The sequence below is a fragment of the Nocardia colli genome (genome assembly GCF_008704205.1).
Classification (GTDB): Bacteria; Actinomycetota; Actinomycetes; order Mycobacteriales; family Mycobacteriaceae; genus Nocardia; species Nocardia colli.
In genome coordinates, this window is sequence record NZ_VXLC01000021.1 from 56,702 (window position 1) to 172,044 (window position 115,343).

The 115,343-nt window shown below is 66.7% G+C and carries 87 protein-coding genes and 2 pseudogenes (2 of these 89 running past the window's edge); 46 read left to right on the forward strand and 43 right to left on the reverse strand.

The genetic code is table 11. The features are described 5' to 3' along the window. Positions 1-180, forward strand: partial view of an FAD/NAD(P)-binding protein gene (locus F3087_RS34225; RefSeq protein ID WP_223885579.1) — the 3' portion only. It extends 1,620 nt beyond the left edge of the window; 180 of the gene's 1,800 nt are visible here — the last part of the coding sequence; the start codon falls outside the window, past its left edge; it ends in the stop codon at positions 178-180. 130 nt (positions 181-310) lie between these two features. Next, a complete protein-coding gene (locus F3087_RS34230) occupies positions 311-1,525 on the forward strand; it encodes an FAD-dependent oxidoreductase (protein WP_150406263.1) in 1,215 nt (404 codons plus the stop codon). Positions 1,526-1,728: 203 nt separating this feature from the next. On the opposite strand, the gene F3087_RS34235 is transcribed toward F3087_RS34230, so the two are convergent. Further along, positions 1,729-3,246: an AMP-binding protein gene (locus F3087_RS34235; RefSeq protein ID WP_150406264.1), complete on the reverse strand. Its 1,518-nt coding sequence runs from the start codon at positions 3,244-3,246 to the stop codon at positions 1,729-1,731. A 149-nt stretch (positions 3,247-3,395) separates the two neighbouring features. Continuing rightward, entirely contained in the window at positions 3,396-3,959 is a 564-nt protein-coding gene (locus tag F3087_RS34240) for a GNAT family N-acetyltransferase (protein WP_191094284.1), read from the reverse strand. Between the two features lie 322 nt (positions 3,960-4,281). Here F3087_RS34240 and F3087_RS34245 point away from each other — a divergent pair, with 322 nt between their 5' ends. Together F3087_RS34245 and F3087_RS34250 are read left to right on the forward strand one after the other, a co-directional pair. Then, positions 4,282-5,508 carry a Glu/Leu/Phe/Val dehydrogenase dimerization domain-containing protein gene (locus F3087_RS34245; protein ID WP_150406266.1) on the forward strand — a complete coding sequence of 409 codons (1,227 nt, stop codon included), beginning with the start codon at positions 4,282-4,284 and terminating at the stop codon, positions 5,506-5,508. Between the two features lie 75 nt (positions 5,509-5,583). After that, positions 5,584-6,423, forward strand: a pseudogene (locus F3087_RS34250) (LysR family transcriptional regulator); the annotation flags it as partial. Positions 6,424-6,549: 126 nt separating this feature from the next. Here F3087_RS34250 and F3087_RS34255 read toward each other — a convergent pair. The 3 genes from F3087_RS34255 to F3087_RS34265 are packed head-to-tail and all read right to left on the reverse strand — an operon-like array spanning position 6,550 to position 7,870. Further along, entirely contained in the window at positions 6,550-6,948 is a 399-nt protein-coding gene (locus tag F3087_RS34255; protein ID WP_150406267.1) for a DUF2871 domain-containing protein, read from the reverse strand. Further along, positions 6,945-7,445, reverse strand: a complete 501-nt coding sequence (locus F3087_RS34260; protein WP_223885559.1) for an anthrone oxygenase family protein — start codon at positions 7,443-7,445, stop codon at positions 6,945-6,947. The genes F3087_RS34255 and F3087_RS34260 overlap by 4 nt, the downstream gene beginning before the upstream one ends. Next, the gene (locus tag F3087_RS34265; protein ID WP_150406268.1) at positions 7,442-7,870 is read right to left on the reverse strand and encodes a DUF4267 domain-containing protein; all 429 of its coding nucleotides are present in this window, start codon (positions 7,868-7,870) and stop codon (positions 7,442-7,444) included. The genes F3087_RS34260 and F3087_RS34265 overlap by 4 nt, the downstream gene beginning before the upstream one ends. A 196-nt stretch (positions 7,871-8,066) precedes the next feature. Between F3087_RS34265 and F3087_RS34270 the strand changes: the two genes are divergently transcribed. The 17 genes and pseudogenes from F3087_RS34270 to F3087_RS34350 all read left to right on the forward strand — a co-directional run bounded on the left by F3087_RS34270 (position 8,067) and on the right by F3087_RS34350 (position 32,869). After that, a complete protein-coding gene (locus F3087_RS34270; RefSeq protein WP_150406269.1) occupies positions 8,067-9,035 on the forward strand; it encodes a LysR family transcriptional regulator in 969 nt (322 codons plus the stop codon). 701 nt (positions 9,036-9,736) lie between these two features. Beyond that, positions 9,737-11,449: a non-ribosomal peptide synthetase gene (locus F3087_RS34275; protein WP_223885560.1), complete on the forward strand. Its 1,713-nt coding sequence runs from the start codon at positions 9,737-9,739 to the stop codon at positions 11,447-11,449. Next, positions 11,446-12,717 carry a cytochrome P450 gene (locus F3087_RS34280; RefSeq protein WP_223885561.1) on the forward strand — a complete coding sequence of 424 codons (1,272 nt, stop codon included), beginning with the start codon at positions 11,446-11,448 and terminating at the stop codon, positions 12,715-12,717. The genes F3087_RS34275 and F3087_RS34280 overlap by 4 nt, the downstream gene beginning before the upstream one ends. 4 nt (positions 12,718-12,721) lie before the next feature. Further along, positions 12,722-13,447: pseudogene (locus F3087_RS34285) on the forward strand (thioesterase II family protein); the annotation flags it as partial. Between the two features lie 56 nt (positions 13,448-13,503). Next, positions 13,504-14,709: an MFS transporter gene (locus F3087_RS34290; RefSeq protein ID WP_223885563.1), complete on the forward strand. Its 1,206-nt coding sequence runs from the start codon at positions 13,504-13,506 to the stop codon at positions 14,707-14,709. Then, on the forward strand, positions 14,706-20,780 hold the full coding sequence (locus F3087_RS34295) for a condensation domain-containing protein (RefSeq protein ID WP_150406270.1): 6,075 nt from the start codon (positions 14,706-14,708) through the stop codon (positions 20,778-20,780). The genes F3087_RS34290 and F3087_RS34295 overlap by 4 nt, the downstream gene beginning before the upstream one ends. After that, complete coding sequence (locus tag F3087_RS34300) at positions 20,777-22,249, forward strand: M28 family peptidase (protein WP_150406271.1); 1,473 nt, start codon at positions 20,777-20,779, stop codon at positions 22,247-22,249. Before F3087_RS34295 ends, F3087_RS34300 begins: the two co-directional genes overlap by 4 nt. Positions 22,250-22,269: 20 nt before the next feature. Continuing rightward, complete coding sequence (locus tag F3087_RS34305) at positions 22,270-23,280, forward strand: 3-oxoacyl-ACP synthase III family protein (RefSeq protein ID WP_150406272.1); 1,011 nt, start codon at positions 22,270-22,272, stop codon at positions 23,278-23,280. Positions 23,281-23,304: 24 nt separating this feature from the next. Continuing rightward, a complete protein-coding gene (locus F3087_RS34310; protein ID WP_150406273.1) occupies positions 23,305-25,188 on the forward strand; it encodes an HAD-IIIC family phosphatase in 1,884 nt (627 codons plus the stop codon). Next, complete coding sequence (locus F3087_RS34315; RefSeq protein WP_150406274.1) at positions 25,181-25,432, forward strand: acyl carrier protein; 252 nt, start codon at positions 25,181-25,183, stop codon at positions 25,430-25,432. Before F3087_RS34310 ends, F3087_RS34315 begins: the two co-directional genes overlap by 8 nt. Positions 25,433-25,459: 27 nt before the next feature. Further along, a complete protein-coding gene (locus tag F3087_RS34320; protein WP_150406275.1) occupies positions 25,460-27,265 on the forward strand; it encodes a non-ribosomal peptide synthetase in 1,806 nt (601 codons plus the stop codon). Further along, positions 27,262-28,563, forward strand: coding sequence for an ATP-grasp domain-containing protein (locus tag F3087_RS34325; RefSeq protein ID WP_150406276.1), 1,302 nt, complete (start codon positions 27,262-27,264; stop codon positions 28,561-28,563). The genes F3087_RS34320 and F3087_RS34325 overlap by 4 nt, the downstream gene beginning before the upstream one ends. Before the next feature lie 23 nt (positions 28,564-28,586). Next, entirely contained in the window at positions 28,587-30,119 is a 1,533-nt protein-coding gene (locus F3087_RS34330) for a condensation domain-containing protein (protein ID WP_150406277.1), read from the forward strand. Between the two features lie 25 nt (positions 30,120-30,144). Beyond that, positions 30,145-30,456, forward strand: coding sequence for a WXG100 family type VII secretion target (locus F3087_RS34335; protein WP_150406278.1), 312 nt, complete (start codon positions 30,145-30,147; stop codon positions 30,454-30,456). After that, positions 30,453-30,755, forward strand: coding sequence for a WXG100 family type VII secretion target (locus F3087_RS34340; protein WP_150406279.1), 303 nt, complete (start codon positions 30,453-30,455; stop codon positions 30,753-30,755). Before F3087_RS34335 ends, F3087_RS34340 begins: the two co-directional genes overlap by 4 nt. Further along, the gene (locus F3087_RS34345; RefSeq protein WP_150406280.1) at positions 30,756-32,018 is read left to right on the forward strand and encodes a polymorphic toxin type 34 domain-containing protein; all 1,263 of its coding nucleotides are present in this window, start codon (positions 30,756-30,758) and stop codon (positions 32,016-32,018) included. It begins immediately after the preceding gene. A gap of 26 nt (positions 32,019-32,044) precedes the next feature. After that, positions 32,045-32,869 (forward strand): HEAT repeat domain-containing protein, encoded by an 825-nt coding sequence (locus F3087_RS34350; RefSeq protein ID WP_150406281.1) that lies wholly within the window; start codon positions 32,045-32,047, stop codon positions 32,867-32,869. Positions 32,870-32,976: 107 nt separating this feature from the next. Here F3087_RS34350 and F3087_RS34355 read toward each other — a convergent pair whose 3' ends face one another. From F3087_RS34355 to F3087_RS34395, 9 genes are all read right to left on the reverse strand, one after another. Next, a complete protein-coding gene (locus tag F3087_RS34355) occupies positions 32,977-33,180 on the reverse strand; it encodes a YceI family protein (protein WP_191094285.1) in 204 nt (67 codons plus the stop codon). Between the two features lie 38 nt (positions 33,181-33,218). Next, positions 33,219-35,237 carry a helix-turn-helix domain-containing protein gene (locus F3087_RS34360; RefSeq protein WP_150406282.1) on the reverse strand — a complete coding sequence of 673 codons (2,019 nt, stop codon included), beginning with the start codon at positions 35,235-35,237 and terminating at the stop codon, positions 33,219-33,221. A gap of 214 nt (positions 35,238-35,451) precedes the next feature. Further along, positions 35,452-36,393, reverse strand: a complete 942-nt coding sequence (locus F3087_RS34365; RefSeq protein ID WP_150406283.1) for a beta-ketoacyl-[acyl-carrier-protein] synthase family protein — start codon at positions 36,391-36,393, stop codon at positions 35,452-35,454. Positions 36,394-36,396: 3 nt separating this feature from the next. Further along, on the reverse strand, positions 36,397-37,446 hold the full coding sequence (locus F3087_RS34370) for a 3-oxoacyl-ACP synthase III family protein (RefSeq protein WP_150406284.1): 1,050 nt from the start codon (positions 37,444-37,446) through the stop codon (positions 36,397-36,399). Positions 37,447-37,501: 55 nt separating this feature from the next. Next, positions 37,502-38,332 (reverse strand): SDR family NAD(P)-dependent oxidoreductase, encoded by an 831-nt coding sequence (locus F3087_RS34375; RefSeq protein WP_150406285.1) that lies wholly within the window; start codon positions 38,330-38,332, stop codon positions 37,502-37,504. 473 nt (positions 38,333-38,805) lie between these two features. Then, on the reverse strand, positions 38,806-39,759 hold the full coding sequence (locus F3087_RS34380; protein WP_150406286.1) for an ABC transporter permease: 954 nt from the start codon (positions 39,757-39,759) through the stop codon (positions 38,806-38,808). After that, positions 39,756-40,724 (reverse strand): ABC transporter permease, encoded by a 969-nt coding sequence (locus F3087_RS34385; RefSeq protein WP_150406287.1) that lies wholly within the window; start codon positions 40,722-40,724, stop codon positions 39,756-39,758. Before F3087_RS34385 ends, F3087_RS34380 begins: the two co-directional genes overlap by 4 nt. Next, complete coding sequence (locus F3087_RS34390; protein ID WP_150406288.1) at positions 40,717-42,261, reverse strand: sugar ABC transporter ATP-binding protein; 1,545 nt, start codon at positions 42,259-42,261, stop codon at positions 40,717-40,719. The genes F3087_RS34385 and F3087_RS34390 overlap by 8 nt, the downstream gene beginning before the upstream one ends. A 22-nt stretch (positions 42,262-42,283) precedes the next feature. Then, the gene (locus F3087_RS34395) at positions 42,284-43,360 is read right to left on the reverse strand and encodes an ABC transporter substrate-binding protein (RefSeq protein WP_150406289.1); all 1,077 of its coding nucleotides are present in this window, start codon (positions 43,358-43,360) and stop codon (positions 42,284-42,286) included. A gap of 172 nt (positions 43,361-43,532) precedes the next feature. Between F3087_RS34395 and F3087_RS34400 the strand changes: the two genes are divergently transcribed. Further along, the gene (locus tag F3087_RS34400; protein ID WP_150406290.1) at positions 43,533-44,543 is read left to right on the forward strand and encodes a LacI family DNA-binding transcriptional regulator; all 1,011 of its coding nucleotides are present in this window, start codon (positions 43,533-43,535) and stop codon (positions 44,541-44,543) included. On the opposite strand, the gene F3087_RS34405 is transcribed toward F3087_RS34400, so the two are convergent. The 9 genes from F3087_RS34405 to F3087_RS34445 all read right to left on the reverse strand — a co-directional run bounded on the left by F3087_RS34405 (position 44,528) and on the right by F3087_RS34445 (position 60,444). Continuing rightward, the gene (locus F3087_RS34405; protein WP_150406291.1) at positions 44,528-44,965 is read right to left on the reverse strand and encodes a TIGR03618 family F420-dependent PPOX class oxidoreductase; all 438 of its coding nucleotides are present in this window, start codon (positions 44,963-44,965) and stop codon (positions 44,528-44,530) included. The two genes, F3087_RS34400 and F3087_RS34405, sit on opposite strands and share 16 nt — an antisense overlap. 161 nt (positions 44,966-45,126) lie before the next feature. Beyond that, on the reverse strand, positions 45,127-45,873 hold the full coding sequence (locus tag F3087_RS34410) for a Rid family hydrolase (RefSeq protein ID WP_223885564.1): 747 nt from the start codon (positions 45,871-45,873) through the stop codon (positions 45,127-45,129). 134 nt (positions 45,874-46,007) lie between these two features. Beyond that, complete coding sequence (locus F3087_RS34415) at positions 46,008-48,935, reverse strand: AfsR/SARP family transcriptional regulator (RefSeq protein ID WP_150406292.1); 2,928 nt, start codon at positions 48,933-48,935, stop codon at positions 46,008-46,010. 166 nt (positions 48,936-49,101) lie between these two features. Continuing rightward, positions 49,102-50,406, reverse strand: coding sequence for a hypothetical protein (locus F3087_RS34420; RefSeq protein ID WP_150406293.1), 1,305 nt, complete (start codon positions 50,404-50,406; stop codon positions 49,102-49,104). 15 nt (positions 50,407-50,421) lie between these two features. After that, complete coding sequence (locus F3087_RS34425) at positions 50,422-50,730, reverse strand: hypothetical protein (protein ID WP_150406294.1); 309 nt, start codon at positions 50,728-50,730, stop codon at positions 50,422-50,424. Positions 50,731-50,760: 30 nt separating this feature from the next. Next, positions 50,761-51,570 carry an ESX secretion-associated protein EspG gene (locus F3087_RS34430; protein WP_150406295.1) on the reverse strand — a complete coding sequence of 270 codons (810 nt, stop codon included), beginning with the start codon at positions 51,568-51,570 and terminating at the stop codon, positions 50,761-50,763. Then, the gene (locus F3087_RS34435) at positions 51,567-54,212 is read right to left on the reverse strand and encodes a hypothetical protein (protein ID WP_150406296.1); all 2,646 of its coding nucleotides are present in this window, start codon (positions 54,210-54,212) and stop codon (positions 51,567-51,569) included. The genes F3087_RS34430 and F3087_RS34435 overlap by 4 nt, the downstream gene beginning before the upstream one ends. After that, positions 54,205-59,937 (reverse strand): WXG100-like domain-containing protein, encoded by a 5,733-nt coding sequence (locus F3087_RS34440; RefSeq protein ID WP_150406297.1) that lies wholly within the window; start codon positions 59,935-59,937, stop codon positions 54,205-54,207. Before F3087_RS34440 ends, F3087_RS34435 begins: the two co-directional genes overlap by 8 nt. Positions 59,938-59,949: 12 nt before the next feature. Beyond that, positions 59,950-60,444 (reverse strand): YbaB/EbfC family nucleoid-associated protein, encoded by a 495-nt coding sequence (locus F3087_RS34445; protein ID WP_150406298.1) that lies wholly within the window; start codon positions 60,442-60,444, stop codon positions 59,950-59,952. Between the two features lie 237 nt (positions 60,445-60,681). Between F3087_RS34445 and F3087_RS34450 the strand changes: the two genes are divergently transcribed. From F3087_RS34450 to F3087_RS46165, 3 genes are read left to right on the forward strand one after another with little or no spacing between them, the layout of a single operon-like run. Next, positions 60,682-61,104 (forward strand): YbaB/EbfC family nucleoid-associated protein, encoded by a 423-nt coding sequence (locus tag F3087_RS34450; protein WP_150406299.1) that lies wholly within the window; start codon positions 60,682-60,684, stop codon positions 61,102-61,104. Between the two features lie 19 nt (positions 61,105-61,123). After that, positions 61,124-74,086, forward strand: a complete 12,963-nt coding sequence (locus F3087_RS34455; protein ID WP_150406300.1) for a WXG100-like domain-containing protein — start codon at positions 61,124-61,126, stop codon at positions 74,084-74,086. Between the two features lie 44 nt (positions 74,087-74,130). Next, positions 74,131-75,162: a WD40 repeat domain-containing protein gene (locus F3087_RS46165; protein ID WP_191094286.1), complete on the forward strand. Its 1,032-nt coding sequence runs from the start codon at positions 74,131-74,133 to the stop codon at positions 75,160-75,162. A gap of 26 nt (positions 75,163-75,188) precedes the next feature. Here the strand turns inward: F3087_RS46165 and F3087_RS34465 are convergent, their stop codons facing one another. Further along, a complete protein-coding gene (locus tag F3087_RS34465) occupies positions 75,189-75,728 on the reverse strand; it encodes a hypothetical protein (RefSeq protein WP_150406301.1) in 540 nt (179 codons plus the stop codon). A 35-nt stretch (positions 75,729-75,763) separates the two neighbouring features. Here F3087_RS34465 and F3087_RS34470 point away from each other — a divergent pair, with 35 nt between their 5' ends. Continuing rightward, positions 75,764-76,318, forward strand: a complete 555-nt coding sequence (locus F3087_RS34470; RefSeq protein WP_150406302.1) for a WXG100 family type VII secretion target — start codon at positions 75,764-75,766, stop codon at positions 76,316-76,318. Positions 76,319-76,344: 26 nt separating this feature from the next. Here F3087_RS34470 and F3087_RS34475 read toward each other — a convergent pair whose 3' ends face one another. The 4 genes from F3087_RS34475 to F3087_RS34490 form a co-directional block, all read right to left on the reverse strand. Continuing rightward, complete coding sequence (locus tag F3087_RS34475) at positions 76,345-77,499, reverse strand: LLM class flavin-dependent oxidoreductase (protein WP_150406303.1); 1,155 nt, start codon at positions 77,497-77,499, stop codon at positions 76,345-76,347. After that, positions 77,496-78,383, reverse strand: a complete 888-nt coding sequence (locus tag F3087_RS34480) for a hypothetical protein (RefSeq protein WP_150406304.1) — start codon at positions 78,381-78,383, stop codon at positions 77,496-77,498. Before F3087_RS34480 ends, F3087_RS34475 begins: the two co-directional genes overlap by 4 nt. Positions 78,384-78,387: 4 nt before the next feature. Then, positions 78,388-79,434 (reverse strand): 3-oxoacyl-ACP synthase III family protein, encoded by a 1,047-nt coding sequence (locus tag F3087_RS34485; protein WP_223885565.1) that lies wholly within the window; start codon positions 79,432-79,434, stop codon positions 78,388-78,390. 63 nt (positions 79,435-79,497) lie between these two features. After that, positions 79,498-80,802, reverse strand: a complete 1,305-nt coding sequence (locus F3087_RS34490) for a wax ester/triacylglycerol synthase domain-containing protein (protein WP_150406305.1) — start codon at positions 80,800-80,802, stop codon at positions 79,498-79,500. A 228-nt stretch (positions 80,803-81,030) separates the two neighbouring features. On the opposite strand from F3087_RS34490, the gene F3087_RS34495 reads away from it, so the two are divergent. The 4 genes from F3087_RS34495 to F3087_RS34510 are packed head-to-tail and all read left to right on the forward strand — an operon-like array spanning position 81,031 to position 86,531. Further along, positions 81,031-82,428, forward strand: coding sequence for a class I adenylate-forming enzyme family protein (locus tag F3087_RS34495; protein WP_150406306.1), 1,398 nt, complete (start codon positions 81,031-81,033; stop codon positions 82,426-82,428). A 22-nt stretch (positions 82,429-82,450) separates the two neighbouring features. Next, on the forward strand, positions 82,451-84,019 hold the full coding sequence (locus F3087_RS34500) for an NAD(P)-binding domain-containing protein (protein ID WP_150406307.1): 1,569 nt from the start codon (positions 82,451-82,453) through the stop codon (positions 84,017-84,019). Further along, positions 84,016-85,128, forward strand: coding sequence for an alpha-hydroxy acid oxidase (locus tag F3087_RS34505; RefSeq protein ID WP_150406308.1), 1,113 nt, complete (start codon positions 84,016-84,018; stop codon positions 85,126-85,128). Before F3087_RS34500 ends, F3087_RS34505 begins: the two co-directional genes overlap by 4 nt. Before the next feature lie 8 nt (positions 85,129-85,136). Beyond that, positions 85,137-86,531: a cytochrome P450 gene (locus tag F3087_RS34510; protein ID WP_150406309.1), complete on the forward strand. Its 1,395-nt coding sequence runs from the start codon at positions 85,137-85,139 to the stop codon at positions 86,529-86,531. On the opposite strand, the gene F3087_RS34515 is transcribed toward F3087_RS34510, so the two are convergent. After that, positions 86,501-89,554, reverse strand: a complete 3,054-nt coding sequence (locus F3087_RS34515; RefSeq protein ID WP_150406310.1) for an alpha-mannosidase — start codon at positions 89,552-89,554, stop codon at positions 86,501-86,503. The genes F3087_RS34510 and F3087_RS34515 overlap by 31 nt on opposite strands. A 112-nt stretch (positions 89,555-89,666) precedes the next feature. On the opposite strand from F3087_RS34515, the gene F3087_RS34520 reads away from it, so the two are divergent. From F3087_RS34520 to F3087_RS34535, 4 genes are read left to right on the forward strand one after another with little or no spacing between them, the layout of a single operon-like run. Then, the gene (locus F3087_RS34520) at positions 89,667-91,052 is read left to right on the forward strand and encodes an extracellular solute-binding protein (protein WP_150406311.1); all 1,386 of its coding nucleotides are present in this window, start codon (positions 89,667-89,669) and stop codon (positions 91,050-91,052) included. Then, the gene (locus F3087_RS34525; protein ID WP_223885566.1) at positions 91,045-91,959 is read left to right on the forward strand and encodes a carbohydrate ABC transporter permease; all 915 of its coding nucleotides are present in this window, start codon (positions 91,045-91,047) and stop codon (positions 91,957-91,959) included. Before F3087_RS34520 ends, F3087_RS34525 begins: the two co-directional genes overlap by 8 nt. Further along, positions 91,956-92,780: a carbohydrate ABC transporter permease gene (locus F3087_RS34530; RefSeq protein ID WP_150406312.1), complete on the forward strand. Its 825-nt coding sequence runs from the start codon at positions 91,956-91,958 to the stop codon at positions 92,778-92,780. Before F3087_RS34525 ends, F3087_RS34530 begins: the two co-directional genes overlap by 4 nt. Next, positions 92,781-93,791 carry an ABC transporter ATP-binding protein gene (locus F3087_RS34535; RefSeq protein ID WP_150406313.1) on the forward strand — a complete coding sequence of 337 codons (1,011 nt, stop codon included), beginning with the start codon at positions 92,781-92,783 and terminating at the stop codon, positions 93,789-93,791. Between the two features lie 27 nt (positions 93,792-93,818). Here the strand turns inward: F3087_RS34535 and F3087_RS34540 are convergent, their stop codons facing one another. After that, positions 93,819-94,166: a MerR family transcriptional regulator gene (locus F3087_RS34540; protein ID WP_150406314.1), complete on the reverse strand. Its 348-nt coding sequence runs from the start codon at positions 94,164-94,166 to the stop codon at positions 93,819-93,821. Between the two features lie 306 nt (positions 94,167-94,472). Between F3087_RS34540 and F3087_RS34545 the strand changes: the two genes are divergently transcribed. Next, positions 94,473-94,835: an STAS domain-containing protein gene (locus tag F3087_RS34545; protein ID WP_150406315.1), complete on the forward strand. Its 363-nt coding sequence runs from the start codon at positions 94,473-94,475 to the stop codon at positions 94,833-94,835. 64 nt (positions 94,836-94,899) lie between these two features. Beyond that, the gene (locus tag F3087_RS34550) at positions 94,900-95,646 is read left to right on the forward strand and encodes a HEAT repeat domain-containing protein (protein ID WP_223885581.1); all 747 of its coding nucleotides are present in this window, start codon (positions 94,900-94,902) and stop codon (positions 95,644-95,646) included. Between the two features lie 3 nt (positions 95,647-95,649). On the opposite strand, the gene F3087_RS34555 is transcribed toward F3087_RS34550, so the two are convergent. The 4 genes from F3087_RS34555 to F3087_RS34570 all read right to left on the reverse strand — a co-directional run bounded on the left by F3087_RS34555 (position 95,650) and on the right by F3087_RS34570 (position 98,751). Then, positions 95,650-96,585, reverse strand: coding sequence for an alpha/beta hydrolase family protein (locus F3087_RS34555; RefSeq protein WP_150406317.1), 936 nt, complete (start codon positions 96,583-96,585; stop codon positions 95,650-95,652). A gap of 210 nt (positions 96,586-96,795) precedes the next feature. Next, positions 96,796-97,194 carry a hypothetical protein gene (locus tag F3087_RS34560; protein WP_150406318.1) on the reverse strand — a complete coding sequence of 133 codons (399 nt, stop codon included), beginning with the start codon at positions 97,192-97,194 and terminating at the stop codon, positions 96,796-96,798. A 136-nt stretch (positions 97,195-97,330) separates the two neighbouring features. Continuing rightward, the gene (locus F3087_RS34565) at positions 97,331-98,095 is read right to left on the reverse strand and encodes an SDR family NAD(P)-dependent oxidoreductase (protein WP_150406319.1); all 765 of its coding nucleotides are present in this window, start codon (positions 98,093-98,095) and stop codon (positions 97,331-97,333) included. 2 nt (positions 98,096-98,097) lie between these two features. Continuing rightward, on the reverse strand, positions 98,098-98,751 hold the full coding sequence (locus F3087_RS34570; protein ID WP_150406320.1) for an O-methyltransferase: 654 nt from the start codon (positions 98,749-98,751) through the stop codon (positions 98,098-98,100). A gap of 112 nt (positions 98,752-98,863) precedes the next feature. Here F3087_RS34570 and F3087_RS34575 point away from each other — a divergent pair, with 112 nt between their 5' ends. Next, the gene (locus tag F3087_RS34575; RefSeq protein ID WP_150406321.1) at positions 98,864-99,631 is read left to right on the forward strand and encodes a helix-turn-helix domain-containing protein; all 768 of its coding nucleotides are present in this window, start codon (positions 98,864-98,866) and stop codon (positions 99,629-99,631) included. A gap of 61 nt (positions 99,632-99,692) precedes the next feature. On the opposite strand, the gene F3087_RS34580 is transcribed toward F3087_RS34575, so the two are convergent. Both F3087_RS34580 and F3087_RS34585 read right to left on the reverse strand, forming a co-directional pair. After that, positions 99,693-100,121, reverse strand: coding sequence for a pyridoxamine 5'-phosphate oxidase family protein (locus F3087_RS34580; protein WP_150406322.1), 429 nt, complete (start codon positions 100,119-100,121; stop codon positions 99,693-99,695). Between the two features lie 200 nt (positions 100,122-100,321). After that, the gene (locus tag F3087_RS34585; protein WP_191094288.1) at positions 100,322-100,546 is read right to left on the reverse strand and encodes a Rossmann-fold NAD(P)-binding domain-containing protein; all 225 of its coding nucleotides are present in this window, start codon (positions 100,544-100,546) and stop codon (positions 100,322-100,324) included. Between F3087_RS34585 and F3087_RS34590 the strand changes: the two genes are divergently transcribed. From F3087_RS34590 to F3087_RS34605, 3 genes are all read left to right on the forward strand, one after another. Further along, positions 100,545-101,204 (forward strand): CUE domain-containing protein, encoded by a 660-nt coding sequence (locus F3087_RS34590; RefSeq protein ID WP_223885567.1) that lies wholly within the window; start codon positions 100,545-100,547, stop codon positions 101,202-101,204. The genes F3087_RS34585 and F3087_RS34590 overlap by 2 nt on opposite strands. Before the next feature lie 24 nt (positions 101,205-101,228). Further along, positions 101,229-102,389, forward strand: a complete 1,161-nt coding sequence (locus tag F3087_RS34595; protein ID WP_150406323.1) for an MAB_1171c family putative transporter — start codon at positions 101,229-101,231, stop codon at positions 102,387-102,389. Between the two features lie 204 nt (positions 102,390-102,593). After that, a complete protein-coding gene (locus tag F3087_RS34605) occupies positions 102,594-103,718 on the forward strand; it encodes a serine hydrolase domain-containing protein (RefSeq protein WP_150406324.1) in 1,125 nt (374 codons plus the stop codon). A gap of 45 nt (positions 103,719-103,763) precedes the next feature. Here F3087_RS34605 and F3087_RS34610 read toward each other — a convergent pair whose 3' ends face one another. Continuing rightward, a complete protein-coding gene (locus tag F3087_RS34610) occupies positions 103,764-104,285 on the reverse strand; it encodes a hypothetical protein (RefSeq protein WP_150406325.1) in 522 nt (173 codons plus the stop codon). Positions 104,286-104,537: 252 nt separating this feature from the next. Here F3087_RS34610 and F3087_RS34615 point away from each other — a divergent pair, with 252 nt between their 5' ends. Continuing rightward, positions 104,538-105,317 (forward strand): alpha/beta fold hydrolase, encoded by a 780-nt coding sequence (locus tag F3087_RS34615; protein ID WP_150406326.1) that lies wholly within the window; start codon positions 104,538-104,540, stop codon positions 105,315-105,317. A gap of 43 nt (positions 105,318-105,360) precedes the next feature. Here F3087_RS34615 and F3087_RS34620 read toward each other — a convergent pair whose 3' ends face one another. Beyond that, a complete protein-coding gene (locus F3087_RS34620) occupies positions 105,361-105,798 on the reverse strand; it encodes a hypothetical protein (protein ID WP_150406327.1) in 438 nt (145 codons plus the stop codon). A 276-nt stretch (positions 105,799-106,074) separates the two neighbouring features. Here F3087_RS34620 and F3087_RS34625 point away from each other — a divergent pair, with 276 nt between their 5' ends. Then, complete coding sequence (locus F3087_RS34625; protein WP_150406328.1) at positions 106,075-106,809, forward strand: DUF6193 family natural product biosynthesis protein; 735 nt, start codon at positions 106,075-106,077, stop codon at positions 106,807-106,809. 57 nt (positions 106,810-106,866) lie between these two features. Here the strand turns inward: F3087_RS34625 and F3087_RS34630 are convergent, their stop codons facing one another. Then, the gene (locus F3087_RS34630) at positions 106,867-107,811 is read right to left on the reverse strand and encodes a MerR family transcriptional regulator (RefSeq protein ID WP_223885568.1); all 945 of its coding nucleotides are present in this window, start codon (positions 107,809-107,811) and stop codon (positions 106,867-106,869) included. Positions 107,812-107,906: 95 nt separating this feature from the next. Between F3087_RS34630 and acpM the strand changes: the two genes are divergently transcribed. From acpM to F3087_RS34645, 3 genes are all read left to right on the forward strand, one after another. Then, complete coding sequence (gene acpM / locus F3087_RS34635; protein WP_150406329.1) at positions 107,907-108,212, forward strand: meromycolate extension acyl carrier protein AcpM; 306 nt, start codon at positions 107,907-107,909, stop codon at positions 108,210-108,212. Then, positions 108,133-108,519, forward strand: a complete 387-nt coding sequence (locus tag F3087_RS34640) for an SRPBCC domain-containing protein (RefSeq protein WP_150406330.1) — start codon at positions 108,133-108,135, stop codon at positions 108,517-108,519. The genes acpM and F3087_RS34640 overlap by 80 nt, the downstream gene beginning before the upstream one ends. 65 nt (positions 108,520-108,584) lie before the next feature. Beyond that, complete coding sequence (locus F3087_RS34645) at positions 108,585-109,280, forward strand: LmeA family phospholipid-binding protein (protein WP_150406331.1); 696 nt, start codon at positions 108,585-108,587, stop codon at positions 109,278-109,280. Positions 109,281-109,291: 11 nt separating this feature from the next. On the opposite strand, the gene F3087_RS34650 is transcribed toward F3087_RS34645, so the two are convergent. Next, entirely contained in the window at positions 109,292-110,260 is a 969-nt protein-coding gene (locus F3087_RS34650) for a helix-turn-helix transcriptional regulator (RefSeq protein ID WP_150406332.1), read from the reverse strand. A gap of 85 nt (positions 110,261-110,345) precedes the next feature. Here F3087_RS34650 and F3087_RS34655 point away from each other — a divergent pair, with 85 nt between their 5' ends. Beyond that, on the forward strand, positions 110,346-111,098 hold the full coding sequence (locus F3087_RS34655) for an HAD domain-containing protein (protein ID WP_223885569.1): 753 nt from the start codon (positions 110,346-110,348) through the stop codon (positions 111,096-111,098). A gap of 51 nt (positions 111,099-111,149) precedes the next feature. Here the strand turns inward: F3087_RS34655 and F3087_RS34660 are convergent, their stop codons facing one another. From F3087_RS34660 to F3087_RS34670, 3 genes are all read right to left on the reverse strand, one after another. Beyond that, positions 111,150-111,959, reverse strand: coding sequence for a fumarylacetoacetate hydrolase family protein (locus F3087_RS34660; protein WP_150406333.1), 810 nt, complete (start codon positions 111,957-111,959; stop codon positions 111,150-111,152). Positions 111,960-111,966: 7 nt separating this feature from the next. Continuing rightward, positions 111,967-114,906 (reverse strand): FAD-binding and (Fe-S)-binding domain-containing protein, encoded by a 2,940-nt coding sequence (locus F3087_RS34665; protein ID WP_150406334.1) that lies wholly within the window; start codon positions 114,904-114,906, stop codon positions 111,967-111,969. Positions 114,907-114,981: 75 nt separating this feature from the next. Then, on the reverse strand, positions 114,982-115,343 hold the 3' end of the coding sequence (locus F3087_RS34670; RefSeq protein ID WP_150406335.1) for an MFS transporter. 985 nt of this gene lie beyond the right edge of the window; only the last 362 of its 1,347 coding nucleotides appear in the window; its start codon lies beyond the right edge, outside the window; its stop codon occupies positions 114,982-114,984.

Sequence of the window (115,343 nt, forward strand, 5' to 3'; positions counted from 1 at the left end):
GCGCGGTTGGATACGAAACTCCGCGAGCTCTCGGGACAGTCCGATATCCGCACCTCGTTGTCGGCGATAAACCGAGCGGCCGTGGATCGCCTGACCGAGGTTTCCGTGACGCCGAGAGAACTGCGCTCCCAGCTCAGGCTCGACCGCCGGTCCGCAACCCCCGACCGGACCCCACGATGACGGAGAATCCATTCCGAGCAAGGTAGCCGGATAACGACCGGACGGATGGCATCAGCACACCTTCCAGCCCATCAGCGATATAAGTACGATACCGTAGCTACGACAGCGTACTTAAGCTCGGAAGGTCGCCATGGGGAATCAACCGTCAAACGGTCAGCCCTGCGTAGTCGTCGGCGCAGGCCCGGTCGGTCTGGTCGCCGCGTTGGCGCTGGCCCGGCGCGGTCTACGGGTGCTGGTGGTCGAAGCCGAACCGCGGGATCGCGTACGCCCCGGCAGCCGGGCGATCGCCTTGATGTTCCCGACCTTGCAGCGCCTCAATCGGATCCGGCCCGGGCTCCGCAGGCAGATCGCCGAGGCCGGAATCAGCCCGACCGGCTATGACGCCTTCTATGGTGGTCGCCGAATCTTCAGCCAGCACAACAAGAATCTGACCCGGCTCGCGAGCAGCCTGCCGCAGCGCACCACCGAGCAGATCATCCTCGCCGAGTGCGTCGCGCACGGTGTCGAATTCCGTTGGGACGCAACGGTCGACGGCGTCGACAGCACCCCCGACGACGTCACCGTCACCCTGTCGTCCGGCGAACAGATCACGACGCCCTATGTGATCGGCGCCGACGGCGCGCGGTCGGTTGTGCGCAAAGCGATCGGCGTCTCGATGGACGGCGTCACCGATCCGACGCCGTTCATCATCGTCGACGTCGACGAGCACCCCGACGGATCGACCCCGCTGGCAGGCTATTTCCACTACAACAACCCCGACCTCGGCGGACGCAACGTCATGCACATGCCGTTCGCCACCGGCATGCGAGTCGACCTGCAGTGCCTGCCCGACGACGACGTGGCCGCCTTGGCGAGCTCCGGCGGTGTGCGCGAATGGGTTTCGACAGTCGTCGGCCCCTGGTACGGCGAGCACGTCCAGTGGGTGTCGACCTACCGCTTCCATCAGGTCGTCGCCGACTCCTACACCGACACTCATCGACGGGTCCTACTGGTCGGCGAGGCGGCACACCTGTTCGCGCCATGGGGCGGGCGCGGCCTCAATTCCGGTGTCTTCGACGCGACCGACGCGGCCGACGCCATCGCCGACGCCTCGGCGACCGAGGACCTGATCCGGCGGCGCAAGCTGATCGAACGCTGCGCCGAGGACAGCCGGAACTGGGGCCTGCGCAATCGCGACATCTCCTCGAAAGCCCTTCGGGTGATGCGTGGTTCGGACCCGGCGACCAAGCTGAAACGCGCGATCGCGTCCCGGCTCGCGCCCACGGTCTGGCCCGCCGGCGCCTGGCTCGCCAACGGCCCGCTCCAGATCCCGGTGCCTCGCCCAGGAACACGGGCCTATTACTGAGGACGACCAAATCCTCGACGCCACGTCGCGTGCCTGCTCGGGTACGCGACGCTCGCCAAAGAGGTCGATCTCGCCGAACTCCAGGCCTACGTGGCAGACCCGGGGCTGGTGGCGTCGTTCGAACGCGAACCGTCGACTCGAATGGAAGCCGTTGTGGCGTCGATTATTTGGTTGGAGGGATGCACGCGAGCGGCACCTTCCGGTCAGTGGTCTTCGCCGGTCGCGAATTGCTGACGCAGTTTGAACTTCTGGAGCTTCCCGGTCGCGGTGCGCGCAAGTTCGGTACGGAATTCGATGCGTTTGGGGCACTTGTAGCCGGCCAGGTGCGTGCGGCAGTGGGCGATCAGCTCTTCCGCGGTGACCGGGCTCGCGGTGACGATCAGGGCGGTAACCAGTTCGCCCCACTTCTCGTCCGGGATGCCGATGACCGCGGCCTCACGGACCGCGTCGTGCAGCAGCAACGCGTCTTCGACCTCGATGGAGGACACGTTCTCCCCGCCGGTGATGATCACGTCCTTCTTGCGGTCGGTGATCGTCAGGTACCCGTCGGCGAAGGTCCCGCCGTCGCCGGTGTGGAACCAGTTGCCGGCCTGGGACTCCGCGGTGGCCTGCGGGTTGTCCCAGTAGCCGAGCAGGTTGTGGTTGGACTGGGCCAGGATCTCCCCCGTCGGGTCGATCCGCACCCGCACGCCCAGCGCCGGCGCGCCCGCACGTCCGAGCAGGCGCGCCTGCTGCCCCGGCGGCAGCTCGTCCCATTCACTGCGCATCCGCGACATCGTCAGCAGCGGAGCGGTTTCGGTGAGGCCGTAGATCTGGATGAACTCCCAGCCGAGTTCACTGCGCACCTGTTCGATGACCCGGGTGGGCGGCGGCGCGCCCGCCACGATGGCGCGCACACGATCGCGTCCGGGAATCGGACCGTCCCACTCGCGGGCCGCGTCCAGGACCGCGGTGACCACGGCCGGTGCCGCGCACAGGTAGGTGACGCCGTGCCGATCGATGCGACGCAAGATCTCGGCGCCGTCGATCTGGCGGATGACGACCTGTTCGACGCCCATCGCGGTGGCCGCGAACGGTTGACCCCAGCCGTTGGCATGGAACATCGGCAGGGTGTGCAGATACACGTCACGGTCGTTGACCCCGGACTGCCAGCCGAACACCGTGGCGTTGAGCCAGAGATTGCGGTGCGTCATCTGCACCCCTTTGGGGCGCGAGGTCGTGCCCGAGGTGTAGTTGATCGTCGCCGTCGCAGACTCCGAGGCCTCCGCCCATTCGCGCGGTTGCCCGGCGCCGGACCAGATCCGGTCGTCGTCTTCGCCGAAGACGAACGTCCTCCGACAGTCGACCTGGTCGACCACGACCTTCAACGCCGGATCGACCAGCAGCACCTCGGCCCCGGAATGCTCAACGATATAGGCGATTTCCTCCGCACCCAGCCGAAAGTTGATCGGCACCAGCACCCGTCCCCACCCGCTGACGCCGAAGAAACAACTGAGCAGGCGCGCGGAGTTCTGCGAGACCACCGCGACGCGCGCACCCACCGGCACGCCGAGCTGATCGAGCCCCGCGGCCTGGGCTCGAGCACGCTCGTTCAGCTGGGCATAGGTGATCTCGCCCCAGGAGGCGGCGGGCTGATCCGGCTCATCGACAATCGCCACGCGCTGGGGATACACGGTGACCGCGCGGTCGAGAAAGTCGTTGACGGTGAGGGGAAACTGCATGCCGATCCTCTGGACGATGTGGGCGAGAACGCGATTCGAGACTCCAGTGTGCGACCTATCCTGCCGCAGCAGCCAGAGCCAGGCGCGCGAGTTCCGCACTGCAATCCCGCCGGGGCGCTCATCCCAATCGCCCTGATGGCCCGCCGAGACTAGTTGCTCGTAGCGGGCAGCGGTTTCGCCATCTCGTCCATCAACGGCCAATCAGCAAGAGGTCGGGCTTGTCCGATGGCCTGCCACCCCCACGACACATAGTTCGCCCTCGCCGGGTTCTCGACCCGCACCATCAGGTATGCGAGCCGCTCCGGACGTTCGGCGAGGGCAGCGTCGTGAATGATTCGCCCGTAACCCTGGCGCTGATGGTCCGGATGAACGGAGAACTCTCGGAAGATGTAGACCGGTGCGTCCGCGATTTCCGCAACGAGTTCCGGAAAGACTTGCGCCGCTTTGTCTCTGACTTCCGCCGACCACTGATAGGGGGTGCCGAATGCGTAGCCGACGAGGTGGCCGTCCCGCCATCCGGCGGCGAGCTCGAAACCGGGGATCGGGGCGTACAGGTCTTCGAGTCGTTCCCAGAACTTCGCCGGGCTGTACCACGGGTTGCCCTGCTGACGCTGGTGTGCGGCGAGGTAGATCGCCTTGATCTCGTCCGCGTACCGCAGTGCCTCCGACGAGTTGTACCGAACGACCTTCAAGGTCGTCCCCTCGGTGTTCACGCTTCGATCGCCTTTCGTCCATGCCGTGCTCGACGGGTCAGCTCCAGGTTGCGCCAGAGGACTTCTGGCATTCAAGGTGATCTGAGTCCCTGGGCGGCTCGACATGCGGTCGCATAGCTAGGCATCTTGTCTCGCCGGAGTGCGGTTACGGCAGGCATTCTGTGCAGGTTGTCCCGCAGACACTAGGCAGGTTGCGCGGAAATCATCGGGAATTCACAGTTGCTGACACAACGGGTGCCGTTCGGCCCGGCCCACGCTCGAGTTGGGTTGCCGCCCTGCCCCTTTGATCGACGGCACATTCCGGACGGTGAGGAACACGCAGATGAAGAACCTACTTTCCCAGTTCGAGGAGAAGGCCCCCGAGATCGTCTTCGAGTGGCAGGACTCCGAGACCAGCGCGAAGGGCTGGGTAGTGATCAACTCGTTGCGCGGCGGGGCGGCCGGTGGCGGAACCCGGATGCGCCGCGGACTCGATCGCAATGAGGTCGAGTCGCTGGCCAAGACCATGGAAATCAAGTTCACCGTGTCCGGGCCGGCGATCGGCGGCGCGAAATCGGGGATCGATTTCGACCCGCGCGATCCCCGCAAAGGCGAGGTGCTCAGCCGGTGGTATCGGGCGGTCGCACCATTGCTGAAGGCGTATTACGGCACCGGCGGCGATCTCAATGTCGACGAAATGGCCGAGGTTGTGCCAATCACCGAGAGTTACGGGCTGTGGCATCCGCAGCAAGGTGTGGTCAACGGACACTACGGCGCCGACGATCGTGAACTCGTCCAGCGGGTCGGCCAGCTTCGACTCGGGGTGGCGAAGGTGGTCGAGGATCTGCGCTTCACCCCTGATCCGAATGGCAAATACACTGTCGCGGACTTGATCACGGGCTGGGGCGTCGCCGAATCGGTCCGCCATTTCTACCGGATCTACGGCGGCGACATCGCCGGGAAACGGGTGATCGTCCAGGGCTGGGGAAATGTCGGCGCGGCCGCCGCCTATTACGCGGCGCAAGCAGGAGCCCGGATCGTCGGCATCATCGACCGCGACGGCGGTGTCCTGAATCCGGCCGGCTACACCCTCGAAGAAACCCGAGAGTTGTTCTTGGCCAAGCAAGGTAACGCGCTGCACGCCGACGGCGCCCTGCCGTTCGACGAAATCAACGACCGCATCTGGAATCTCGGTGCGGAAGTATTCCTCCCGTGCGCGGCATCGCGTCTGGTCACCCACGACCAGATCGACCGGCTGACAGCGAACGGTTTGCAGGTGATCGCCAGCGGCGCAAACGTGCCCTTCGCGGACTCCGAGATCTTCTACGGCCCGATCTACGAACACGCCGACAAGAGCGTCGCCGTAGTACCGGACTTCATCGCCAACTGCGGCATGGCCCGCGCCTTCGCACTCCTGATGCAAGGCGACGTCGAAGTCTCGGACGAGGCCATCTTCGGCGACATCTCCACCACCATCGCCACCGCCCTCGACCGCTGCCACTCCCGTTCCGACCTCACCACAAACCTGGCCAGCACCGCCTTCGAAATCGCCCTGGACCAACTCGTCTAGAAACGGCGAGTGCGTTAGCCACAATTTCTCGAAGGATCTCCCTGACGTGCGATGATCGCTTGCTCAAATTTTCCAATGCAGTCGAGGAGCACGGCGATCGAGCGGCACGAAATCGAGACTTTCCTGACCCTGGCGGAGGAACTGCACTTCCGGCGAACCGCCGAACGCCTGGGTTTGTCGCCGGGGCGGGTCAGTCAGACGATCAAGAAGCTGGAGCAGCGGATCGGCGTGCCGTTGTTCGGTCGCACCAGCCGCCATGTCGTACTCACCGCCGCCGGACGGCAACTCCGGGATGAGTTGCGGCCGGCATATGAAAGCGTCCAGTTGGCAATATCCCGGGCGATCGAATTCGGCCGCGGCGTCACGGGCACGCTGCACGTCGGATATTCCACACCGTGGGTGGCCGACCTGCTCGGTCTCGCCGTCGAAACCTTCCAGGAGCGTAATCCGGCCTGTGCGATCGAGGTTCACGAAATACAGCTCGGTGATCCGCTCGGCCGGCTCCGCTCGGGCGAGTTCGATCTGCAGATCAGCGAATTCCCTATCTACGAGCCGGATCTCACGGTCGGCCCGGTGATTTTCGCCGAACCGCGCGCGCTCATGGTGCCGACGCAGCATCCGTTCGCCGGCTTGGAAACCGTGTCATTGGAGGATCTCGCGGACGCTCCATTGGTGTCCCTGCGCGGCGATATCCCCGCGTACTGGCTGGATTTCCATCTCCCCACCCGCACCCCTTCGGGGCGGCCGATCGCCCAGGGACCGACCGCCACGTACTGGTCCGAAATACCTTCCTACGTCGCAACCGGGCGCGGCGTTTCCCCGGTGGCTTTGCGCGGTCTTCGATATCACGCTCGCCCGGGTGTCGCGTTCGTTCCGTTCCGCGACGCTCCGCCCATCGAATACGGCCTGATCTGGCCGAAGAACGGAGATTCCACCAGGGTCTGCGCATTCATTCAGACACTGCTCGAAACTGCTGCGGCGCAACGTCGGTCGGCCGACAGTGCGGACTACCTTCCCCGCGATGCGCCCGCTGTGGACCAGCTAGCTCGGTACTCTTTTGCCGAGACCGACGAAGAACAGAATCAGACCCACGGTCAACACGATGTGCCCGAGTCCGGCAATGCCGGAGATCACGACACTGGTGTCGGCACCGACGACAGTCTGCACACCGTGCACGGTCATCACCGCGACGGTCAGTGCCAGCCCTGCGTTGTACACCCAGAAGAACCAGTCGAAGAGTCTGCCGCCTAGGTCGAATACTTTCGCCAACGCCAGCACGATCAGATGGAACAGCATCCCGAGCGCGAGCAGATGTGTGTGCACGACCCCGAGTTGGGTGTCACCGGTGAAGTCGTACCACTTGGTGAGTTCGCGATATACCAAACCACTGATAACCCCGACGATCATGTAGGCGTGCGCCGCGTAATAGACCTTCTTCACAGCGCCCCACGCCGAAAACGTAACAGCGCCACCGCAAAGCAGCCCAGCGCACCGACACTCGCGACCGCGCGAGCAATGTTCCAAGCCACCCACGGTCCCTCGAACTGCGCCCGCACCGCGGCCAGATCGGCGATCTGCGCGGGGTCGCCCGCGGCCGCCAGCTTGTCGTTGAGCGGAACGCTGATACCGGTCGTTATCGCGAACATCAGCAGATAGCAAAAGAACCCGGCGACCGCCCAATTGCGCACCGCCGCGGATCCGGGCCGCCAATTCGTCAGTACGGCAGCCACCGCGGCCACCAGCCCGCCCATGAACAAGACCATGAACAGCGGGTTCACGATGACCACATTGATGTTCTGCATGACCTCGACGAAAACACCGTCGCTACTACGCCGCAGGGCAGGCATCACGGAGTAGGCGAACCCGGCGAACAACCCCGCCATCAAACCGGCCAGAACCGCGGCCACAACCAGGGTGGCCGCGCGCGCCGCTTTCACTGCGACGCCCCGGCAACCGCCGGCTGACCGGAGATCCGCCGCACACTCTGCTCGCGCAGCAACAGCCCACCGGTGAGCGCGACCAGAACCGCGGTCAGCCCGTGCACGCCGAGCGCGGTCGCCGTCGACCCCGAATAACAGAGCACAGTCACCGTGTCGCCCAACGGGTTCAGCGCGATGACGAGGGTGACGACACCCAGCGCGAATCGCTGCCGAACCGCGAGCAAGGCGAGGATGACCAACCCGCTCGTGATATCGCGAATGCCCTTGAGGTTCAAGAAGGCAACCGCATCCCCCTGCGGCCATTCGGGCAGCCCGAATTGCGGGGCCATGGACGTCGGCGTCAACACGTAACTGATGCCGACATAGATGATGAACGCGGCACCGATCAGCGAAAGTGCGGTGGCCGTGCGGGAGAGATTCAAGCTCGTGCTCCAGATGTCGATCGTTGAACTGCCTGATCAAGGATTCAGAACACGAGTTCCGGGAACAATGACGTATCGATCAACCGGCGTTTACCCCCGCTCAACGATCGACCGGAAGGAACAAATCGCCCGCCCCGGCGGTAGTTAGTGGAGCCCTCGAGACGGCGGGCACCGCAACGAGCGAGACGGAGCAGCGATGGAGCGGTACGAGATCGAGGCCTTCCTGACGCTGGCCGACGAGCTGCATTTCGGCAAATCCGCTGAGCGACTGAAGGTTTCGACCGGACGGGTGAGCCAGACGATCCGGTCGCTCGAACGCCGCATCGGCGCCCCGCTGTTCGAACGCACCAGCCGCCGGGTGACATTGACCCCGGTGGGCCGGCAGTTCCTCAACGACCTGCGCCCCGGCCACGATCTGATCCAACTCGCCGTCGAGCGCGCGACCACCGCGGGCCGGGGCGTGCCCGGCGTACTCGAGATCGGCTTCGTCGGCGCGGGCGCCAGCACCTTCTTGCTGGAGGCGGCCGACCGGTTCGCCGACGACCATCCCGGCGCCGAGGTCCGAATCCGGGAACTGCCGCTGTACGAGGGCACCTCCGCGCTGCGCGCCGACCTGGTCGAGATGGTGTTCCTGTTCCACCCCGTGGACGGGACCGGCCTCGGCGTCGGCCCGGTCCTGCGCCGCCTCCCGCGCCTGCTCGCCATCCCGAACGGTCACCCGCTGGCCGCCCGCGACTCCGTATCTCTGAACGATCTGGCCGGCATCACGCTGATCGGCGCACCCGGCTCGACCCCGCCGGCGGTCGCCGAGGATCGGGTGCCGACGCGCACGCCCGACGGCCGGCCGATCCGGCACGGCAAGACCGCCAACACTTTTCAGGAAGCCACCGCGCTGGTCGGGGCGGGCGAGGGCGGGTTCATCCTCGGCGACGAGGGTTCCTGCTACCGCGCCCACCCGCGCATCACCTACCTGCCCATCGACGACGCACCACCGCTGGACGGGCGGCTTGTCTGGCGCGAATCCCGGGAGAACGCCCGGATCAGAGCCTTCAATCAGGCGGCGCTCGCGACCAGCCGGAACGACTGCCGCAAACCGCGATCGGCGGAACTGCTCGGCGCCACCACTGCCTCGTTACGCTCCCCGAGCGGTCGGCCCTGCCCGTAGGTCTCGCGCGATCGAGGCTTCGGGTGGGCGCCCGGATTCCCGATCAGAACGCTGATCGGTTCGCCGCCCCCGCAATTAATCGGTCGAAATCCTCCGTTTTCACCCGTATAAGATACCGACCAGTCGCCTATGTAGAAGACATGTCAACATTACCCCCGAAAACTACGGTCTTGTAAGAGTTTATTCCGACTTATATGTCCAGGGTGTTATTCCGGCAAAAATGAAGGATCTATTGCCTGTTATCACCATGTGATGCAAGTCACATGTGAATTCGGTTGCCGCAACTTTGTAAGATCGACTGTAATGATTCCACTCGGAATAAGGGGAACACCAAGCACTCACTGGGGGTGAGATATGCACGGACTTTCCGGACGCAACATTCCGGTGCCGGTCGAGGCACCGCGGTTCGGACAGTCCTAAACCTGACTCATTTCGGCTGCGCTACCAGCGCATATGCCGAACTCCACCCGTTCTGACGTCGTCCTACATCGCCCTAGGCTGACGTCGGCAAACCTTGCGGAAGGTCACGGCCGCCATCTTTGGTCGAGCCGTCCGCAAATATCCAGCACCGGGTTTATTAGACTTTCCACACCCGGTGAGATTTCTCTGTGCGAAAGTCTCGGGCGATCCCCGGGATTGTGAGGCTGACTGTGAACGAACACGCTCTTACATCCCCGCCGGTCATCGGCGAACGATTTACATTGCTGGCGAAACAGCACCCGGAACGGGTAGCGGTTATCGGCGACGGCGGCCAGCTCAGCTACGCCGAACTCGACCGGCGATCCGACGCGCTGGCCCGACATCTGCAAGCGTCCGGCGTACACCCGGGCGACATCGTCGCAATTGACGCCTGCCGCCGGATTACCACCGTCGTCGGCCTGCTCGCGATTCTTAAAGCGGGTGCCGGCTACCTCGCACTCGACGAACGCTCGCCGCGCCCGCGCCGCGAACTCGTCCTGCACCGATCGAACGCGAAGATCGTCTTGACCCACGACGGACAGACGCGGGACCTACCTGCGGACCTCACCGCGGTATCGCTGGACACGGACCGGCCGGACGGCCCGCCCGCACCCGTCACCATCACCGGCCTGCACCCGGCCTATCTCGCCTACACCTCCGGCTCCACCGGCACGCCCAAGGGCGTGTGCGTCCCCCATCAGGCGGTAGCACGCCTGGTGGTCGATACCGACTTCATCGCGGTAACACCCGACGACGTCTTCCTCCAGTTCGCCCCGATCGCGTTCGACGCCTCGACTTTGGAGATCTGGGGAGCCCTGCTCAACGGCGCCCAACTCGTCCTCGCACCGGCCGCGGAACTCTCGATCAGCGACCTGACCAAACTCGTCGGCCACTACCGAGTGACCGTCCTGTGGTTGACCGCAGGCCTGTTCCAGCAGGTCACCGACGCCGGTCTGGACGAACTCAGCGGCCTGCGCTATCTGCTCGCCGGCGGCGACGTCCTGTCCCCCGCGCACGTCCGGCGGGCCGTGGCCACCCTCACCGGCACCACGGTGATCAACGGCTACGGACCAACCGAGAACACCACCTTCACTTGTTGTCACGCAATTACCGACGAACCGTCCGGTCCGATTCCGATCGGCCGCCCGATCCGGGGCACCGCGGTCCGGGTGCTCGACACCCACCTCACGCCGGTCTCTAACGGTGAGTTGTACGCGGCGGGAACCGGTCTGGCACAGGGATATTGGCGAGACCCCGCGCTCACGGCGGCGACCTTCGTCGCCGATCCGGCCGCCGAAATCCCCGGCCAGCGCATGTACCGCACCGGCGATCTGGTCCAACGCCGATCGAACGGCGCTCTCGACTACCTGGGCCGAGCCGACCAGCAGGTCAAGATCCGCGGGTTCCGCATCGAACTCGGTGAGGTCGAGGCGGCGATCGCCGCTCTGCCCGGCGTCGCTGAACTCGCGGTCGTACCGCAGGACCAGCGCGGCGGCGGAAAACGCCTGTCCGCGTGGCTGGTCGGCGAACCGGACCACACCCTGTCCACCCTGGACGTCCGCCGCACCCTCACCGAAACGCTCCCGTCGTACGCGGTCCCCACGCTGATCCGGATCGTCGACGCCCTGCCGCTGACCGCCAACGGCAAGATCGATCGGAAAGCCCTGGCCGCCGACCAGCCCACCGAACGCCCCCAGCTGACCACCGCCTATCGCGAGCCGTGCACCGCGATGGAAACGGCCGTAACCACGCTCTGGAGTGACCATTTCGGCATCGCGGGCATCGGCGCGGACGACGACTTCTTCGAGCTCGGCGGCCATTCGCTGCTCGGCGTCCGGATCACCGCCGACCTCGAACGCGAGTACGGCGTCGCCGTCTCCCCGGTCACCTTCTATCTCGATCCGACCCCCGCCGGTCTGGCCACGGCTGTCGAGCAGGGACGGCCTTCCGCGTGAAAATCAGCACCGACGTGCGCGCGGCCGTCGACCTGACGCAGATCAACCTGTTCGACCCTCATTTCTTCGCCACCGGCGATCCGCATCCGGTGTGGGCGGCCATGCGCGCCGACGCACCGCTGCATCGCCAGGTGCTGCCCGATGGACGGTCGTTCCGGTCGGTCACCCGGCATGCGGATGCCTGCCGGGTGCTCGGCGACCATCGCGCCTTCACCTCCGAACGCGGCAGCGTGCTCACCCAACTCGGGCACGGCGACATCTCGGCCGGCAAGATGCTCGTATCCACCGATCCGCCAAGGCATTCCGAGCTACGCAGACCGCTGCAACCGAAGCTCTCGGTGCGCACGATCGCCGCGTGGCAGGACCGGATTCGCGCTGTGGTGCAACGGTTTCTGGCGCCGGCCTCGGCCGGTGAGGCGTGGGATGTCGCGCAGCAGGCGTACGAACTGCCGATGACCGTGGCCGGGGCACTGCTCGGCGTCCCGGAAGCCGACTGGGACAACCTGGTCAAGTGGACCGCGATGGCCGCCGCACCGGAGGACCCGGAGTTCCAGGTCCGCAACGGGTTCGCCACCCTGGCCATCGCCCACCACCAGCTGTTCGAGTATTTCGCGGGGCAGGTCAAGCGGCTCCGCAACAGCGAGCCCACCGCCGATCTGCTCGGGCACATGGTGAGCATGGACGCCGGCGGCGCACCGCTCACCGACGAAGAGGTCATCTACAACTGCTACAGCCTGCTGCTCGGCGCCAACGCCACCACCCCGCACACGGTCAGCGGCACCCTGCTCGCACTCAGCGAGCACCCGGACCAATGGGCGGCCGTGCGCGCCGATCCCGCGCTGATCCCCAGGCTCGTCGAGGAGGGGCTGCGCTGGACCTCGCCCGCCAACAGCTTCCTGCGCTACGCGAGCGCCGACACCGAGCTGAGTGGCGGGCTGGTCGAGGCGGGTGAGGCGGTCGCCGTCTGGATCGGATCGGCGAATCGCGACGAATCGGTGTTCGCCGACCCGTACCGTTTCGACGTCACCCGAACCGACAACCGCCACATCGCCTTCGGCCACGGACCGCACTACTGTCTCGGCGCACCGTTGGCGCGGTTGACCTTTCGAGTGCTGTTCGAAGAGTTGTTCGGGCGGTACACCGGCGTCGAGCCGGTGGCGCCGCCGCAACACCTGGCCTCCGTCTTCATTGCCGGGATGACGCACTTCCTGATCCGGACCCCGATGAACCAGTCCGGCGAAAGCCGGCACTTCAACGAAGGGATGTAACTCAGTGACTTCAGATACCACCCTCCGCGACACCACACCCCTGACCCGCTGGCTGCTCCGCCTACCCGACGACGACGCGACCGCCCGGATCTTCTGCTTCCCGTACTCCGGAGTCGGCGGGTCCATGTTCAACCAGTGGCCGCGCCGCATCGGCGGCATCGAGGTCTGCTCCATCCAACTGCCCGGACGCGAAAACCGGCTCCGGGAACGGCATTACGGCACATATGCGGATCTGGCCGAGATCTTGGTGGACCAGCTGCTGCCGTACCTGGATCGGCCGTTCGCCTTCTTCGGCCACTGCGCCGGCGCGCTGCCCGCCTTCGAAACCGCGCGGCTGCTGGCCGAACGCGGGCTCCCAACGCCGCGGCAGCTGTTCGTCTCCGCGCAGGTCGCGCCGCACGACTGCCCGCACGACCGGTTCCTGGACATGTCCGACGACGAACTGCGCGCGGAACTGGAATTCCTCACCGCCACCCGCGGCGGGCTGGTGCACCCGCAGTTGATCGAGCTGGGCCTGGCCATCCTGCACGAGGATCTGACCGCCAATCGGGTCTATCGCAGGTCCGCGCCGATCGAGGTGCCGTTCCCGATCACCGTGCTGCACTGGTCCGCGGATCCGGAGGTCACCGCGGCGGAACTGCGTGGCTGGCAACACTATTCGGCCGACGTCCGGTTCCCGGTGGTGGAGGGCGGTCACTACGACTTCCTCAGTGCGCCGGAACCCTTGCTGGAACATCTTTCCGAACCGTTCGCGCATGCGCACGGGACGTGCCAATGCTGAAAACCATGGCGCAGGTACCCGGTTTCGGCCGCCTGCTGCTCGGTCGCACGTTGTCCTTCCTGGCCACCGCCCTGGTGCCGATGGCGCTCACCCTCGCGGTGCTCGACGCCACCGGCCGGGGCAGCGACCTGGGCATCGTGCTCGCGGCAGAGATGTTGCCGCAGTTGGTATTACTGCCGATCGGCGGCGTGCTCGCCGATCGATACCCGCCGCAGAAGGTGGCGTTCGCCGCGGACCTGACCCGCGGGCTCGCACAGCTCGGCATCGGCATCGAATTGCTTTGCGGCGTAGTAAGAATCACCGATCTGGTGATCCTCTCGGCGATCACCGGCATCGGCATCGCCTTCGGCATGCCGACAATGTCGCCCCTGGTCTTCGCGACGGTGCCGCAGGCACATCGGTTGCAGGCCAACAGCTATCTCGGCGTGGTCCGCGGCGTCACCCTGGTCGCCGGACCCGGCGTGGCCGGCGTGCTGACCGTAACCGTCGGCGCGGGTTGGACATTCATCGCCACGGCCGTGCTGTTCGCGGTGGCCGCATGCACCCTCGGCGGACTCCGGATCGCACCCAAGCCGGCGATCGAGCATCCGGTGACGTTCTTCCGGCAGCTGGCCGACGGCTGGCTCGAGGTACGCAGCCGAGCGTGGTTCTGGTCCAACCTGATCGGTCACGGCGTCTCGAATCTCGCTGCGGGCGTGCTCATGACGCTCGGCCCGCTGATCGCCGTGCACTCGCTGGGCGGCGAGGTGTCCTGGGTGCTGATCTATCAGGCCGGGATGGCCGGGTTGGTGATCGGCTCGCTGGTCGCGCCCCGGCTGCGGGCGCGGCGTCCGCTGGTGCTGACCTCGTTGTGCGGGACGCTGTTCGCCCTGCCGATGATCAGCTTCGCCGCGCTGCTACCGAATTGGGTAGACGCCCTCGCCTACGGTGCCGCCATGCTCGGCGTCGGGCTGCTGAACACGGTGTGGCAGACCACGATGCAGCGCGAGTTCCCGCCGGAAGCGCTGGCCCGCGCCGATTCCTACGACGTCCTGCTGTCCTTGGCCGCCCGCCCGCTCGGCATGTCCGTGGCCGCCCCGATCGCCGCGGCCGTCGGCAACGCTGTCCCGCTGCTGACCATGGCGGCGCTGGTCGCGGTGGTCAACCTGGCGATCATCGCGCTGCCCGAGGTCCGGGCGATGACCACCGAGAAAGAAACGACACGGCTATGAAAACCCGCGAGGACGCAGCGGCAATCGCCGTGATCGGCGTCGCCTTCGAACTACCCGGCTGTCCCGACTGGGCCGCGCTGACCACGCTGCTGCGCCACGGCCGGGACGCCATGCACCGCTTCCCGGACGAGCGGGCCGAGGCCACCGGCGTGGCCCGGTCCGCGACCGACCGGGACGGCGGCTGGATCGACGACATCACCGGATTCGACTACCGCTACTTCGGCCTGGCCAAGGCCGAAGCCGAGCTGATCGACCCGCGGCAGCGGCGCATGCTGCAACTCGCGTGCCGCACGATCGGGCATGCGGGCTACGCGCCCGCGGAGTTGGCCGGGACGAATACCGCGGTGCTGGTCGGCGGGTACGGCGCTCCGCATCCGAGCCTGTCCGACCTACTGCCTGCCGAGGAACGGCACAGCGGCCAGGCCAAGACCGGCAGCCTGCACGCCTACGCCGCCGGGCGCATCGCGTATCACCTGGATCTGCGCGGCGCGGCGCAGGTGGTGGACACCGCGTGCTCGTCCTTCCTGGTCGCGCTGCACGAGGCGCGCTGGAAACTCGCCCGGGGCGAAAGCGATCTGGCGCTGGTCGGCGGCTACGAGCTGGTCCTCGGTGCACTACCGCAGCGCAGCGCCGACGGCATGGGCGTGCTCTCCCCGGTGGATCGGTGCCGACCGTTCGACGCGAGCGCCGACGGCACCACCTACGGCGAAGGCGGCGGTTTCGTCCTGGTCAAGCCGCTCGACGCCGCCCTGCGCGACGGCGACACGGTGCACGCGATCCTCCGCGGCAGTGCGGTTAATCAGGACGCGCGGCGCGGCGCGGGGCTCACCGCGCCGAGTCCGCAGGCCCAGACCGAGGTCATCACCGCGGCCCTGCGTGACGCGGAAATATCGGCTGCCGCAATCGGATACGTCGAGGCGCACGGCACCGGCACCAAGATCGGCGACCCGATCGAGATCCAGGGACTGCTCGACGCGTACGCCGGTCAGCTCGACAGCGCTGGACCCGCCGTCTCCTCGATCAAGGCGAACGTCGGTCATCTCGGCAGCATGGCCGCGTTCGCCGGACTGGTCCGCATTCTCGCGCAGTTCCGAGCCGGTGAGATCTTCCCGACCGCACACCTTGAACAGCCGAATCCGTTGCTGGACATAGACGGTGCGCCGCTGCACATCGCCGATCGCGCTGAGCAGTGGACCGGCGACACGCGTTACGCCGCCATCAGCAGCTTCGGGCTGAGCGGCACCAACGCACACATGATCGTGCAGGCACCGGAGCCGACAGAATCCGCGAGCGCGACGTCGTCCGGAGCCCACGTCATCGTGCTCTCAGCCCGCAACAGCGCCGGCCTGCGCGCCCAGGCGCAAGCCCTGCACGACCAGATCGCCGCCGATCCGAGTTCGTTCGATCTCACCACCGCCGCGGCCGTATTGTCCGTGGGCCGTGAGCATTTCGCGCACCGACACGCCTGGTTGGTGCACGATGCGAAGGACCTCCTGGAGCAGCTAGCCGACACCTTGACGGCACCGTCCGGCAACCAGCAAGGACCACCGGATCCCACCCCCGTAGTCGTCGCCCTCGGCGATATCACCGATGCACCCGCCGACCAGCTGCAAGCCACCGCCGACGCATTCCCGGCCTTCGCCCGCATCATCGCCAGCGCCAAAGCTCATGTGGCAGAGACAGACTGGACACCTGCACAACGCGGACTGATCTGGCTGATCGGCACACACCAAGTCCTCACCGACGCTGGAGTCAAACCAGACCTACTGCTCACCCATGGAATCGGCGCGACCGCAGCCCGAGTTGCCGGTGGCGACGAAGACCTGCCAACCGCCCTCGCCGCCGAAATCGTCGCGCCCCGCCCACCAAGAGCCGACGCCCTCACCAAGGCCATGTCCAGCCTGCCCGCCAACCCGGTCATCATCGATCCAGCCCCAGGCACCGAGCTATCGACACTGCTGTCCGATCACCCGTCCATCGCAATCGCCTCAACTCCAGCCGACGCACTCCGCCGCCTGTATCTCGCAGGGCACCAGCTGAATTGGCGCGGCGCGCTAGGCCAACCACTACACCGCCGACTCGAACTCCCAGTAGCCCCGATGGCCGAAGTGCACTGCTGGCCTACCGTCGCCACACCCCCGACACCTACAGTCGGCGCAACATCCGCCGGTGCGCCATCCACCGCCACACCCGCGTCCAGCGCCGCATCGCCTGTCATCGGCACAGTGGCTGACGACGCATCGTTCACCGACACCGCCCCCAAGCGTGTACCGACCACCACCGCAGCTCCGTCGACGAACACAGCCACCACTACGGCTTCGGACGCATCACAACACTCGGCACTCTCGGTCGCCGAGGTCGTGATCGCGCTGGCGAGAGAAGTGCTCAAAGAGCCGGGACTACAACCCGAAGACGACTTCTTCGACGTCGGCGGCACCTCCCTCAATGGGGCGCAATGGGTCGCCCGGATCAACGAGCGGTTCGGCACCGATCTCGGCGTGCTGGACCTGTACGACTATCAGGATCTGGGCGAGACCGCTGCGGCAGTAGCGGAGTTGGTAGGTGAAGCCCCTTCCACCACTACCCTCAGCGGCACCGCACTAGTCGCCGATGGCACGACACACATCGACAACCCGCCGCTCGCGGACGGCACATCACGCGCCGCGGCCGCCGATGCATCAACCGCCCTTCCACCCCACCACTCCGTGGTGGAGATAGTGATCGAGCTGGCCAGGCAGGTGCTCAAGGAGCCGGGGCTGCAAGCCGAGGACGACTTCTTCGACGTCGGCGGTACTTCGCTCAACGGGGCACAGTGGGTCGCTCGAATCAACGAGCGGTTCGGCACCGACCTCGGCGTCCTCGACCTGTACGACTATCAGGATCTGGGCGAAACCGCCGCCGCAGTCGCCGAATTGGTCGGTGAAACCCCTTCCGCCACTACGCAGGACGGCGCAAACGCAACGCCGGCCCCGGACGGGTCCACAGCAACCAGCCGCGGGCAGGCTCATGATGAGCCGGACACCACGATCGACCCATTGACCGCAGCGTATGACGGGCGGACTCACGACGGGCCGACAGCTGTCTCGTCGGCGGGCGGCTCGCGGGCTGACGAAGGACCGTTGTCCGGGCAGCAGCTGGCGATTTGGGCTGCCGATCGGCTCGATCCCGACACCGGTGCCTACAACGTGCCTGCTGCTTTGCTGGTCGACGGCGAGGTGGACAGTGCGGCGCTCACCGAGCGCCTGCGGGGCGTTGTTGCGCGGCATCCGATGCTGCGCGCGCGGATTGTCGACACCGTCGACGGCCCCAGGCAGGTGGTCACGCCTGTTGATGAGGCGCAGGTGCTGCTCACCGAGAGGGTGGTCGATCTGACCGGTGTCGCCGCGGCCGAGGGCCGCGCGGAACTGCTGGATCGACTGCGGGAGGTCGTCGCCGAACCACTGTCGCCCTATGGTCCGTCGAGTCGATATCTTCTGGTGCGCGCCAAGTTTCGCGACGGTGAGCAGCAGGTCCTGCTGCCGATCTTTCACCACTTGTTCGTCGACGGCTGGTCGTGGGGTCTGCTGTTCGCTGAATTGGGCGGCGATCCGAGCGCGCTGCCCATGCCGGAGCGCCGCTATGTCGACTACGTCGCCGATCAGCAAGCGCTCCTGGACGGGCCGGCGGGAGCCGACCTGATCGACTTCTGGTCGGGATATCTGTCCGGCGCACCCTATGTGCCCTTGCCGCCTGATCAGGTGACAAGCGAAATGTCCGACGGCACAGGCGAACTTGTGCTGCCGATCGACAGCGATCGCGCCACACGACTGCGCGAACTCTCCCGGCGCGAGCGCTGTTCCCTCAACACCGTGCTCTTGGCGGCCTGGATGACACTGCTCCGCCAGATCACCGGCGAGCAGGACGTTTGTGTGGCATTCCCGGCCGCCGGACGCAAACCCATCGATGAACCGGTGGTCGGCAACTACGCCACCACCTTGGTCGTGCGAACGACGGTGCAGCCCGAGCAGTCGATCACCGCTTTGCTCACCGCGGTCCGCACCGCCTCGCTACGCGCGCTCGACCATCAGGACCTGCCCACCGACCGCCTCCGGCGATTGGCGCGCCCCAACTCCGCGGACCCACTGGCGTCAACCATGTTCACCGTCACCAGCGATGTAGAACCGTTGCAGCGCTTGGGTTCCGACGGCCCGGCGGTAGAACTGCTCGACGTCGGACAGGGTGGCGCCGCGTTCCCGATCGCGGTCACCGTCCTGGAATACGGCAGCCAACTGCGGTGCCGCCTCCAATACGACCCGACGATGTTCCGCGCCAGCACGATTCGCGCCTGGGCCGACGCATACCAAACATTGCTGGACCGCCTGACATCACTGGCACCGGACACACCGGTACACACCCTGTCGATCGGCATCGCGCCAACGCCTCGTCGTCGGCCGGCACAGGCCAACACCACCCAGACGACCGCCGCATTCGCCGCACCGGATACCGCTCTACAGCAACGACTATGCGCGATGTGGTCCCACTATCTGCACCGCGACCGGATCGGGATCGACGACGACTTCTTCGACCTGGGCGGCGACTCGATCTCCGCAATCGCCATCGCCGCCGACGCGGGCACCAACGGAATCGCCTTGCGCCCGCGCTACATCCTCCAACTCCGGACGATCGCCGCTGTCGCCGCTACCATCGCCGAGCGCGAAAGCATCCGAGCCGAAACCGATTCCGGCGCGACTCCCCCGGTCCAGCCGGACGAGCACACCGCGGCCGACCCGACCCCACCACAGCTGGAATTCCTCGCCCGCGGCGTACCTACCCCGGATCACTGGAACCACGGCGTGCGCTACACCTTGCGACACCACACGGATACCGAAATCGTCGAGCGCGGCGTACGAGACCTGGCGCACCGCCACCCCGCCCTACGCGCCCGACTGCGCACCGTCGATGACAAATGGCAGTTGCTACCCGACGGCGCACTACCCGAAGTCACCGAATTCGACCTCACCACAGCAGATCCCGCCGATCTACCGAACCGGGTGCACAACGCGGCAACCGAACTGCACCGCACACTGAGCCTGTCCGATGGCCCCGTCTGCCGAGCCGGCGTCTTCCGCACCCCAGCGAGCCAAGACGACCAACTCGTGCTGGTGATCCACCACACGATGGTCGACCTCTACTCGTGGAACGTTGTGACGGAAGACCTTTCGGCCCTACTCGACGGAACGAACACCGCCGAACTCCCCCCACCGAGCTCCAGCTACTTCGACTGGGCCCGACGACTGGCAAACCTGGTCCGCACCAACCCGGCCACCTTCGACGCCAGCTACTGGCTGGACCGCTCCTGGGGCGACGCCACCCAACTACGTCTCGCCGACCACGAGTCGTTCGGCGTCGAGGGCAACACCGGCGAACTGGTCACCGAATTCCGAGCCCCGGAACAGGTTCCCGGCCTCAGCCGAGCCGAACAACTCCTGGCCACCCTCGGCGCCGCCCTACAGCGGTGGCTCGACGTACGCGGCGGCGAAATAGCCATCCAACTCGTCGGCCACGGCCGCGAGGACCTGTTCGACGACCTGGACCTCGGCCGCACCGTCGGCTACTTCAACACCACCTACCCGTTCGCCCTCGGCCTCCCCGGCCGCCGCACCCCCGCCGACCACGCCGCCTTCGTCGCCTCGCAGCTCCGCTCGATCCCCGGGCGCGGCTTCGACTTCGAGCCTCTCCGCCGATTCCACCCAGACGCAGCCGTACGTGCCGCCCTTGACCAGGTCGGCACCCCGGCTGTGCAGTTCTCCTTCTGGGGCACCCCCGAATTCCTGTCCGCAGAGAAAGACCCGACCAAAGCACTCACCAACGCCGACAACGACCTCGTCGGCCAGGACCGCCCCGACAACATGCCCAGACCCTGCGCGATCGAGGTCTACCCCATGCTCGTCGCCGACCAGGTCCGCGTGCAGTGGCGCTACAGCGGCGAATTGTTCACCCCCGAACGAATTCTCGCGCTCGCAGAAGCCTTCGGCACGGCCTCGGCCACGCCCGCACCAATGATTCACCAGGAAACAGGAGTTACCAGATGAGGATACTGTCAGGCCGAATCCGGCTGCGGCGCAATCACTTCGCCTTGAAAGGCATCGTCGTGCTGACGGCCGCGGCGCTGCTCGGCGCACAGGCCATCTCCGCCGCCGCGGACCCCGGGGATCGCGCACTCGCCGACCGGCTCGCGAACGAGGTCTCCGGCGACGGCGCCTGGCAGCACCTCACCGCGATCTCCGGCCTGACCATGGCCCTCGGCGGGAACCGCCTGTCCGGCTCGCCCGCCTACGAGGCGAGTGCCCAGTATCTCGCCGCGCGGCTCACCGCCGCCGGATACCAGGTGACGCGGCAGCAATTCAGCTTCCCCGACTACGACATTCAGTCCGAGACCGGTTCGGTGACCGCACCGCAGGCCCGCCCGCTGCACCCGGTGATCGCCCGATTCTCCCGCCCCACCCCGAACGGCGGCCTCAACGCCGCGTTGAGCCTGCCCACCGGCAAGGACACCGGTTGCAGCGCAGACGATTACGCGAATACCGATGTGCGCGGCAAGATCGTGCTGGTCCGGGTGGGCGACTGCTTCATAACCCAAAAGCAGCTGGTGGCCGCCGAAGTCGGCGCGGCAGCCATGTTGATGAACGGCGACACCCCGAACCCGACGCTCAATCTGCGCTACCGGATGGTCCCGCCCGCCGATGCCCGCATCCCCACCGCGACCCTGTCCCGCGGTGAAGCCGAGCAGTTGATCGGCGAGGTCACGGCCGGCCCCGTGCAGCTCACCCTCGACCTGCGCGGCGCCGAAATCCAGACCAACACCTTCAATTTGATCGCCGACACCCCAACCGGCCGCGCGGACAACATGATCGTGGTGGGCGCGCACCTGGACTCCGTCGATACCGGACCCGGCATCAACGACAACGGCTCCGTCGCCGCGGTGAACCTGGAGACGGCGCTGCGGCTGGCCCCGTACCGCGATCAGGTCCGCAACAAGGTGCGTTTCGCCTGGTGGGCCGCCGAAGAGAAGGGCCTCGCAGGCTCGCAGTTCTACGTCGATCGGCTCTCCCCCGAGCAGCGCAAGAACACCGCGCTGTATCTGAACGCGGAAATGATCGGCTCACCCAACTTCGCCCGTCAGGTCTACAACGGCAAGACCGCCAACGGTTCGGGACCGGCCGGCTCCGACCAGATCTCGGCCCTGATCAACGGATACTTCGCCGAGCGGAATCTGCCGACCGTCGGACTGATCCTGGACGGCCGCTCCGACCATTCCCCGTTCATCGACGCGGGCATTGCGGCGGGCGGCGTCAACGGCGGCGCCGACACGGTCAAGAAGGCCGATTGGGTGCAGATGTTCGGCGGCGTCGAAGGCGAGATGCTCGACCGCTGCTACCACCAGGCCTGCGACAACCTGGACAACATCAATCGCACCAGCTTCGACCAGTTCGGGCGCGCGCTCGCGTGGGCGACCGGCCGGTTCGCGGTCAGCACCGAGGACATCAACGGCGTGCGCTAGCCGCAGCGGAGGGACGACGAATGTCATTGGGAATCATGGCGATCGGTTATGCGCTGGGCACGCCGGTCCCGCTCGACGAGCTGGCGGCCAACGGCATCACCGACGACGCGAAGGTGCGGCAGTGGGGCTATCGCCGCCTGCATCGCGCACCGGAGGAGGTCGGCCTGACCGACCTGGCCGTCAGGGCCGGAGAGACCGCCTTGCGGCGCGCCGGCGTCGAGGCCGGTGAGGTCGATCTGGTGATCCTGGCGATCACCGATATCGCCGAGTACCTGTACTGGGACGCCGCCGCCGCGGTGACAGGCCGCCTCGACGCCCGGCATGCGGAGGCGATGCTGCTCAGTCAGGCCTGCGGCGGCGGTGTAGCGGCCTTCGACGTCGTCGCCGGCAAGTTCGCCACCCACCCTCGATATCGGACCGCGCTGGTCATCGCCGCCAACCGCATCGCCGAAACCTATTGGGACCGAACTGAAACGAGCACCTCGCTGAGTTCGGACGGCGCTGCGGCGGCGGTCCTGCGGCGCGACCACCCGTCGTGCCGATGGCTGGCGACGGAGGTCGTCACCGACGGCCGCTACGCGGACTTCATGCGGATGGAGGCAGGCGGCGCCGCGCAACCGTTCACCGGTACCGAGCGGCCCACCATCCCCCCACTGATCGACCGTATGGACACCTTCTTCGACGGAAATGGCAGCGCCGCATTGGCGTTCGTCGATCGAATACACACCCGAAATCGTGACGTCGTCGAACGCGCTTGCGCGAGTGCCGATGTCGCGATCGGTTCGATCGAACGGGTGCTGTACCTGCACGACAACGCCGGCGCCTTCGCCGATCTGGCCAAGGCGCTCGGCATCCCGCTCGACCGCACGAACCTCGAAATAGCCAGCGACCACGGCCATTTCGGCCCGGCCGATCAACTCCTGAGCCTGGAGCGGCTGCTGGCCACCGGCGAACTCGTCGCCAGCGACACCGTCGCCCTGCTGAGCATGGGCACCGGCATGCACTGGGCCTGCACCCTGCTCCGCATCTGATCGACAACGAAAGAGAGGACGGTCGTGAACGACCTACTCGACCGCGCCCGGCGGCTGACCGAGCCGGGCGCCGAACCCGATCCCACGCTGGCCGCCGCGCTGGCACACACCCCCGACCTCGGCACCGCACGGGAGGCGGGCCGGCTGCTCGGACGCATCGATCCCACGCTGGTGACCAGTCCCGGCACGAAGCCCTACCCGCTGCGAGTAGCCGTCGCCTCCTCCTTCACCGCCGACAATGTGCTTCCGCTGCTGCGCATTTCGCTGCTCGCGGCGGGCATCGACGGCGAATTCCAGCTGGTCCCACCGGATCAGCTGCTCATGCAGCTCAGCGATCCGAATTCGCAACTGGCGCAGTCTGCACCCGATCTCACGGTGTGCCCGATCCATGAGGAGCTGTTCCTCCCCCGCGAGGCCGACACCGCCGACCTCGACGCCGTTCGCGAACTTCTGGACCAGCGCCTCGACCTGTTCGGAGCGGCACTGTCGGACTTCGCGACCCGCACTGCCGGAACAGTTCTCGTGCACACCGTGCCGCTCCCGCAACCGCGCTGGCGAACCGTCAACGCCTACCGCTCACGCGCACGACTCGGCCGGGCCTGGCGCGAACTCAACAGCGGTCTGCTCGAACTCGCCGACCGCATCGACGGCGTCGGCGTGCTCGACCTGGAAATGCTGCTCACCGACGCCGCCGTCCCGCTGCGCGACGACCGCCTCTACCGCTTCGGCAGCATGGCCTGGTCGCCCGCGGTCGAGCAACTCTTCGCCGGCCAGGTCGCCGCCTACGCGAGCGCACTGACCGGCCGATCGAAGAAGTGCCTGGTCCTCGATTTGGACAACACCCTGTGGGGCGGCGTGCTCGGCGACGACGGGCCGGAGAACATCGAGCTGGGTTCGCTGTATCCGGGCAATGCCTACACCGAGCTGCAACGGGCGGCGCTCGGGCTGCGCGATCAGGGCGTGCTGCTCGCGGTGGCCAGCAAGAACGATCCGGACCTGGTGGCGCAGGTGCTCGCCGAGCATCCCGAAATGCTGGTCCACGCCGAGGATTTCGTCGCGATCAAGGCGAACTGGGAACCCAAGGACGGAAACCTGGCGGCGCTCGCCGCCGAGCTGAACCTCGGACTCGACAGCCTGGTCTTCGCCGACGACTCGCCGTTCGAGTGTCAGCTCGTCGCCCGCTCCCTGCCGCAGGTCACGGTCGTGCCGATGACCGGAGATCCGGCCGGGCACCTCGGCGCGCTGCTGGCCGGCGATCACTTCACCGTGCTGACGACGACCGACACCGATCGGGAGCGCACCGAGCTCTACCGAGCCAGGGTGCACCGGCAGGAGTGGACGCGCGGGCACTCCGCGCTCGACGGCTATCTGAGCGAACTCGGCATCGAGGTCACCGTCCGCCGCGCCGACGAGTATCTGCTGCCGCGCATCGTGCAACTCGGCGGCCGCACAAATCAATTCAATCTGGTCGGGCGCGCCCATTCGGCCCAGCAGTCCGGCCGCATGGCCGACTCCACCGACCATGCGGTGCTCGGGTTCGAGGTCGGCGATCGGTTCGGTCGCGAGGGCATCGTCGGGGCGCTGTGGATCGCCAAGCACACCGACCATTGGCTCATCGAGAACGCGGTGATGAGCTGCCGGGTATTCGCGCGCGGCATCGAGTTCGCGGTGCTACAAACCGTGATCGACGAAGCGGCCGCGACCGGCGTGCCGCGGCTCGAAGCGGCCTTCCGCGACACCGGCCGCAACGGACCGGCCGAGAAATTCCTCGCCGACGCTGGTTTTGTTGCAGCCCAGCAGGATCCCGACGGTACCCAGCGCCTCGTCCTGCACCTCGACCCGCGTCCGGCCCTGTCCCCAGCGTGGATCTCGATCCACACCGACGAATCGATGAAGCCCCATGCCTGATCTGAATACCGAACTCGCCCAGATGATTTCCACGGTCACCGACCTGCCGCCCGAGGCGATCACCGGTGAGCGCCGATTCGACGAGCTGGACAACTGGACCAGCCACACCGCGCTGCGCCTGTTCACCGCGCTGGAAGACCGCTTCGCGGTCCAGCTCTCGCTCAAGACCTACTTCCGCACCCCGACCGTCGCCGCGCTGGCCGAGCTGATCGAGAGCGCTCGCCCGGCTCCCGCGTCGCACTGACTTTCTCCGCAACGAATCGAGTTTCTTATGTCGACAACGTCTGTCGCCTTACGACAGTCCCCGACCGCCGCGCACGCCTTCGTACGCCTCGCCGCCGATCTACCGGATCGTCCCGCCCTGCGGCAGGACGATTTCCAACTCAACTACCGCGAACTCGCCGCCCATGCCGGCGCGGTGGCCGCCTGGCTGCGCCGCGAAGGCATCGGCCGCGGCGATGTTGTTGCCACACTGATGGATCGATCCGTGCGCTGCATGGCCGGCGTACTCGGCGCGTGGGCCGTCGGCGCTGCGTACGTCCACCTCGAGGCGACCGATCCCGAGCCTCGACTGCGCGCGCTGCTCGACACCACCCGGGCGCGGGCCGTGCTCACCGATGCCCGAAACCGGCCCCGGCTCCCTGCGGACGCCCTGCCAGTACACGTTCTGGATGACGAGTATCCGACCGAAATCCTCGACATCGCACCGGGACTCGATCGCGACGACGTCGCCTACCTGGTGTGCACGTCCGGCTCGACCGGAACGCCTAAAGCGGTCCAAGTATCGCATCGCGCGTTGCTCAACTACTGCGCGGCGTTCTGGGAGCGAGTGAGTCTCCCATCGATGGAAAGCTTCGGTCTCGCTACGACTTTCGCCGCCGACCTCGGCAAGGTGTCGGTCTACGGCGCACTGCTGTCCGGCGCCAGGCTCGACGTATATCCCAGGGACACAACACTCGATCCGATCGCGCTTGCCGCGGATCTGGCCGCGCATCCCGTCGATTGCCTCACCTATACCCCGTCCCAGCTCGAGGCTCTGGCCGCCGAGGGTGATCTCGCCGCGCTGCTGCCGAAGCGCGTACTGGTGGTCGCGGGCGAGGCGTTTCCGCCGCGCCTGGCCGCCGCGATCCTGCGGGTGCGCCCAGACCTGGAGGTGCACAACGGATATGGCCCGTCCGAGGCCACCATCCTGGCGACCATGCACCGCGTCTCCGGTGCGGACGCGGATCGCCCCCGGGTCCCGGTCGGCACGCCGCTCAACGGCGTGCGCGGCGTCGTCCTCGACGACGACCTCGGCCCGGTGCCGGACGGCACCCCCGGCACCCTGTACCTCGGTGGCGAGTGCGTGGCCCTGGGCTACCTCGGTGACCCCGCGCGCACCGACGCCAAATTCCTCCGGCTCGATGACTCCGGTGACCGGTTCTACTGCACCGACGACCTGGTGATCCGTGAACCCGACGGCACGCTCGACTACCTGGGTCGCGCCGACCGGCAGATCAAGATCCGCGGCAATCGGGTCGAACCGGGGGAAGTCGAAGTCGCACTGCTGGATTCGCCCGGCGTACGGCAGGCGGTCGTCACCGGCGAACGCGCGCAACCACAGCAGCCGCTCGAACTGGTCGCCTATGTAGTCGGCAATGTGCAACCCGCGGAACTGATTCGAGCGTTGCGCGCCACGCTGCCATCGGCGCTGGTGCCGAGCCGGATCGTGCCGGTGCCACACATTCCCGTCACCCCGAACGGCAAAGCCGACTTCACCGCGCTGCACGCGCTCGCCGATCCAGATCCGATCCGCGCGACGGATCCGCCGCGCACCCCGACCGAGCAGCTGATCGCCCGGCTGTGGAGCGAGGTGCTCGGCCGCGCCGATATCGGGCGGGACGAGCGGTTCATGGAGATCGGCGGGGATTCGTTCAAGGCGCTGACCGTGTTCGCGCGCCTGCGGCGGCACTATCCGGCGCTGGTCATCGCGCAGATCTACGCGCACGCCTGCATCGCCGATCTGGCTGCCGCGCTGGACGGACCCACCGCCGCCGTCCCGGACGCGGGCCGGGCCGTCACGGTCATCGAGCTATGAGCGGCGCGCGTCCGACCCTGGTGGTCGCGTACGACGAGGGCGCCGCGCACCCCGGCGATATCGCCGTCGGGCTGGCGGGGTGGGCGAACTGTGTCTTCGTCGCCGAGCCGAACGAGCACACCCGCACGATGGAACCCCTACTGTCCCAATTCGGTTCGGTGCTGTGGGCGGACTCGGTCGCGCTCGCCGCCGACGCGGTGCGCGCGCACAAGCCGGACGGCGTGGTCACCTACACCGAACGCGGACTCGGTCTCGCGGTCGAACTGGCCGACGCGCTCGGACTGCCGTTCCACGACCGACCGACCTTCGCCGCGCTGACCGACAAGTGGGAGCAGCGAGAAGCGTTGCGGCACGCGGGTGTCGACGCCGTGCGCTGTCACCGCATCGATGCGGAATCCGACTGGCCGGCTGCCGTCGCCGCGACCGGACTCCCCGCCGTGCTCAAACCGGTGCACGGCGGCGGCAGCCGCAACACCTTCTACATCGACGACGCGGACACCGGACTCGAGCTGACCCGGGCGCTGCTGGCGCAGTCCCGGCCCGGCCTGGTCGCCGGGGGCACGCTCGTGCTCGAGGAGTATCTGGTCGGCCGCGACTGCGCACCGTTCGGCGACTACGTCTCGATCGAGAGCGTCGTACAGCACGGCGAGATCCGGGATCTGGCTGTCACCGGCAAGTTTCCGATGGTGCCGCCGTTCCGCGAGACCGGCCGGTTCTGGCCGTCGCCGCTCACCCCGGACGAGGACGAGCAGGTGCGCGCGCTGGCCCGGCAGGCCGTCGAGGCGCTCGGCGTGGTCACCGGCCTCACCCACACCGAGGTCAAGCTCACCCCGCAGGGCCCGCGGCTGATCGAGGTCAACGGCCGGCTCGGCGGCGGCATCAACGAACTCGCCCGGCGCGCACTGGGATTGGATCTGATCGAGCTGGCAGGTCGCGTCGCGATCGGCGAATCGGTCAGCCTGCCACCGGTTTACCGGGGACGGGCCTACTACCAACTGTTCCATCCCGCACCGCGCCAGGCCGCGACCCTGGTCGCCATCGAAGGCGTGGACGACATCAAGGCGCTGTCCGGCGTCACCCTGCACCGGCCGTATGTCCGGCCCGGCACCCCGCTGCCGGGCGGGGTGGAGACCAGGGAGATGGACATCGTGATGGGCGAGGCGCACGACATCGGCGAATTGGCCGTCATCGCAAAGCAAGTCGAGTCGACCCTGCGCTACCGATTCGACTTTCCGGCCACGCCGGACGCACCGGCACGAACCTGCACAGTCACCGCGGCGGAATTGGGGCGGTTGTGACCACGCTACGGAAGGATTCCTCGATGAACGACAGCATTGCGGCACCCGAAGAGGTCTTCGCCACCATCTGGCAGGAGGTGTTGCAGGTCGACCACGTCGGCCCGGACGACGACTTCTTCTCTCTCGGTGGCGATTCCCTGCTCGCGCTCAAAGTGCTCGGCGCGGCGCAGGAGCAGGGGCTGGCGCTGACCCTGATCGACCTGTTCCGCAATCCGACCCCGCGCGGGGCCTGCGCGGCACTCGGCACCGCCGCCGCGGCCCCGGCCGGTGCCGATGATCTGCTGTCGCTGCTGGATCGCGCGCGGCTGCCCGATGATGTCGAACAGGCTTATCCGGCGGCGCGGCTGCAACTCGGGCTCATCCACGAAAGTCTCATGAGTGACGGGGCGTTCTATCTCGACGTCGTCTCTCGCACAGTGCAACGCCCGCTGGATCCCGCGGTGCTGCGGCAAGCGCTGGATCTGCTGTCCGCACGACATCCGGTGCTGCGCATGCGATTCGACCTGGCCAACTTCAGCGAGCCGATGCAGCTGGTGCAGCGGTCCGCGCCGATTCCGCTCACCACCGCTGATCACCAAGAACTCGACGACACGGTGAAAACCCAACGCTACGAACAGATCATGGCCGATCTCGGCCAGCCGTTCGATCCGGAGACCGCGCCGCTGGTCCGCGTGCACGCCGCTGCCACCGGCGCACAGACCTTCGCACTGTCCTACTCGTTCCATCACGCGATCCTGGACGGCTGGAGTGAGGCGGTGTTCTGCAACGAACTCGTCCGCACCTACGCCGGCCTGCTCGACGGCCAACCGCCGGAATTCCCGGAGCCGGTGCCGTATTCGGAGTTCATCCGGCTCGAACGCGAAGCCATCCAGGCAACCGACTCCGCGGACCTGTTCCGGGAACTACTCGGCACCATCCCCGATCCGGAGCCCGGTACCGGAATCCCGGTGCATCGCAAGGTGAGTGCCGCCGTGCCCGCCGACGACGCCCGGCGGCTCGAGGAGTTGTCCGCGCAGTGGGGCCTGCCGCTGAAAAGCCTGCTGCTGGCCGCCAATTGCGCCGCGATCGGCACGGTCTGGCACACCGACACCCCGGTGGTCGGGCTGTTGCTCAACGGTCGCCCGGAACGCGCCGGGTCCGACGTCACCCTCGGCCTGTTCCTCAACCAATTACCGCTGCGCCTCGAACTGTCCGGCCGCGACTGGCAAGACGCGGCCCGCCGGGCGTTCGACGCCGAGAACCGGCTCCTGGCCCACCGCCGCTTCCCGCACTCCGAGGTCCGCAAACTACTCGGCGGCGACCCCTACGACGTCATGTTCAACTACGTCCACTTCCACCCCCGCGACGAACTCCTCGCCGCCGGCCTCATCGCCGCCGAAGAAGACATGCGCGACCACACCAGCCTCCCCGTCCGCGTCGAACTCCTGGACGACCGCCGCGGCCACGGCCTAAGCGTCCACGTCACCGCCGACACCACCCGCTTCGGCGACGACCTCCCCACCCGCCTCCTGAAAGCACTCCTCCACGAAATCCACGACCTCTCCCGGCCGATGTAGGGGGACGCCTGGCTCCGGTCAACCGTTGTCGGTCGTTCCAGATGACGTCCGACAAGTCGGCACTTACGTCTATGCCCTCGCCGATACGCTCAAGGGCGCGCTCGGCAACGTCGCGCGTGATGTCGAGGCCCTGACGACCGGAAGTTGGACTGGTGTCGCATCCACCGGGTTCAGCACCGGCTGGAATGAGATCAACACGGGCGGCGAGCAGATCATCGACGCACTGACGGGACTCGCCGAGAAACTCGGCGTCACGGCTGACACATACCAGCACCGCGACCAGTCCAATGCCGACGCGTTGTCGGCGTCCAGCCTCAACCTGCCACCAGTGCAATGACCGACCAATTCACTGTCGACCTTCAAGAGCTCGAGCAGATCATAGCTCGGCTGTCCGGTCTCGCTGGTTTCATCGCCGAACATCTCGATGAAATCGACGACAAGATAGCAACCCTGCGTGGTACCGGATGGGAAGGAGTTGCCGCACAGGCATATTCGGAGGCCCATGAGCAGTGGATCGAGGGAGCACGGGAATTCACTGACGGCATCCGAGACATGAGTGATGCTGCCAAATCCGCGCACACTGCGTACACCGAGGCCGCGGACACCAACACCAAGATGATGCGGAGTGGGTCCTAGATGGGGATCGACGTCGATCCACAGACTTACTACGACGCCGCCACGAAATGCGCGAAGGTGAACAGCGCACTGCTCACCGCGTTTTCGAAGCTGTGGAATGGCCTGCAAACCACCGGTCAGATGGCAGGCAACTATGACAAGGTCGTTCATTGGTCCTCGAGCTACGACGAAAACACGACGGACCTGCTCAGTACCTGCGCCACACTGTCCAATGCGCTCGCAAACTTCTCGAATATTCTGAACGTCGCGGGAAGCAACTGGGCCCAGTCGAACTGGAACGCCAACCCCGATCCGGCGAAAGGGGCGGCACCCACTCCGCCATTTCATGTTCCGCAGGGCGTGACGTTCCAGAATGACATCGAACCACCGCCATCGTCATTCGGCGGATCTGCCCAAGGCCTCGACACCAGCGTTCCCGGATTGCTAACGCAGATCGGTTACACGGTGCCCAATGGCGACCGTGATCGCTTGAGCTCCGCCGCAGACACGTGGAAGGCGTTCGCCGACTCGGCAGCGGTAAAGAACGCAGCTGCAGATATCAAAGCGATCATTGCAGATTTCCACGGAGCGCAGACCAAAGCACCTGACCTCGCCGATGTCGAAGCACACCTCACCACGCTCTCCAACGGTGCAGCAGCAGTCGCATCGGTATCGCTATCGCTGTCCGGATCGGTGAGCGACCACCACACGAATCTGGTGGCATTTCGGTCGGATCTGGATACACACGTCAACAGCCTGATGAACGACCTGTTCTGGATCGCGCTCGGGACGGTGGCAACGATCGCCCTGACCGAGATCTTGACGGTGGGCCTGGCCACACTCGGCCCCGCCGAAGCCGAGGCCGCTGCGGGCACCGCAGCCGGGGCAGCCGCAGTTACTGCCGCTGCCACCCGGATTCGCAAGCTCTGGGAAGTCTGTCGCCTTTTCCAGGTGCTGGAGGCCGGTGTCGGCGTAGCGGCTGCGGTGAACGCCGCTTCCCCACTGGATATCCAGAAGTCGCTCCAGGAAATTGCGGCATTGGTTGCCACGGGTGTAGCCGGTGTGTTCGTCGCGGAGATGGCGAAAGGCGGCAAACAGCGCGTCGCCGATACTGGGATCGAGAACGAAATGCGTGATCTGATGAGCAAGGAGCGACTGACCGAATGTGAGGCTCTTGCCAAGCTTCATGACGCGGCCAGCGGAGACGGCAAACGGTTGCAACGCATCAAGAAGACGCAGAAGCAGTACGACTGCCGCCATTCGAGCGGCGGCGGAGGCCGATAGCGCGATGATTCTCGTGAGGAGCGGTTGTGGATGGTGACGAACCACAGGAGGTGTCGCTGACTTCGGCGCTGGCGTCCGGTGAGTCCGGGTTGCAGTTCAATGCGTTGATCGAGGCGATCAAGGTGGGCGACGGGGCCCGGATTCCGGAGATTCTGCCGCTGTTGCGGACCGGCGACGAGGGGGTGCGCGGCGAGGCGGTTCGCGCGATCGGATTTCTGGGTGTGGGCCAGGCTTCCACAGTTGGTCCACTGATCGAGTCGATGCTGGCCGATCCAGAGGAAATGGTGCGGTCCGAGGCCGCCGAAGCCTTCTGCACAGTACATTACGAGCCCGCCGCCGATCGGCTCGCCGGGATGTTGCGGACCGACGAATCGTGGCTGGTTCGTGCATCGGTCGCCGAGGCGCTGGGGAACTACCCTGGGCACGGAGTGCAGGAACTACTCGATTGTGTGCGTGACGACGATGAATACGTACCGGTTCGCCGGTATGCCATCGACTCGCTGGTGCGGTCGGATGAGTCCCTTGCACGGGCCAGAACCCCGGCTTTGGTCGAAGATTTCGGCGACGATCCCGATTTCGGCCGCGATGTACGCATGACCGCGTATCGATTCGGCGACCGCGACCAAATCCAAATCGTCGCCGATGAGGTCGGTGCCCTGGATGAGACAGAATGCAGCCTGCTGCTCAACAACCTCGGAAAGCTCGTCGACCCGCCGATCCCAGCGTCCCTACAGGCAGACCTCCCTCTCATCGACGACATCCTGTCGGTCATCGCGCTGCGCTGGCCGCTGCAACGCCCCCACGTCACGAATGTCCGCACCAGACTTCAGCTCACCGACTCCAGCGAGTAGCAGCTAGCACTGCCGCACGAGGCGGGGTCACAACCGCCGTAGCTGACTTCGCCCGCTATCAGCCAGGTGTCGCTGCCGGTTGGCGAAACTGTTGCCGGTGAGGCTGGTCACCAGGAACCGCTCGGTGTGGAGGAAGGCCAGGAGCGCAGGTGGTCGTCACGCACGCCGATATCGGTACTCGCCGCCTTGATCCCGGCGAAACCGGTTGACCGGCTGAATGTCTCGGCGATGTGCAGACGACCGCCGACCTCGGCGAAACGTGCCTTGATACTGGCGGTGCTCAGGTGACGTGCGGTGACGATCACCGTCAATCAACTTTCACCAGGTTTATCGTGTCGAAGCGACCGGACTATCCGGTCGCGGAGACGGATGGGCCGGTGGGGGTGAAGACGAAGGTCAGTTCGGTGCGGCGGGCTATTTCCAGTTTGCGGTAGACGCGGGTGAGGTGTTGTTCGACGGTGCTGGTGGTGATGTCGAGGGTGGCGGCGATGTCGCGGTTGCGTTTGCCGTGGGCGGCTAGTTCGGCTACTCGGCGTTCGGCGGGGCTGAGGGTGTCGAGGGCGTTGGGGTGGGGGCGTAGGCGGGGACTGGGCCGTGGGCGTTGTGCGCGGTCGCCGAGGAGGTCGCGCAGGAGAGTGTCGGCCCCGCAGGACTCGGCTAGCCGGATCGCCTCGCGGATGAGCACCCGAGCCTTGTCGTGATCGCCGACGGCACGGTGAGCGGCGCCGAGTTCGCCTAGAGCCGTGGCCAATTCGAGGTCGCAGCCGCCGGATCGGGCGATCGCGGTGGCCGCGCGGAGTAATCGGACGCGCTGGTAACGGTCGGCGGTGGCGGCGAGCATGCGCAGCGATACGCCGCCGGTGCGATGCTGGCTCGCGGCGCCGAGCAGATCGAGATGACGGTTGGCCACGGCACGCGCGTGCCCGTGCTCGCCGAGCGCGAGATGGGCGGCGGCGACGTCGTTGCGCCACGCGACCAGCCAGGGAAAGTCCATCTGCCAGCGGCGCATCAGGTGCCCGCAGCGGCGGAAGGTGCGCAGCGCCTCGTCGGCGTTGTCGACGGCGAGGTAGTGGTGGCCGCGCGCGTGCAGGTAGGGCAGGCCGAAGCGGGACTCGAACAGGGCGCGGGGCACCGGTCTTCGGAGTTGCGCCTCGGCGCCTGCATGCTTGCCCGCCAGCGTGAGCGCGCGCACCAGCGCCGCGATCGGCGTCCCGATCCAGACCCCGAGCTGTTCGGCCGGAACATGATTCAACGCGAACACCGCGTCCTCGGCCGCGGCCCGCGCATTGCCCTTGCGCAGCATGGTTTCCGCGCGCAAGCCGGTGAAGATCGACTGCCAGGTCGGGGCCCGCCGCGCCTCCGCCTCGGCCAGCAACGAGTCGCACCAGGCCGCCGCGACATCGAGCTGATCGGTGTAGATCAGGCAATGCACCGCTGCCGCAAGCGTTTCCACGGTGCCCGGCGCGAGCCGATGGCCGGTGAGCAAACGCTGTGCCAGAGTGACGGTCTCGGCTTGCGGCCACCCGGTGAACAGGCTGGTCAGCAGCTCCGCGCCGAGCAGATGCGGGGACAGCTGCATCGCCACCGCCGAATGCCGCCGCGCGCGGGCGGTCAGCAGTCGCGGATGCCGTTGCGCGTGCGGCGGATGCGCGGACCGCAGCCACGCACACAGGAAGTCGACCTTCGGCGCGACCTCGTCGAGCGAACCGCAATCCAGTTGTCCGAGCGCCTGATCCGCGTGCTGGGTCTGACCGTGCCAGAGCAGGAACATGACGACGGCGGGCAGGCCCGAGGCAGGCACCCGGCCGGCCCGGACGGCCGCGCGCATCCGCGTGTAGTTCCGGGTCCGATTCGACGGACTGCTCCGCCATTCGGCCCGCACCAGCCGGATCGCGATGGTGGCGCGATCCGCCGGGTCACGCGTCGCCCGATAGGCCAGCTCCAGCCGAGCTACCGCGCGGTCGATCTGATCGTTCGCCAACGCCTCAGCCGCGGCGGTGAGCAGCACCACCGCAGCCCACGAATGGTCGGCGGCCCCGGCCGCAACCAACTGGTCGGCCACCGCGGACGGCGGAAACCCCTTGTCGTGTAACAGATTCGCCGCCCGCGCGTGCAGTTCCCGGCGAACCTGCGCCGGAGTGTCGCGCAGGATCCGTTCGGCGAGGTCGACATCGTCGAAGAGCGCCCGCACGGATGCCCCGGCGGCGAGCTGCCGGACGGCCGCGCGCACCACCGCCTCGTCGGCATCGAGCAGTTCCGCGACCAGGCCGACCGTGCTCGCGCCGCCGAGCACGGCCATCGCCTGGCCGACCCCGGATCGATGGAGCGTCGACCACTTCTCACCCTGTGACGAGATCTGCTGGTGCATAACCTGAGCCCCCTTCATCGACGAGGTGTACCCGACTGTGACGGGCACCATCGAAGGGGTGCGCTGTAGATGCGGCGTCGTCGCAGCAGGGGCGTATCCGGTTGCCCCATTGATCCAGCCGGTGCCCATAGCGTAGGTCGCCGACTGCGGCCTGTCATCGGATCCAGGTAACAAGATCGCCGCGACGATTCCGACACCGACGACGGAATGCGAGTTACATCAACGACTTTCGCACCGCACCACCCGCGCCCACCGTGGCGACCGCCGCCGACTGCGGGTGATAGGCGAGACAGGCGGCCGCGGCATCGTCGGCGGCCAGGAACAGCACCGAGTCGGCGGTCTCGAGCACACCGGATTCGCGCGCGTTCAGATACGCGTGCACCGGCGCGGCCGTGTACGGATCGCCGACCGCGGGTGCGACACCGACCACCGATTCCGTTCGGAACCGCAAGGTTTCGGCCAGCCGGGCCGCGAATCCCACGGTCGGCGCCGGCGCGAGCAACACCGCGTGCCCCTCGGCGAAATCATCCTCGTCCAGGCCCTCGTCCGCCACGCAGGCCCGGACGGCGGCGGCCGCGAGCTCGATCGGATCCTCCGCGCGGTGCTGAACGCGCATGGCCGAGCGGCCGTTCGGGCCCGCCGCACCCAGGTCTACCCAGGCCGAAGGGTCGGCCGGTCCGGCAGTCTCGCGAGTATGCAGCGGGCAGAAGCCCCCAGCCGTGGGCGACCCACCGAGCAGCAACGCGGCCGCCCCAGGCGTGTACGGGAACCCCGCGACGTAGCGCTCGGTGGACGGATGGGTGTCCCCGGCCACGACCAGCGCGTACTCCACGTCACCGGTGGCCAGGAAGCAGTCCGCGGTATTGATGGCGTGCAACAGACCGGTGGCGCCGTGCATCAGGTCGAAGGAGAACGCGGGCACCCGGCCGGGCTGGTATTCCAGGCCGAGACCGATCCGTTTCTGGATCAGCGCGGACACCGCCGGCTCGGAAATGTTGTAATCGCGGAAGACACCGACATTGATCAACATGCCGACCTCGTCCACGGAAACATCCGAACCGGCCAGGCAGCTGCGCACCGCACGCGCGGCCAGCTCGAAATAGCTGCCGGTGTCGAGATCGGTGTTGGTCGCGGCCGCGACAATCGTAGTACCCATAACTCACGCCTCCAGACGCGAAATAGTCGCGGCCAGATGACCGGAGACGAGCCCGGAAGCCGCGGGAATCATCAGGATCTTCGATCCTTGGGGAATCTTCTGCTGCGCGAGATGCTCGTGCAGCACCAGGAAATGCGAGGTCGACGCCGTATTGCCGAAGTCGCGCAACACATTCAAGGCCTGCGGCATCGGGGTGCCGAAATGCTGCTCGGTCAGGTGCCCGAGGTAGTCGATGACCGGCGCGCTGAACTGGTGGTGGATCCAGTAGTCGAATTTCTCGCCCGCCCAGGTGCGCCCGGTCTCCTGCAAGAACGTGTCGATGCGGTGGATCGCCTGCATATACCGGCCCTCGTTCTGCATGGCCCGGTTGTCGGTGTAGAGCGCGATCCCGGACGCCTGGTCGCTCGGCATACCGAGGCAGTGCTCGGCCCCTTCGGCGGCGGTCAGCAATTCGACGTAATGGATTTCGTCGTGGTCGTCGCCGCGATCGTCGAGCACCACGGCCACCGCCGCGTCGCCGACGGTCAGCGCCGCGAATTGCGGATCGTACGGTTTGCTGATCTCCCGCACCGCGGTCTCCGCGATCGGCGTGATCTGTTCGCCGCTCACCACCAGACCGTTGCGCACTACTCCAGCCTTGATCATCCGGTCCAGCACCAGCACCCCGGTCAGCATCCCCGCGCACGCGTTCGACACATCGAAATGCCGGGCCGCGGTCGCGCCGATCGCATTGCCGAGCATCAGCGCGAACGCCGGTGCGTAGCAAAAGATTTCCTTACCCCGGGTGCGGGTGATGGATGCCGAGATGACGATGTCGAGCTCGTCCGCGGCGTAGTCGGAATGGCTCAGGCAATCGTCGATGGCTCGCAGCGCCAATTCGAACGACGATTCATAGCGGTCCGGATGCGCGTCGTAGACCCGCCGATTCCGGATCCCCGTTATCCGTTCCAGATCCAGCGACCTCGGCACCGCCAGACTGTCGATCAATTCCTCGGTGGAACGGATGGTTTCCGGCGTGTACGAGCCGATCGACTCGAAACGCGTGCGCTGCATAACCCCTGCCTCCTGCAGATCAGTCGAGGACGAACATGGTGTACGGCGACCGCGCCTATGGCTCGACCATGGACGCGCTCACCTCGCACAACCGCTGCCCGAGCGCGTCGTCCTGTGCACGACGCGACGGAATCTTGATGCGGTTCTTCTGGAAATAGGTGCCGGTGACCCCGGCGATCTCCGGGTCGGTCGCGAGATAACTCAGCGCCCGCCCGCCTTCCTCGACGGGAATCATGAACAGCCGCTTGGCCAGTGCGATCAGCGGCTGCCCGTACCACGGCAGGGAATCCCAGATCCCGCTTTCCACCGCGCCGGGATGAAAGGCGTTGACCGTCACGCCGGTGCCCTCGACCCGGCGCGCCAATGCCCTGGCGTACAGGATATTTGCCAACTTCGATCGGCTATAGGCCTTTTCGCCCGAGTACCCATGCTCGAAGCCGAGGTCATCGAAGTCCAGGGTGGCGCCGAAATGCAGTACCGACGCCGTGAACAGGATCCGCGAGGGCGCGCTGCGCACCAGCAGGTCGATGAGTAGTTCGGTGAGCAGGAAGCCGCCGAGGTGATTGACGCCGAACGTGGCCTCGATGCCGTCCGCGGTCTCGGTGCGCTGCTTGTGATAACCGCCCGCATTGTTGGCCAGCACATCCAGCCGGTCATATTGCGCCAGCACATTTTTGGCGAGCTGACGGATGGCAACCTGCGAAGCGAAGTCACATTCGAAGGTGTCCACGCCGCCCGCCCCGGCCGCCCGCACCGCGGACGCCGCATCGGCCAGTTTGCGCGGATTCCGTCCGACGAGAACCAGCCGATCACCTCCTGCGGCGCACTGTCGTGCCGCTGCGAGACCGATACCCGACGTCGCCCCCGTGATCAGGATCGTTTTCATAGCCGATCACCCTGCCACACGTTTTCGGCGGGCCGTCGGCATCAATCGGCTGCCATCGCGACCTGAAACATGCTGCGCAGGAACAGCATTTATCGAAAAGCGCAGGTCCGGCCCGGCCGCGCCGGCGCACCACTCCCTACCCGCCGCCACCGCGAGCATCGTCGCGGGGCAACGGGTAGGGGGTTATAGGGGTATCCCCCGCGTGGTCGTCGTCGACCACGCAGAGCCGATCAACCGATTCCGAGCGCCCGGCCGATTCCGCTGATGAGCGCATACGCCCCGCCGATGACGATCAGTGGCGAGAGGATGGCCAGCCAGACGAGCGCGCCTTCGGGATTATTCACGTCCATTGCAGTCTCCTAACAGTGATCCAATCCGGTCAGATGTCTTATCGGATTTAATTTGCTAGATGTTACCCAGCAATCAGGAGAGCAGCTCACGGCCGGTAGCCGCGCGATTTGTGTCCGGCGGTCTCACTCTCGGCGCACGTACCCCAGCAGCCGCTGCAGCACGACCACCACGAGCAGGAAAGCACCGCTGACCACCGACTGATAGTTGCTGTCCAGGGTGCCGATTTCATTGATGATGTCCTGGATGACGTTGCGCAACAGGACGCCGAAGATGGTGCCGATCACCGTGCCGACCCCGCCGGTGAGCAGCGTTCCCCCGATCACCACCGCGGCGATCGCGTCCAGCTCGGTGCCCACGCCGATCACGGTGACCCCGGATTCCAGATAGGCCGCGGTCATCGCGCCGGCGAAGCCGGCAAGTAGCCCGCTGAGCGTATAAACCATGATTTTCGTGCGGATCACCGGCAGGCCCATAAGCACGGCGGACCGTTCGGACCCGCCGGTCGCGAAAACAACCTGACCGAACGCCGTCCGGCGCAACAGCACCGCACCGGCCGCGAACAGGATCAGCGTGAGATAGACCGGGTAACCGATGCCGAACAGCGTCCCCCGGCCGATCTCCAGAAACGCCTGCCCACGCTCGATCTTGTACGTGGTCGCGCCCTCGTCAGTGATGGCAAGCAACAGCCCGCGGGCAAAGAGCAAGGTAGCCAGGGTAACGATGAACGGCGCCATCCCGGTCCGCGCCACCAGCAGGCCGTTGATCATCCCGATCAGGCCGCACACCGCGAGCGGCAACAGCAGCGCAGCCACGAACCCCCACTGCGACCCGTACGCGGCCAGCACCCCGCCGAGCGCATACACCGACCCGGCCGACAGGTCGATACCCCCGGAGATGATCACGAAGGTCATCCCGAGTGCGATCACCGCGAGGAACGAACTCTGCATCGCCAGATCGCGCATATTGGTCACGCTGCCGAAATGCGGCAACGTCACCCAGGCGACTCCGGCCACCACGACGAAAACCACCGCGGCGGGCTGCTTCTGCAAAAATTCGAGCAGCAGCCGCGCGCTCATCGGCTGTTCCGCTCGCGCGCGACATACACGGCCGCGACGATGATGACCGCCTGCACCATCTGCGCGGTCGAGGACGGCAGATCATGCTTGATGAGCGTGGCCAGCACCAATTGCATGAGCAGCGCACCGGCCACGGTGCCGACCACCCGGACCTTGCCGCCGGTCAATGGCGTGCCGCCGACAACGACCGCGGTGATGGCCGAAAGTTCCATGAGCAGGCCGATATCGGCCGGATCGCTGGCGTGCAGCCGGGCGGTGGCCAGCACCCCGGCCAGCCCGGCGAACACGCCGCAGATCGCATAGACGGTGACGAGCACCCGCCGGACCGGCAGCCCCGCCAGCTCGCTCGCGGATCGGTTGCCGCCGATCGCCACCAGCTGGCGGCCGAATGTCGTGCGGCGAATGAGTATTCCGGTGCCGACCGCGAGCACTGCCGCGATCAGCACGCTGATCGGCACGCCGAGGAGATCACCGGAGCCGAGGGTGAGGAAGGACGCGTTCTTGATGTCGACGAGCTGCCCGTTCGCGATCACCAGCGCCAGTCCACGCCCACCGACCAGCAATGCCAACGTGGCAATGATGGGTTGAATACCGATGCGCGCCACCAGAATTCCGTTGAACACCCCTGCCGCCAGGCCGATCAGCAGCGCCACCAGCACCGCCGCCGCGGGCCCGTAGCCGAGGTATTGCGGGATCATGGCGGCGGCCAGCGCCATCACCGCGCCGACGGACAGGTCGATGCCCTCGGTCCCGATCACCAGCGCCATGCCGAGCGCGACGATGATCACCGGGGCGGCCTGCAGCAGCTGGGTGCGTAAGTTGGTGAGCGTCAAGAAGTTCGACGTGGCCACCAGATTGAACAAGATCAGCCCGCCGAGGGCGGCATACACGCCGTAGGCCTGTAACCAAACCGTGGCCCGGCCCCGCCAGGCGGGCGGCCGCCGGACCGCCACCTGCTCAATCATGGGTCGCCCCTTCGTCTTCGACGGTATCCGGCGCCTCGGCGAGCGCGGCCAGCACGTTGGCCTCGGTGAGCTGATCGCCGACGAGTTCGCCGACGGTCGCGCCGTCACGCAGGATGAGCAGCCGGTCGGCGCCGTCGAGCAACTCCTCCAACTCCGAGGAGATGAGCACGACGGCCAGCCCCGCGTCGGCGAGCTCATCGATCAGCGCCTGCACCTCGAGCTTGGCGCCGACATCGATGCCGCGGGTCGGCTCGTCCAGCAGTAACAGCTTGGGCTGCAAGCACAACCAGCGCGCCAGCATCACCTTCTGCTGATTGCCACCCGAGAGTTCGGACACCTTCTGCTCCGGCCCGGCCACCTTGATCCGCAACCGGGTGATGAACGTGTCGACGATCCGATCCTGCTGCGCACGGCTCACCAGTCCGAACCGGGACAGCCGCGGCAACGCCGCCAGCACGATGTTCTCCCGGACCGAGAGTTCCGGGATGATCCCGTCCGCCCGGCGGTCCTCGGCCAGCATGGCGATCCCGGCCGCGATCGCCGCGGGCGTGCTGCCGGATCGAACGGTCTGCCCGCCGACGACGACCGTGCCGCGATCCAACCGCAGCGCACCGAAAACGGCCCGCGCCGTCTCGCTGCGTCCAGAGCCCAAAAGCCCGGCCAGACCGACGATCTCACCCGCCCGCGCGGACACCGACACACCGGCCAGCCGATGCCTGCTGACCAGATCCTCGGCGCGCAGCACCTGCTCGGCCGCGGCATGCCGATCGTCGGCGAAGTTGGTCGCGCCATGCGCCTTGATCTCGCCGATATCGCGGCCGAGCATCATGGCGATCAGCGGCAGCCGCTCGAGTTCGGCCAGCGGCCCGGTGTGCACCAGCTTGCCGTCGCGTAAAACAGTGACCCGGTTGCAGATTCGGTAGAGCTCATCGAGTCGGTGGCTCACGTAGACCACCGCGATCTCGCGTTCGTGCAGGCGCTCGATCACCGCGAACAGCGTCTCCACCTCGCGCGGTTCCAGCGCCGAGGTCGGCTCATCCATGATGACCACCCGCGCGTCGATCGACACCGCGCGGGCCAGCGCGACCATCTGCTGCGCGCCGACCCCGAGGCTGCGCAGCGGCCGGCGGACGTCGTCGGCGATGCCGTATCCGGCGAGCAGCTCGGCCGCCATCCGGTACATCCGCCGTTGGTCGATGAGCCCCAACCGATTTCGCGGTTCGCGCCCCAGGAAGACGTTGTGCGCGATGCTCATCATCGGGATGAGATCGACCTCTTGGTAGATGGTGGAGATGCCCGCTCGTTGCGCGTGCAGCGGGGTCGGGAACACGGCGGGTTCGCCGCGATAGCGCAGCTCGCCGCCGTCGAGCTGATAGACGCCGGTCAACGCCTTGATCAGGGTGGATTTGCCCGCGCCGTTCTCTCCGACCAGCGCATGCACCTCACCCGGGCGCAGGGTGAAGGACACGCCGTCGAGCGCGCGAGTGCCGCCGAACTCTTTGCGCGCCTCGACGACCTCGAGGACCGGTTCGATCATCGGAACCTGCTTGCCGGCGCGATCAATACGAGTTGGCCGCCTTCGCGGCGGCATTCGTCTCGTCGTACTCGTCATCGGAGATGATCACCGTCGCGGGGATGGCGGCGCCGTCCTGGAACTGCTGCAACGTCTGGAACGCCAGCGGCCCGAAGCGCGGATTCGACTCGATGACCGCGTTGTACGAACCGTCGACGATGAGCTGCACCGCATTGTGCGTGCCGTCCACCGAGACGATCTTGATGTCGGTTCCGGGCTTCTTGCCCGCGCCCTTGATCGCGTTGACCGCGCCGATGCCCATCTCGTCGTTCTCGGCGTAGACGGCGGTGATGTCCGGGTGGCTCTGCAACAGCTGCTCCATCACCGACAGGCCCTTGGACCGGTCGAAGTCGCCGGTCTGCTCGGCGACGATGGTCAGGCCGGGCGTGCCGGCCAGCCGGTCCTTGAAACCCTTGGTCCGGTCGGTGGTCACGTTGTTGCCGGACGAGCCGAGCAGGATCGCGATCTTGCCCTGGCCGCCGGTGACCCGGATCATCTGATCGGCCGCGCGCTTGCCCTGCTCGACGAAGTCGGAGCCGATGAAAGTCAGGTAGTCCGTGCAGGGTTGGGAGGTGACCTTGCGGTCCACGGTGATGACCGGCACCCGCTTGGCCTTGGCCGCGTCCAGCGCCGGTTGCAGGCCGTCGGAGTTCAGCGGGGCCACGATCAGCGCCTGCACGCCCTGGTCGAGCAGCGACTTGATATCGCTGATCTGCTTGTTCAGATCGCTCTGGGCGTTGGTGACGAGCAGGTTGCCGGACGGAATGCCCAGCGCGGCAGCCTGTTCCTTGATCGACGCGGTCTCGGTGATCCGGAACGGGTTGGCCTCCTTCTCCGATTGGGAGAAGCCGATTTTCGCCGTCTTCGGGTCGATCTTCGGATAGCCGGTCTGGGCGAGAGTGCAGGTCGACTGCCCGCTCGGCTGGGTCGCGGCCGCGGAGGCCGCGGGACCGGCCCCGGTCGGCGCGGACGAATCCGTCTCGGATTTCGCACATCCGGACAGGGTGAGGCCAACCGCGGTGGTGATCGCGACGACGATCGCATGGGTCTTGGTGACGGGCATCGGTAACTCCTTCAGGGCACCCCGTCGAGGGCCGGAGCGCGACCCGATCCTCGCTGCCGTGCGAGGCGTTAGATGAGTTTTACAACGTTGGAACAACGTTGTAAGTAGTTTGGAGAAATCCGTTGAAGTTCGGTTTCCGCGGATCGGGCCGAGGGCGAGGAGGAGCAGCGCAGTGGCCGCCACGCTCAAAGATGTTGCGACGCTTGCCGGCGTCTCCATCAAGACGGTATCGAACGTGGTCAACGGGTACGACTTCGTCAAACCGGAGAACCGGCGCAAGGTGCTGGCCGCGCTGGAGGCGACCGGCTATCGGCCGCACCGCGGTGCGCGCAATCTGCGGCGCGGGCGGACCGGGTTCATCGCGCTGGTGGTGCCGGAGCTGAGCATCCCGTACTTCGCCGAGCTGACCGGCCTGGTCATCACCGCCGCCCACCAGCACGAGTGGGGTGTGCTGATCGAACAGACCCAGGGCGTCCGGGGGCAGGAACGCGCCGCCCTCTCTTCGATGGGCCCCTACCTGATCGATGGAGCGATCCTCAGCCCGCAGGCGCTCGAGGCCGCGGACTTCGCGGAGCTGTCCCCCGCGGTGCCGCTGGTGCTGCTCGGCGAGCACGCCGTCGACGTGCCGATCGACCACGTAGCGATCGACAACGTGCGCGCCGCCCGCACCGCGGTCGGTCACCTGGCCCGGATCGGTCGCCGCCGCATCGCCGCCATCGGCCACAACCCGCATCGCGGCACCGCCGCCCTGCGCCTCATCGGCTATCGGGAAGCGCTGGCCGAGAACGGGATTCCCGAACGCGGCGAGTTGATCGTGACGGCGCTGGAGTATCACCGGCGCGACGGCGCCGAGGCCATGGACCACCTGCTGGATCTGCCGGACCCACCCGACGCCGTCTTCTGCTTCAACGACCTGCTCGCCCTCGGCGCGATGCGCAGGGTCGCCGAACGCGGCCTGCGGATTCCCGAAGACGTGGCGATCGTCGGTTTCGACAACACCGAGGAGAGCGCGTTCAGCATCCCGTCGCTGACCACCATCGCCCCGGACAAGACCGCCATCGCGCAGACGGCGATCGAGCTACTCCGCCGTCGCGGCACCGAAACCTTTGCCGTCCAAGACATTCAGATCCCGTTCACACTCGAGATCCGCGAGAGCACCGGCGGGTTTCAGCCGGCACTCTGATAGTCGGGTGCGATGCGGGCGACAACTCGGTCGAGGTCGCGCGAGTACGGATTGCCGGTGTACTTCATCGCGAGGCGATCGATGATCGGCCAGGCAGCGTCACCGTCCACCCACTCGACGACCTTGCCGCGGATGATCACCGGCTGAAACAGGTTGTCCGCAGGCGTCATCGAGAGGGCAACGCGCGGGTCGCGACGCAGGTTCCGGGCCTTGCGACTCCCGGGACCGGTGAGGATGACGACATAGTCGCCGTCGGTCCCGACATACACCGGGACGGCATGGGGCGAACCGTCGGGAAGGAGGCTGGCGAGGTGCGCGTGCGGTGCCCCATCGAGCACTCGACGCACTTCGGGATCAAGGGTGCGACGTTCGGCATCGGTCTGGTCGATCGACACCCCGTCGGCGCTGAAGTCCTCGCTCATCGCGGCAAACCTTTCAAAGTTCCTTCAAGAGACTCCATGAACGTAGCACTCTGAGTTCCCTAAGGAAACCCTGTTTGGCGTACCGAGTCCCACACGACGCGAAATCCTTGGTCGGCCAATTCCAGCGCCCGCGTGAAGGTCAAGTGACGGGGTTCAGCCGGTCAATCGAGGACCGCGATGGCATCGACCTCGATCAAGTAGCCCGGCGCGGCAAGGGTTTCGACGCCGAGCAGGACGTCCGTCGGCTTGTGCTCGCCGAAGAGTTCGCGCCTGGCCGCTTCGATCAGGGGCAGATACTCCGGGCGGTGACCGACGACGTAGATCGTGATCTTGGCGACCTGGTCCGGCCGGGCGCCGGCGGCGGCGAGCGCGCGACCGAGATTGCCGAAGACCCGCCGAGCCTGAGCCGCCAGGTCGCCGGAATCGACCAGGTTGCCGTCGCGGTCGTCGGACATCTGCCCGGCGATGAACACCGTGCGGGAGCCGGTCGCCACGATGACGTGGCTATAGGTTTCCGGCCGGTCCAGATCCTCGGGTTGGCGGATATCGATCGGCTTCGCCGGGCTCGGAGACGTCGTCGGCTCGGCGAGCCGATAGGCCAGCTCGAAGTGGTCGACGTGCGCGTCGGGAACCAGTCCGAAGTGCTCGTCGTCGGGATAGCTACGGGCAGCACCCGTCTCGGCACCGGCATATCGCCGGATGGCTTCCGCATCTGCCCAGGTCGTCATCAGCGTGATGTGCACACGGTCGCCGTCCGCCCGGTGCAGCACGGTCGCCTCGCGGAAGCCCTCGATGTCGCGCATCTCGGCGACCGCGTTGGCCAAGAGGTACTCGTGGAAGGGCTCTGCCTGATCGGCCGGCACGTGTCCGCTCCACACCCGGACAATCGGACGTTGGGCACTCGGCATGAGCTTCCTCCCGTTGTAACCGCGCTCACGGTGCAGTAGCGCACCGAGCGCAGCATAGCGATCGGGAGCACCTCCCTCCACTGAGAAATATGTCGTATATCGCTGTGGCGCTGGGTGTTTGCTTGCCCTGCGGTCTACTTGCCTCGCGACAGCGCGAGTAGGGCTGAGGGGGAACCGTTGACCGGGCGGGGCGAGGACATGTCGGGGGCGACCAGTCCGATGCGTTTGCTCAGTTGCGCGACCTTGCGCAGGATCGGTTCGGCCTCTTCGGTGCGGCCGACGGCGGTCAGCGCGCGGCCGTAGACCCGCATTGCGCGTAGGCGGCGCACGGTGGCGGAGACCTCGGTGAGCGCACGCACGGACTCCGCGGCGATCGGGACCGCCGCCTCCGCGTCGCCGCTGTAGAGCGCGACCTCGGCCAATCTGGCCAGCGCCCAACCCTCCTGATGCCGGCGCCCGTCGCGGCGGGCTACCTCGAGCGCCTGCTCGCACAGCTGTCTGGCAGTCACGGGGTCGCCGCGGTGCAGGGTCGCGAAGCCGAGCTCGTGCAGGGCCATCGACTCGAGTCGAAGGCTGCCGACCAGTCGCGCGATGCACAGGGCGTGTTCGGCGGATTCGGCGGCCTCCGGCCAGCGCCGAGCGTCACAGTAGGTGCGGGCGAGGGTCGCCCAGCCCATGCCTTCGCTCCACTGGTTGCCGCCTTCGCGTCCCAGTTCGATGGCCCGCCGGAAGTGTTCGGCGGCGACGTCCACGTTCTCCTGGTAGGCCATGGCGGTGCCGAGCATCTGCTCGGCGAGCACCGCGCCGGCCAGGTCGCCCAGGTCCCGCAGCAGCGCACCCACGTTCCGCAGGACACGCGCGGCGCCCAGATCACCCATGCCGACCAACCTGGCGACCGCGGCGGCCAGTTGCGCACGGCCCATGGTCTGTTGATCGCCGTCCTGCTCGGCGGCCCGGCTCAACTTCTCCAGCACGTTCGCCACCTGCGGCAGGTGCTCGCCCGCGTCACCACCCACGGCGAGGGACAGCGCGAGATCGACTGCGAGCGTGCGGGTTCGGGCGTCGGGAACGTCGGCCACCTGCCGATAGAGGGCAACCAGCCCGAACCGTTCCGCCTTCGCCCACGCGGCACACTGCCGTTCGTCGGTGAACGACTGCCCGGCCACGCAGGTCGCGGCGTAGTAGTCGGTGCCGACGCCCGGATCACGCAGTTCCACAATGTTTTTCGCGCTGGCCAGATAGAAATCGATCAGCCTGCGCAGGGCATCCGACCATTCCTCCTGCTGCTCCGGATCCGCCACGCCGCGCGCGAACAGCCGCAGCAGATCGTGGTACCGATAGCGACTCCGCTCCGGCGTCTGCAACATGCCCAGATCGACCAGAGTTTCACACAGCCGCTCGGCCTCGGCCCGATCCCGGTCGATCAGCGCGGCCACCGCGGCGACCGACAGATCGGGTGCGTCGGAGAACGCGGCGAGCACGAAAACCCGGGCAACGTCGGGGCTCAGCAGGCGGTAACTCGCCCGGAACACGAGCTCCACACTCGTGTTGCCGACCGAGAGTTCGGCCAGCCGGCCGTGCTCGTCGGCCAGTCGCTCGGCGACCGCGGCGAGCCGCCAGGTCGGCCTGCTCGCGAGCCGCGCGCCGACGATGCGCAGCGAGACCGGTAGATACCCGCACGCGCGCAGGATGGCGTCGGCCGCGTCGGGCTCGTCCCGCAGCCGCCGCACCGACACCATCCGCCCCAGTAGCGACCACGCCTCGTCCGTGGTCAGCACATCCAGCGGGACCAGCCGCGCATCGAACAGTTCCGCCAGACTCGACCGGCTGGTGACCAGCACCGCCGCCGTGCCGGAGCCGGGCAGCAGCGGGGCGAGCTGTTCGACATCACGCGCGTTGTCGAACACCAGCAGAATGCGCTTGCCCGCAACGGTGTTGCGCCACAACGCTGTTCGCTCCGCCAGGTCCGACGGCAGCTCACCCGCCTCGATGCCGAACGAGCGGAACGCGACCGCCAGCAGCATGTCGGTCGAGCGCGGATGTTCGTCCAGCCCACCGAGATCGAGATACAACGCGCCGTCCGGATAGTGCTTGCGCGCGCGATGCGCGAGATGCACTGCGAGCGTGGTCTTTCCGACGCCGCCCAGCCCGGTGATCGCGATCACCGGGCGATGGTCGGAGTCGGCGGCCAAGACCTCGGCCAGTTCGTGCGCCACGTCCTCGCGGCCGACGAAGTCGGCGAGGTCGGGCGGTAGCTGCGCCGGGACTCGGCGGGGACCGGAATCCATTGCGGCAGTGGGTAGCTCAGCGGGTTCGTCCGGCTCCGGCGTCTCGGCCGACAGGATCTGCTGATGCAGCCGGGCCAGTTGCGGGCCGGGCTCGAGACCGAGTTCGTCGGCCAGCACCCGGCGCGCGTTCCGATATACGTCGAGCGCCTCGACGCGTCGCCCGCCGCGGTGCAGCGCGAGCATCAGCAGTTCGTACCAGCGTTCGCAGTGCGGGTCGGCGGCGATGAGCGCCTCCGACTCCGCGACGGCGGCCGAATACCGTCCTGTATCCAGCGCGACGGTGACCCCGACTTCGTACAGGGCCAAGCGCAGCCTGCTCAGCCGGGCACGCTCGCCTTCGGCCCACGGTCCGGGCAGCCCGATCAGCGGATCCCCGCGCCACAGCTGCTGCGCCGCGGTCAGCTTGGCGTCCGCCTCGTCGAGCGCACCCGAGCGGCGGTCGGATTCGGCGGCCGCGATCAGTTCCTCGACCGCGACGACGTCGAACTCGACCGGCAGGTCGAGCCGATACCCGCCACGCGTCGAAGCGAGCCACTCGCCGCCGGCGCCCGGGTGCCCGTGCGCGTCGAACAGCCTGCGCAGCACGAGCACGTGGTTGCGCAGCACGCTGGCCGCCGTTTTCGGCGGCCGGTCGGCCCACAGGCGCGCGGCCAGCTGCGTCGTCGACAGCGTGGACCCGGGCTCGGCCGCGAGCATGGCCAGCACGGCCAGCAGCTGCGGCGCTGCGATGTCGAGATGATGATCCCCCAGCCACACCTCGACCGGCCCCAACATGCGTAGTCGTAGTTCTCCGGGCCCCGCCCCGTCAATACCCGAACACTGCTGCGGTGCCAAACGAATCCCTCACATTCGAATCCAGCCGAGCAACAAGGATTTCAGTCACTACTCAGCAGAGACCATGCCGGTACGGCACACTCAAACGGATGTGATGGAGGTCACATCAATGCGACGGCGCGTGATCCTCCGCCTGCGCCGCCGGAACCTTGGTCACCAACCCGGCCAGCGACAGCTGATACAGGGCACTGTCGATGTCGTCGTTCGGGTCGGTGAACAGGGCGGCCAGGGTGTCACGGGTGACCACGCCGGCCTCCGCGGCGGCCACCAGAGTCGCCGCGGCGGTGCGCAATTCCTCGCTCGGCTGGTCACTCAGCACGCCGCACACCACGTCGACCACGGTCTCGTCGGTCCAGATGCCGGGCACGGCGGGACTGAGCAGGTCCGCGGACGGCGAGTCCCCGCGATACCAGCTGTTGTCCTCCCACCAGTAACAGAACGACATCAGCCCGCGGGCCGCTCGCGGGTTGAGCACCTGGTTGGCCACCCACTCCGGCGCGCCCGCGTACAGCTCCGGATGCGGCGTGCCGTCGTTGTAGGCCGCATCCAGTTCCGGCGCGTTCCACACCCCGCCGGACAGAATCGCCCGGCCACCGGGCAGCACGTACAGCGTGGACCCGCTGCGCGCCGAGCCCTCGAACACGCCGAGCGCGGGCTGGATTCGCGGACCCCATTCCGAACCGACGGCGACGAACGCGGCGGCGATCGTCGCCCAGCGCGCCCACAGCACGGGCAGCACCGGAAAATCGTCCACCGACCGCATGGCGACGACACCGGCTTGCTGGTCGGCCCGGGTCTGCGCGGCGGCCTGCTGCGGCGAACGCCACTGCCGATTGTCGTGACCGATGTAGGCGGCCAGCCACATCGGCAACCGCTGGCGCGGAAACGCCTCGAGATCGGCCAGATACGCCTCGGGCACCAGCAGATGCTCGTCCGGGAACGGCTCGTCGCCGTAGTCGTAGTCCAGCTCGAGCCGGCCGCTGACATCGAACTGCATGGTCAGCCGCCACCATGGTCCGTCACCGAGCGGGGCCGAGACCTCGCGCTGCCACCGGACCAGTTCCATGATCTCGTCCGACGGCTCGATCCGCGCCGCCCCATCGGCCTCGTCGAAGTAGACGGCGGTCCGCATCCCACCCGCGACGGTGAGTGCGAAGACCGCCGCCAGCCGCCGCCAGCCCTCCGGACCGGCGACCGCCAGCTCCTGCGCGATCCGCTGGGCCAGTTCGATGGCCTGATCTTCGACCGTCGGCTCGGTCGCGACCGGTTCCGGTTCGGGCTCCGGCTCCGGTTGCGGCACAGGCAGATCAGGCACCGCGGGCGCCGCCGCCGAGCCGAGGCCGCCGAGCCGGAAGGCGACGTCCGGCAGCGCTCCGGCCTCGGCCGGAGGGTGCGGTTGTGGATCGGTCATCTAGTCAGCCACTCCTCACGAATTCCCGGAATCCATGTTGTCCATCTTGTCCGCGGCGCCATTCATGCCCTTGCTGAACTTCTTCGCCGAATCGGTCATGTTGTCACCGCCGGTCAGCAGGTTCTCCGCGGACTTGGTGTAACCCTTGTCGCCCTGGGTGAACTTGTCCCCGTAGTCGTCGGTGCCGAACGGAAACCCCTTGGCCTGCAAGTTGTTCCGCAGCGTAGCCATGATGTCCTCGGTCTTCTTGCCGACCTCCTCCATCTTGGCCGCGGCACCGCGCAATCGCGTGGTGTCCACCTCGATCCTGCGTTCTGCGGACATGGCGTCGCCTCCTGTTTCGTGCTCGTACGGTCAGTATCGGTCGTCGGGACGCCCGGCCTCCCAATGCGTTTCGAGGCGCTGCATCAGATTGTCGATATCGCGCTGGATCCGATCGGCGAGTTGGCGGCGACTGGTGGCGACCGCGACCGGCGCTTCGTCGAGCGACATCACATACCGGCCGTCGTCGACCACGTCGCGCCACATCATCTTCGTCTCGTGGATGCCGCGCGGACCGTACTTCGACCGCCCCTGCACCACGATGATCGATCCGGTGCAATCGGCACGGCGCTGGAAGAACTGCTGGGTCTGGTAGACCGGCGAATCCTCCCGCTCGTCCCGGACATAGCTGCTGCCCCAGGTCGGCACCTCGTGCTCGGCCGGATCGGTGATCACCGGAATGTCCGGCAGCCGACCGGCTTCCACCGGCGGGAGCGAGGCGACCACCGCGCCGGCGAGCGCGCGCGGATCGCACTCGGTGACGGTGAACGCCGGGGTGTCGTAGGTGATCAGGCCGGGCGCCTGTTCGAAGAGGTAGCCGTGCGCGCCGGCCCGCGCCGCGTGCAGGTGGTACTGCTTGGCCAAATTGCTTTCCGCTTGCTCGTCCCAACTGCGCACGCGCACAAACAGTTCGGGCGCGGTCAGCACCTCGATCGCACCGTCGAACGAGCCGCCGAGCCGACGCTGCAGGTCGGCCCGGACCACCCGCTTACGCCGTTCCAGCTCGTCGGCCATGACCACCTCGTCGGTGACGAACAGGAACGGCGTCGGCAGCGAACCGTCGCGGTACTGCTCACACAGGACGATGAATTCGAGCGCGGTGAACTTCCACTGCTGCGTCACGGCTCGATCACCGGCTTCGACCGCTCGATGTCGGGCCCGAGGGCGCTATCCAGATTGGTCACCGAGTCGAGGTATTTGGGCCGCTTGTACTCCCCGCTACCCTGCGCGCCTGGGCCAGGGCCGGGACCCATCGGCCCCGGAGCGGCTCCGGCCTGCGCAGTCTGTACCTGATGCCCCTCGGAGATGCCCTGAATTGCTGCCCGCGGGAACAACTTCGACGATTCGACCGGGCCGCCGGACAGGGTGGTCAGTGGCGGGTGCGATCCGCCGGGTCCGCCTGGCCCGCCTGGACCACCGGGCCCGGAGGGGAGTCCGGCCGCGTGCTTGAGCGCGGACGCGAGATCCGTCGGCGCTGCGCTGCCGCCGGCCATCTCCATGTGCTGGAGTTCGCCGAGGCCGGGGATGCCGAGCGCCCCGTTGTGCGCCAGACCGGCAAGCGCCTCGGTTCCGGTCTTGACCACGTCGCCGATCGTCGTGGTGAGCCCGTTCAATCCGTCGGTCAGCAGCTTGAGCAGGTCCCCGCCGCCGGGGGTCTGGGCGATGCTGCGTCCGAGATCGCGCATGGTGTCCGGGCTCAGGTTCCGCAGTGCTTCCGGATTGAGGTTCTTCAGCGTTTCGGGGCTGAGGTTCTTGAGCACGTCCGGGCTGAGGTTCTTCAGCGTTTCCGGGCTGAGGTTCTTCAGCTGTTCCGGGCTCATGCCGCCGAGGATGTCGGAGCCCAGCTTCTTCAGTTCGTCCGGGCTCAACCCTTGCAGCAGATCGGCGCCCAGCTTCTGCAAGGCCTCCGGACTCATGTTCTTCAGCAGATCCGGGCTCAGACCGCCGAGCAGGTCCGACCCGATCTTCTTCAGCGCCTCCGGGTTCAGATCCTTCAGCGGGTTCTCGCCGTGCAGGAGCTTGCTGAGCAGATCCTCGGGCGAGCCAGGGGCGGGGCTGCCGCCCGGCTTGCCCGGCCCCGGGATGGGCGGCGGGCTGATCTTCTGGCCGGGTGAGGCGGAGCCTGGTCCGCCGATGGGCTTACCGGTGGGGTTGCCGCTGGAACCGCCGCCCGGTCCGCCGCTGGAACCGAGGCCGGGCCCGCCGACGCTGCCGCTCGGCGCGGGCGATTTGCGCTCAGGGTCGCTCGCGCCGAGATTGGACAGGTCGGGTATCTGCGTGTTCGGGCCGGGCGAACCGCTGCCGCTCGAACCGGGGCCGCCTTTCGAACCGGAGCTACCGCCCGGACCCGAGCCACCGCTCTGCCCGCCGCTGCCGGCCTTGCTGTCGCCGAGGCCTTGCTTGTGACCGTCGTCGTAGCCGCCCTTGTAGTTGGGGCTGTTCTTGTCTACGCCGCCCGGGTTACCGCTGCCGCTGCTGCCACCGCCGGGTCCGCCGTAGCTTTGCCCGTTGCCGTTGCCCTTACTGTCGCCCTTGCCGTCGCCGTTCCCGTCACCTTTGCCGTCGCCCTTACCGCCACCGTCTTCCAGACCCTGCTTGTAACCGTCCTTATAACCGGCTTTGTAATCGGGACTGTTCTTATCGATATTGTTGTCGCCGCCCTTGCCGTCACCTTTGTTATCGCCCTTGCCGTCACCTTTATTGTCGCCCTTGCCGTCGCCCTTGTTGTCACCCTTGCCGTCGTCCTTGGGCGGCGGTGCGGCGACGGTGCCGGTCACGGCGATCAGCGGCATCGCGGCGACCGCGCCCTCGATACCCGGCAGATAGGTGTCCTTGTACCGGCCCCGGTAATCGCCGAGCCGGTCCCGCTTAACGCAATCCGAAGCGTAGGTATTGTCCCAGGTCTTCTCCGGAGTCTTGTTGAACGTGTAGTTCAGCCACTTCGAGCAGTACAGCAGATCGTTGCCGAGGTTGATCAGGCTGTTGGAGAAGGTGATCGAGCTTTCGGTGAATCGCTGAATCGCCTTGGTGGCCTGGTCCGCACCCTGGCCGGTCCACATCTCGGACGTCACGCGCTTCAGCGCGCCGTTCAGATCGGTGAGATCTCCGCTGAGCTGTCCGCTGATCCAGTTGTAGCGGGTACCGGCCTCATACGTCCGCCAATCGTGCCCGATCAACGAGCGGCCGAAGGTGTGAAACCGATCCCAGCCCCAGCCGCTGCCGTCCTCGACGCTGATCGGCTGGCCGGGATCGACGCCGGTGGGCGGTTTCAGCTTGTCCGGGTTGCTGTTGGTATTCGAAAGATGCGGCTCCTTCGGCGGTTCGCTCTTCGGCTTCATGGGATCGACCTTGCCCATGTCGCCCACCTTGTCGATCCCCTCGGCCGACTTACCGTCGGCGTCGCGATATTTCTTGCCCGCGATGATGAACGTGTCCCCCATGTCCTCCATGATTTTTTTCATGGTGTCCATCGCGGTCAGGACGTCTTGACCCTTTTGATTGAATCGGTGCGTGAGCTGGATGCCGCCCGTCTCGTCGGACCAATCGTCCATGCTGGCCATTTTGTTATTGTTGATGAAGTCCTGATACCACTTCAGTTTTCCGATCATGTCGTGGCACAGATTGGCGGCTGCGAGCACGACCTTGGGATCGAATTTAACGGTGTCGAATGACAACGTGCCGTTCTCGGCCTTGGAATGCAGGTCTTTCCAGTCGTTGGCCGAGGTCTTGGTCGTGTCGTCGATCTTCTTCGGCTCGTCAGCCATCTGCGCTTCTCCTCGTGGTCGATCGCGCTGTGCTATCCGGTTCGGGTTCCTGGTTCGAAGCTCCCAAAGCAAAAGGGACATCGACGGATTCGTCGGGTCCGGCTCGTTCGGGTGCCTCGGACGGCGAAGGCATCAGCATTGATTTCGGTGTCTTTCGTGGCTTGTCGTTCTTCTTGCGATCTCGGCGTGGTGGCTTCGGTTTCGCTCCGGGCGCGGATTGCCCCGCGGGGGGCGGGGCGCTGGGCGGCGGTGCGGCGCCCGGCGGCGGCGTGCCACCGGGCGAGGACGACCCGCCCGGCTGGTGGCCGTCTTGCGGCATCGCGGGTGGCCGGCCCGGTGTGGACGGGTGCTGGGTTCCGGCAGTGCCGGGATGCGACGAGTTTCCGTGCTGCTCTGGGATTTTCGTTGTCCCCGGCCTGGACGAGTCGTCCTGGGCGCCGTGCCGGTCACCGGTGTCTTGGCCGCCCGGATGGTCCCCGGAGCCCTGCCGTTCCCCGGGCCTCGGATCGCCCGGTCGCTCGCCGGAGCCCGGTGTATCCGAACGATTCTCGGCGCCAGGAGCATGCGACTGATCCGTGGTACCCGGGCCACCCGCGTGACCTCCGGAGCCCTGACCGCCGGAGCCGTTGGCAGAGTTCTGACCATCCGCGCGGTTATCCGAACCTTGACCGCCAGGACGGTTCTCGGCACCTCGACCGTCTGGGCGATTCTCCGAACCTTCACCACCCGAACGACTCTCAGAGCCTTGACCACCCGAGTGGTTGCCGGCGCCCGAAGTATCCGGCCGGTTACGCGTCTCCGGCGCGCCCGGATTGTGCTCGACCCCAGGCAATTTGGCGTCACGCTGTGGATTCGGCGACCCTGAACTGCCGGGCGCATCATTCGATGAGCCGGAGTTGCTCCCCATACCGGTCTGGGCACCTTGCCCGCCCGAACCGCCGGAGGCCTGCTCACCCAACTGATTCAGCATTCCGCGCAACCCGGACAGGTCCGGGGGCGGCGGCACACTCCGCGACGAACCATCGCCCGATTCGGCGAGGCGGGTGAAGTCCGGCGACTGCCCGCCCTCGCTCGACGGCGTGGACGCGCCGCCGTCCTCCGGTGGCGGGATCCCATCCGCGGCGTGCAGGTTCTGCAACAGGTTCGCCAGCTCCGCCGGGTCCGGCTGTTGCGGCTGCTGGTCCGCCGACTGATCCGTCTGGTCGTCCTCGGCCGAATCCGCTTGGTCCGCACCGGTATCGTCGCGGCTACCACCTTGATCGGCATCGTCGGAGCCGTCCGCGCCACCGGAATCGCGGTAGTCGTTTCCACCGACGCCATCGGACCCACCACCCTGACCCGAGTCGTCACCGACGCCCGGACCACCGGAGTCGTTGCCCTGCCCGGAATCACGATCGTCGCCCGAGTCCCGATAGTCGCCATCGGAACCATCACCGTTGCCGTAGTAGTAGTGGTACTCCCCGCCGGGGCCCCAATACCCTTGGTAGTCGTCGAAGAGATCGGGATCCGGTGGCTCCCAATCGTTCCCGTCTACATCCTTTCCGTATCCCGGCGGAATCCAATCGTCGAGCTCCGGCGCCTGCGGCGCGTGGTACGCGCCCGGCAGCGGACCGATCTCCGGCACGCGCCGCGGCCGCGTCTTGGTCGTCTCGTCGCTGCCGTCGACCCAGGAGTTCTTGCGCAGGGGTGGCGGCGGCGGCGCGTCGGTCCCGTCGGGGTGGGAGACGTAAATCTTTCCGCTCTCGTCGACCTTCCAGGTGGTGCCGTCCGGCCTGCTACCCCAGGAGGTTCCGTCCGGTGCGGTGATCCGCACGGCCCCGTCCGGGCGTACCTCGCGCACGGTGCCGTCCGGCTCGGTGACGAAAGTCGTGCCGTCCGGCCGAGTCCCGCGCACGACGCCGTCGGCATCGGTGACCTTCGCACCGCGCGAACCGATTTCGGAGGTCGAACCGTCCGGATGGGTGACGCGGAAGCCGTCGGAGGTCCGCTCCACCTGCCCTCCGTTGGACAGTTCGATCGGCTCGGTCACCTTCCGGACCTCGGTCTCGCCGTTCGGCGAGGTGATCCGCACGGATCCGCGCGAGCCCGATTCGTAGGTGGTGCCGTCGGAGTCGAACACCTTGCTGCCCTTGGGCGTCGACTCGAACCCGGTCCCGTCCGGCCGATCCATCTGGATGATGCCGTGCTTGCGCGGACCGTCCTGCGGGAAGCCCGCGAGGCGATCGCGCGCGCTGAAGTCGAGCGTGCCCTTCAGGTCGCTGTGTACGACGGTCCCGTCGGGATGCTGAGATCGACCGCCGCCCTGGTTGTTCGCGGTGTCGAACACGACATGCTTGGTGCCGTCCGGGTTTTCGACCGTGACCGCGCCGTTGTGCTCGGCGGTCTGCTTGGTCCCGTCGATGCCGGTGATGACGTTGGGCTTGCCCGGCCCGGACTCGACCACGGTGCCGTCCGGCTTCGAGATGGTCTTGTCGCCGGTGGGTGAGGTGAATTCGGTTGCGCCGTTGGGCTTGACCGTCGTGGTCCAGTCGTCCGGCGACTTGGTCTGCACCGAGCCGTCGGGCAGCACGGTGTGCGAAATGCGCTCCGGCCGGTTGAACGACGGCGAGCGCACGCCGGTGTCCCTGCCCGCCGCACCCTCGGGACGCGGTGCCGCGCCGGAGCCGTCGGGTGCGACGAACGCGATCGACTGATCGGGGGCGATCCGGATGGCCTGCGGATCGCCGGGGCGGCTCACCACGATGGTGCCGTCCGGGTCGATCACGTGCTTGGTGCCATCCGGCGAGGTGACGACGAAGGAGCCGTCGGCCCTGCGCTCCCAGCCCGCGCGGTCGTTCGGCACGACGTGCGTGCTGCCGTCGGGCCTGGTGACCGTGGTCGGCCCGTCCGGCGGTGTGTGGATGGTGGTGCCGTCCGGGTCGCGCTGCGTCCGATCGCCGGAGGCCGAGCGGAAGTCCGTCGCACCGTTGCGCTGGATGGTCGTCGTCGAGCCGTCCGGGGACCTGGTCTGCACCGAGCCGTCGGGCAGCACCGTGTGCCGGGTGCCGTCGGGCCGGCCGAAACCGAACTCCCGATCGGGCCCGGTCGAACCGCCGGCTCGCGGACCCGGTTGTGCCGCGGGGTGATTGGCGGAGTTCGGCACGAATTCGGTGGCGCCGTCGGGGCGGATGCGGACCGCCGTCGGATCGCCGGGACGCCCGATGGTGATGTTCCCGTCGCGGTCCACCAGGTGCCGGGTGCCGTCGGGTGAGGTGACCAGGACCTCGCCGCGCTCGTTGCGAATCCAGTTCGGATTCCCCGCGCGGTGCTCCTCGTGGGTCCAGCCGCCGCGGCCGGTCTGCACCGCGCCCTGCGGCCCGCTCGGGTCGTGCTGTCCCGGCGGCGTGGCCGCCCGCGGCGGTGGCTGGTGTCCCTCGGGTGGCGGCAGCAGCCGCTGCTCGCGCGGTGGCGGCGCACCCGCGTCGTGTTCGCCCCGGGCGTTCGACGACGAGGAAACGTTGTTCGACTCCGGCACCGACGAACGCGACGGCGGCGGTGTACCACCCGAATTCGACGCGGCGATCCGTTGTGGCGGCTGCTGCCCCGCATTGGTCGAGCCGGGCTCCGGCACCGACGAACGCGGCCGACCCGAGGGATTCGAGTTCGACTCGTTCGCCGGCGGACGTTGCTGCGACGAAGTTCCGTCGCCCGCGCCGGAATTCGGCACCGACGGACGTTGCTGCGGCCCGGTCGGCGACTCCGAGCCCGCCCCGCGCTGCGGCGGCGAGCTCGCCGGATTCGACTCCGAACCGGCACCACGCTGCGACGACCCACCAGCCGGGCTCGCCTCCGAACCAGCACCACGCTGCGACGACCCACCAGCCGGGCTCGCCTCCGAACCAGCACCACGCTGCGACGACCCACCAGCCGGATTCGTCTCCGCACCGGGCACCCGCTGCTGCGGCGGTGCACCGGCGGGGTTCGACTCCGAGCCCGGCGGTCGTTGCGACTGTCCCGCAGTGACATTCGATTCGGGCGTGGTCGAGCGCACCGGCGGCTGCGCATCACCGGCGGACGGTTGCGGCGCCGGCGAGCGTTGGTACTGCGCCGAACCGTCGTTCCCGGAGGTCGTACGCGTGTCCTTGCCTCCGCCATCGGCACGGTCGGCCGAACTGCCGGCGTTGGACGAATTGCCGTTTCCAGCAGCCGAATTCGTGGTTACCGGGGGTCGCTGCTGCGTGCTGCCGGGCTGGTTCGACGTGGACTGCTGCCCATTGGTGGACTGGTTGTTCGTCGTCGAACCGCCCTGATTCGACGTCGAACCGTTCACGTCGCGCGAATTCCCGCTCCCCCCAGCGGTGTTCAGCGGCGGCGAGTTTCCTTCGCGGCCGCCCCCACCGCCCGGCGACGAACTGTTCTGCCCGTTCGTCGTGCTGTGCTCGGACCTGTTCCCGCCGGTGCCGTCCCCGGTGCTCGACCCGTTACGCGAGTTTCCGCCGTTGGTCGATTCACCGTGGTTGTTCGACTCGTTGGTCCGGGTCGGAAAGGTCGAGGGCGACGTATCCCGGCCGCCGCCACGCGATCCCGTGCCGGACTCATCGAAGGTGATCGCCCGGTTGCTCCCCGCGGATCCGTTCGTGCCGAAGTTCCCCGGCCGGTTCGTGGCGTGCTCACCGTCGAAGCCGTTGTGCGTGCCGTTGGCTCCGTTGCGCCCCGGGTCGAACGAGAACCCGCCCTTTCCGGTGAAGTTCGCCGACCCGTCCTTGTTCGACCCCCACGGAACCTCGAAGCCGTTCCGGTTGTTGTATCCGTGAATCCCGACGTAACCCTTGACGCCGCCCGCGATCCCGCCGCGCGCCGCACCGCCGACCCAGCTGGCCGGGTTACCGAAGGTCCCCTCCCAATCGCCGGTGATCATGACCGCGCCGAGACCGCCGACCGCGGCCCCGAACGGGCTGGAGCCGATGCCGACGACCATCCCGTTCCCGGCGCGGACCCACGGGTTGGAGATCTTGTCGCCGAGCAGCTTTCCGGTGAACTTGCCGATCCCGTCGGCCGCGATGCGCCCGAACGGCGAACCGAGCCCGGAGGACAGCACCGAGACCCCGAACTCCTTGCCGTCGAAATGCTTCCGGTGCCCGGCGGCCATCTGCCCGAGCTGCACGCTCGCGTCCATGGCACCGGAGATGAACATGGCTTCGAGGATCTTCAGCAGGTAGCTCTTGCTGAGGTTGGCGAACTTCTCGCCGAACACCGACAGCACCTTCGCCAGGATCCGTTCCTGGAGTTGCAATTCCAGCCGGCGCAGGATGGATTGGGTGGCCGCGGTCTCGGCCGCCTCGACGGCCGGCGCGGTCGGCGGGAACATCCAGGCCCAGGCGATCTCGATGGCCAGCGCGATGAGCGAGACGATCGTCATCAGCTTCGCGGCCTCGATCTGGGTGCCGAAATCGAAGACGGCGTCGGAGATCTGGTCCATGAACTTCGCCAGCGATTCCATCGACTGATCGCCGGTGATCATCTGATCGAACAGCGCGCCCATCTTCTCGCCGCCCGCCCCCTCGGGGTAGGCGGCCATGGTCATGCGTTTGACGTCCTCGATATCCGGCGTCAGTTTGCTCAGCGCCGAGCCCGCATCTTTGAAGGCGTCCGAGACATGCCAGACCTCGGTCTCGTCGCCATCCGGCCACGCACCGCCCGCGATCCACCCCAGCCAGCGCAGCTCAGGTGGTAGATACAGTCCCATCTCGGCGCGAACTCAGTCGTCGTTGCCGCTGACCATCGACCGTCGTCCGCCGAATCTGTGCGCATCACCGAAGCGGGTGTCCTCGTCGTATCGGCGTTCCGGCGAGTTCGGCGGCGCGAACGACGCGGGCGGCGCGACCGGCATCGCGGATCCGAGGTCCGGCGCGTCCTCGATGAGATCGGACAGCTTCGGCAGTTGGGACTTGCGCTCGCGCAACGGTTCCATGAGCAGGCCGGCCTGCTGGGTGACCCGCCGGGCGGCCTCCTGCACCACCTCGGTCATCGCCTCGGCGATCTCGGTGTGGGTGAGGTCGCCGATGTCGTCGGCGAACTTGGTGTCGATGAGAATGCCGTCGGCATTGACGGTCACGGTGATGCGCTTGTCGCACGCGGTGGCGGTGGCGGTGAGCCGGGAACGATCCCGTTGGATTTTGGCAATACCGAGCATTTGCTCATGCAAGGCTTCCAGCATCATCGCGGCGTCGGCCTTCAGTCGTTCGTTCGCCACCAGAAGCCTCCACCTCGTAGTTCGAGCTCGCTTCGCAACGCCGCACCGAGCACAGCTGCCGCACAATAAGATTCAACACGCCACAGATAAGCCATGCATAATGCGAGACATAATCTCGGCATAAGTATTTGATAATCGCAGATTATCCAAGCCGATTAGGCACGGTAACGTTCAGCGGGGAATCGATGCGGAGGCATCGCAGGTTCCGAATTTCGTCGGGCAGCAGGAGAATTCGACGTGGACAACGACCGGGCCAAGGGTGATCTAGCAGACCTGCTCGATACGGTCAATCTGCACATTCGCTCGATCGCCGAGGCGCAGCGGCAGCGGGTCGAGCTCACCGCGACCGCCACGGCGGCCAAGGGCCGGGTGCAGATCACCGTCAACGCCGACGGCGTCGTGATCGAGACCCGATTCGCCGACGACATCGACGAACTGGACTACGACGAGATCGCCGACGCCGTCACCGACGCGACCCAGGAGGCCGCGATGGAGGTGGCCCGGCTGGCCGGCGAGTTGATCGCGCCTATCCAGCGGACCCGATCGCAGCTGCCCAGCCTCTCCGAGATGGTCGCCGGCCTGCCGGACCTGAAAACCCGTGTCCCGGAACCGCAGCGGGCCTCCTTCGATCCCCCGTCTGCACGTGACAACGACCGCTGAACCAGCCCTGGCCTGATCCATGAGCATCGAGATGCCCGAGGGCCTGCAATGGCTCAGCTATCTCGCCGGCGCGTCCTGGCCGAAAGGCGACGAGGACGCGCTCTTCGCGCTCGGCGACGATTGGAAATCGGCGTCCACGGACCTGCACGACCTCATCGAGGCGCTGCACGTCGCGTGTAACACCGCGCAGGTGAGCTACTCCGGCGACGGCGCGGACAAGATGAAGAAACAGTTCGACCAGTTCTTCGCCGGCGATCAGTCCGTCGACAAGCTGGCCGAACAGCTCAAGCAGCTGGGCGAGTCGGTGCGCCAATGCGGCACCCAGACCGAGTACGCGAAGCTCCAGATCATCATCACCCTGGCCATCCTGGCCGCGGAGATCGCCTACGCGCTGGCCACGCTCTGGGGTGCGTGGGCGGTGCCCGCCATGGAGGCCGAGGCGGCCGGCGTGTGTCAGCTCATCGGCCAGCGGCTGGTCACCTTCCTGGCCAACCGGGCCACCCGCCTCGCGCAGATGCCGATGTGGAAGCTGGCCGCGATCACCGGCGTCGAGCAGGCGGCCATCGGCTTGGGCGCGGACGCCCTGGCCCAGGGCATTCAGATGGGCAAGGGGCATCGGGACAGCTTCGACGTCAAACAGATGGTCATCTCCGGGGCCGTCGGCGGTATCTCGGGTGCGGTCGCGGCGCCGGTCGGCAGCATGATCGGTAAACGTCTCGGCAATTGGGTCGGCCACGACTCGATGACCTGGTGGAAAGCCGGCGGCATCGCGATCGGCGCGGGCATCCCCGCGGGTGTGGTCGGCGCGGGGGCGGGCATTGTCGCCAACGGTGTGTTCACCGGTCAATGGGAGTTCGATCCGGCCGCGATCCTCGGCGGTGTCGGCGGTGGTCTGGTCGGTGGCGTGCACGGTGTCGCCGGGCACGCGCAGTCGATCGGGATGGCCAAGGGGGGCTACACCGGGCTGTCCGCCCCGCCGCCGGTCGGCGCCGACGGCAGTCACGAACGGCCGGAACCGCGGGTCGTCGAGGTCAACGAGGGGGATGGCGGATCTTCGCGCGCCTCTTCGCTGTACGACGGCGACAGCGGGAACCACCGCTCGCCGTCGGTGCATTCGACGAGCGACCGGTCGAGTACCGCGCCTGCGAATTCCGCTACCACGCACAATGATTCGACGGCCCGGAACGGCCGGACGAACACGGCGGAGACGAACGGCAGGACCGAGACCAACAACTCGGCCGCGCAGCAGAACAACGGCTCGCAACAGAACAATGGCTCGTCGAGGTCCACCGACCGGCCGCAGTCGACCGACCGGCCACAGTCGAACAACCAGTCCCAGTCCAGCAACCAGTCGCAATCCAACTCCGGCTCAGGGCGATCCAACGGCTCCGCGCCCGCGCCGCAGTCCGCCACGTCATCCCACGTCGAGGGACAGTCGACCCAGCAGCCCGCGACACGCACCGGGATCGACCCCAATTCGAGCACCTCTCAACCGCAGCCGGTGCACGCGCAGTCCACGGATTCTCCTGCGCCACAAACGACGTCACAGACCCACTCCGCGGCGACGTCGAACCTCGAAGGCAACTCGAACAATTCGACGGGATCGACCACACACTCGCAGGGGTCCGCGGAGCAGCTGCGCAACGATGCGTCGGCGGGCTCACCGCTGCCGCAGTCGTCGCGTGTCGAGAACCTCCCGGAATCGCCTGCGCCACAGTCTCCGGCGCAGTCGAACGGGGGATTCCGTCCGGAAACACCGCCCGCACAGTCGATTACCGGAAACAGCACGGTGCCGCCGGGCAGTACCACTCAGGCGCCGGTCACGTCGTTGCGGAGCGAGGCACCGGTCCCGCCGCCGTCGGTCACCGACAAGTCCTCGGTCCAGTCGCCGCCGCAGTCGCCCCGCCCCAGCATCTCCTCGGTAGGCGACGGCTCCGCCAAGCCGCCGATCACCGCAGGCGTGCGCACCGACCCGATCCCGAACAATCAACGCGCATCGACGTCGTCGGCGGTCACCCCCGAATCGCAATTCCGCCAGGTCGAACCGGCGCAGGGTCCCCAGGATCACCCGGCAACCCCGAGGCGGCCCGAGTCCTCGCTCGAAACCCACAGGGAACCTGCGACTTCCACGGAAACTCCGCAGGGCTCGCGCGCGGCCGAGGGCCCCGAGGCTCCGCTCGGATCACCCCGCGACTCGGGCGACTTCCCGCCGCCGAAACGCGAAGACCAGATACCGCATCCGTCGGACTCGATCTCACCCGAGCAGCGCCCGCAGCCACAGCCGTTCAACGAAAAGCCGCCCGCAGGACTCGAATTCGTCCCCCACGACGACTTCAACCCCACCCCGCAGCAAGTGGCCGCGCTGCCCGGCCACCGCCTCGAGCGCATCCCGGCCGACGGCGACTGCCTGTTCCGCGCGATAGACCAGGCGACCGGCCAGACCCGCGGACTCGGGCATCACGACATCCGCCGGGAGTTCGTCGGTGTGCTGCGGGCCAGGAAAGACCAGCTGCTGGACAAGTTCGTCCCCAATTCCGCGGACTTCCGGGAGGCCGCGGCAGAGATCACCCGGATCGACACCACGCTGCGGGGCCAGCCCGACCATCCGTCGCGCGCCCAGCTACTCGCCGAGCGGGAATTCCGCCAGTGGGAATACGATTTCGAGCGCTCGGAGGCGTTCGATCGGCAGCTCGACGATCTGTCCCAGCCGGGTCACTACAACAACGAACTGGGCGACTTCCTCATCCCCGAGGGTGCCGACGCCCTCGGCCTGCACCTCGTGGTGGTTGACCACGACGGCACGAAAATGCACTTCGGCCCGCAGGACCGCCCCGAGCACATCCTGGTCCGCGTCGACGAGGCCGGCGGTCACTTCCACGTTGCCGAGCCGATCCAGCAGCGGCCCAACGAATTCGGGAACTTCGAACCCGAGTCACGGCGCACACCGCTCGACGAACCGAATTCGGCACTGGCGCAACAACCTACCGGCGCACCCCACCCCCGCGGCGGTCTGCGCGATTCCGACAACACTTATTTCGGCGAAGACCTGGGCACCAAGCTCGCATCCGAGGTCGACGGCGTGACCCATACGCCGCGCCCCCAGTTCGATCAGACCGGACTCGAGCCGCCGCCGCTGGCCACCGGTGACCGCTTCGAGAACTTGACCCGGGAGCGGCGCGAAGAGCTCCTGCCGACGCCCGGCGTGCCGGTCACGGTGCCCCGGCAGACGGACATCTTCGGCGGTGACGTGTTCACCCTCGTCTTGGACAGCGGCAAGGCCCACGAGCTGCCGCTCAAGTTTTCCGCGCCGGCGACCCGCTTCGAATCGCCCTTCGACGGGCCTTCGTACGCGGTTCAGCTACCGACCGGACGGGTCGATATTCCCGAAGTGATGACGCGGGGTTTCACGTTCCAGCCCGGTCCGGCCGGGCAACCGGGCACGCTATCGGTGAACCTGGTGCGCGGCGGCGTCCGATTCATGGGCTACGACAACATCACCCACAAGATGGCTCCGTTCGATGTGCCATACGAGGGCACTATCGTGGCGAAACCCGGCGAGGGAGTGTGGCGGCAGATCAAGTTTCCCACCAGTCCCGACTGGATCCGGGTTGCCGCCCCCGAGACCGTGCTGCCGAAGCTGCCGGTGCTCGAGCAGCGCCACCAGGACCCGCTGTTCGGGCCGAATGGGCCGCACCCCCGTGATGTACGCCAGGGCGACGCCGGCGACTGCTTCCTGCTCGGCAACCTGAAGGCGAAGGCCGACGGCGACCCGCAATCGATCGTCGTCCAGCTGCGCGACCACGGCGACGGCACGGTCAGCGTTCGATTCCGCGACGGCGGCGCCCTGGAATGGGTGCGCGTGGAGAAGAGCGTCTACGTCCAGCCGGGCACGCACAGCGGATACTTCGTCGGCCATGAGCCCGGAGATCCGTTGTGGGTCAGCATGATCGAGAAGGCTTACGCCCAGCGATTCAACCACGGCAACGGCTACCACGGCTTCACCACCTTCGGGTTGTCCCCGGTAGCGGCCGAACACCTCAGCCAGGGCTTCTACCATCCCGAGGGCGGTTTCCGGCCACAACCGGTCCGCAGCATCGGTGACATAGGCCTGCTGAACCCGCTCCGATTCGACATGGACACCCTGCACGACCTGGTGTCGGAAACCATCAAGCAGGACCGGGCGCGCGCCGGACTCCCGAACAACACGCCGCCCAGGGTCGACCCCGAATTCGTCCGCCGGATCGCCGATAGCTACGACGATTGGCATGCTCGCGCCGTCGCTCTGCACTCCTCGACCTGGCAGGGGCTGATGGCGGCCCATCCGAACGACCCCGCGGCCAGGACCGCCGGATGGAACCAGTTTCAGCAGAGCCACGACCTCACGTCCGCCCCTGGCTTCCGTAGCTATCTCGACGACCGGTATCCCAACGGGGCAGACGCCGAGAAAGCCGCCCTGACAAACTATTACGGCGCGGTGAACCCGAGCAGGCCGGAGACGAGCACGCTGCCGAGCGACGTCGCGGGCGCGGCGGTCGCCGATCGCATCGATTACGCGTTGCGGCGCGGCACGACCGTGACGCTCGATACGCGCCGGTTCGGTCAGAGCCACGAAAACGTCACCGAGGTACCGGGCCTGGTCGGCAGCCATACCTACGCGGTGATTTCCGTCGAACGCGACGGCAACGGCCGACCGGCCAAGATCCTGCTGGACAACCCGTTCGATCGCAATCTCGCGTTCCCGCCGGCGGATGGCATCGAATACCGGCTCGCCCCAGGCGGACCCGGCTACACCACCGATGCCAACGGCGTCCGGACCCGCACGGATCCGGACGGCACCACTTACACGATCCGGCCCGACGGAATCGAGTCCCGCCGGGATCCGAACGGCGTCACCTACAGCATGGGCCCCGACGGCACCCGGCGGGTCGAGTACCCGAACGGCTCGTTGGACCAGGTCTCTGCCGCCAAAGGCAGCAGAGTCTGGCAAACATCCGACGGAACACAGTACGGGACCCACGCGGACGGCACTACGGAGCGAAAAGCTCCGGGCGGCAATTGGGTTCCCGATCCCGGCCGGGTCGATCCGCCGGATTCCACCATCCCCCGCCGCGGCGGCATCGTCGCCATCGACCTGAAACACCTGACCAAGTTCGGTGCGCTCAATATGAGCGGTGCCGGCGCGCATGGGCTCTATGGTCCGGACACCACCGCGGGCGCTAACCATTCCGCCACGCCCACGGCCACCGCGCATCCGTCGAGTGGCCCCGACATTCGTTCCTACACAGGCGATTCGCGTCCGGCGACCGCTATACCGCACGATGGTTCGCAACCGCACCCGCAGCGCGATTCCGGCGCGGACGATCGGCCTTCGCGTCCGTCCGGCACCGGGCACCGGCTGTTCGGCAACGAGTTCGGCCAAGCACCCGAACCACGCAGCAGCACAACGGATCCCGCGCCGATCCGGTCGGGCCGTGGCGGCGAATCCGCCGACGGCAGCAGCCGCCATCACGCACCCGATCAGCTCAACCCGATCACCGCGGCCGCGGTGCCGGGCTCGGATTTCCGCGGCCATCTGGAAGCCCCGACCGTCGGTCACGTCGATCAGGTGCGGGCCCAGGTCGACGGCGCGCTGCGCAGCGCGGTCGACGGTCACGGCGGTTTGCGGGTCGACCCGATCGACGTGAACCGGGGACGGTATCGCATCACCGATACCAGCGGTGTCTACAGCAACGATCAGCACAGCTTCGAGGTTCGGGTCGAGACCCAGCGTATCGGTGACGACACCGCGGCCCGTTCGATTCTCAACCACGATAAGGGCCAGCACGTCATCCAGATCTCCGATCGGATCTCCGACAAGCACGTGCCCCGTGCCCTGGCGCACGAGATCGGCGAGATCGTCGCCGACCGCCAGCGCTACATCATCGATAAGCTCGATGCTTTCGGCCCTGACGAAGGTGTGTTGCGCCCGGGCGGGCCGACCGACGAACCCGCGCTCACCCCGCACGACGCCGGTCGCATCCAAGAACTCCGGATACTCGGCCAGCAACTCGAGGCGCTCCCCGACCCGGCCAACCGGAGACCCGAGGACCGCACCCGATACGACGAACTGCACCGCGAAGCAATGGCGCTGGTCGAGCACTTGGGCCTACGCGACGGCACGCCGGGTGCCGGTGACCGCAGAACCTTGATCAACGACCACCTCCAGTCCTCTCCGACCGGGCGCGACCAGGTGCGCCAGCTACTCGACGACGCCGGCGGCAACCGAAATCAGCTCTCCTCGAACGACCAGCGCCTGCTGCGTTCCATTCAACGCCAGGCTGGGGTGGACCAGTCCGCGTTCGACACGCATCGGGCCGAGCTGCAACCCGTCTTCGATCGGCCCATCGCGGACGAGGGCGGAAAGATCAGCCCGGAGCGAACTCGGGAGCTGGCCGACGAGAGCACCAGCGCACGTGCGAAACGCAGCGTGCAGACCCTCGCGGGCCTGCGCGAACAGGCGGCGGGGGGCGACTACCCGAAGCTGTCGGTCATCGAAGCAGGCGGCGGCGCCGCGCTCGCCGCCCGCGATCCGAAAGCGTTGCTGATCGACGACCGCGGCCGGTGGCAGTCCGACAACGGCGACCGAATCGCCCAAACCGCAGACCAATTGCGCAATCTCCGCCAGACCGGACTCGGCGATCCGTACCAGTTCGTCGGCGAAGGCCGGCCGGACGCCCGCGTGCCGCTCGACGCGGTCCGCTATTGGGAAGACTCGATCGCGTCCCAAGGACCCGTGGTCGATGGCAAGGCGAGCTTCCGCATGGAAGGCGGGAAGTTGCTCGCCGACATCAACCCGCTCGACGGCAGCCCGCACGTCACCGTGGAGGTCGAGGGGATCCCGGTCATCGCCACCGGCTTCCCGCCCGAGATCATCCCCGGCACCCGCGAGGTCGGCGGAATGCACGGGACATTCGACACGGCCGCACAGGAATTGGGCGCGCTCAACACGCCTGGTGCCACAGCCGCCAAGACGCAGATCGAGGCACTGTCCTGGCGCGATCCCGCGTCCGCGGACAAGGCCTTGAAGATCCTGTCGGACAACAGCATCGACCGCTCCGCGCTGTCCAAGAACGTCAACCATGCGCTGGATTCACTCAGCAACTGGAAGTCGTTGCGCGACAACCATCCCGGCCAGATCCTCTCCGGCGACGAAGCCAACCTGGCCGGCGTCGACCCTGACCGCGCCAACCGCTGGATCGTGGCCGGCACCGGCGGCACCGGCATCAGCGGCGTCGAGAACATGCTCAAACTCAGCGACAACGCGAAATTCACCATGATCGGCCGCAACGCACCGCCCGGACTTGCGGACAACACGCAGTGGAAGGAAGTCCGAGGCCAGCACGACCTCGGCTTCGACGCGAACAATCCGACCGCCGCCAGCAAGCAGAATTCCGACGGCAGTTGGCCCAACCCCACCGCAACCGGCCGACTGACCATGGCATTCGACCGGAACATGAACATCACCGGAATCGAGGAAAGCACCGGCCCGCAGGGCACTCGATTCTCCGTCGGCCCGCACGAAGGCGACGGCGTCATCGCCTCACTCGGCACCCGCAACTCGGTACCGCCCGCGGTCGCCGACCTCGTGGACACCGCGATCAAACGCGACCCGAATTCGGTATCCGCGCGAATGCTTTTCGACAACGACGGCCAATACCTCGGCTACCGCATCACCGTCGACGGCCGCGACATCGACGTCACCGGCGCGGCGTCCCGCTTCTTCCCCGGCGGGCAACTCTTCAGGCCCGGAACCGGCGACGTCCCACCGCTTCCCGTCGCCAATCCCGGAAAAGTGTGGAGTACCACCGACTCTCGCTACGCGCTGGCGCGCCCGCAACCCGGCTTCGCCGCACAGACCGCCTCGAACCGGGACGCCCCACCCGAAGGCGGAAACTTCGACGGCGGCTACGTCGCCTCCGCCACCCAGGCCACCCATTACGCGGCATGGCGACGCATCGACGGTACCGACGCGTCGAACACCATTACCGCTGCGGCCGTGCCGGGTTCGGAATTCCACGGCCACGTCGAAGCACCGGCCACCGATCACGTCGACCAGATCCACGGCCAAGTCGACAACGCGCTGCACAGCGCGGTCGACGGTCACGGCGGTTTGCGGGTCGACCCGATCGACGTGAACCGGGGACGGTATCGCATCACCGATACCAGCGGTGTCTACGGCAGCGATAGACACAGCTTCGAGGTACGGGTCGAAACGCAGCGCATCGGCGACGACACCGCGGCCCGCTCGATCCTCAACCACGACAAGGGCCAGCACGTCATCCAGATCTCCGACCGCATTTCCACCAAACACATACCGCGCGCACTGGCCCACGAGATCGGCGAAATCGTCGCCGACCGGAAACGCTACATCGTAGACAAACTCGATTCCTTCGGTCCCGATGAAGGCGTTCTGCGCCCCGGCGGACCGATCGATGAACCCGCGCTCACACCCCACGACGCCGGCCGCATCCAAGAACTCCGGGTACTCGGCGACGAACTCAACCGCCTGCCGGCCACGCAACAATCAGAACGCAACGCCCTGCGCGGTGAAGCGATGGCACTGATCGACCACTTGGGTCTGCGCGAGGGCACACCGGGCGCCCCGGAACGCAGAACCCTGGTGCTCGACCAGCTCGACCGCTCCGCCTCCGGCAGTGAGCACGTGCGCAACCTGCTCGACGACGCGGGCCGCGAGCCGAATCGACTGCCATCCGAGGATCAGCAACTCCTGCAACGCATTCAGGACCGGGCCACCGACGACCGAGCCAGGTTCGAGGCCCATCGAGACGCTCTGCGACCCGCCTTCGAGCGGCCCATCGCGTTCGACGGCAAACGAGCCACCCCCGAACAAACGCTGGCACTCGCCGACCAGAGCACTCAGCAACGCGCCCAGCGCAGCGTGCAAACCCTCGCCGAGCTGCGCACGCAAGCGGCCGCCGCACCGCAGGGCGAGCATCCGAAGCTGTCGATCATCGAGGCAGGCGGCGGAGCGGCGCTCGCCGCACGCGATCCGAAAGCCTTACTGATCGATGACCACGGCCGGTGGCAATCCGACAACGGCGACCGCATCGCTCAAACCGCCGACCAGCTGCGCAATCTCCGCCAAACCGGACTCGGCGACCCCTACCAGTTCGTCGGCGAAGGCCATCCCGACGCCCGTGTGCCGCTCGACGCGGTCCGCTATTGGGAAGACACCATCGCCGCCCAAGGCCCGGTGGTAAACGGCAGAACGGCATTCCGGCTGGAGAACGGAAAGCTGCTCGCCGACATCACCCCGCTCGACGGCACCCCGCCGATCACCGTGGACGTTCAAGGCGTACCGGTCATCGCCACCGGCTTCCCGCCCGAGATCATCCCCGGCATCGCCCGCGGCATCGGCGGCATGCACGGGACATTCGACACGGCCGCAAAGGAACTGGGCGACATCACCACCTCGAGTGCCGCGGCGGCGAAGGCACAGATCCAAGCCCTCTCCTGGCGGGACCCGGCCTCGGCGGGCGAGGCCTTGAAGATCCTGACGGACAACGGTATCGATCATTCCGTGCTGTCCAAGCCCACCCGGGATTCCCTGGGTGCGATCGACAACTGGAAGTCGTTGCGCGACAACCACCCCGGCCGGATCCTCTCCGGCGATGAAGCCAACCTGAAAGGCGTCCAACCCGATCGCGCAGGTGAATGGATCGTGGCCGGCACCGGCGGCACCGGCATCAGCGGCGTCGAGAACATGCTCAAACTCAGCGACAACGCGAAATTCACCATGATCGGCCGCAACGCACCGCCCGGACTTGCGGACAACACGCAGTGGAAGGAAGTCCGAGGCCAGCACGACCTCGGCTTCGACGCGAACAATCCGACCGCCGCCAGCAAGCAGATCAACGGCGCGTGGCCCAACCCCGGCGCGACCGGCCGATTGACCATGGCATTCGACCGGACCATGAACATCACCGGAATCGAAGAACGCCCCGGATCTCGTTTCGCGGTCGCCGGATTCGAAGGCGACGGCGTCATCGCCTCGCTCGGCACCCGTAATTCGGTGCCGCCCGCCATCGCCGACCTGGTGGACACGGCGATCAAGCGCGACCCGAATTCGGTATCCGCTCGAATGCTTTTCGACAACGACGGCCAATACCTCGGTTACCGGATCACTGTCGACGGACGCGACATCGACGTCACCGGCGCGGCCTCGCGCTTCTTCCCCGGCGGTCAGCTGTTCAAGCCCGGAACCGGCGATTTCCCCCCGCTGCCCGCGGTGAATCCCGGGACGATTTGGAGCACACAGGATTCCCGATACGCACTATCTGGCTCGCAACCCGGCTTCGCCGCACAGACCGCCTCGAACCGGGACGCCCCACCCGAGGGCGGAAACTTCGACGGTGGCTACGTCGCCAGTGCGACCCAGGCCACCCACTATGCGGCATGGCGGCGTAACGACGCGGACGGGACGAACGTCATTACCGCAGCGGCCGTGCCGGGTTCGGATTTCCACGGTCACGTCGAACCGCCGTCGACCAGCCACGTCGACCAGGTCCGCGGCCGAATCGACGGCGCACTGCACGGTGCGATCGATGGCCACGGCGGCCTGCGGATCGATCCCCCCGAAGCAGGCGAAACGGCAAAAGGGATATACCGCATCACCGACACCAGCGGTATCTACGGAAACGATCAAAGCAGCTTCAAGGTGCGCGTCGAGACCCAGCGCATCGGCGATGACACCGCGGCCCGCTCGATCCTCAACCACGACAAGGGCGAGCACGTCATCCAGATCTCCGACCGGATCTCCACCAAACACATACCGCGCGCACTAGCCCACGAGATCGGCGAGATCGTCGCCGACCGCAAGCGCTACATCGTCGACAAACTCGACGCTTTCGGCCCCAGCGAAGGCGTCCTGCGCCCCGGCGGACCAACCGACGAACCCGCACTCACCCCGCACGACACCGGTCGCATCCAGGAACTTCGAGTGCTCGGCCAGCAACTCGACGAGCTGCCCGGCCCGGCTGACCGGACCCCCGAAGACCGAACCCGATACAACGAGTTGCACCGCGAAACCATGGCATTGGTCGAGCATCTGGGCCTGCGCGAGGGCACACCGGGCGCCGAACAGCGCAGGACCCTGGTGCTGGATCACCTCGAGTCTGCCCCCGCCGGGCGTGACCAGGTGCAGCATCTACTCGACGACGCCGGCGGCAACCGGGACCAGCTGTCGACCAACGACCAGCGCCTACTGCGTTCCATTCAGCGCCAGGCGGGGCTGGACCAAGCGGCGTTCGATGCCCATCGGGCGGCCCTGCGGCCGGCTTTCGAGCGCCCGATAGCGTTCGACGGAGAACGAGCCACCCCCGAACAGACGCTGACCCTCGCCGACCAGAGCACTCAGCAACGGGCAGAACGCAGCGTGACCACCCTCGCCGATCTGCGTGCGCAGGCCGCGGGCGGCGACTACCCGAAGCTGTCGGTCATCGAAGCAGGCGGCGGCGCCGCACTCGCCGCCCGCGACCCGAAAGCCTTGCTGATCGACGACCGCGGACGATGGCAGTCCGACAACGGCGACCGAATCGCCCAAACCGCAGACCAATTGCGCAATCTCCGCCAGACCGGGCTCGGCGACCCCTACCAGTTCGTCGGCGAAGGCCGCCCCGGCGCCCGTGTGCCGCTCGACGCGGTCCGCTACTGGGAAGACACCATCGCCGCCCAAGGACCGGTGGTCGACGGCAGAGCGACCTTCCGGATGGAGAACGGAAAGCTGCTCGCCGACATCACCCCACTGGATCGTTCGACGCCACTCACGGTGGAAGTCCAAGGCATTCCGGTCATCGCCACCGGCTTCCCGCCCGAGATCATCCCCGGCACCCGCGAGGTCGGCGGCATGCACGGGACATTCGACACGGCCGCAAAAGAATTGGGCGCGCTCAACACGCCGGCCGCCACCGCCGCGAAGTCCCAGATCGAAGCACTGTCCTGGCGCGATCCCGCTTCTGCGGTCACAACAGTGGACATCCTGGAGGCAACCGGCGTCGACCGCTCCACACTGAGCGACAACCTCAACCACGCGCTGGATTCACTCAGCAACTGGGAAACGTTGCGCAAAGACCACCCCGGCCAGATCCTCTCCGGCGACGAAGCCAACCTCAAAGGCGTTAAACCCGACCTGGCCAAGCACTGGATCGTGGCCGGCACCGGCGGCACCGGCATCAGCGGCGTCGAGAACATGCTCAAACTCAGCACCGACGCGAAATTCACCATGATCGGCCGCAACGCACCACCCGGACTCGCCGACAACACCCAGTGGAAAGAAGTACGCGGCACCCACGACCTCGGCTACGACCATGAAAACCCGACTGCCGCCAGCCAACAGGTGAACGGCGCGTGGCCCAACCCCGGCGCAACCGGACGACTGACGATGTCGTTCGACCGGACGATGAACATCACCGGCATCGAAAAGAACACCGGCGCCCAAGGCACCACGTTCTCCGTCGCCGGCTTCGAAGGTGACGGCGTCATCGCCTCGCTCGGCACCCGTAACTCGGTGCCGCCGGCCGTCGCCGACCTGGTGGACGCCGCGATCAGACACGACCCGAACTCGGTGTCGGGGCAGATGCTGTTCGACAGCGACGGTCAGTACCTCGGCTATCGCATCACCGTCGACGGCCGCGACATCGATGTCACCGGCGCGGCCTCCCGTTTCTTCCCCGGCGGGCAACTCTTCCGGCCCGGATCCGGACCCGTCCCGCCGCTACCCGCGACGGATTCCGGGACCGCATGGCGTACCAACGACTCTCGCTACGCGCTGGCGCGCCAGCAACCCGGCCTCGCCGCGCAAACCGCGTCGAACCGGGATGCGCCGCCGGAAGGCGGGAACTTCGACGGCGGCTACGTCGCCTCCGCCATTCAGGCCACCCACTATGCGGCGTGGCGACGCGGCGGCGGCCGGGCCTTCTCGTGAACGATGTAACCGACGACGGGAGACGACAGGATGGGCAACGAACCATGACCGCGCCCTTCGTGCAGGTATGGCGGACGGCGGCGATCGACGAACCGGACAAGTGGGTACGGGCCGTCGCCTGGGCCGAGATAGCCGCGCGGCCAGTGGCGATCGCCGTGGCGGGGACCACGCTGGCCGCGTGGGACCTGACCTCCGGTGCGCAGCTGATCCGGTCGAGTGTTCCAGTCATGCAAGAGAATTCGACCCTGGTGCAGCTGACGGTCGGGCAGCTCGACGGGAATCCGATCGCGGTGACCGGTGACGTCGCGGGCCGCATCCAAGCGTGGGACCTGACCAGCGGTGAACCATTCGGAAAGCCGGTCGCCGAACTGCACGGTCGCGCGGCGGCGGTGGTCGCGGCGGGCGAGCTGCTGCTCATCGGCCGCGGCGCCGGTGCGACCTCGTCGGTGTACGAGGTGCCGGTCAGCTCCGGATCGGTCGAGGTGTGGGATATCGCGACCGCGCATTCCATCCACTCGCTGTGGCACGGCGGCTTCACCGACTCGGTCGCCGTCGTCGAACAGGGTGATCGCCCGGTAGCAGTCGTGGGGTCGACCTATTCCGCGCGGCCGCTGCTGGATCCGGACGACTCGGAATCACAGCTCACGACCTGGGATGTCCGAACCGGTGCGAGTCTGGACGAACCCATCCTGCTCACCGGCAACTCGGTGGCCGAACCGATGGCCGCGGGTGTCCTGGACGGACGCGCGGTCGCGATCATGGCGGGCGGCGAGGGCCTGAGCCTGTGGGATCTCGCCGAGCGACGGGAGCGGATGACGATCGCCTGCCCCGGCCGGATCGAGGCGATCGTCTGGGGGCAGACCGCGACCGGGCCGGTCGTGCTGGTCGGCGGCGGTGATGTGCAAGCGGCCGGCCGGAACTGGCTGCGGATGTGGGATCCACGCGACGGGCGGCTGATCGCCGAAACCAGCACCGGGACCGGCAGCATTTCCAGCTGCGCCGTCGCCCCGGACGGCAGCGTCATCGTGCCGTGGGGTGACCGAGTCCAACTGCTGCGCCGGTCGGAAACACCTTGATGCGCAGCACGTTCACCGGTCGGGAACTAGAGACGCGAAGACAGCGCCTCGCGGTAGGCGCTCGCGGTCGCCTCGAGCCGCGCGCGAGTGAATCGCCCTGGCTCGCGGGCGTAAGCGGCGCGACCGACCGCCGAGATGAACGCGTCCTCGGGGACGGCATCCATCGAGCCGGGGATGAACTTCAGGACTTCCGCCACGGCCTCGACGGCGGTAGCCACCGAGAGCCGATCGCGGTCGCCCTGATCCGGTGCGGCGCCGGCCGCAGGCACCAATGCCACCGACGCGGCGGCCTGCTCGGCGACCAGCAGGAATTCACCGGGACAGATGATCCGCGAGGCAGTGGGACCGCCGAATGCGGGCGGCGACGGCGGGATGGCCTCGTCCAGCTCGAACGTGAACTGCCGGGGCAGACCGCACAGCGCACAACTACCCGCGTAGACGGCGAGCAGGCGCCCCTCCTGGTCCTCTCGCAGCACATGTTCGGCTTCGAATTTCGTCTCGCCGCAGGAGCAGGCGTGCAGATCCATATAGAGCTGGCATTCAACGGATGACCGAGCAATAAGCACCTGGAAATGCTACCCCGATCGACCGAAGGAGCACGATGAGTAAACCCGTCGAGATCAAGCCCGAAGGGCTGCGCCGCGCGGCAACCGAATTCGACGATGTCGCCGATCGCGCCAAAAAGGTGCTGGACCGGTTGAAGTCCGCCTCGGAGAGCAAAGGCGAGCCGTGGGGGCACGACCACGCCGGAGAGAAATTCGCCGACGGGGAGAAGGGCTACAAGAAGAATCGCGACGGCACGTTCTCCTCGCTGTCCAGCCTCGTCGGTGTCTTCCAGGACAACGCGAAGAACCTGCGGGATTCGGCGAAAACGTTCGAGGAGAACGAGCAGGCAGCATTGCGCCCCCGAGAAGTGTTGCGCCCCACCAGGCGGGACGCCGTCGCGCGCTCCAGGGAGGGCTACCGCCCCGCCCTGCACGACTCCATCGACGCGGAACCGCGAAGCAGACTGTTGCGCGCCGACTTCATGCCCCGCAATGACACTGCCCCACTCGAGCCGTTCCAGGAGCCACTGCGCATGACCGATTCCATCCCCCGCAACGCCGTCCGCGCGGACATGTACACACCGGAGGGCGAGGTCACCGAGCCGGAATAGGCTGTGCCGCATCGGCCCTGCTGCGCTCACAACGCGTTGAGCATCCGCACTGCTCGGAGAAACGGCAGGTTGGCCGCCAGCCCGCGAGCGAGGTTCGGGTGGAACGAGCTCACGTTCGCCAGAACCGCGTAGCGCAGGCCGTGATCACGCCATACGGCCACCTGATCTCGAATCTCACTCGGTGTGCCGACGACACAGCAGTCGCGCACCATCGCGCTGGTCACCTTTTCGACATAGGACAGCACCGTGTCGCGATCCAAGAGCTGCGGCAGCAGATCCTGGATTCCGGAAAACGTCGCGCCCAGTGGATGTTGCGCGCCGTGGCGTTCCCACAGTTCGGCCGGTGCGCACAGTGCGCACGCGCGCGCCGCGACCGACTCCACGGCCTCCTCGATCTGTGCGTGACCGAGTCCGGTGATCACGAACAGCATGACCGCCGGGGTCAGGGCCAGCGGATCACGCCCGACATCGGACGCCGCGGCCCGCACCTGGTCCAGACGACGCCCGTATTCGGCCGCCGGTTGCGGATAGGCGGGGAACCAGGCGTCGGCGTAGCGGCCGACCGCACGCAACATCCGCGGACCGTGCGCGCCGATCCAGATCTCCGGGCGGGTGCCCCGATACGGCGGGATCTCGAAAACGGCCTTGTGCAGCGGGAAGTACGCCGAGTCCCGGCTGACCGGTGTGCCGTTCGAGTCCCACAGCAGTCGGATGGTTGCCATCGCCTCCTCGAATCTGGCCACCGGTGACTGCCAGTTCACCCCGTACGGCTCGTTGTTCTCGCGCTCTCCGGGGCCGATGCCGAGGATCGCCCGGCCTCGGCTCAGCAGATGCAACGAAGCCGCGGACTGCGCGGTGACCGCGGGATTGCGTCGGCCGGCGTCGGTGACCCCGACGCCGAGTCGCAACCGGCGCAGGGTGTTCTGGGCCGCCACATAACCGAGCGCCGTCCATGGGTCGTAATGCGCATCGATCCGCGGAATCAGACGCGCCGCACCCACATGCTCCGGCGCCCAGATGGAACTCGGCAGCAGCCCGGTCAGATGATCCGGGATGAAGAGCGAATCGGCTTGCGCCGCATTGGCTGTCCATCGATGCACACGCAAGGTCAGGTCGGGCGTGATCCGCGAGTGCAATCCGAGATCCATTACGCCGGTCCGGAATCTTTCCGGCTTGCTCATCGCGGCCGGTATGCCATGGCAGCGGCACAGGTGTCGTCGGCCGCGAGGAATATCACCGTGTCCGCGGTATCGAGCCGACCTGCCTCGGCCGCGGCCAGATAGGCGTGCACGGGAGCGGCAGTGTGCGGATCACCCAGGGCCGGATCGAGCCCGGCGATCGCAGCGGCTGGGACATCGAGCCGGGCGGCGAGCAGGTCGGCGAACCCTGGAACCGGCGCGGGAGCGAGCAGTACCGCCCTGCGGTCGATCAGGTCGGTGCGGTCGAGGCCCTCGTCGGCGAGGCACTTCTGGACAACCTCGGCGGCGGCGGATACCGGATCGCCACCCCCGGTGCGCCAGGTACCCGACGAGCGACCATGTGCCCCGGCCTCTTTCAGGTCCAACCAGGCCGTCGGCTGCACCGCTGCCACCGGTTCGCTGGTGTGCGGATGCCCGAACCCGCCGGCTTCACTATTGGTTCGCAGCAGCAGGGCGGCACTAGTTGTGGCGTAGGGGAAACCGGCGACCAGGCGTTCCGTGGAGGGGTGGCAGTCGCCGGCGAGCACGAGGGCATAGTCGAGGGTGCCGGAGCCGAGCAGACATTGGGTGGACAGCAACGCGGGCATCAGGCCGGTGCCGCCGTTCATGAGATCGAACGCGAACGCCGGTGTGCGACCGGTCCGATAATCCAGCCCGATGCCCAGCCGCTTCTGCAACAACGCGGCGACCGCAGGCTCGACGATGTTGTGGTCACGATAGACACCGATATTGACCACGATGTGGATTTGATCCACACCGATCCCGGCCGTGCGCAAACACGCAGCGCCCGCGCGGGTCGCCAGTTCGAAGTAGCTACCGGTATCGGTATCGACGCAGGCCGCAGCCGAGACGATGGTGACAGTCATGGCTTCAGGCCACCAATCGCGAGATGGTTGCGGCGAGCATTCCGGACACCACACCAGAGGCAAAGGGCATCAACGCTACCTTCGATCCTTTCGGAATTCGCTGCTGCGCCAGATATTCGTGCAGCACCAGGAAATGAGACGTGGAGGCGGTGTTGCCGTACTCCTCCAGCACATTCAGCGCCGGTGGCATCGTGGTGCCGAACCGGCGCTCGGCGAGCCGGCAGATCTGCCCGATGGAACGGCTGGAGAATTGATGGTGAATCCAGTAGTCGAACTTCTCACCGTCCCACGTACGCTCGTTCTCCGTCAGGAAGTCTGCACACCTGGTGATGAACTGAGAAAAATGGAGTTCGCTGGCCAAAGAACGGCTGTCGGTATACATCGCTATGCCGGCCGTCTTGTCGCTCGGCATGCCCATGCAGTACTCCGCGCCGCCGGCGATCGTCATCAGGTCGATGTAATGGATTTCATCGTCATCGTCACCACGATCGTCGACTATTACCGCGGCACCGGCGTCGCCAACGGTCAGCGCGGCGAACTGCGGATCGATGGGCTGGGTCATCTCCCGGGCAGCGGTCTCCGCGATGGGCGTGATCTGTTCACCGCTGACCACCAAGCCGTTTCGGATCACACCTGCTTTGATCATGCGATCCAGCAACATCACTCCGGTCAACATCCCAGCGCAGGCATTGGAGACGTCGAAATACAGCGCGTTGGCGGCGCCGATCTCGTTGCGCAGCATGAGCGCGAAAGACGGTGCGGCACTGATGATTCCCGGGCCGGAGGAGTGAGTGATGGAGGTCGAGATGATGGCGTCGAGTTCGCCGGCGCAGTAGTCGGAGTGTTGTAGGCAGTCATCGATCGCCCGCAAGGCCAGCACGAACGATGACTCGTAATGCTCGGGATCGGAATCGTAAACATGCCGATTACCCACCCCGGTGAGACGCTGCAAATCTGGCGTCCGGCTCATGTCCAGCTCGGCCAATACCTCCTGGGTGGATCGAACGGCAGTCGGCGTGTAGACACCGATCGATTCGAAACGGGTACGCAATGTCCTACTCCTCGGGTTGTCCGGGTGCGATTGAACCGTGCGATCGAAGCGCGTCGGCCTGGTTCACCCGCCGGATTCGGTCCTCAGCGCAGCCAGTTCCAGGACGGCGCGGACCCAGAGGTCAGCAAGTCCTCGACCGTCGGGCAGTGAATCATCGGTCACGACCGAGATGCTGAATTGATCGTGACTACTGACGAGAAAGGCGCCCAGCCGGTGTCCGGGTATCAGAGGCCCCAGAGCGATGAATTCCGACCCGACACCTCCGGCGAACGTCGCTGGTTCCTCCAGCCCGGGCATATTGCTGGCAACTATCGAGATGTGCGATCCGGAGAACAGCAGTCGAGCCATCGCCAGGATGAGCCACTTGGGAAATGATCGTTGCGCGGCACCGCTGACCGCGACATGATCAGCGCTTGCGGCACTGTGCGTGGATGCGGCAATTCCGGCGAGGCGTCGGAGCGGATCCGGTTCAGCACAGGGCAGCCGAATTCGTAAATTCGCCACACTGTTGCCATTGGCGTGTTCACCCGACCTAGGACGCAGGTCCACCGGTACAAGCGTCCACACCGGCTGCGGCCGGCCGTGCCGCCAGGGTGTGTCCGGCCAGGCCCGCAGCGCGCCGGCGAATGCGGCAAGAAACACGTCGTTGACGGTCACTCCGTGGTGATGCGCGATCGAGTGCATGAGCTCCCGGTCGACGCAGGCCCAGGCGAACCGGCGGTCTCCGGTTTCTGCGCACGGGATAAACGGCGATCGAGCAAGGGGAAGCAGGCGGCCGAGGTAGCGCATCGAGCCGCGCACCAGCGACCATCGACGAGCGCGCTCCACCGCCGGCCTTGTCGCGGTCGTTGCCGAGACCGGAGCCGATGGCCCGGCAGCAGACAGCAGATGCTGGCCGAGGCGAATGATGGAAGTCCCGTCGACCACCGTGTGGTGCGCCTTCAATACGGCTGTCCACTCATCGATCTCGGCGCCGTGGACGATCCATAGTTCCCACAGCGGCCGATTGCGTGCCAGCGGCAACGCCATGATCTGTTCGACGGCGGCCCGTAGCTCGGTTCCCGGCGCGCACAACCATTCCCGCACCTGATCCGCCAGATCGATGGTCGTCGCAGGCACCCAGCAAGGCGGCCGGGTGTCCGACACGACCGAGGACAGGTTCGGCCAGGCGGGTAGCCTGGCCAACACGACTTCGCGGACATCGGCCAGGTCCGGTGGCGGCCCGGTGAGCCGGAGCAGACCACCGATCTGCAAATGTTCGGAAGGGCGTAGGTACTCGAGGAACAGATGCTCCACGGCACTCAGCGGTATCGCCGCCGCACCGGCCGGCGACACCGTGTCGGAAACGCTCGATGATCTGGTCAACACACCTCCCGTCCATGTCTGCCGCGATCGTCATGAATCCGCCGACTTGCACCCGAGCCGTGCGCACCATCGGCGATACCCGGGCGGCTCGATGACATATTCGTTCCCGGCAGATACTTGGATGGGATCGAACTTGCCGAGCGCAATGCCTCGCATCCGCCGCTTTGGCGTAACGGCCAAACTTGTTGAAACTCAAAGTATCTCGAGGGCGGAATCACTATCATCGGTCCGGTGAGCTTTCCGGGGTCGATCGTTCAGGCATTGCGTGCCACTCCGGAGAAAGTCGTGGTCGAGCACGGCGCGCGGGAGGTCACCCGGGGGCAGTTGCTCGCGATGATGGGCACCATCGCCGGCGGATTGCGTAGGTCGGGGCTCGGGCCGGGGTCCGGCGTGGCCATGGTCGTGGATGTGAGCGCCGAGTCGTTGGCCGCGTATCTTGCGGCGTACACGCTCGGTTGCCGGGTGATCGGGGTGCGGCCCGGGCTCAGTGAACGTCAGCAGCGGCATGTGCTGAGTAATGGCGTGGACGCCGTCCTGGATGACCAGCGGGTGGCGGCGTTGCTGCGCGGGCCGGCGCAGTCGTTGACAATCGAGGCGCGGGCGAGTGACATCGCGCGGGTGTCTTACACCAGCGGCACCACCGGGCTCCCCAAGGGCTGTGCGCAGACCTATGGGGCGATGTCCGCGCATTGGTCCTGGGGTAATTCGACGTGGAGCCCGGACACCGCGGAGTTGGCTGCCTGCTTCGACCGTTATCTGCTGTTCGGCACGCTCGCCAGCGCGGTCGTGCAGGATTACCTCGCGCTGTGCCTGCTCGGCGGTGGCACCGCGGTGATCCCGGAACCCGTTGGTGCGCAACTGTTTCCCGAGGTGATCGAGCGGCTGCGGATCACCGCCACGATCATGAACGTGCCCCGGCTCTATCAGATGCTGGATGATCTGCGCGCCGAGCCGATGGACACCGGCAGCCTGCGGGCCATGGTGGTCGCCGGGTCGCCGCTGGCCGCGCACCGGCTCGCAGAGGCGGTCGAGGTACTGGGTCCGGTGGTGCACCAGGCTTACGGACAGACCGAGACCGGCGGACTGGCCGCGCTGACCCCGCAGGACATCGGCAGCGGCGTGCTCACCTCGGTCGGGCGTCCGCTGCCCGGAGTGCGCGTGGACATCCGCGACGGCGAAATCTACGTCCGCAACGACTACATGATGTCGGAGTACTTCGGCGACCCCGCCGAGACGGCCGACGTGCTCGTCGACGGCTGGATGCGCACCCGCGACCTGGGCTACCTCGATGACGGATACCTCTACCTGACCGGACGGGCGCGCGACGTGATCATCGTCGACGCGCTGCCGGTGTACGCCGGCCCGATCGAGCGCGTACTCGCCGGACATCCGGATGTGGACCAGGCATACGTCGTCGGGGCGCCCGACGACCGTCGCGGCGAAGCGGTACACGCCTTCGTCGTCCCGCGCGCCGGACACTCCCCAGACTCCACCGCGCTGTCCGCCCTGGTCCGCGCGGAACTCGGCGAATCGAGCGTGCCGCAGACGTACACGGTGGTGCCGGACGCCCCGATCGCGGCAAGCGGCAAGCCGGACAAAAAGGCCTTGCTGGAGCTATATCCACGGTAGATCACGACATTTGGAGGAGACCTTGGCAGAGCTCGACTACCTGATCATCGGCGCGGGTCCGGCCGGTCTCCAGATGGGCCACCATTTACAGGCGGCCGGTCGCGATTACCTGATCGTCGAGGCCGGAGCGGCGGCCGGCACGTTCTTCAGCCGGTATCCCCGGCATCGGCAGCTGATCTCCATCAACAAGGTGCACACCGGGTGGGACGATCCCGAGCTGAACATGCGGATGGACTGGAACTCACTGCTGCCCGGGCCACTGTTCAAGGAATACACCCCGCGCTTCTTCCCCGCCGCCGACGATATGGTCCGCTACCTCGGCGATTTCGCTGCACGACACGAGCTTTCGGTCCGGTACGACACCCGGATCGAACGGATCAGCCGACCCGACGCATTCGAGGCCGTCGATCAGCACGGCAACGTGCTGCGCGCGCGACGGCTGATCATGGCGACCGGGGTCTCGAAACCCTATGTCCCGGAGATCCCTGGCATCGAGACCGCCGAGCTGTACACCGAAGTGTCCGTGGACCCAGCGGATTTCACCGACCAGCGGGTGCTGATCATCGGAAAAGGCAACTCCGCCTTCGAGACCGCCGACAACCTGATCGAGACCACCGCCGTCATCCACGTCGCCGGCCCGCATTCCATCCGGCTGGCCTGGCAGTCGCACTTCCTCGGCCATCTGCGCGCGGTCAACAACAACTTCCTGGATACCTATCAGCTGAAGTCGCAGAACGCGATCCTGGACGGCAATGTCATCGACATTGCCCGGCAGTCGGACTCGTCGTACCTGGTGACGGTGAGCTTCTCCCGGGCCGACGAGGTGACCAAGGACATCCGCTACGACCGGGTGATCGTGGCGACCGGGTTCCGTTTCGACGCTTCGATTTTCGCGCCGGAGTGCCGGCCGGAACTGGCGATCAACGATCGCTTCCCGGCGCAGACGTCGGCGTGGGAGTCGGTCAATGTGCCCGGGTTGTACTTCGCGGGCACGATCACCCAGGTACGGGATTTCAAGAAGTCGACCAGTGCGTTCATCCATGGGTTCCGTTATGGGACAAGGTCATTGCATCGGATTCTGGAGCAACGCGAGCATGCGCGGGAATGGCCGAACCGCGAGCTGGCCGGGACCGCCGATGATGTCGGTGAGGCGATCCTCGCGCGGGTCAACCGGACTTCGGCGTTGTGGCAGTTGTTCGGGTTCCTCGGCGATGTCGTCACGCTGACTCGCGATGGGGCGGCCCGGTATTGGGAAGAGCTGCCGGTGGACTACGTTGCGGACGCGATCACGGCGGGGTCGCTGGGCGAGGTGGACACCTACTTCGTGATCACATTGGAGTACGGCAAAGACCACGACCGAGTCGACCCGTTCGATATCAACGCCAAGCGGATCGCGCAGTCCGACGCCGAGAACGCTTTGGATGGCCGTTATCTGCATCCGGTGTTGCGGCAGTACCGGGACGGCGAGCAGGTCGCCGAACATCACATCACGGAGAATCTCGAGAACGAGTGGGTGCACGAAACAGTGCATCGCAAGCCGCTTTTCGACTTCCTCGAGACGGCGCTGCCCGCGCCGGAGCCGTCGCGATGACCTCGGAGCATTTGCGCGCCGCGGAGGCGGGCCGCAGCCCGCTGTCCGCGCTGGAGCAGCGGGCGCGGGAACTGCTCGACCCCGCGCACTACGACTACTTCGCCGGCGGCGCGGGTGACGAGATCACCCTGGCCGACAACGAGCACGCGTTCCGGCGGCTCGCGTTGCTGCCCAGGGTTTTACGCGACACCACCGGCCGGTCCAGCGCGATCGATCTACTGGGCGATCCGAGCAGCATGCCGGTGTTCGTGTGCCCCACCGCGTTTCACCGATTGGCCCATCCGGACGGGGAGCGAGCCACCGCGCGAGGTGTGGCGGCAGCCGGTCTCGTCATGATCGCCAGCATGGCCGGGACGGTGCCCATCGGCGAGGTGACCGCGGCCGCCCGGGAGATCGACCGCGACGCGCGCGTGTGGTTCCAGCTGTACCTGCACCCGGAGCCCGAGGTGACCGAGGAACTGGTCCGGCGGGGCGAACGAGCAGGCTGCACGGCGCTGGTGGTGACCGTCGACTCCCCGGTGCGCAGCCGCAGGTTCCGGGAGGACCTCCACGGCTTCCACGACCTGCCGGCGGGGATGTACGCGGAGAACATGCGCGGCTTGCCGGGCACGACCGGAAACGGGCTCCGGTCGATCGCGATGTCGGCCGAATTCACCTGGGAACACCTGCGTCGCCTTCGCGAACTCACCCGGCTTCCGGTTGTACTCAAAGGGATTCTGCACCCCGAGGACGCGCGCCTGGCGGTGGAGCACGGAGCCGACGCGATCGTCGTGTCCAATCATGGTGGGCGCCAACTCGATCCCGCGTCCGCGACCCTGGATGCGCTGCCCGCGATCAGTGCGGCGGTGGCCGGGCGGATTCCGGTGTACCTCGACGGCGGGGTCCGGCGCGGCTCGGATGTGGTGCTGGCCTTGGCCCTCGGCGCCACCGCGGTCGGCGTGGGGCGGCCGGTGTTGTGGGGCTTGACCGTTGGCGGCGACAAAGGGGTGACGGACGTGCTGGACACACTGCGTTCGGAGTTCGAGCACACGTTGACCATGTGCGGAGTGGCCGATCTGTCCGACCTGAACGCGGACCTGGTCACCGTACGAGGGGCGGCGAGGTCTTGAGACGATCGATGTCGCTGCTGGCGGCCGCAGGCGCACTGTGGGCGGTGTCGCGCTGGTTGCCGAGGGCAGTAGTGGCCCTGCGGGTGTGGATATTCGCGAAAGTCAACGGCAGCAACGAGATAACCCTCCCCGGCGAACGCGGCGGCCCCGACCTGTTCCTGCGGCTGTACTCGGACCCAGCAGCGAACGGACGCAGCCGAGGAGCCGCGCTGTCGGACCTGTTCTGGTACTGGCTCGCCCCTGGTCCCGAAGTACACCAGGAACACCTCGAGGACGGCCCGCGCTACGACGAGGCGGCCCGCACCACCCGCGCGGTACTGTCCCTTCCCACCCCTGAAATCGAGCACCTCGCGGACCGCTGCGCCCGCCGAGTACTCGACGAACTCCCCCGCCGGCCACTGACCCTGGTCCGACTACGCGACCTGATGATGCCTATCTGGGCAGAGTTCTTCTACGAGTTGGTCTTTCGCGAACCCTGCCCGCCGGACGCCCGAGCCCTCATCGTCGGCAACGCCGACGACGTGGTCACCTCACTGAAATGCACCGGCCTGCGCCACATGCGCCGCCGCGACCGGCTGACCCGCTACCTGCTGGACCGAATCGACGCCGGCGACGTACCGCACCAATTACCCAGCTCGCTGAACCGCCGCGAACGCGCCCACTACCTGCAAGGCGCATTCTTCAACACCGCCGTCGTCCAGATGTCCGAAGGCATGGCCCACCTGCTACTGGCGATCGCCCAGCACCAAGACGTCCAAGACCGTCTCCTCGCCGAGCCGAACACCCAATACCTGGACCACGTACTCGACGAAACCCTGCGCCAATTCCCCCTTTTCGGCATCGCCCACCGAATCACCACCGCCGACATAAACATCGGGAACGGCACCACCATCCCCACCGGAACGGTCCTCTGCTTCAACTACCAGGAATTCGAACGCACCGGCCACACCGACCCCGACCGCTTCAACCCCGACCGCTGGACCACCCACCGCCCCAAAGACACCCACCACATCCCGTTCGGCGTAGCCGCCAACCGCCCCTGCCCAGCCTGGCGCCTCTCCCCGATAGCAATGCGCGCCGTAACCCGAACAGTCCTGTCCCACCACCACCTCCGCTCCTCCGTCTCCCACACCCGCTCCATCCCCCACCGAGCCCCCTGCCTCCTCCTCTCCACCACCAACCCCCCATCCCCAGCTCGGATCCGCACCACCCTCACCGCCCTACAAGCCCGAGACCGCTTCGAAGACGTCTGGCGCGGCACCACCCAACTAATCCTCGGCACCTGGATGGTCCTCGACGCCCGCCGCCTCCACCTCTGCGAAACCCATTTCGCCGAGCAAGATCTCAGCGAGCCACCGGCTTGTCCGGTGGCTCACTCACGCGAACCCTCCTCCGCTACATAGATCTCACCGGCGGCGGGTTCAGACGCACGGACGAACCGGAGGGTGACGAGCTGGAATGACCGCAGTCGCAAGCGGACTCCTGTGCCTTCCTGGATGGCAGGGGTGTCGTCTATCGGTCGCTCCAGTAGGTCGCAGACCTGGAATTCGGTGAAGTCGAAGTCGGGGGTTATCAGGGCTGAGGCTCGGCCGCCGTGGGATTCGTAGACGCGGAGGATGAGGTCGCCGGTGGCGTCGTCGGCGAGTTTGACGGCGCTGGTGACTATGGCGTCGTTGTCGATGGTGAAAAGTGGCGCGACGGGTTCGGCTACGCCCGGACGCAGCGGGGTGAGGTTGATGCGGTAGCCGGCGCGGACCGCGTCGCCGATGGTGGCGCCAGGGATCAGGGAGTGGCGGAAGTGGTGGGCGCCGTGGTCGGTTTGGGGGTCGGGGAAGCGGGGGGCGCGGAGCAGTGACGCACGTACGGTCGTCGTTGTTCCGCCGTCGGGGCGGATGGTGCGGGTGACGTCGTGGCCGTAGGTGGAGTCGTTGACGAGTGCCACGCCCCACCCTGGTTCGGCGAAGTGGACGAAGCGATGATTGCAGGCTTCGAACTTCGCGTATTCCCAGCTGGTGTTGGTGTGGGTGGGGCGGTACAGGTGGCCGAATTGGGTCTCGGAGGCGTAGCGGTCGGCGTGGATGTCCAGGGGGAAGGCGAGTTTGAGAAACTTCTCGGTTTCGTGCCAGTCGACGGTGGTGTCGATGTCCAGGCTGTGTGCGCCCGACCGCAACGTCAGGGTCTGTTCGACCGTGGAGGACCCGAACGAGCGGCGGATCCGGATCCTGCTCGAATCCGGTTCTGCGGCAATGGAGTCCACTTCGACGAGGTCGGTGACGCGGTTGCGGTAGAAGATGTCGACATCCCAGGCATCCCACGAGTTGGGCAGATCAGGGTGCAGCTGAAGCAGATTCGCGGTCGAACCCGGCGGCAGGGTCTCGCGCTGCTGCTCGACCTCGAACAGCGACACGACGAGTCCGCGCGCATCGACCTCGACCCGCAGCAGACCGTTGTCGAGGACGAATCCACCATCCGTGCGCTCGGTCACCGAGCACGGATCGCCCGAGTCCTCCGGACCGGCAGCACCGGCCGGCACCGAACGCCACGTGTGCGGTGCCGGATTGAAGACGTTCGGCCCCTCCTGCTCACCGCCGAGCGCCCATTGGGACCGCTCGATGATCGCCGTAAGTTCTCGGGCCACTTCGGCGTACGTCTGCTCAGCTTCTCGATACACCCAGGCGATGGACGATCCGGGCAGAATGTCATGGAACTGGTTCAGCAGCACCGTCTTCCAGATCCGATCCAGCGCCGCGTACGGATACTCGACGCCCTTCCGAACCGCGGCGGTCGCGGCCCACAATTCGGCTTCCCGCAACAGGTGCTCGCTGCGCCGATTCCCCTGCTTCGTCTTCGCCTGACTGGTCAGCGTCGCACGATGCAACTCCAGGTACAGCTCCCCCACCCACACCGGCGGGTTCTCGTACTCCGCCTCGGCCTTGGCGAAGAAGTCGGCAGGCTTGTCCCACACCACCTTCGGCGAACCCTCGAGGTTCTTCATCCTGGCCGCCTTGGCGACCATCTCCCGCGTCGTCCCACCGCCGCCATCGCCATACCCGGTCGGCGCCAGCGACATCGACGCCCGCCCCTTCTCCTTGAAATTCCGTGCGGCATGCGCGATCTCACGCCCCTGCATCGAGCAGTTGTAGGTGTCGACCGGCGGAAAGTGGGTGAAGATCCGCGTCCCGTCGACCCCTTCCCACAGGAACGTGTGGTGCGGGAACTGATTGATCTGACTCCAGGAAATCTTCTGTGTCAGTAGCCATTTGCTTCCGGCCGCCTTGATGATCTGCGGCAGCCCGGCCGCGAAGCCGAACGTGTCGGGCAGCCAAGCCTCCTCGTTCTCGACCCCGAACTCCGCCAGGAAGAACCGCTTACCGTGCACGAACTGCCGCGCCATCGCCTCGGAGCCGGGCATATTCGTGTCCGCCTCGACCCACATGCCGCCGGCCGGCACGAACCGTCCCGCCGCGACCGCCGCCTTGACCTTCGCGTACACCTCCGGCCGATGCTGCTTGATGAAGTCGTATTGCGCCGCTTGGGACATCGTGAAGACGAACTCGGATTCCTCGGCCAGCAACGCGGCCATGTTCGCGGTGGTGCGCGCGACCTTGCGCACCGTCTCCCGCAGCGGCCACAGCCACGCCGAGTCGATATGCGCATGCCCGACGGCCGAGATCGTGTGCGCGGACGGAATCGCCGGCTTGGCCAGCACCTCGACCAGGCAGGCCCGCGCCGCCGCCGCGGTGGCATTGACGTTCTGTAGGTCGATCGCGTCGAGCGCGCGCTCGATCGCCCGCACGATGTCGTAACGCCGAGCCGGGTCCTCCGGCATCTCGTGCATCAGCTCGCCGAGCACCTCGAGATCCAGCACCAACTGCCAGACCTCCTCGTCGAACACCACGAGATCCATTCGGCCCAAACGGTATTGCGGGTCGGAACCGGCGGTGAGCTTGTCCCCGAGTGCGGTCGGCGCGAAGAACGGAATGACCGGGTTCGAGGCCGCTTCGACGTGCAGCAGCACCTGTTCTCCGCCAACCGCCGGCGCCGCGACCCGCACCCACTGGCTACGCGGATGCAGTCCTTTCACCGGCGATCCGTCCGGCCGATAGACCAGCCCTTCGCACTGGAAACCGGTCATGTTCGGATCGAAACCGATATCGATGATCGCCTCGACCGTCTTACCCGCCCACTCGGTGGGCACCGTCCCCTCGACGGTGAGCCAGCTCGTCCCCCACGGCGCACCCCATTGCGCACCGGGCCCGACCGGCGTCCGCGGCGCGGCCAACCCTTCGGCGACCGGCACCGGCTCATCCGGCGCCACCCAGATTCCCGCGGTGAGCGGCACCGACTCCGGATAGATGGCCGGCGCGATCCGCTCCGACAGGACCCGCCCGAGGCGGCTCTCGATCAACCGACGGTCATCGTGCATAGCGGTGGCTCCGATCGGATCGTGGGCATGATCATCGAACTGCACCCATTCTGCGACAGCGCGGTGAATTCTCCGGCACAGTAAGTATTGATTTGCCTTGCAGGAGGAATCCATGGCGTCGAACTGGCGGTTGTTCGCGGCGGTGGTGAGCGTCAGCTCGCTCTTGGTGGGAGGGGCGGCGTGCGGGTCGGACAGCGGTGGGGACACGGTGACGATCACCGCGAACGCGATCAACTCGGCGGGCGGGAAGAACGCGGCCGAGGCGAAATGGATCGAAGACTGGGTCATCCCGAAGTTCGTGGCGCAGCAGCAGGCCAAGGGCGTCACCGTGCAGGTGAAGTTCCAGGCGACCGGGGTCCCGGACGAGGACTACAAGAGCCGGATCGCCAAGGATCTGAAGACCGGCACCGGGGCCGATGTGGTGTCGCTGGACGGGATCTGGGTCGGTGAGTTCGCCGAAGGCGAGCAGATCAAGCCGCTCGACGAGCTGGTCGGCGCGGACCGGGTCAAGGCGTGGGACGGCTGGCAGCACATCCCGGAAACCGTGCAGCGGTTGACCTCCTACAACGGCACGCAGTACGGCATCCCGCAGGAGACCGACGGACGGGTGCTGTTCTTCAACCGCAAGCTGTTCCAGCAGGCGGGCATGCCGGCGGACTGGCAGCCGACCAGTTGGGATCAGGTGCTGGAGGCCGGGCGAAAGCTGAAGGCAGTGCCCGGAATTACTCCGGTGCAGCTGAATGCGGGCACCAGCTTCGGCGAAGCGACCACCACGCAGGGCGTGCTGCCCTTGCTGGCCGGCACGGGCAGCAACCTGTTCGAGAACGGGAAGTGGGTCGGCAACACCGCGAAACTCCGTAAGGTGCTGGACTTCTACCGCGCGTTGTATGGCGAGCAGCTCGGCGACGCCGAATTGCAGCAGGACGCGAAGGGCCGGGAGAAGAGCTTCGAGAAGTTCGCCAAGGGCCAGGTGGGAATCCTGTTGGAAAGCGACTACTTCTGGCGCGGAGTGCTGAATCCGCGCGGCGGCAGCTTTCCCATGGCCGACCGGGACACCCAGGTGGGCTGGGCGAAGATCCCCGCGGCCACACCGGGGACCGGACTGAACAACCAGGACTTCGTGAGCGTGTCCGGTGGCGGCGGGCGGGTGATCAACCCGAAGAGCAAACACGTCGAAATGGCCTGGGAGCTGCTGCAATTCATGAACTCGCCGGAGGCGTTCAGCGCGCTGATCGCCGGCGGCGGGCCACGGATCACCGCGCGGCAGGACGTGAATGCCGATGCCCTGGGCGAAGATCCGATGCTGACCTTCGTGTCCGAGCAGATCCTGCCGATCACGTCGTTGCGGCCCGCGCTGCCGGAGTACACCAAGGTCTCGAAGGCGCTGGCACAGGCAACGCTGGATGTGGTCACCGGTAAGAGCACGGCGGATGCCGCTGCGGCGTATGGCAAAGCGGCGGAGGAGGCGGTCGGCAAGGACAAGGTAGCCGGTGACTGAACCCGTCATCACCGAGGTACCGAAGGGCGGATCCGACACCGACGTCACCGGGTTGGGGCGCTGGCGGGCGAGTGCGTTCGTCACGCCGGCGCTGCTGCTGATCGCGGCGTTCCTGGTGTTCCCGGCGCTGTGGTTGCTGTGGATCGGGCTGACCGACCTCACCGTGTCCGGGCGGACGTCGGTGGACGTTTCCTTTGTGGGACTGGACAATTACGCGAAGGCGCTGAAGGATCCGCTGTTCGGCAACAGCGTGTGGATCACGCTGCTGTTCGTGTTCGGTTCGGCCATCGTCGGGCAGAACTGCCTCGGGTTCACGCTGGCCTGGTCGATGCGCACCGCCGCCCGCTGGGTTCGGGCGGTGGTGGAAAGCCTTGTGCTGCTTGCCTGGATCCTGCCCGCCAGCGTCGTCGCGGTGCTGTGGATCGCGATGCTCGACCGCGACGAAGGCACCGCCAACCGGCTGCTGAACACTCCCGGATACGCGTGGATGATCCATCAGCCGCTGGCCGTCATCATCGTGTTCAACATCTGGCGCGGTACCGCGTTCTCGATGCTGCTGTACTCGGCGGCGCTGTCCACGGTGCCGCCCTCACACCTCGAAACCGCCCGGCTCGCGGGCGCTTCCGGCCCGCAGATCCTGCGGGACGTGTTGTTTCCGCACCTGCGCGGGCACGTCCTGACCAACACGTTGCTGATCAGTCTGTGGACCTTCAACGACTTCACCCCGTACCTGCTCACCCGGGGCGAGCCGAATCATCGCAGCGAGACCTTGCCGATCTTCCTGTACCGGCAGGGAATCGACGACGGGGCACTGGGTTACGGCGCCGCCGCGTCGGTGCTGATGCTGCTGATCAATCTGGTGCTCGCACTGTTCTATCTGCGACTGCTGCGGCGGAGGACGCGATGAATCCACGACAGATCGTCGGGCGGATCGGGTTCTATACCTTCGTCGCGGTGGTGACCGGATTCTTCGTGCTGCCGATGCTGTGGCTTGCCTCCGCACCGTTCGACGCCAACCCCGGATACGCGCCGAGGCTGCCGAAAAAGCCCACATTGCAACATTTTTCGGCGCTGTTCGAGAACGACCTCACCATGGGCTCGTTGTGGAACTCCGTGCTGCTGTCGTTCTTCTGCATGGTGCTCGTGGTTTCCAGCGCGGCGCTGGCGGCGTACGCGCTGTCCCGCGTCCGGATTCCCGGCCGAGATGCCTTGCTGTACTTGCTGTTACTGCTGTCCAGTGTGGTCACCGGCACCGCGGCGATGGTGCCGATCTTCCTGATGATCTGGAAGATCGGGTTGCTGGACCAGGAATTCGGTGTCGTGCTGGTGCTGTCCGGCGGGCTGCTACCCGCGGCGATCTTCATCCTGAAGGACTTCATGGACTCGGTGCCCCGATCCTATGAGGAGTCGGCGCGGGTGTTCGGCGCGGGGCCGTTGCGCATCCTGCGCGACATCGTGGTGCCGCTCGCCCGGCCCGGATTGGCGACGATCGCGGTGTGGACCGTGGTGAATGTGTGGGGCAGCTACCTGGTTCCGTTCCTGCTGCTGCGCGACCAGGACAAGCAACCGGCCGCGGTGGTCGTGCGCACCTTCTACGACGAGGGCGGCGGCGCACAACTCGGCCCGATCTCCGCCTTCTCGCTGCTGTACTCGATCCCGGTCGTGCTGATGTACCTGTTCGTCAACCGGCGCTACGGCTTCCGGCTCCACGGAGGGATCAAGTCCTAGATGGCGCAGATCGATCTGGCCGACCTCACCAAGGTCTTTCCCGGCGACGTGAAAGCCCTTGACGCCCTGAGCTTCACGATCCACGACGGTGAATTCTTCGCGCTGCTCGGCCCTTCCGGATGCGGCAAGACCACGCTGCTGCGCACCATCGCCGGCCTGGAAACCCCGACCAGCGGCCAGATTCGGATCGACGACAGGGACGTCACCCGGCTGTCTCCCGGCCGGCGCGACGTGGCCATGGTGTTCCAGGACTACGCGCTGTTCCCGCATATGACCGTGGTCGACAACATCGCCTACCCGCTGAAAGTGCGCGGCACCGACAGACGTACCCGCGCGGCGAAGGCGACCGAGACCGGAGACCAGCTGTCGCTACAGGGATTGATGGAACGCCGCCCCGCCGAGCTGTCCGGCGGCCAACAGCAACGGGTAGCCCTGGCGCGCGCAATGGCCTGTCATCCCAAAGTTTTCCTGTTCGACGAGCCTCTCTCCAACCTCGATGCTCGCCTGCGCCTGGAAGCCCGCACCTTCCTGAAGAAGCTGCAACACGAACTCGGCGTGACCACGGTGTTCGTCACCCACGATCAAGCCGAGGCGCTGGCCCTCGCCGATCGGATCGCTGTGATGTCCCACGGCAAGATCCGCCAGCTGGGCACCGCGCGCGAGGTATTCCGCAGGCCCGCAGACACTTTCGTCGCCAACTTCATCGGCTCCACCCCCATGAACCTGATCCCCGGCGAACTGGTCGGACTGGAACCGTCCGTCATCTGGGGAGCCCGCCCGGAATACCTGAGCTTCTCCGCCACGGCGGTGGACGACGCCCTACACGGCACCGTATCCACAGTCGAACACCTCGGCGCGACTTCCCTCGTCACCGTAGAGGCCGACGGATTCACCGTAGGCGTCATCGTCCCCGAGGCAGCGGAGCCCGCCTTGGGCACCGACGGCTGGGTTATCCCCCAACCCGACCGCGTCCTCCGCTACGACGCAGAGTCCGGCGACCTGCTCCCCTGACCCACACCAGCGCTGCCGCCGGATGTCTCACTCCGGAGTTCGACCGTTGGTGCGCAGGGCGGTGTTGTCGTCGCGGAGGCGGTCGTTGTCGGTGTGCAGGGTGGCGTTGGTGTCTTCGAGATCGAGAATGCGGCCGATGCCGGCGAGGTTCACTCCGGACGCGGCGAGGGCCGCGATCCGCTGGAGGCGGGCGATGTCGTCGCCGCTGTAGCGGCGGGTGCCGCCGTCGCTGCGGGCGGGGGTGAGCAGGCCGTGGCGTTCGTAGAGCCGAAGCGTTTGCACGCCGATCCCGGCGAGGTCGGCGGCCACCGAGATGCCGTACACAGCTTGGCTCGGTTCGGGCAGATGTGATCCTGGCTGGGGGTCCTGCTGCATCGCTCTCCTCATCTGTGCGTACCGATCAGGTTTTCTATTCTAGCCACTTGCGTTCAGATGTCGAGAGTGCTACAACAAATCTATGCCAACCGGCATAGGTTATCTGATTAGATGACGATGAAGCTGACGAGAGCCCCGGCGCTCCGGGCGGGTCCGGCCATCGGACCCGCCCGGTCCACCATTCGAAACAAATTGTGCGAGGAGGTATGCCATGGCCGCAGTTCCCTGTAGCTACGCCGGGCGGCACACCCATGTGGACGACCCCGAGGCCGTGGTCAGCGAATACGTCGTGCCGATGGTGGCGCGATGAGCGCCGAGTCGCGCGCGTTGCAGATACGCCTGGACTGGGCGGAATCGGCAGCGGTACTGACCGTCGTCGGCGAGGTCGATGCGGTATCGGCGCCACAGCTGCAATCCGGGGTCGAGGATGCGCTGCAGCGGTCGCCGGCGGTGCTCGTGGTCGATCTTTCGGGGGTGAGTTTCTTCGGGTCCGCCGGGCTCAGCGTGCTGCTGCTCGCCTTGGACCAGCTCACGAAGGGCAGTTTGCGGGTGGTCGCCTCGCCGCAGGTGCGGCGGCCGATCGAGGTGACCGGGCTCGACGGAATGCTCGCCGTGTTCGACACGCTGCCTGCCGCGCTGCCCTCGGGAGAATCCCCGAGCCTCGCCTGACGCCGCCTCCGGCGAAAACCCTTACCCGCCACCGCCGCGGGATCGCTACGGTTGCCTCGTGGCCATGCTCGTGCACCTGACACCCGAGAAGAACGCCCGCCGAATCCGCCGGGCGGGCATCGCCGCGTCCGGATGGCGGCGCGGGGTGTTCTGCATGCCGGTCATGCCGTCCTATGTGCTGTCGCATCAGTGGTTGCGTGAGTTGCGCCGCGGCGGACAGCGATTGATCGTCGCCGTCCATTTCCGGGTGCCCGACAACGAACTCGTTCAGGTCGGGCATTATTCGGACGCTGGTGCGGAAATGACTGCGGCCGAAGCTGTTTCGGTGATCCTGCACGCCGAGGACCCGCGCGGATACCAGATCGTCATACCGCGTTCGATCGCTCCCACCGAGCTACACCGAGTTCGGCAGGTGCGGCAGGTGACGGGCTGGCGGTATCAACCGAACGCGCACGGCCGGCGGCCTTGCGTGTGCCCCGCATGCCTGGGGCGCGGAGAATACAAGGCCGCCGTTATGCGCCGCCGATTCGACACCGACCCGCCGGAGCTCACGAAACCTCAACTGCTGGAACAATTACGGAACGCGACCAGCGATGACGACGTGGTCCTCGCGCTCTACGGCCTGGGTCGGCGTAGTCGTGGCGATATCGACGACGTCGCGGGCCTCGTCGACCACGCCGACTCCGAGGTCCGCTACGCGCTCGCGTGGGCGTTGCACCGATATCGCGGCACCGAAGCCCGGCTCCTGTTGGCCTGTTTGGCTACCGATCCCGATCCCGACGTGCGCCGCGCAGCGACGAACCGTCGGTAGCTCCTACTTGGTATCGATGCGCGCGATCGGAGCGGCGGATCGGGCGAGATCGGATTGGAACTGCTTCCAGCCTGTTTCGTCGATCCCTAGGGCACTGCGCAGATAGGCCCACGAAGCCCGCCGGATCAGGGAGACGCGGTCCGGGCTCTCGTCGGTGGTGTCCTTGGCGTCGTAAGCGTGGATTCCACCCAGTGAATGTTCGGCGCCGAACAAGGTGAGCAGGCTTTGCGCGCCGGGACTGTAGGTGTAGACGTCGGTGAACCAGTCGGGGCCGCGCGTCGAGAGCAAGGACTGGTCGTGATCCCCTGCGACCACCAGGGTCGGCGTGGTCAGCCCGTCGAAGTCGGGATTCATGAAGGAGAAGTTCTCCACCGCGAACGGGGTGAGGTCGCCGCCGCCGATGCCGGTAGTGGCAAGCAGCACACCGGCTTTCACGCGGGTGTCGGTCAGGTCGGGACCGGGCCGCCCGTCGGCGTCGAGGACGCGCGCGCCGAGCAACATGCTGACGGTCTGCCCGCCCCAGGAGTGTCCGGCGACGGCGATGCGGTCGCGATCGATGCGCTCGGCGAGGCCCGGGATGGCGGCGACGATGTGATCGAGTTGGTCGAGCACATGCACGACGTCGTGCACGCGAGTGCGCCAGATGTCCGGGTACCTGGGGTCGGCGGGGGTGAGGGCGAGCGTGCGCGAATCGAGGAACGTCGGCTGGATGACAACGAACCCGTTGCCCGCCCAGAAATCGACCAGCGGGTCGTAGGAGGCCATCGACTTGCTGAAGCCGTGGGCGAGGACGACGACCGGGAGGTCGGTGCCGGAGACCGGTGCCGAAACGCGAACTTGCAGGTCGTCGCCTCGGTCCGGCGCGGAGAGGACGACCGGCTTGATGCTGATGATCGGAGTGGTCAAGGCGGGGACGGCACTCGGGGCGGGTGCGGGCATGGGGGTTCCCTTCGAACGTGATGAGCGCCGCGTCCACAGGTGGACGCGTAGATTCCGGCGGGCATGCCCACTAATCGGAGCACTGTTCCGAATATACGGAACAATGCTCCGATTGACAAGCGCAGCCCGCGGCGGGAGTGCCGCGCGCTGTCCGGCCGCGGGATCCAGAGCGGACCCGCGGCCGATTGCGCTGTGCCGGAAACTCATTCGTCAGGCGTCGAGGGCCGCGGTGATCTTGCGAGCCATCGCGGCCACCGCAGGGCTCACCTGCCCCTTGCCGAACTGGGCGGCTTCGATCGCGACCAGGACGGTGTCGCGGAAGTTGCCCGCCTCGACCGGAGACTGCTTACCGAGCAACTGCATGCCCGCGGTCAGCGCGGGCAGCACCCCCTCGGCCAGCTCGGCCACCGACTTACCCGGCAGCTGAATGTCTTTCGACTTGGCCGAGAGCACGTGCCCGACCAGCCCGGTCGCGGAGGTCAGTGCGATCGACCCCTGCGAGATGCCCTTGTGCGGCGCGCCGGCGGCGGCCATCAGCGCGACGGCTCCGTAAGCGGCGGTGCGCAGGGTGCTCTTGTCCTGGTCGGTCAGGGTGATGGTGATGGACATGTCGCGTACTCCTCGAAATCGGTTGTGGCACCGGGTTGGTGCCGGTCGTTTTGTTCGATGTACACAACTTTGTCCGAGCCCGCTGACACCGCACTGACACGCACCTGACACCCCGGCTGACATCGAGATCGGCGAGCTACAGGTTCACTCCGCCGCTGACATCGAGCTTGGTACCGGTAACCCAGCGAGCGTCGTCGGAGGCAAGAAAAGCGACGGCATCGGCGATGTCGGGGACCTGCCCCAGTCGACCCAGCGCGGTCGCGCTGACGTTGCGTTCCACGTTCGCCGGATCGGCCAGCACCGCGGCGGTCATATCGGTGCGGGTGTACCCGACGCCGACCGCATTGACGGTAATCCCCCGTGGCCCAAGGTATTTGGCCAACGAGTGACTGAACACGTCGAGCGCGCCCTTGGTGAGCGGATATCCGATTCCATGAACCGAGGCGATCCGGGTGGACACCGACGAGATATTCACGATCCGGCCACCATCGCGCAGCAGCGGCAACAACCGCTGGGTGAGAAAGAACGGCGCTTTGACGTTGACCGCGATCATCCGATCGAACTCCTCGGGAGTTTGCTCCTCGATCGACCGTCCCATGATGTTGAGCCCGGCATTGTGGACCAGGATGTCGATCCCCGATTCCCCGTGCTCCTGGAGTCCGGCCGCCAGCCCGGCCATGAACGTGTCCACGTCGCCGGCGACACCCAGTTCGGCGCCCACGATGAACGCCCGGCCACCGGCCTCGGCAATGGCCGCAACGGTCTCCTTGGCCGCTGCCTCGTTGCTGCCGTAATGCACGCCGACCAGGGCGCCATCGCGAGCCAGGCGCTCGGCGATACCTCTGCCGATACCCCGGCTCCCGCCGGTGACCACTGCGACCTTTCCGCTGAGATTGCTCATCGTCACTCCCCTACCGCGCGTTCGCCGACTTTGACGCAGAGTTCGGTCCCGCCGTGCAGCGGCAGCGTGACCGATAAGAAGCCGTTGGCCGGATCACGAACGTAGGCAAGGAAATCGGGTTCGGCATTGTCGTTCACGACGTACCCGCCGACGCGCAACTGCGGCGCGATGATCTCGATCAGCTCGCGCGCGAGCGACGGCTCGACGCCGAGCCAGCCATCGATCAGCGCAAGGTCGACCGGACCGCCGAGGTCGCGCAGCGTGGTCCGCGCGTCACCCTCGCGGATCTCGGCGTAGTCGGCGAGCCCGGCCTCGGCGAGGTTGCGCCGGGCGGTGGCGACCTTGGCGGGCACGATCTCCGATCCGATCACCGTGCCGCCCCCGTTGTCCCGCATGGCGGCGGCGAAGTAGAGCGTCGACATGCCGACCGAGGTCGCGAACTCGACGACCCGGGTCGCGCGGAGTCCGCGGCACAGCAGATAGAGCAGGTCGCCCTGGTCCGGAGAGATGGAGAAGCCGTACTCGCTGTAGGCGTGCGGATCCCGCTCGCGCCCGTGGCGCTGATCGTCGGTCGGATACTGTTGCGCCGCAGCGAGTTTGCCGATGACGGCGTTGACCACGGGGTCGAGAATGGGGCGGTGGGTGTCGTCGGTCATGATCGAATCTCCTTCACGCCGGTTAGTAAGGCAAGGCTAATATGGCTTGCTGGCGGCAGGTGGCCAACCACCGCCGCGAAACGGCCAACCTTCGGCGATCAGGAAGGATCGGATGAACACCGACAACTCACCGGATCTGACTGCGGGCGAAGGACTTCCACTCCCCGTGGTGATCCGGACCCAGGTCGAACGGAGCACCCGGCTGGCCTACCACGAGCACCCGCATCACCTGACCGTGTGGGCGACGAGCGCGACCGTTACCGTGCGCACCGACAGCCGGGACTGGCTCGTCCCGCCGACCCACGGACTCTGGATACCCGCCACTACGCCGCACGCGGTAGACGTCCTGCACGCCGGCGACGCCTGCACCGTCGCCATCGACGCCTGCTGCCCGATCGCCTGGGACGAACCCACCGGCGTGCTGATCAGCCCCTTGATCCGCGAGCTGATCACCTACCTGCACAGCCACCCGGACCCGCACCACACGCGAACCCACATCGAAACCGTGCTGCTCGACCTGATCGAACCCACCACCAGCACGAGCGTGCACGTGCCGCTGCCGACCGACCCGCGCCTCCGGACCATCGCCGACCTGCTCATCGCCCACCCGGCCGACCAGCGCGACCTCGCCGCCTGGGGGCACGAGGTCGGTGCCGGGGTGCGCACCCTCACCCGCCTGTTCGCCGGCGAAACCGGAATGACGTTCGCTCGCTGGCGAACTCAGGTCCGCATCCGGGCGGCGCTCACCCACCTCGCCCGGGGCTCGTCCGTCGGCGCCACCGCCCGCGCCGTCGGCTACCGCAAACCCGGCGCCTTCAGCGACGCGTTCCATCGCGTCACCGGTCAATCCCCAAGTATCTATCTCGCGAACCGCGGCTAAGTCTGGACCGTCGCCGACCGGCCTCGCGGATGGGCAGCGCTGGAATCGGTTGGCGCGAAGGTCAGTACGTGAAGCGGCTGACCTTGTCCGGGTGGATGACGAGGCGAACCTGTTCCGTGGCAAGAATTTCCGCGAGGTCGTCGGCGCGGGTGGGGTCGTTCAGATCCCAGTAGCGTTCGGCCAGTCTCGTGCAGAGGTCATGTGCGCCATCGGTTTCCACCGTGACACGACCGGCGACCGACACCCAACGCTCGCGTTCGTCCACCGGGGCGGCAACGACGATCGAGGCGCGGTCGTCGCGCTGCAAGCGCCGCACCTTGAGCGAGTCGGGGGCGGTGAACAATTGGATGGTGCCGTCGTCGGTAGCCTCGAACCACACCGGGCGCGGCTGCGGCGGAAGCGGCGCCGTGGCCACGGAGAGGAACCCGTGCAGCGGACGGCGGAGGAACTCCAGGTCCTCGGTGGTCAGCGAACTGGCATCGTCGGTCATCGCGGCCTTCCGATCGGGAATGGTTCCGAGATCATTCAACAAGGAATCGGCCCGCAGTGTTCCGAGACGTCCGTATCGGCCTCGGCACCAGCAGGTTTCGCTCGGTGATCCGACGCGGTTCACCGGCTACGGCGTCGCTCGCGCGGTGATGTCGCGCGGCTTCAGCACCCGGGTTTCCGACCCGGAAGCCGCGACGGCGATCATCGCGCGACCGATCTCCCGATTGTCGTTGAGTTCCCCGGCTCGCCCGCGATCGCTGAAAGATCGCTCGGGTCAGGCTGAATCAGCTCGCGCAGCTTGGCGTTCGTGAACCCCAGCGAGCTGCGCCCGACCGCGAGCACCTGCGTCACCCGCTCGTGGCGGAGGCACTCGGCGAGCACCCCTTGCCCGATCATGCCCGTCGCCCCGAAGAGGATTACCTTCATGCCCGAATCTTGCCTCACCCGGCGAGCCGACCGCGGGATCTGCCGGTCGGCCGGTGGCGGGAAGCCGGACCATTATGCCGCCACCGGCGATTTCCGGCAGCCGAACGGCAGACCGCTCCCCTGGACAATCCGGACCATCGGCGGCGAAGATGGCTCCATGTTCCGACGCGCCGGTGTCGACCCCGCGGTCGAACAAGTCCGAAAGCTGGCGGATTCGCTCGACGTTCCGCGGCCGTGGAATCTGGCTGCCTTTGTCGCGCGCGTGGCGGAACGGGTCGGCAAGCCGATTCTGATCGTGCCCCGGCAGGACCTGACCACGGGCGGCTTTCCGTGCGGACTCGTCGTCGAGCGCGCCGACGATTTCGTCATCGCCTACGACGCGGCCAGCACCGGCTATCACACCGATCACATCGTGATGCACGAGATCGCCCATCTGTTGCTCGATCACGCCGGCTTCGTGTCGGTGGGCGCCCAGCGCCGGACGCTCGCGACGCTGTTTCCCGACCTGGACGTCGACAGCGTGCTGCGCGTGCTCGCGCGCAGCGATTACGACGATATCGACGAGAACCAGGCCGAACTGTTCGCCTCCATGCTCATGTCGGACGTGGAGGTCGAGCGGCCGCGCTCGGTGCTCGGCCGCTTGGTCTTCCGGCGCTGAGTCGCGCGCGCAACGATGACCTCGATGCTTCCGACGGCGGTAACGCTGCCCATCGTGATCGCCGCCTTCGTGTTGTTCGCCGGCCGGCTCGTCGGCTTGCTCAGCACCGGCCTCGACCGGCAGGTCACCATCGCCTTCGGCTGTCTCGTCGCCACCGCGGCAACCCGGGAACCCACGGTGTCTCGCCTGGTCAGCGAGCTCTCCGGCGGGTGGCTCACCGAACAGCTGATTCTCGAACTCGGTGCCGTCGGTTTCAACGTCGGCTACGCGGGCGGGCTGCTCATCGGGGCGGCGCTGCTGCATCGCACCCGGTCGCCGCGCGTCGCCTACGGCATGGCCGTCGTATTCAGCGTGGCCGCGCTGTGTTTCAGCGCATTCGGCGCCGGCGACGGCACGATCTTCGAACGCACCGGATGGGCGCAGTTCGGCTACTGGCTGTGCACGGTGCCGATCGGAACGGCGATGGCCGTCCTCATCATTCAGGCGGCCACGGCCGAACTGCGCAACCGGGTCGGGCGCCGGGAGTCGGCGGTGTACGTGGCGATCTTCCTGTGCGGCATCGCGGTACTCGTCCGGGTGGCCGCCACCATGGTGGCGGCGACCATCCGGATCGCCGGGTCGCGCAACTCGTTCACCGACACCCAGGCCATGATCGATCGCAACGGGGTGTTCTTCGATCTCCTGCTCTGCATGGGGTTGACCTTGATCGCCATCGTCGCCGCGGCACGCAGCCGGTGCGCCGTCAACGATCTGACCCGCCATCGCAGAGCGCTGCGCCCGCTCTGGGCCGAACTGACCGCCGCGTGCCCGGAGATCGTGCACCACAGCCCCGTACCGCACGGCGCGCAACCCAACCGATATCTGCTACACCGCACCGTCATCGAGATCCGGGACAGCATCCTGGACCTGGCCCGCTACGCGACACCGCACCCACCCGAGATCGACGCCGCGATCGCAGGGACCGCACCGACCGGCCCCGCCCACGACGCACTGAACCGCGCCGTCCTGCTCGTCCGCGCCCGCGACGCCAAGGCACGCGGCAACCCACCGACCGGCGGCCGCTACTTCGCCCTCTCCGCCGCCGACAGCCTGCTCGACGAGGTCACCGAACTGACCGCCATCAGCACCCAATGGCCGGCCGCCGAGGCCATCGCCGCAGAAGCCGGACAGCGCAGTTCGCGCTGACTGCTTACTAGTCGATCCGCGGCGGCCCGGCATCCACGATCTCCAACGACAACCCCAGCGGGTCGAAATGGATCAGCGATTCCATCCACCAGGTCATGCCTCGCTGAGTGCCCGCGATGGCGTGCTGGTCTGGTACTCCGGTGCGAGGGGGTGTAGTACCACAGTTCAATGTGTTGGCGGGGGTGGGGTTCTTAACGTCGGGGCATGCGTATTCCTGGCTTTGCTCTTTCGATTTTTGTGGCGGCGGTGCTGGTGGCCGGATGTGGGGCGGACGCGGTCGAGGCGGGGGCGCGGCCGGCGGATGGTGGGCGGGCGGATGTGGTGCGTGATCTCGATGGGTTGCTGCGTTCCGGTGCGGTTGGGGTGCTTGCGACGGTTACCGCGAACGGGGAGACGACCGTGCTGACCGCAGGTCTCGCCGATACTGCTGCTGGGACCGCGATCCGTGCCGATCGTCCGGAATATGTCCGGATCGGCAGCGTCACCAAAACCTTTACCGCGGCGATCGTGTTGCAGTTGGCGGCCGAACGGCGGGTCGATCTCGATCGGTCGGTGGACACGTACCTGCCCGGTCTGCTCGTCGGTGACGGCATCGATGGGCGAGCCATCACTGTCCGTCAGATCCTGGGTCATCGAAGCGGGCTGCCCGAGCCGGTCGAACCGGAGGGGTTGAACGAGTACACGGCGGCGCGTGCCGGGCGCACCTACACGCCCGCGCAGGAGGTCGCTCTCGCGTTGCAGCATCCGGCGACGTTCGCTCCCGGCGCCCGATTCGAGTACGCGAACATCAATTACCTCGTCGCGGGGATGCTGATCGAGGCGGTGACCGGGCATCGGTATGCCGATGAGCTGCGCGACCGAATCCTCACTCCGCTGGGCCTTTCGGATACCTACCTGCCCGCCACCGGTGAAACCGGTCTGCGCGAACCGCATTTGACCGGTTACGGAACCGTCGATGGCATCGTGACGGACCAGACGCAGATCGAGCCGTCCATGCCGTGGACGTCGGGTGCTTTGGTCAGCACCGGTGCCGACTTGAACCGCTTCTTCACCGCGTTGCTGGCCGAACAGGTTGTGCCGCAGGCTCAACTGCGGCAGATGCTCGACGGTGTCGACATGGGGAATGGTGACGGCATGTCCTATGGGCTCGGCGTCGGGTATGCCCAACTACCTTGCGGCGCACAGTTTGTCGGCAATGTCGGCGGAGTCCCCGGTTTCACCGCCGTCGCCGGTGCGACGTCTTCCGGTCGGGCAGTTACCTTTTCCTACACCGGCACCGTGGCCGATGCGGATCTCGGCGGGCTGCTCAGCCACGCACTGTGCGGGTGAACATCCCGTCCTGCCGAGATGCTGGGCCAACCATTACGGGGCCGCTTACTGCGCAGCGTCCTGGTCGACAGGGACCGCGGGTTCGGTCGCTCGGGCAGGAATGCTGATTGTCGCGTAGACAATCGACGCGGTGAAAAGGGCGAGGAAGCCCAGACCCAGGGCGGGCATGGCGAGGGCTTGCGCCTGGTTCAGGTAGTCGGGTGTACGGCTGTTGTAGCCGTCGACCCCGAGGAGGCGGCCGGCGGGTGACTGCCAGTCGTCGGCGTCGCCGCCGTCGGACATGAACCAGCAGAAGATCGTCAGGCCGAGCAGGTAGCTCCACACCAGGGTCAGGACGATGGCCTGCCGCAACTTTGTCGCGGCGGCGAAAGCGCTGCTGGACAAGGATATTCCGCGCGCCATCCAGCCCAGGAGCCCGAAGCTCACCAGCCACAGCGGTGCGCCGAAGACGAACAGGAAGGCGAAGATCCAACCGGGTTCTACGAGGAACCGGGCCACGATATCGACCACCTGAACTACCAGAATCGCCGCCGCAGTAACCACGGCCCACCTGCGCATCCCACTCATCACCGCTCCCCTCCCATGCTCGGGTCGTGCTTACGGCTTCGAGTGTTCACCGGATCCTGGCTCGGATCATGAGTATTCCTACTGAGCGGGGCTCGGTGGTTCCACGCCCTGAACCGATAAATCCCCTTCACCAGGCGCTATGGGTACGCGCGCACCCGTTCCGATCGTGAGCACAAGCGTCTTGCACAAATGTCTTGCACATTTGTCTCAACTGAGTTAGGTTCTTCTTGTCAGCAACTGAAGGAGACCGAAATGACCACCACCCGCGCCACTTTCGCCATCGACGGCCGCACCCTCTCCTACCTGGATTTCGGCGGCACCGGACGCCCCGTGCTCGCGCTGCACGGCCACATGTCCGACGCCGAGAGCTTCAGCGGACTCGCCGAGCGGCTGGCGCCCGGCTCGCGGTTGATCGCACTCGACCAACGCGGACACGGCTTCTCCGATCGCGCCGCCGACTACTCCCGGGCCGGCTACCTCGCCGACATCGCCGCGTTGCTCGACCACCTCGGCCTGGAACGTGTTGTGCTGGTCGGGCATTCACTCGGCGGCATCAACGCCTACCAGTTCGCGGCCCGCCATCCCGAGCGGGTCGAGGCGTTCATCGACGCCGACGGCGCGGCCAGCCTCGGCCTCGACGGCCAGAACCCACTCCAGTTCGTGCTGTCCCTGCGCTACGAGGCGCCCACCCGCCAGGAACTCGTCGACGGCCTGGGGCCGATGGCCGCCATATTCGGCGGCCTGGTCCGCGAGCGCGCCGACGGCAGCTGGAGCCTGCCGTTCCGTCCCCGCGACATCGTGGACTCCGAAGACCAAGTGCACGGCGATCATTGGGCCGACTGGCTGGCCAGCACCTGCCCCGCACTGCTCATCCGCGCCACCCAAGGCGTGGTTGCGCGGGAACAGGCCGAGGCGATGATCGAACGCCGACCGAACACCCGCATGGTCGAACTCGACACCGACCACTTCATCTACGCCAACGATCCGGACGGATTCGCCAAGGCGGTCAACGAGTTCCTTCTCGGCCTCTGACCCCATTCGAGCGGTGAGACCTATTGCTGCACAAGGTCATTCATCAAATAACCACGCGGTGCAGGTACTGGCAAGAACAGGTGAAGCCTTCGTTGTCTTCGTCGAGATGGACAAGCTCTCGATTCCCTTCCGGCCCAACGAGAGTCCACAACCACGGCTCCGGCTCTGTACCGAAGCCGCAGAGAACACCGCCGCCCGAGAATCCGGCCAGCGCCCCGGCGAGGCCCTCGCCGTCGATCCCCGCGAGTTCGGCCACCCGCTCGCCGGCACCGATCGAGAAGCTCGAACAGAAGTCACCACCGACATCCGCATAAGTGCAGAAGACCGCGAAAGGGCCCGCGCGCTGCACATCTCGCAGCAGCTCGTCCACCTGATCACGGTGGCCGACGAAGATCTCCGACGCGGGAACCTCGAAACAATCCATCAGGAATCCACGCAAAGCCGCCGCGTCGAGCCGACAAGTGCACAGTCCGTCCATCACTCGAACCAATGTATTCCCGAACTGCCCCCTACCCGAACGTGACCGCTCTGGGCGCCGCGCGGACGTGGGCGCGCTCGCGGCCCCAAATCCCGCACCGCCACTAACGCACCCGATGACCTGTCCCCCGCCGACGCGGTTTCGGCACTGAGCCCAACGCCTGTGTCGACCCCGTCTGAAGTTTGACGTCGAGTCCGGCGATTCGGTCGAACATGTTGCGCCAAGCCACAACCCGTTCGACCGAATCCCCGAGATCGAGCCGAAGGCACAATGGAAGTCATGCCTCGACCACCGCGGCCACACATCGCGCGTCTCTATCCGGAGGTCGCTGCGGCCGGAAGCTTGCAGGCCGCGATGCAAGCCGAGTTCGACCACACCGGCCGTTCGCTCACCGCGTCACTGACCAACTCTCCCGGCTGGTGGGACTGCGCCGCGATCGTCGGAGACGACCGTAGGCATGTGACCACCGTCCTGGGCAGCAAAGAGCGCTGGTTCATCATGGAGTTCTGGGAACGAGGCGTCATGATGGCCAACGGCGCAACTACTGACTTGGCCGTCTCGGCCGCGGCGATCAGCCACTGGCAGAACGGATCTCGCCTGCGCGAACTACAAGCCACCGCGCCATTTATCCGGTTCAGCGAACTCACCGAAGCCTACGAACAAGGCGATCCCATCGAAACCAAGTGGAACCTCTACCGCCGAACCCAGGCTCCCCACATCGACCACGACCTGATCGAGGCGGCCTACGCCCAACCGCGACTACGAATGCTGTTCCCCTACACCAGCCACGAGACATTGCACCTGAGTCGCTGCACCCGATTCCCCTTCACCCACGACCTCCCCGCGATCATCCCCCGCTCCGACGGGACCTACCAAGTCATCAGCCCCAGACCCCGATCCCCCATCGGCCAGGCGACTACTCCCACAGACGCCGTCGAACTCCTACTGAACCACCTCCCGGACAACTGCCAACCGGCCGCCGACGCAACCGCCGTCGAACTCGACAACCTCTGATAAGGACTCAGGCTTCATCACCGACCGCCCTACGCGTCGACGACGCCACCGAAACGTTCACCGTCCCGGAACGAATTGGGCCAAAGCGTTGTACACCCAGTTATGGGCTTGCCCCACGGTGATACGCGTTCCGAGGAATTGACCGGTCAGAGCCCAGTAACGATGAATTCGACGATCGGTGTCGGTTGCGTTGATCAGCAATTGCTTGCGGAAACGCGGAGAATCGCGTTCTCCGCGAGCTTTGGCGTGAGCGTTGACGAATCGGTCGAGTTCGCTGCCACTGTGCGGCCGCACACCTGCCGAGACCAGGGGCACCACATCCGCCATTACGTCGGCCATGTCGGCGTACAGTTGTCGCCCGTCGCGGATTCGATTCGGCTGACTTCGCCAGAATTGTTGTCGCACAGCACTGTTCATTTCAGGATCGGTAACCAGGGCGGACAGCTCGGCGTAGGCGACGACCTCGTCGACGGACGGGTCCATGGGCGGTTCCGGGACATTCCACACCACCCAGCCTTCGGTGTCGCACCGAGGTATCGGCGCGAGGACGCGGCGCCAGAATCGCACGAGGCCATCGTGTGCGATAGCACCGTCCTGCGCGGCAGCCAGCAGCGCGAGTCGCTCGGCCCGTTGCGGAGGGGCAGCTGTCTCGACTGCCCGCAATGACGCCCGCCGCCAAGCCAATGACCTGAATTCGATGTCCACCCGCGCACTTTCGGCGGCTACGACCTCGGCGATAGACCGATCTCCTTGCAACACATCGGTGATCGAGCTCAGCCCGAGGCCCAGCGCACGCAAACGCCGCACCAGCAGCAACCTTTCAGTGGCGCTGTCGGCGTCGAACATCCGATGCCCGCCTGCGGTGCGGCGGGATTCCAGAATGCCTTCGTCGCAATAGAACCGGATCGTGCGCACCGCGATCCCGGTGCTGCGCGCCAACTTTCCGATGCTTACCAGCGCGCTTGCCTGTGTGTCACCTGTCACAACTTGTTGAACCTCCACCCCGGTGGAGCTCCTAGCGTAATCGCATGGCGGATCGGACTCGTGCGACGAGTTCGCCGGGCAAGCAACGCACGCACGTCGAGTTAGGGAGATTCGTGGCAACTACGCAGGAAGAGATCGTCGCCGGCATCGCAGAGATCATCGAGGAGGTGACCGGCATCGAGGCCGCCGAGGTGACGATCGAGAAATCCTTCGTCGACGACCTGGATATCGATTCGTTGTCCCTCGTGGAGATCGCTGTACAACTCGAGGACAAGTACAGCGTGAAAATCCCCGACGAGGACCTGGCGAGCCTGAGAACCCTCGGTGATGCGGTTACCTATGTGCAGAAGATGGAGGCCGAAAGACCTCTACTCGCCGCGGAGATGGAGGCGAAACTCAAGGAGGGCCAGGACAGTTGAGCGTGACCTACCCACCGTATGGCGCGCGCTGACAGACCCGGACCTACTGGAGCAGTGGCTACTTCGGCCGACCGGATTCACCGCCTCGGTCGGAACCCGGTTTCGATTTACCACCCCGGCCTCATCGATCGATGAGATCTCCTGCGAAGTGCTGGCGGCCCGGCGGTGTGTGCAGTTGACCTACAGCTGGATGTACTCACGGGCTCCCGCTCGATGGATAGTCGACTGGACGATACGACCGCAGGGCAGTGGCACCAATAGTCGCGCGATGGTCGGCTACGTCGGTGATCCCGAGCGCCGTTCGTAGGCGCGGTGGGCACCGGGCGGCGGTGTTTCACAGCATGATGGTGGGATGGCTGAGCTGGTGAGTGTATGCGTGGATTGTTGATATTGGTCGTTGTGCTGGCGATTGGGCTGGTGGTGGGCGATCGGGTTGCTGTGGTGATGGCGCAGAACGAGATCGGGCGCAAGATTGCGGCGGACTATCAGCTGGCGCAGCGGCCGAGTGTGGATATTCGCGGGTTTCCGTTTTTGACCCAGGCGGTCGATGGGAAGTATCGCGATATCGATATTCGGGTCGGTGAGTGGAGCGAGCAGAAGGTCACTGTGCGCAACCTCGATGTGAAGTTGGCCGACGTGTCCGCGCCGCTGAGCGATCTGCTCAACAACCGCACATCGAACCTGGTCGCGGCTACGGCGACGGCGACGGCCGTGGTTCCCTACGACACCGTGCAGGGGTTCGCGCCGTCGGGTGTGGAGTCCATGTCGGCTGCGCCGGACGGGCTGCGGGTCACCGGGACATTCTCGATGGAGGGTATCCCGGTGCCGGGGACGGTCGTGGTCACTGTCGCGCCGGTCGAGGACGGTATCGAGGTCACGCCGGTTTCGGTCCAGTCCGCGGCCGGCGGACCGACGATTTCGGTGGCGATGCTGCGCCAGACGCTCACCTTCACGGTGCCGTTGCAGCGGCTGCCGCTCGGTGCCCGGCTGACGTCGATCCAGCCGGGACCCGATGGTCTTCATGTGACCGCGGTGGCCCACGACGTGCGGTTCTCCGATTTGAAGTGAACGTGGCCGACCTACGCTCGGCCCGACGGTCCGCGGGCGGCGGCGGCATAGCGGCGGGACAGGTGAGCGAAGGCGGCGGCCAGTTCGGGTGGGCCTACGACCTCGATGTCGGCGTCGAACCTGCCGATCGCCGCGGCCAGGCTGGGCCACGACCATGAGCCGAGGATGAGTCGGCAGCGGTCCGGGGCGACCTCCTCCACGACTCCGTCGTGCGTGAAACCGGCGACGATCGCGGCGGGGAGGTCGAGGATGACCTCGCCGCGGCAGGGCCAGTCGGCCGAGTTCTCGGAGCCGCGAAACCTGGCGGCTACGAAGGCGGTCACGTCACCGCCGGGCAGGTCACGCGGGGTGAAGCGGGGGCCGGTGGGGATGCGGGGCGTGATGCGGTCGGCGCGGAAGGTGCGCCAGTCCGCGCGATCGAGATCCCAGGCGACGAGGTACCAGCGCCCGCCCCAGGTGACGAGGTGGTGCGGCTCCACTCGGCGCGGTGGCGCGTCCCCAGCCGATGAGGCGTAGTCGAAACGCAGCACTTCGCCGGCGTGCACGGCGGCGCTGAGTGTCATCAGCACAGTGCTGTCTACCTGCGGATTCGACTGCTCGACGGCGGTGACCTGCACGATATCGATCCGCCGCCGCAACCGCGCGGGCATGACCTGTCGAACGGTATTCAGCGCACGCGCCGCACCCTCCTCGATGCCGGCGCCGGCGGTACTGGCGATCTGCAACGCGACGGCGATCGCCACCGCCTGCTCGTCATCGAACAGCAACGGCGGCAGTTCCGTTCCGGCCTCGAGCCGATACCCACCGTCCGGCCCTTTGACGGCCGCGATCGGATAACCCAGCTCACGCAGCCGATCGACGTCGCGGCGGACGGTCCGCGGACTGATATCCAACCGTTCGGCCAGCAGCGCACCCGGCCAGTCCCGCCGCGCCTGAAGCAGCGAGAGCAACGCCAGCAGTCGCGCGGAAGTTTTCGGCATAGCTCCATACTGCCTGGAGAAGCGGACATCACCTGTCCGCTACCCCGCCGACCGGGCAAACGACCGCGGGGCAGGCGACGAAGCGGTGCCGAGAAGTCTCGAGGTACCGCTGGGTCCACTCGCGCATCTTGTCGACCGCTCGCGAAAGGCTTGTCCCGGCTCGAAGCTGATCTTCCTCGCCGGTCAGGTCTCCTGGGACACCATCGGCGAAGGCGACCTGGCCGCTCAGTCCGAACAGTGCTACCTCCACATCCCCACCGCCTTGGCCGAAGTCGGCGCCACCTTCGACATCGAACCAGTTCGCGCAGCAGCACATTCAGAGCCACCAGCCGATATCGTTCGACCGGTGACTGACCACGAAGAGCTCCCCCTGCTCTTCCTCGATGTCGACGGGCCGCTACTCCCGTTCGGCGCAGGCACGCGGCCCGGACCACCCGGCCCGACCGAGCACTTAGCGCGCCTGCGCCCGACGGTCGGGCTTCGGTTGATGGCGCTGCCTTGCGCGCTGGTCTGGGCCACAACCTGGGAAGACGACGCGAATGCCGAGATCGCACCACGAATCGGACTACCGCAACTCCCGGTGGTCACTTGGCCCGATCCGTCCGACGAACAGCTGCGCGAGGATCAGTGGTTCGGATTGCATTGGAAGACCAGGACTTTGGTGGACTGGGCCGCCGGACGCCCGTTCGCCTGGGTCGACGACGAGATCACCGAATCCGATCGAGACTGGGTTGCCTCGACCTATGCGGGCCGAGCACTTCTCCACCCGGTGGAAGCCTCCCGTGGCCTCGAGGACGAGGACTTCGCCGTCCTGACGGAATGGTTCCGAAGCATCTGAACTGAGCGCAACCATCGAGAGAAATCGCTTGCCGCCCTGTTTATTTCGATCTCAACGTCGATAAGGGCGGGCTCCTGTCCGGGCGGACGCACGGCCGCCGACCGGCCGGGCGCGGTCGCTTCGGTCCGTGACCTTGTTACGGAGCGTGCCGATGCCGGAGATCTCGACTTCGACGGTGTCACCGGGGGCCATTGGCCCGACGCCGGCGGGGCTGCCGGTGAGTAGAACGTCGCCGGGTAGGAGGGTGATCCAGCGGGTGACGTAAGACAGTAGGTCTCCTACGCCGAAGACCATGTCGGAAGTGGGGGCGGATTGGACGATTTCGCCGGCTACCCGCGTGGTGATGTGCAGAGCCGAGGGGTCGGGGATTTCAGTTTCGATCCAAGGGCCCAAGGGACAGAAGGTATCCGCGCTTTTGGCGCGGGCCCATTGGCCGTCGGCTCGCCAATCGTCGGCGGTTACGTCATTGGCGCAGGTGTAGCCGAGGATGAAATCTGATGCACGGTCGGCGGATACGTTCTGGGCGGTGCGGCCGATGACAACGGCCAGTTCGCCTTCGTACTCCAGACGCTCGACCTCCGCAGGACGGAGAATCGAAGCATCCATGCCGGTAATAGCGTTGGGAGACTTGAGGAACAGCGAGGGCTGTTGCGGCCAGGGCCTGCCTTTCTCGATGATCTGCCCGGCGTAGTTACTGCCCGCGCAGACGATCGTGCGCGGCTCGCACGGCGCGAGAAGCGTTACCTCCGAAAGCCTTCCCACCACCGCTCCGAGCTCTACGTCGAGCAGGTCGTGCACGACGTCGCCGACCAACGCACCGCACCCGGTCCGTCCGTCGAGTGAATAGCGGACGATACGCATAACTCTCCTATTCGGGTCCGGCCAGCGCTTCGCGCACCAGCTCGACGGGATGCCACGCGGTACGGCCGGCGCCGTGGAAGATCTGCTGACGGCAGGACACACCGGTCGCGGCGACGATGGTGTCCTCCGGTTCCTCGGCGAGGGCCGGGAACAGCCGGTCACCGCCGACGGTCATCGACATGTCGTAGTGCTCGGATTCGAACCCGAACGAGCCGGCCATTCCACAGCATCCGGAGTCGATCTCCATGACCTCCACGCCCGGAATCCGACGCAGCAGCGCCATGGTCGCCGCCGTGCCGACCTCGGCCTTTTGATGGCAATGACCATGGAACATGATGCGCCGGCCCGCGAGCGGGGAATCCGCGCGCAGCGTCAACCGTCCCGCGTCGATCGCTTCGACCAGCAGCTCCTCCACCTGCCTGACCCGCTCCGCGACCGCGCGCACCGGAGCCGAATCCGGCAGCAGCGCAACATGTTCGTCGCGCAACATGAACAGGCACGACGGTTCACAGCCGACGATCGGTGAGCCGGGTTCGGTGCCTTCGGACAGCGAACGGACCAGTGTCGAAGCTTTCTTCTTCGCGTCATCGAGCAGCCCCTTGGACATACTCGACCGACCACAGCACCCGCCACTCGCCAGCTCGACCCGCCACCCGGAGCGTTCCAGCAATTCGATTGCCGCAGCGCCGATGTGCGGCTCGGTGAAGGTGGTGAACGAGTCGGCGAGCCAGTTGACCGTGCCCAGCGGCGCCTGGACCGCCACGACATCTCTACGACGGAACCACCGAAGCAGATTGACTCGTTGAAACACCGGAAGCGGACGGGCAGCAGTGATGCCGAGCGTGCGGTCCATCATCCGACGCGCGAATCCGTTGCGCCCCGGCAGATTCGACAACGGCGCAGTCGCCGACCCGATTCGATTCAGCAGCCGAATCGATCCGAACGCCCTTGAACGCAAAGGTGTTCCGTGTATCTCATGATGATGCGAAAGCGTCTCGGCCTTGAGCGACGCCATATCCACACTCATCGGGCACTCGCTCTTACACGCCTTGCACATCAAGCACAGATCGAGAATCTCGTGCAACCGCTCACCACCGAGCGCGGCATGCGGATCCGGTTCGGACAACGCCTTCACCAGCGCGTTGGCCCGTCCGCGCGTGGCATGTTCCTCGTTCTTGGTGGCGATGTACGACGGGCACATCACCCCCGAAGTCGACTTGCGGCACAACCCGATGTTCATGCACCGGTCCGCCGCACCCCGCATCCCGCCGACCACCTCGAACTTCAACGCGGTCGTCAAGGGTGGCGCGGGCGGCAACGAATCACGGTCGCGCAGATTGTCGGTCATCGGTGGCGCGTCGACGATCTTGCCCGGGTTCATGATGTTGTCGGGATCGAAGAGCCGCTTGACCTTTCGCATCGCCTCGTACAGCTCATCACCGAAGATCTCCCGGTTGAACTCGCTGCGCGCGAGACCATCACCGTGTTCGCTGGAGTTCACCCCGCCGTACTCGGCGACGAGATCCTTGACCGCCTCGGCGACCGTACGCATCTTGATCACCTCGCTCGGCTCGGTCAGATCCACGAACGGGCGGATGTGCAGGCAGCCGACCGAGCAGTGCCCGTAGAACCCCGCCTCCAGTTCGTGTTCGTCGAGAATCTCCTTGAACCGCTTGGTGTATTCGGCCAGATGCGCCGGATCGACCGCGGTGTCCTCCACGAACGCGAGCGGCCGCCGGGTGCCCTCCCCCGCCGCCATCAGCAGGCCGAGGCTGGACTTGCGGACCTTGAGCAGCGCGGTCTGATCGGCGGAGGTGATGGCCCGCAGCGTGTGATAGCCGTGCCCGTTCTGCCGCCACAGCAGCTCGAGCCGGTCCAGGTCGGCGATCAGCCGCGCCTCGTCGTCCCCGCTGAACGAAACGAAAAGCAGCGCACCGGGATCGCCGACGAGGATGTTGCCGAGCTCGGCGTACTCGATCTTCTGCCGGGACAACTCCAGGATCGTCCGGTCCATCAACTCGACCTGATGCGGTTCGCAACTGAGCGCGTCCGCGGTCGCCGCGATGGCGCTCACGGTATCGGTGAAGTGCCCCACCGCGTATACCGTGCGGGCCGGCTTGGGCACGAGGTCGACCAGCGCGTGTGTGGCGACCACCAGCGTGCCCTCCGCGCCGACCACGAACTTCGCCAGATCGAACGGCTTGTCCGCGCCGAAACCCATCAGCCGGTCCAGCCGGTAGCCGCAGGCGCGCCGCCAGAACGTCGGCATCCCCGCCCTGATTGCCGCTTCCTCCGCGATGACCAACTCCGGAAGCGCTTGGTAGATGCGCCCTTCCAGCGTCTGTGCCGTCGCCCGCCGCTTTCGTTCGATCTCGTCGACGGGTTCGAGCCGGGCACGCGAACCGTCGGAGAGCACCACATCCAGCGCCCGCACGTGATCGATCGTCATGCCGTAGGTCCTGGAACCGCTTCCCGCGGAGTTGTTTCCGATCATCCCGCCGATGGTGGCCCGGTTGCTGGTCGAGGTGTCCGGCCCGAACATCAACCCGTGTGCGGCCGCGGCCTGATTGAGTTGGTCCTGCACCACGCCGACCTCCACCAGTGCGGTGCGGGCCTCGGGATCGATCTCCACGATTCGGTTCATGTACCGCGAAAGGTCCAGCACCAGGCCCGGACCAACGGTCTGTCCGGCCAGGCTTGTCCCGGCTCCGCGCGCCACGATCGGCACGCCGAGTTCACCGGCGGCCCGCACCGCGGCGGCGACATCGTCGGCATGCCGCGGAAACGCAACGCCCAGTGGAGTTATCGAGTACATGCTCGCGTCGCGGGCGAAGATATGCCGGCTGTAATCGTCGAAGGCGACCTCACCGTCCATCGTGGCGCGGAGCGCGTCTTCCAGACGTGCGGCGACGGTCGATAGATCGGGGTCGGTCGTGGATAGGTTCATGAGAGTCCTTCTGATCCTTGGCAATTCCGACAGCCTGGGCGGCCGATCCGACCAGCGAATCGGCCGCCACAGCGGTTAGACGAGCGGAGCGGGATCCGTGGCCGGGTTTGCTTCCGCCTGCACCGATTTCGAGATGACAATCGGTTTCCCCTCTGGCAGAGCAGGTTTCGGCGGTACCGCCTCCTGACTCGTGGCCTCGCGCAACTTCTTTCGCAAGGTCAGTACGAGCAACCCGGCGACACCGAAGATCCCGCCGAAGAACGCCTGCGTGAGCGCGTACCCGCCACCGCTGAGGTCACTGAGCCAGCCACCGATGTACGGCCCGAAGAAGCTGCCCAGATTGCCGACCCCGTTGATGAGCCCCAACCCCGCGCCGGCCGCGGCGACCGGAACCAGCTTGGTGACCGTCGCCCAGAACGGCCCATACCAGGCGATCG

Excerpts from the sequence above, each read along its gene's own strand:
- F3087_RS34535 (WP_150406313.1), top strand. The coding sequence starts at position 92,781 with ATGGCGCAGATCGATCTGGCCGACCTCACCAAGGTCTTTCCCGGCGAC.
- F3087_RS34345 (WP_150406280.1), top strand. The coding sequence starts at position 30,756 with ATGGGGATCGACGTCGATCCACAGACTTACTACGACGCCGCCACGAAA.
- F3087_RS34325 (WP_150406276.1), top strand. The coding sequence starts at position 27,262 with ATGAGCGGCGCGCGTCCGACCCTGGTGGTCGCGTACGACGAGGGCGCC.
- F3087_RS34575 (WP_150406321.1), top strand. The coding sequence starts at position 98,864 with ATGAACACCGACAACTCACCGGATCTGACTGCGGGCGAAGGACTTCCA.
- F3087_RS34365 (WP_150406283.1), bottom strand. The coding sequence starts at position 36,393 with ATGGGTACTACGATTGTCGCGGCCGCGACCAACACCGATCTCGACACC.
- F3087_RS34270 (WP_150406269.1), top strand. The coding sequence starts at position 8,067 with ATGGAGCGGTACGAGATCGAGGCCTTCCTGACGCTGGCCGACGAGCTG.
- F3087_RS34405 (WP_150406291.1), bottom strand. The coding sequence starts at position 44,965 with ATGAGCGAGGACTTCAGCGCCGACGGGGTGTCGATCGACCAGACCGAT.
- F3087_RS34560 (WP_150406318.1), bottom strand. The coding sequence starts at position 97,194 with ATGTCCATCACCATCACCCTGACCGACCAGGACAAGAGCACCCTGCGC.
- F3087_RS34415 (WP_150406292.1), bottom strand. The coding sequence starts at position 48,935 with ATGTTGGGGCCGGTCGAGGTGTGGCTGGGGGATCATCATCTCGACATC.
- F3087_RS34550 (WP_223885581.1), top strand. The coding sequence starts at position 94,900 with ATGCTCGTGCACCTGACACCCGAGAAGAACGCCCGCCGAATCCGCCGG.
- F3087_RS34665 (WP_150406334.1), bottom strand. The coding sequence starts at position 114,906 with ATGAACCTATCCACGACCGACCCCGATCTATCGACCGTCGCCGCACGT.
- F3087_RS34580 (WP_150406322.1), bottom strand. The coding sequence starts at position 100,121 with ATGACCGACGATGCCAGTTCGCTGACCACCGAGGACCTGGAGTTCCTC.
- F3087_RS34645 (WP_150406331.1), top strand. The coding sequence starts at position 108,585 with ATGCGTGGATTGTTGATATTGGTCGTTGTGCTGGCGATTGGGCTGGTG.
- F3087_RS34295 (WP_150406270.1), top strand. The coding sequence starts at position 14,706 with ATGAAAACCCGCGAGGACGCAGCGGCAATCGCCGTGATCGGCGTCGCC.
- F3087_RS34385 (WP_150406287.1), bottom strand. The coding sequence starts at position 40,724 with ATGATTGAGCAGGTGGCGGTCCGGCGGCCGCCCGCCTGGCGGGGCCGG.
- F3087_RS34650 (WP_150406332.1), bottom strand. The coding sequence starts at position 110,260 with ATGCCGAAAACTTCCGCGCGACTGCTGGCGTTGCTCTCGCTGCTTCAG.
- F3087_RS34505 (WP_150406308.1), top strand. The coding sequence starts at position 84,016 with ATGACCTCGGAGCATTTGCGCGCCGCGGAGGCGGGCCGCAGCCCGCTG.
- F3087_RS34540 (WP_150406314.1), bottom strand. The coding sequence starts at position 94,166 with ATGCAGCAGGACCCCCAGCCAGGATCACATCTGCCCGAACCGAGCCAA.
- F3087_RS34360 (WP_150406282.1), bottom strand. The coding sequence starts at position 35,237 with ATGCACCAGCAGATCTCGTCACAGGGTGAGAAGTGGTCGACGCTCCAT.
- F3087_RS34435 (WP_150406296.1), bottom strand. The coding sequence starts at position 54,212 with ATGGCTGACGAGCCGAAGAAGATCGACGACACGACCAAGACCTCGGCC.
- F3087_RS34530 (WP_150406312.1), top strand. The coding sequence starts at position 91,956 with ATGAATCCACGACAGATCGTCGGGCGGATCGGGTTCTATACCTTCGTC.
- F3087_RS34290 (WP_223885563.1), top strand. The coding sequence starts at position 13,504 with ATGGCGCAGGTACCCGGTTTCGGCCGCCTGCTGCTCGGTCGCACGTTG.
- F3087_RS34425 (WP_150406294.1), bottom strand. The coding sequence starts at position 50,730 with ATGTCCGCAGAACGCAGGATCGAGGTGGACACCACGCGATTGCGCGGT.
- F3087_RS34395 (WP_150406289.1), bottom strand. The coding sequence starts at position 43,360 with ATGCCCGTCACCAAGACCCATGCGATCGTCGTCGCGATCACCACCGCG.
- F3087_RS34555 (WP_150406317.1), bottom strand. The coding sequence starts at position 96,585 with ATGCCCGCACCCGCCCCGAGTGCCGTCCCCGCCTTGACCACTCCGATC.
- F3087_RS34470 (WP_150406302.1), top strand. The coding sequence starts at position 75,764 with ATGAGTAAACCCGTCGAGATCAAGCCCGAAGGGCTGCGCCGCGCGGCA.
- F3087_RS34510 (WP_150406309.1), top strand. The coding sequence starts at position 85,137 with ATGTCGCTGCTGGCGGCCGCAGGCGCACTGTGGGCGGTGTCGCGCTGG.
- F3087_RS34340 (WP_150406279.1), top strand. The coding sequence starts at position 30,453 with ATGACCGACCAATTCACTGTCGACCTTCAAGAGCTCGAGCAGATCATA.
- F3087_RS34595 (WP_150406323.1), top strand. The coding sequence starts at position 101,229 with ATGCTTCCGACGGCGGTAACGCTGCCCATCGTGATCGCCGCCTTCGTG.
- F3087_RS34330 (WP_150406277.1), top strand. The coding sequence starts at position 28,587 with ATGAACGACAGCATTGCGGCACCCGAAGAGGTCTTCGCCACCATCTGG.
- F3087_RS34380 (WP_150406286.1), bottom strand. The coding sequence starts at position 39,759 with ATGAGCGCGCGGCTGCTGCTCGAATTTTTGCAGAAGCAGCCCGCCGCG.
- F3087_RS34610 (WP_150406325.1), bottom strand. The coding sequence starts at position 104,285 with ATGAGTGGGATGCGCAGGTGGGCCGTGGTTACTGCGGCGGCGATTCTG.
- F3087_RS34640 (WP_150406330.1), top strand. The coding sequence starts at position 108,133 with ATGTGCAGAAGATGGAGGCCGAAAGACCTCTACTCGCCGCGGAGATGG.
- F3087_RS34660 (WP_150406333.1), bottom strand. The coding sequence starts at position 111,959 with ATGCGTATCGTCCGCTATTCACTCGACGGACGGACCGGGTGCGGTGCG.
- F3087_RS34440 (WP_150406297.1), bottom strand. The coding sequence starts at position 59,937 with ATGGGACTGTATCTACCACCTGAGCTGCGCTGGCTGGGGTGGATCGCG.
- F3087_RS34315 (WP_150406274.1), top strand. The coding sequence starts at position 25,181 with ATGCCTGATCTGAATACCGAACTCGCCCAGATGATTTCCACGGTCACC.
- F3087_RS34570 (WP_150406320.1), bottom strand. The coding sequence starts at position 98,751 with ATGACCGACGACACCCACCGCCCCATTCTCGACCCCGTGGTCAACGCC.
- F3087_RS34305 (WP_150406272.1), top strand. The coding sequence starts at position 22,270 with ATGTCATTGGGAATCATGGCGATCGGTTATGCGCTGGGCACGCCGGTC.
- F3087_RS34320 (WP_150406275.1), top strand. The coding sequence starts at position 25,460 with ATGTCGACAACGTCTGTCGCCTTACGACAGTCCCCGACCGCCGCGCAC.
- F3087_RS34410 (WP_223885564.1), bottom strand. The coding sequence starts at position 45,873 with ATGCCGAGTGCCCAACGTCCGATTGTCCGGGTGTGGAGCGGACACGTG.
- F3087_RS34390 (WP_150406288.1), bottom strand. The coding sequence starts at position 42,261 with ATGATCGAACCGGTCCTCGAGGTCGTCGAGGCGCGCAAAGAGTTCGGC.
- F3087_RS34565 (WP_150406319.1), bottom strand. The coding sequence starts at position 98,095 with ATGAGCAATCTCAGCGGAAAGGTCGCAGTGGTCACCGGCGGGAGCCGG.
- F3087_RS34375 (WP_150406285.1), bottom strand. The coding sequence starts at position 38,332 with ATGAAAACGATCCTGATCACGGGGGCGACGTCGGGTATCGGTCTCGCA.
- F3087_RS34480 (WP_150406304.1), bottom strand. The coding sequence starts at position 78,383 with ATGACTGTCACCATCGTCTCGGCTGCGGCCTGCGTCGATACCGATACC.
- F3087_RS34420 (WP_150406293.1), bottom strand. The coding sequence starts at position 50,406 with ATGACCGATCCACAACCGCACCCTCCGGCCGAGGCCGGAGCGCTGCCG.
- F3087_RS46165 (WP_191094286.1), top strand. The coding sequence starts at position 74,131 with ATGACCGCGCCCTTCGTGCAGGTATGGCGGACGGCGGCGATCGACGAA.
- F3087_RS34235 (WP_150406264.1), bottom strand. The coding sequence starts at position 3,246 with ATGCAGTTTCCCCTCACCGTCAACGACTTTCTCGACCGCGCGGTCACC.
- F3087_RS34245 (WP_150406266.1), top strand. The coding sequence starts at position 4,282 with ATGAAGAACCTACTTTCCCAGTTCGAGGAGAAGGCCCCCGAGATCGTC.
- F3087_RS34230 (WP_150406263.1), top strand. The coding sequence starts at position 311 with ATGGGGAATCAACCGTCAAACGGTCAGCCCTGCGTAGTCGTCGGCGCA.
- F3087_RS34585 (WP_191094288.1), bottom strand. The coding sequence starts at position 100,546 with ATGAAGGTAATCCTCTTCGGGGCGACGGGCATGATCGGGCAAGGGGTG.
- F3087_RS34605 (WP_150406324.1), top strand. The coding sequence starts at position 102,594 with ATGCGTATTCCTGGCTTTGCTCTTTCGATTTTTGTGGCGGCGGTGCTG.
- F3087_RS34615 (WP_150406326.1), top strand. The coding sequence starts at position 104,538 with ATGACCACCACCCGCGCCACTTTCGCCATCGACGGCCGCACCCTCTCC.
- F3087_RS34515 (WP_150406310.1), bottom strand. The coding sequence starts at position 89,554 with ATGCACGATGACCGTCGGTTGATCGAGAGCCGCCTCGGGCGGGTCCTG.
- F3087_RS34545 (WP_150406315.1), top strand. The coding sequence starts at position 94,473 with ATGAGCGCCGAGTCGCGCGCGTTGCAGATACGCCTGGACTGGGCGGAA.
- F3087_RS34370 (WP_150406284.1), bottom strand. The coding sequence starts at position 37,446 with ATGCAGCGCACGCGTTTCGAGTCGATCGGCTCGTACACGCCGGAAACC.
- F3087_RS34520 (WP_150406311.1), top strand. The coding sequence starts at position 89,667 with ATGGCGTCGAACTGGCGGTTGTTCGCGGCGGTGGTGAGCGTCAGCTCG.
- F3087_RS34475 (WP_150406303.1), bottom strand. The coding sequence starts at position 77,499 with ATGAGCAAGCCGGAAAGATTCCGGACCGGCGTAATGGATCTCGGATTG.
- F3087_RS34625 (WP_150406328.1), top strand. The coding sequence starts at position 106,075 with ATGCCTCGACCACCGCGGCCACACATCGCGCGTCTCTATCCGGAGGTC.
- F3087_RS34455 (WP_150406300.1), top strand. The coding sequence starts at position 61,124 with ATGAGCATCGAGATGCCCGAGGGCCTGCAATGGCTCAGCTATCTCGCC.
- F3087_RS34300 (WP_150406271.1), top strand. The coding sequence starts at position 20,777 with ATGAGGATACTGTCAGGCCGAATCCGGCTGCGGCGCAATCACTTCGCC.
- F3087_RS34590 (WP_223885567.1), top strand. The coding sequence starts at position 100,545 with ATGCCCGAATCTTGCCTCACCCGGCGAGCCGACCGCGGGATCTGCCGG.